This window comes from Syntrophobotulus glycolicus DSM 8271 (assembly GCF_000190635.1).
GTDB classification, from domain to species: domain Bacteria; phylum Bacillota; class Desulfitobacteriia; order Desulfitobacteriales; family Syntrophobotulaceae; genus Syntrophobotulus; species Syntrophobotulus glycolicus.
Window position 1 is genome coordinate 1 of sequence record NC_015172.1, and the last position, 115,343, is coordinate 115,343.

A 115,343-nucleotide genomic window follows, 5' to 3' on the forward strand; every position below is an offset into this window, starting at 1 on the left:
AGATTGTGTATAACTTTTTTCGACTCTACGTTATTTTTATTATTTGGAGGTGCAAATGAGCCCCAATTCCACATATTTAAACGCATTCTGGGAAAATATTTTGGATAAGCTCAGAAATGAACTTTCCAAGGCAAGCTTTGATACATGGCTTTCCTCAACAAAATTAGTCAGCTTTGTCAACAACCGCCTGACCATCAGTGTTTCTAACGAATTCGCCAAAGACTGGTTGGAAAGCAGGTATTCCGCTTTAATTAAATCCACGGTTCAAAATTATCTGAATCGACCAGTTGCTCTAACCTTTGTTGTCGAACAGGAACAAAATTATCAGCCCGAAATCATTGAAAGCAATGACCAGAAATTCGGTATTTTGTCACACCCTCTCAACAGAAAATATACTTTTGATACCTTCGTTATCGGAAACGGAAACCGCTTCGCCCATGCCGCAGCTTTGGCCGTTGCCGAATCCCCGGCTAAATCATATAATCCTTTATTTTTATATGGAGGAAGCGGCTTGGGAAAAACACATCTCATGCATGCCATCGGCCATATCATTAACAGAAATTTTCCGGAAATGAAAATCGTTTATGTTACAGGAGAACAATTTACCAACGAAATGATCGATTCTATTCGTTATGAACGTCAGGTTGAATTCAGAAATACATATCGTAAGGTAGACTTGCTTCTTATTGACGATATTCAGTTTCTAGCAGGTAAAGAAGGTACCCAGGAAGAATTCTTTCATACCTTCAATACTTTATATGAAGCGAATAAACAAATTATTATCTCTTCAGACCGTCCTCCCCGGGAGATCCCTACATTGGAAGAAAGGCTCCGGTCCCGCTTTGAATGGGGATTGACCACAGATATTAATCCGCCGGACTATGAAACAAGAATAGCCATTTTGAGAAAAAAAGCCCAACTGGAAAATTATATTGTTCCTGATGAAATCATCACATTTATCGCATCTTCGATCCAATCCAATATTCGAGAGCTCGAAGGAGCTTTAAGCAAAATCACAGCATTTTGCATGCTGACAAATCAATCTATTACGGTGGAATTGGCCGAAGAAATCCTGAAAGATATGATACCAAACAGAAATCAAAAGATTATCTCTATAGAATTAATTCAAAAAACCGTTGCTGAACATTATAAAATGTCTGTAAATGAATTAAAACAAAAAAAGAGAACCAGAACCATTGCTTTTCCCAGACAAGTAGCCATGTATATTTCCAGACAGCTTACAGATTGTTCACTTCCTCAAATAGGAGAAAAATTTGGCGGCCGTGATCATACGACGGTTATTCACGCCTTTGACAAAATTTCTGAGATGAAAGAACACGATCCATTTGTAGAAAAAAGCATTAATGAAATTATTAATAAGATTAAATCAACCTGATATCCACAAGATTCTCATGCTGTTAATCTACCGCTCAACCCCCCATTATTTAAGGCAAATTGCGGATATCCACAAAAAAACGACTTATACTACTACTACTGCTAATCTATTAATCATATTACTGATGCGAAAAAAATATTCCTGAGGAGTCTTTTTGATGAAAATAAAAGTTACAAAAACTGATCTCTTGACTGGAGTAAATACTGTTCAAAGAGCCGTTTCAGCCAAAAATACACTTCCGATTTTGCAAGGAATCAAACTCCGGGCTGAAAACAATACGCTCTGTTTTGAGGCGACGGATTTAGAATTAGGCATTCGCAGCAGTTTTGATGCAGAAATTATTGAAGAAGGGACAATCGTTTTACCTTCCAGATTGTTTTCTGAAATCGTTCGAAAGTTGCCGGATAGTGATGTGGTTTTAGAATCGACTGATCATATTACAAATATTAATTATTCAGGATCCAGCTTTACCATTAATGGTTATGATCCGGAAGAATTTCCTGAAATAGGCGATGTTCCTGTTGAGGATGAAATAAAGCTGCCTGCCGACCTGTTTAAAAATATGATCAGGCAAACAGTGTTTGCTTGTGCTGCTGAAGAGACAAGGCCTGTTTTTACAGGGCTCCTTCTCCATCTGGAAGAAGATAATCTGGCCTTGGTTGGTACAGATACTCATCGTTTAGCTTATCGTACAGCCAAGATACCCGGCAATAAGCAAAAATTTAAAGGTATAGTTCCGGCGAAATCCATGCAGGAAATCTATAGATTATTACAGGATGATCATGACTTAACGATATATTGTTCCAAGTCGCGAGTATTTTTTAATTTCGGATCAATTCAGCTTCAAGCTCGATTAATTGATGGGCAGTTTCCCAATTATAAACAAGTCATTCCTCAAAAATGCAATACGAAGTTATTGATCAATACCAAGAATTTCACAGACATGGTTGAAAGAGCTTCCCTGTTATCAAAGGATAATTTAATTAAAACAGGTTCAGTAAGGATAAATGTGGAAAACTCTGTCTTGAAAATCAATCAGTTTTCAGAAGCGGGTAAAATCAATGAAGAAATGAAGATCAATCAGGATGGAGAAGATGTTTCGATTTCATTTAATTCAAAATATGTTCTGGATCTTTTAAAAATCATTGATAGCGAAAATATTTTGATGGAAACTTCAGGTGCGGTTAATCCGTGTATTTTTAGACCGGAAAATGATCAGGATTATTTATGCCTGGTTTTACCATTAAGAAATTAGGAATATGCTAATCCATAATCTTTACTTCAAAAATTTCAGAAATTACAGTGAACAGGAAATAACATTTACAAATGGGATTAACATTTTAGTAGGTTCCAATGGACAGGGAAAAACCAATGTCCTTGAAGGAATCTATTATCTTTTAATGGGAAAATCTTACCGGGTAAATCAAGAAAGTGAGCTTATTTATTGGGGACAGAAAAATTTTTACCTGAGAGCGAACTTTGAAGCCTATGAGCGTAAATATTGTTTAGAAAGCTATTACGAAAAAGGAAAAAAGGCCATAAAAATTAATCAGCTGGCTTGTCAAAAATTATCGGAATACGTAGGAATGATCAATGTGGTTTTTTTTACGCCTGATGATTTGAACATCATTAAAAGCGGTCCTTTGGAAAGGCGTAGATTTATTGATCTTCTGCTTATTCAGGTCAAACCGGCACATATTTCATTGTTAAATACCTATATCAGGATTCTTAAACAAAAAAGTATTCTTTTGAAAAGAAGTCTGAATAAAGCTGCGGCGAATGACCAGCTTCTGGTCTGGAATGAACAGCTCTTAGAGACTGGGAGCCGGGTGATCAGAAATAGATATGAAATGACAGAAAAACTTCAGAACCAATGTGGTAAAATGTTCAGTAAGGTCTTCGGCTGCCATGAAAATATGGATTTACAGTATGTTTCTCTTGGTAGAAAGAGCCTTGATGAAGCTTTGGCCTATTTCCCCGAGGCTTTAGAGAAACAAAGGGATGCTGAGATAGAACGGCGGGCAGTGCTTGTTGGACCACACAGAGATGATATAATAGTAAATATAAACGGGCGCTCAGCAAGGTATTATGCATCACAGGGGCAGCAAAGATCACTGGTTCTTTGTTTGAAATTAGCAGAAATGGAAATAATAAATAAAGAGAAAGAAGAATATCCCATTTTGCTGCTGGACGATGTTTTGTCTGAACTGGATGAAGGACGCAGGGAGTATCTGATGGAATACATCAGTAATTCAAATAAACAAACCATGATCACGACAACCGACCTTGGTCAAATTGAAAAACAAAAAGACCCAGCTGTGTACATCGTCAAACAGGGGACAATAAGGAGGGAATCCTGATGTTTATCCATATAGGTGCCAATTATATGGTCAAAAAAGACAAAATTATTGCAATCCTTGATTTGGAAGCCATTTCAAATAGTCAGATTTCTAAACAAATGCTCAAATCCATGCAAAAAAATAACGACATTCATAGGATTTATGAGGGGGGAAAAGAAAAATCTTTAATTATCACAACCTCAGGGAATTACATTTCACCGATTTCGTCATTTACTTTGCTTAAAAGATCATTCAGCAAAATAGGGATCGAATAAAGAAAAGGAAATGCGCCATTTCCAGGAACGACCTCTCTAGGCTTAAGAGAGGCTATTATTGTTTACGGGATGTAAATATTTATAGTATAATAATAAGGTTAAAGGATAATCTTGGGAGGGTATTGATTTTGCTAAATGCATCTGATAAAGAAATTGAAGTAAATTCACCCGCAGCGGATTATAATGCCGGACAAATTGAAGTGCTTGAAGGTTTGGAAGCCGTACGAAAACGTCCTGGCATGTATATTGGTTCAACAACCAGCAGGGGTCTTCATCATTTGGTCTATGAGATTGTTGATAACAGTATCGATGAAGCTATGGCCGGATTTTGCGATAATGTTGAAGTGACCATTCATAATGACAACAGTATAACCGTTAAAGATAATGGCCGTGGAATACCGGTTGACATTCATCCTAAAATGAAGAAACCCGCTGTGGAAGTCGCAATGACTATTCTTCATGCCGGAGGTAAATTTAGCGGGGATGCTTATAAAGTATCCGGCGGTTTGCATGGTGTCGGGATGAGTGTTGTCAATGCTTTGTCGGAGTGGTTGAAGGTAGAGGTTAAAATCAACGGAATTCGGTATCAGCAGGAGTATTCAAGAGGAAAGCCCCTTTATGACCTCAAAGAAGCAGGGACATATAAGGGCAGAACGGGAACGCAAATTTCCTTTAAACCTGATGCGCAAATATTTGAAGATGTCATTTATGATTATGAAGTTTTGGAACAAAGGCTGAAAGAATTATCTTTTTTAAATAAGAATATAGGCATTGCTTTAAAAGACGAACGGACCGGTGCCGGTGAATTGTTTAAACATAGCGGCGGAATTGTTGATTATGTGAAATACCTTAATCGCAACAAAGATGCCATACAACCTAAGCCCATCTATTTTGAAGCGCAAAAAGAGGAAAATATTGTAGAAATCGCTTTTCAATATAATGATGGATATTCGGAAAATATTTATTCTTATGCCAATAACATTAATACAACAGAGGGCGGGACACATGAAGCCGGATTCAAAGCCGCTCTGACCAGAGTAATTAATGATTATGCCCGTAAAAATAATATTTTAAAGGCCAATGAAAACAATCTCAGTGGTGAGGATGTCCGGGAAGGATTAACGGCGATTATCTCCGTTAAGGTCAGAGAACCTCAGTTCGAAGGGCAGACCAAAACAAAGCTCGGCAACAGTGAAATGAGGTCTATCGTTGATTCGATATTGGGTGATGGGCTGTCCACGTTTTGTGAAGAAAACCCTTCAGTCGCTAAAAAAATCGTGGAAAAGGGTTTGCAAGCTACCCGGGCCAGAATGGCTGCCCGCAAAGCGAGAGATTTGACACGGAGAAAGAATGCTCTGGACAGTACCTCCCTCCCCGGAAAGCTGGCGGACTGTGCTTGGAAAGAAGCGCAATTTTGTGAAATTTATCTTGTGGAAGGGGATAGCGCCGGAGGTTCGGCAAAACAGGGCCGCGATCAAAAATTTCAGGCCATTTTGCCTCTTCGGGGAAAAATCCTTAATGTGGAGAAGGCTCGTTTGGATAGAATCTTAGCTAATGAAGAAATCAGGGCTATGATTACGGCTATGGGTACAGGAATTTCTGATGATTTTAATTTGGAAAAAGCCCGCTATAATAAGATCGTTATCATGACAGATGCGGATGTTGACGGTTCCCATATCAGAATACTTCTTCTAACCTTCTTTTATCGCTATATGAAACCATTACTGGAAAATAACTACGTCTATATCGCTCAGCCTCCTTTGTTTCAAATTAAAAAAGGCAAAGAAATCCAATATGCTTACAGTGATGAGGAACTCAATCATATTTTAGAGATGATAGGACGCGAAAGAGTTGAGATTCAGCGTTATAAAGGTCTCGGAGAAATGAATCCGGAACAGCTTTGGGAAACGACAATGAATCCTGAAACCAGAACGATCCTTCAGGTAAAAATGGAAGATGCCCGTAGAGCGGAAGAACTATTTACCATTTTTATGGGAGATAAGGTAGATCCCCGAAAAGAATATATTCAAAAATATGCTAAGGATGTAAAAAACCTGGATATCTAGGAAAAGGAGCGAGTGTCAAAAGCTATGGATATTTTTGAAGGTAAAGTTTTACCGATCGATATTTCCGATGAATTAAAAAAGTCATTCTTGGCTTACTCCATGAGCGTCATAGCCAGTCGAGCCCTGCCTGATGTCAGGGACGGGTTGAAACCGGTTCACCGGAGAATTTTATATACCATGCATGATTTGGGAATGGTCCCCAGTAAGTCATACAGTAAATCAGCCAGGCTGGTCGGGGATTGCATGGGGAAATTCCATCCTCATGGGGATTCCTCCATTTATGATGCGGTAGTGAGAATGGCACAGGAGTTTTCCAGCCGTTATCCTCTAATTGACGGGCATGGGAACTTTGGTTCAGTTGACGGTGACTCAGCCGCGGCCATGCGTTATACGGAAGTGAAGATGGCCAGCTTGGCTACCTATATGCTGGCCGATATCGATAAAGATACGGTGGATTTCGGACCAAACTATGATGAAAAGGAAAAAGAGCCTTCAGTTTTGCCTTCTAAATTCCCCAATCTTCTGGTCAATGGTTCATCAGGCATTGCTGTTGGTATGGCCACGAATATTCCCCCCCATAATTTAGGTGAAGTAATAGACGGAGTAAATTATCTGATTGATCAGCAGGGGGCGGAAGCTCCGGACAGCGATCAGGAAATAACTGAAAAACTTTTAAAATTGATTAAGGGACCCGATTTTCCCACAGCCGGGTTATTAATGGGTACCGAAGGGATTCAAAAGGCTTACACAACAGGGCGGGGATCAGTTAAAATCAGGGCCAAAGCTATTATTGAAAAAATAGAAAAAAACAATAAGATGCAAATCATCGTCACGGAAATTCCTTTCATGGTCAATAAGTCCAGACTGATTGAAAAAATAGCTGAGCTTGTTCAGGAAAAGAAAATTGACGGCATCACTGATTTGCGTGATGAATCGAATCGTAAAGGCATGCGGATAGTTATTGAGCTGCGCAGGGATGTCAATCCCCAGATCATCTTGAATTTGCTTTATAAACATACTCAGATGGAAGAATCCTTTGGGATTAATTTATTGGCTCTGGTTGATGGTACTCCTAAAACATTGACATTAAAAGCTATGCTGGAGTATTTCATTGCTCATCAAAAAGAAGTCATTATCCGAAGAACTCATTTCGAGTTGAAAAAGGCCCAGGATGAAGCCCATATTGTGGAAGGCCTGCGAAAGGCTCTGGATTTTATTGATGAAGTCATTGAGATTATTCGTTCATCCAAAAATGATGAAACAGCCAGAGAAAGATTAATGACCCGGTTTGAATTCAGTGAAAGACAATCCCAAGCTATTTTAGATATGCGCTTACGGAGACTGACAGGTCTGGAACGTGAAAAACTGGATGCTCAATTTCAGAAATTAAGTGATGAGATCGCTTATCATCTGGCCGTTCTGCAATCCGACAAGATGGTCAGGGAGATCATCAAAACAGAATTGGGAGAAATCCGGGTTAAATATGATAATCCGCGCCGGTCAATCATTACTATTGATACCACTAAGATGGATATTGAGGATCTGATTGCCGACGAGGATGTTGTGATCACTGTCACCCATAAAGGATATATCAAAAGACTGCCGTTGACTACCTACCGCAGCCAACGAAGAGGTGGCCGCGGCGTCACCGGAATGTCTACGGGTGAAAGTGATTTTGTCGAAAAATTATTTATTGCTTCAACCCATCATTTCATTTTATTTTTCAGCACAAAAGGCAAGGTCTACAGACTGAGAGCCCACGCAATACCTGATGCCGGCAGGACAGCCAAAGGGACGGCAATGATCAATTTGCTTAACCTTTCTCAGGACGAAAAAATTACGGCGACGATAGCTGTGAAAGATTTTAAGGATGACTCTTATTTGCTTACTGTGACCCGCAAAGGGATTATCAAAAAGACTGCTTTAGAGGAATATCATACTCAGAGAAAAGACGGCTTAATTGCCCTTACTCTGGATGATGATGATGAATTGATCGCAGTGAGACAAACGAAAGGCAAGGATGATATTTTGCTGGCTACTCCTTCCGGAAAGATCATTCGTTTCCCGGAAAATGATGTTCGCCCGATGGGCAGGACGGCCAGAGGAGTACGAGGGATGAAACTGGGCAAGAAAGAATATGTTGTCGGAGTCGATGTTATCGGCGGCTATGATAAAGATATGGAACTTTTGACGATGACCGAGAACGGTTTTGCCAAAAGGACAAGGCTGGATGAATTTAGAATTCAAAATCGCGGCGGGATGGGTGTAATAGGCCATAAGGTAAATAAGAAAACGGGTAAGCTGGCCGGGATCAAAGTTGTTACTTCCGAAGAGGAATTAATGGTCATTACCGATGACGGTATTGTCATCAGACAAGAAGTCAGTGGGATATCGGTTCAGGGAAGATCGGCTCAGGGAGTAACCGCGATGAAAACCGGGGAAGATAATAAAGTCGTTGCACTGGCTAAGTTTGTAAGCAAAGATTAAAGATTGATCCGGGATTAAAGAATTTTATCTATATTTTTAGGAGGATGCATTGATCATGGGAACAGAGACAGGCTCTTGGAAAGTAAAGACCGGCTTGGCAGAAATGCTTAAGGGCGGAGTAATAATGGATGTGACGACACCGGAGCAAGCTAAAATAGCCGAGGAAGCCGGAGCTTGCGCTGTCATGGCACTGGAAAGAGTACCGGCCGATATCCGGGCAGCCGGCGGGGTAGCCAGGATGGCCGATCCAACCATTATCAAAAGGATTATGGAGGTTGTCACCATTCCGGTCATGGCCAAGGCCAGAATCGGGCATTTTGTTGAAGCTCAGGTCTTGGAGGCATTAGGAGCGGACTATATTGACGAAAGCGAAGTGCTGACTCCGGCGGACGACCTCTATCATATTAATAAGCATGATTTTAAAGTTCCTTTTGTTTGTGGTGCCCGCAATCTGGGAGAGGCACTTCGCCGGATCGCCGAAGGTGCGGCAATGATCAGAACGAAAGGCGAACCCGGAACAGGAAATGTCGTTGAAGCAGTCAGACATATGCGGGCAGTAATGGCCGATATTCGTCGATTATCCAATATGCCTCAAGAGGAATTAATGACCGCGGCGAAAGAAATGGGTGCTCCTTATGACCTGGTCTTAGCTGTGGCTGAAAACGGCAAATTGCCTGTCGTCAATTTTGCAGCGGGCGGTATTGCCACCCCGGCTGACGCAGCTTTAATGATGCAATTGGGCTGTGATGGTGTATTTGTCGGTTCCGGTATTTTCAAATCGGCCGATCCCGCCAAAAGGGCCAGGGCAATTGTTTTGGCGACAACTCATTATAAGGATGCGGCGATGCTGGCTGAGCTTTCGGAAGATCTCGGCGAAGCAATGCCCGGCTTAGAAATTTCCACAATTTCGGACTCTGAAAGAATGCAGGAGCGTGGCTGGTAAGATGAAAAGGAAAGTTGGCGTCCTGGCCATCCAGGGCGCTTTTCGTGAACACCGCAAAGTTCTTGAGAAGCTGGGCTGTGAAGTGATTGAGGTTCGGACATCAAGCGATCTCCAGGGAATTGAAGGGCTGATCATACCTGGAGGAGAAAGTACAGCAATTGGTAAACAGCTGGCGCTTGATGGTTTTGGAGAAGATATTATAACAGCCGCAGCTGAAGGAATGCCGGTATTCGGGACCTGTGCGGGCATGATTCTCTTAAGTAAGAAAATTATCGGCAGTGAACAATACCGGCTGGGTCTTCTGGATGCTGTTGTGAAAAGGAACGCTTTTGGGCGGCAAGTGGCCAGTTTTGAGGCTGATCTTCAAATTAAAGGACTGGATGATGACATCCGGGCAGTTTTTATCAGGGCGCCGTATCTTTTAGAGGTGTCACCAGAGGTAGATATACTGGCTGAATACGCTGAAAAAATAGTTTTTGTCCGTCAGGGTCATATTTTAGCCTGTGCTTTTCACCCTGAGCTGACCGAGGATAGCAGAATTCATGAATATTTTTTAAAGATTGTTGCAGAATACCAGGGATAGGGGGGTATCTGATGCTTGATCTGAAATTGGTACGCAGTAACCCGGAAAGGGTTAAAGAAGCTTTAAATCATCGCAATTCGGATATCAATCTTGATGATTTTCTCAAATTGGATGAGGAGAGACGAAAAATTCTCGCTGATGTGGAAAAGATGAAAGCTCGCCGCAATAAAGTATCAGAGGAAGTAGGCAAGCTAAAGAAAGCGGGAGAAAATGCGGATCAGCTTGTTACAGAAATGCGGGAAGAAGGGGAAAGGATCAAAGCCCTGGAAAGCGACCTGAACACGATTGACCGGCAAATGACAGAAATCCTTTATGTTATCCCTAATATTCCTCATTCTACAGTCCCGGTTGGCAAAGATGAACACGATAATATTGAGCTTCGGAAATGGGGAACACCCAAAAAGTTTGAATTTGAACCAAAGGCGCACTTTGAACTGGGAGAAAACCTTGATATTTTGGATTTTGTCCGTGGTGGTAAAGTTACCGGAGCCAGATTTACCTTCTATAAAGGTTTAGGGGCAAAGCTGGAAAGGTCTTTGATCAACTTTATGCTGGACAGGCATACAGCGAAAGGCTATAGTGAGATCTTCCCTCCGTTTATGGTCCACCGCAATTCCATGTTTGGCACAGGACAGCTGCCGAAGTTTGAGCAGGATGCTTTTAAAGTAGAGAATACGGAGTATTTTCTAATTCCGACGGCAGAAGTGCCGGTAACGAATTTATATCGGGATGAAATACTGGAAGCCGAGAAGCTGCCGATCCGCCACTGTGCTTACAGTGCCTGTTTTCGGGCTGAAGCCGGGGCGGCCGGGCGCGATACCCGGGGAATCATACGACAGCACCAATTTAATAAAGTGGAGCTGGTTAAATTTTCGCTGCCCGAGAAATCGTATGAAGAGTTAGAAGAGCTGACCAACAGTGCGGAAACGATTTTGCAGGAGCTGGAGCTTCCGTACAGGGTGGTGGCGCTTTCAACAGGAGATATGGGCTTTAGCTCAGCCAAGACCTATGATATTGAAGTTTGGCTGCCAAGCTTTAATACCTACAGGGAGATATCCTCCTGCAGCAACTTTGAAGACTTTCAGGCCCGCAGGGCAAACATCAGGTTCCGGCGCGGACCGAAGGAAAAGCCGGAGTTTGTGCATACTCTTAATGGCAGCGGGCTGGCAATCGGCCGTACGGTTGCGGCCATTTTGGAAAACTGCCAGGAGGAAGACGGCCGGATCAGAGTCCCAAAAGCATTGTGGTCATATATGGGTGTAGAGTATATTGAATAAAACGTAAAAAAAATTGATCATGAACCGTTATGATTAGTTGTTTTACGTTTTGAAATATGGTATACTTTTTTTCGTCTCGATGGAGGGGTGTCCGAGCGGTTTAAGGAACCGGTCTTGAAAACCGGCGACTCCGAAAGGGGCCGTGGGTTCGAATCCCACCCCCTCCGCCATTTGCTTTAACCAGATCAGCTGGTTTTTTTACTAAGTAATCCTATACTTTTGGGTAGAAGTGTGCTGAAATCATGGCCTCGTAGCTCAGGCGGATAGAGCGGGGGTTTCCTAAACCCTGTCTTGCGGAGGTTCGAGTCCTCCCGAGGTCACCATTGAAATTAGACAGTGAACAGACAAGGCAATCATAAGAAATAAAGAAGGAGCAGACGCAAAAGGATGAAGCATGAAGACTGGATGCGTCTAGCCTTAAAACAAGCAGAGACAGCTTTGGAGAAGGACGAAGTCCCAATCGGAGCTGTAATTGTCAAAAATGGGGAAATATTGGCCTTGGCCCATAATGAAAAGGAAACGAACCAGGATCCAACTGCGCATGCCGAAATGCTGGCAATAAAAAGAGCGGCTCAAAAGCTGGGAGCCTGGCGCCTATCCGGCGCCACTCTGTATGTAACGCTGGAACCCTGCCCGATGTGTGCGGGAGCAATCATTCAGTCCAGAATAGAAACGCTGGTTTATGGAGCGGATGATTCTAAAGGAGGGGCTGTGGGGTCCGTCCTAAATGTTCTCCAGCATCAGCTGTGGAATCATAAAGTGGAAATCATAACGGGTATCCTGGAAGAAGAAAGCGCCCGCCTGTTAAAAGGTTTTTTTCGAAGCAAGAGATAGAGAAGGATAGACGGAACCAGCAAACCTTATAAAACGGGAATTTCTGGGGAACAGGAATAACTGAATACTTGCGAGGAAGATCATTTTTCTTAAAAGCGTTTTTCCGCTTCGGCGGTTAAACTATATACGGAGCGGTATCGAAGTGGTCATAACGAGGTGCACTCGAAATGCATTTGCCGGGTTTACTGGCACGTGGGTTCGAATCCCACTCGCTCCGCCACATGGAAGCCTGCAATCTCAAGGGATTGCAGGCTTTCGCCATTTTTGAACGGTGCTGTTTTTTCGCTTGTTCCGTTCATGGTTCTATCCACTCCTTTCTAAAAACCGCCTATTTACAGGCTTTTTGGGCTATTCGTTTGGACGCACACATAGCCAAGCCATTCCCTACTGTATTCTTTCATCTAGTATAACTCCTTTTCTGTCTGCGGCTCTGCTGCCACCGCTCACCGTTCCAAAGCGCCCGAAAAACCTTGTCGCGCTCCAGCCCGGTATGCAGGAACCGATCCTGCGCGGCACTCGGAACAGGGGCGGCAGTGGGGAGCCGGATAACCCTTTGCGCCGAGTCGGGCAGCAGGAACTTATCGTGGACGGCCTGCAATTCGGCTGTGCGGGTCGCAATGGGCTTGATGCCGCACATCACATTGCCGGTGACGGTGAAATACCGCCCTGTGCTGTAAATCTCCACAAAGGATGCCCCACGCCACCCAATGCGGCTGCCGACGCAACTGCGCTGGTATGTTGTCGTAATAGTGCATTGTATCCTCCTTCAATAGAAAAAGCCGCCCGGTTTTCAAAGCCGGACAGCTAGGTAAGAAGCTGATATTTAGTTTTAGTATTCCTCACTCAACAGGAAATCCGCAATGTGCATGGTTTTAATGCCCTGATAATTTCCACCTGCGAATTCATCTGCAAGGAGTACATATTTGGGGTAATTATCTGCGATACCGAGAAGCCTGCCGTACTCCCGCTGCTGTGTTTCTTCGCGTTCAATCCGCTCGGCAATCTGGATATACAGCTTATTTTCCTGCTTTGTGGCGACAAAATCTATCTCGGCATTGTCGAGCTTGCCGATGGTTACCTCATATCCGCGCCGCAAAAGCTCAAGGTATACGAGGTTCTCCAACATGGCAGCCACGCTGTCCGGCGTGTAGCCGAGAACACTGTAACGGAAAGCAGGGTCAGATAAAAAGAATTTCTCTTGAGTTTTCAGGATTTCCTTGCCCTGAATATCAAAGCGGGAACAGCGGTGCAGGATAAAGGCGCTTTCCAGTTTGCTCAAATAATTGTAGACGGTTTCATTGTCGATGGAACGCTGTTCATTTTTCAGATACTTGGCGATGGATGAGGCTGAAAATGTTCGGCCAACATTATTAAAAGCAAACCTGACAATGCGCTCTAACTGGTCTACCTTGCGTATCTGATTGCGCTTTACAATATCCGTGAATATGGTGGAGTTGTAAATATCCTTCACAATCGTATAGGCTTCGTCCGGCGTATATTCCTGCAAATGGACGGCAGGAAAGCCGCCCAGCCGGAGGTAACGCGCAAGTTCCAGCCGAATGTCGCCTAGGGAAGTATATTCTTTACGGAACGACAAGTATTCCGCAAAGGAAAGCGGGAAAATGCGGAAAGAAATATACCTGCCTGTTAGGTAGGTGGATATTTCAGAGGACATCATGCGGGAGTTGGAGCCTGTCACATAAATGTCCACATCAAAATCTGTCATAAAGGAATTGACGGCCTTCTCCCATGACTTTACTTCCTGGATTTCATCTAAAAACAGATAGGTCTTGCCGTCCTTTGACAGTTGCCCCTTCACAGTATCATACAAGAGCTTTGCAGTTTTTATGTCCTCATGCTGTAAGGAATCGAAGTTATACGCCAGTATTCTTTCGTCCGGGATACCGCGCCCCCGGAGTTCTTCAGCAATCATTTTCACAATTGTAGATTTGCCGCAGCGACGGACACCGGAGAGGACTTTGACAAAGGGCGTATCCACATAGGGCATAATTTTTTCAATATACATGGGTCTTAGAATCAAACTAATCACCTTCCTTTCCAATAGTATACCCTAAGACGCATGTCGAGTAAACAGTTTTACGGTTATAACCATATAAATATTTTATTTTTAGATACTTTTGCGGAAATATAACTGTCCGGCGAAAGTCGAACAGCTATGTAATTACTCTATGAATGCACCGATAATCTCTCTCCCTCAGTCATGTTCAGGACATAAAAAAACCGCCTCGAAGGGTGGCTCAAATCACATAATTATATATATTTTAGTGTAAAAAATCACATTTTTATATGACGCTATCCTTAAACTCCTGATTGTTTTTAACCAGTTCAGCAAAGGTAACAGGTCTGAAATGATTGATATCAACACCCGCATTTAGGGCGTTCGGCATGGTCTTGAGCAGCTGAAAATAGGCGGCGTCAGTATTGTTATGTATGTGGGCGTAAATATGATAACTGCCTTTGGCAATGCCATTCCACGTCATCATCGGGTAATGGCAGAGCGTGATTTTGTGTGAGCCGTCGCTGATTTCAAGCAGACTGGATACACTTATAAAGTGCTTGTCCAAGTCGACTTTCTTCATCCAATCCTTGTCGTGGTTGCCTTTAATCAAATGTTTTTTGCCATGAAGTCCACTCAAATATTCATCCGCCGACACCACATTACGGAAAAACAGGTCACCGAGAATATAAACTGTGTCGCTCGCACCAACGCTGTTATTCCATTGAGCCAATAGGTATTCATTCATTTCTTCGACTGAATCGAATGGCCGAGTACAATGCTTTATAATATTAGCGTGACCAAAATGCTGGTCAGCGGTAAAATAAATCAGCATAAATCACCCCATTCTATCTGATAAATACCGGACAGATCTCGCCATGCCGGATTTTTTAATTTTTCTCTCCTCAAGTAACTCGTTTAATAGCTTGATCGCAAGTTGCTTGGTAATAGATAAATTTGACTCTATATCCTTACGGGACAGGTCTCCCTTATCAGTAATCAGCCTCAATATTTCCTGCTTCTGTTCCTCTTGTGAAAGAACGACCGTTTGAGCTGTGAGGTTCGGAAGCGTAATAACGAAGGAGGCTGGAGCAGGTTGAATTTCGGGTTTTCGCAGAGCTTCTGAATAACTCTCGAAGATTTTTTTAATACCAGTTCCGCAGCTTTCAATCAGCTCCAAGCGGTAAAAAACATCCGCAATAATAGGATTGCGAGGCTGAGACACGCCGTTCATAATGTCAATTACGGTTATCCCTTTAACAAGTCCCCCTATGGACACAAATTCTATGCGATCCTCATATACGTTAATAATGATGCTTCCCGAATAATCATAGTCTCTATGAATGACAACATTAAGCAAAGCCTCGCGAATTGCCTCCGCAGGATAATCCGGATGATCAATCCTCTTAAGGCCGTCAAAAGTGGAGTTTTGATTGTTGCTCAGGTTCACATATTCATAAGCCTCATCCATTTGCTTAAGTATAGAGCCAAAGAATTCCTTACGGGCTTTAAATTTGGTTTTCCCAACCCCATCGTAAACGGCACATTTGATGCTGTGTTCGCATTGGTCGGACAGCAGCAGCGCCGTATTGGTTATAATATCCATCGACGTCTATCAGCTTGAGTGTGCGGCGATTCTCGAGTGTATGACGATTGCAAAATAAATCTCTGATTTATCAAGTGTTACAGGTGATTTTATATCGTCAAAACTCGACCAAAAACAAGCGAAATCGTTTTAATCGTTATGAGAAAACGATATTTATGACGATTCTCTGACATCAAGCCCTACGATGTGATATAATGCCCGCAGAGGTGGTTGACGATGGATAAGGAAAAGCAACTAAAATTGGATAATGAGCTTGATACAGCCATAACGGAAGCTGAGGCTGAGTATTGTTCCGAGGAACAACTTATAGATGCAAGAAAGGCTCTATCGGAATTAAAGAAAAAGCATTTCGGGTAAAATGCTGACACCTTGCTAACAAATATCCGGAAAATATTCTTTTGTTAGCATTTTGAGCAAAGCCTCATACAGCAAGCATCACAGCCCTCAAACCCGTACCGTTACGCCATTTGCCCGCTCCGAGCGACACCCAAAAGCACCGACATGACACTCGTGAAAACTCACAAATACTCACTCGAAAAGGTTTGACGATTTTGCCAAGGGAGTTCTCAAAAACCCTGATATAATGGGACTTTTGCCCTGCTAGGTTCCACTGTCGCTTATCATGTTTGCTCTATATGTTTGCTCAAATTCCGAGCGGCGTATAGTGGAAGATAAAACAACTTAATATACGGAGGAGTACTCAAGTGGTCCAAGAGGCGTGACTCGAAATCCACTCGGTCAGTTGCCTTGATAATGCCGGAAACCCTTGAGTTTCCGTGGGTTTGCGGGATTTTGAAAATTTAGTGTTTTAGCGATTTCTACGGTTTTTCTACACTTTGCCTTGACTTCTACGCGGGGCTTGGTGTATTAAAATAAATATGGAGGCGTATCGAAGTGGTCATAACGAGCCTGACTCGAAATCAGGTTGTCCTCACGGGCACGTGAGTTCGAATCTCACCGCCTCCGCCAGGGGCCTGTTTGCGGTCAATGTCCGCAACAGGCCCTCCATTTTTTTACCTTTTCTACGCTCTCTTTTGAGGGCGTTTTTTTGTTTGTGTAGAAAACGGATATGCCTGAGTCCTCACTCTATAAGGCTTTTCCGTATTCCCATAAAGCAGTCCGTAGAAAATCAGTTGACCGCTGCAAGTCCAGTAGGTTCTGCCACTTAGTTTCTTTCAAACATCCCATCCATAACCAAGCCAGATTCGATCTGTGCGTGGAAGTCCAGATGAGAGTAAATGTCCGCTGTGGTCGAAAATGTGCTGTGCCCCAGCCATATCTGGATTTGCTTCATTGATATCCCATTTGCAAGCAGTAGGCTGGCGCAGGAATGTCTTAAATCGTGAAACCGGATTTTTTTGAGGTCGGCTTTTTCAAGCACCCAGCTAAAGTGATCCGTCACATAATTAGGGCGCATGAGCTTCCCTGTTTGGTCGAGGCAGATGTAGTCGAGGTAATCCCGGCAGTAAGAGCGCTTGAACAGCTTTCGATACATTTCTTGCTTTTCCTTTTCTGCAAGCAGTAGCTTTTCCACCGATGGCAGTAACGGAAGGGTGCGGAAGCTGGACTTGGTTTTCAGTACATCTTCCCCGACCGCTATGGATTTGCCATCTACCGTGTCCTCAATCACCTTGTGCTTGATGGAGATGGTTTTTTGTTCGAGGTTGATCGCATCCCACTTTAATCCCAGGACTTCACTTCGGCGTAAGCCATAGTAAGCTGCCAGCTTCACACAAATCTCCAAGGGATCATCTGATATCGCATCAAACAGCGCCATCATTTCCTCTGCGGAATAAAACTGAGCATGGTATACATTCTTCTTTGGCCTGTCTACCCTGTCAGCGGGGTTACTGCCGATGATCTCCTTTTTCACCGCATTCTGCAATGCTCTGCGGAGGACTGCGTGATAATGGATGACCGTATTCGGTGTGTGACCCTCATCAAAAATTGATTGATGAAAGTCCTGAATATGCTGTGGAGTAACCTCCGCCAAGGTGATGTCCAGTTCAGTAAAGTACCGGCTGATTCGCCCATCCAGCATGGTTTGATAGCCTTTGAATGTTGTTTTGGCTATCGTGGGCTTTGCTTGTATCAGCCATTTTTGAAGGTAGTCGGTAAACAGCACCTCCGCATGGGGATTACGTTTGCCCTCGATCAGCTCTCTGGCCCGTTCCTCGGCCTCCCGACGCTCCTTTTCTTCCTGCTCCTGTTCGTATTCCAACCGAATTTGGTCAAAGGCTTTTTTAGCTTTTCTGTCGCTGGTTCCCGCTACCGGCAGTCCGGTGGGAATCCATTTGGTTTTTCTTTTTCCGTCTACTTTGATATAAAGGACAGCATAAAAAGTATTGTTTTTTTCTTGTAGGCAGCCTGTTATCATGGTTATCCTCCTTTGAAATAACAGCGTATTTGCCTACCATTGACAACATCACAATACCACAGAAGGCATGGGATAGCTACTGTTTTACGCGGAAGCAACCCAACGGATTTTTCTACGGTCTTGGGCCAATAATAAGCAAAAAACCATATCAACCAATCTTGATATGGCACATTTCTTCACTCAGTAAATATTCAATAACGCATGCTTTGGGAATCTTATAGGTCCGTCCAATGCGAACACTATGTATCTCTTTTTCCGAAAGCAATTTATAAGCCAGTTTCCGGCTGATGCCTCCGAGCATTTCTCGTAATTGATTTACCTCGACTACATCGGGGTATTTTTCAAACATGATTGTTTTGTTGCTCATAAAAATTCCCCCCTTCATAAAAAAAGCGCCGGACTAAGTCCGATGCTGATAGAAAGTGCCTGGTTGATTTCTTCCATCTCCTGTTCATCCAGTTTGCCGATCCAGCCCCGAAGTCGAGTCCGGTCAATGGTGCGTATCTGCTCCAGAAGTGCAAAGGACTCTCTGGACAATCTGCCCGCCCCGGCAATAGCCGTATGGGTGGGTAAGGGCTTTTTCGGCTTGCCGGTGATGGCGCAGACGATGGTGGTGGGGCTGTAGTGGTTGCCTATGTCATTTTGCAGGATAAGTACAGGACGGATGCCCCCTTGTTCACAGCCCATAACGGGGTTTAAATCGGCGTAGTAAATATCGCCGCGGCTGATGCCTTGCTTCATCGTGTTCAAACTTTACACCTCCTTGATTCGAGATTCTCTGTTTTTTCTTAATGGCACAAATATAGGGATCGCCCTGCTGTATAAGCAGAGCGATCCCCATCGCTTCTGACATTAAGTCTTTTTTTATAATCAAGGCGCTTAATTCGACACTACTCCCCAAGCGCACTGTGCAAAGCGTATGAGTCTTGCACAACAAAGGCGATGGCCTGAACTGCGGCTGGCTTCGCCGCATCATGGGAATTTCACCCCCGCCAGGATCTCTGCCGGTTGCTCTCATTGCGTGATCCCCCGGTCGCGGGGGGCTATGACGGAGCAAAAGTATCATTATAGGCTGACGGGATCATTGCGAGACAGGCCGCCACAGCCTGTTTTCCGGTCGGATGGGTACCGCTTTGCACCTTATTTGGCCGTCTTTGATAGGAGCAGGAAGAAACGAGCGAACAGAAAAATGAGTGATTTCACTTTTCTTGCTGCCTGCCTACAGGTGGTCTTGGCGCATCCTCCGAGGTCGCTTTACCCTTTCGGGGTCCGTCAGCTAACGTGTTCAGGTCATCGGATATTAAGTTTTCAAGGAACCATGGAGGGAATGAGAAAAACCCCCTCACTACTAATCCGGTTTCGTGAGGGGGTTGGACGGAAAAATTTTTACTTTTCCATAAGTTTTTTTAAAGTACGCAGAATTTTAACCTTTCGGTCGTGGATTGTCATGCGCGGGATACCAGTTTCCGCTGCCAGTTGATGCTCGCTTTTATTCTTAAAAAACAGAGTAAAAATCAGTTCCTGTTCCTCTTTGGCAAGCTGGGAAAGGCACAAGTGGAGTTTTTCGGCTATCAGCTTGTCCGTGACAATATCCTCCACACGGGGAGAAGAGAGATCTGAAATCGCATCCTCACCATTGGTTTCCTCCGTATCCAAGGCACTGTAATAAAACACACCATGTGCTGCGTCCTTTTCCTCCAGATGTAGTTCACGGCGTTTCATGCGGTAATATGTTAAATAGACTTCTTCGGTGACAGGGACGAGCTGCCCCTGAACTTTGATTTGATACTCTTTCTTTTCTGCCATATGGCTTGTCCTCCGTTTTCTGAAATTTTGATGGTGAGTCAAAATGTCAGAAGCGGAGGGGAGCGGCAGCGTGGAAACGACCTGCTTATATTAGAAACATGCCACATTTCCCCTGAATATGGTAAATATGGTCGGAGTATAGATTTTTTTGTCGAAAGAAAAAAGTCAGCACTGCGCCCATGGCGAAATGCTGACTTTTTCAAAATTACAATATGAGATTGTTTGGGTGGTGGGTAATATGTACGAGCTCTGTCTGCTCTATTGCCACCTCTTATAAGTATAAAACCCCATAGGATACCCCTCTCGCCGGAGCATGGCGAAAGCCGGTATCCCGATATCCTGTTTATCCGTCAAAAACCGACAGACAGATATAGAGCCTGCCCTTTGAATGAGGGCAGGCTCCGCATGGTTTTTGGCAGCCAGGCTATCATAGCGCAGTAAAGCACCTTAGACCCTATGGCTTTGCGTCCCCATCTTTTGATGGGTTTGCCCTTGGCTTTATTTTTATTTTTACTGGACTTTCTCTATGCATCGTTAAACTTCATGCATTGAACAGGTATTTTATAACACCTTCACTCTATTTCTTCCTTCTGCTTTTGCCATATACATAGCTTCAGTTCCTTAAAGCAATACTGATAGAACAGCTCTCTGTTCTTTTTTAAGCACTCCAATTCAGTCAAATAACGGTAATTACCTTTTATATCCGTCATTTTCGTGGATAGATACATTCCCTCGATTTCCGGCAAATTGGGATGAACTACGTCTTATAGATCCGTTGAAATTGCCAAGATGATAGGGACAACATGAGTGCTATTCTTTTGACTTCATAACAAATTAATCTCAAAAGAATACAGCAAACAATCTAAGGAACGATTGAACGCATTTTATGTGCCAGGGACGGCGACGCCATTCATCAAGACTTATTTCTTCACAAACATCAAATGTTTGCTGGAGGTCATTTTTTATGTCTTGGAGTACAGGCGATCCGCAAATCCACACACCGTTTTCAAAGTGGAGATAAAAGCTCCGGTAATCCATGTTAATGCTTCCGCAAATGGCATGATCATCATCGCTTATGATAGTCTTTGCATGGATGAACCCCGGGGTATATTCATAGATTCTAACACCCGATTCCAGCAGCTCTCCATAATTCGATTGCGTTACCATATGCACATACCAATGATCCCATATCTTTGGAGTAATAATCCTGACATCTGTACCTCCCTGTGCGGATGTACACAACGCTTCCTTCATGGAGTTGTCAATGACAAGATAGGGGGTAGATATATAAACATATTTCTTTGCATTATATATCATCGTGCGGTACATAACCTCGGCAGGGTTATCGGGATTATTTGAAGGCCCGTCTGAAAATGGTTGATAGAAGCCTTGACCCTCGTAGTTCACTACAGACCGGTAAGCTTCGTAATCTGTAGTTCCTCCACTTTCAGCATCCCACATCTGAAGAAATATTGAGGTCAGACCCCAAACCGCGTCGCCTTCAAGCCGGATTGCCGTGTCTTTCCAATGGCCGTGCTTTGGGTATATGTTGGCATATTCATCAGCAAGATTCGTTCCCCCTGTATACCCAACGCAGCCGTCTATGACCGTAATTTTCTGGTGATTACGGCAATTGAAGCAAAAGGATGAAATATACCGATGAACTGGATTAAAACGCAACACCTGAATATTGTGACTGTTAAGAGCCTTAATCAGATTATCTGGTGCTGTAACAATACTCCCAAAGTCATCGAACATCAGCCGTATTTCCACTCCTTGTTCGGCTTTGCGAATCAATACTTCTGAAATCCTGTCCCAAAGCTCCCCACTATCTAAAATAAAATATTCCAAGAAAACGTATCTTTCAGCGTTTTCAATATCCTTTATCATTGCTTCAAATTGATACTCGCCAAGCGAGAAATACTCACACGTTGTATTTTTATAAAGAGGGAATCCTTTCCTGCCTAAATATCCTGCTATTCTTTTTCTTGACGGATGGATTTGATCGAGTTCGGCGTAAACTTCCGGGTCCTTATATAAATACATGGAACCGTGCTGGATAGCCGCTCTTATTCGATTATTTCTTATACATCGTCCGAACACATCGGAACGACCCCATAAGAGATATAGGAAATAACCGAAAACCGGAAGGATAAATATTATAATAAGCCATACGATTATGTAAGATGTGTTTTTACTTTTGCTCACCATAATAAAGATGTTTATTACCGCTATAATTTGAATGAGTGCATAAAAATATACCGCATAGTTTTTGAGTATATTGATGATAAAATAGATAAATAAAAGTTGTAAAATCACAACAAGGGTGGCCAAACCGATACGAAATATGCCCGTCAAGTTTCTATTTTCTTTTCGCTTCACTGTGACCACCTCTCAATTGTGTTTATATATTTTATATTCTGGTATATTCAGACGTTGTGTTGGGAAGGAGTTTGCATCCGCTCCGAAACCATATAGCAAAAGCTATATCTTCTGTATTGAGATCGTTTGAATAAGACTTTTTTAGCTTTTTTTCATGCCGCCACGTCCAAATTAGAGCCAAAATCCATCCCGTGTTCAGAAATACGTCCTTTGTATCAAAAATAAACCAATTGAATAAACCAATAAAGTCAAGGCTGCCGCCCCAGAACACTACATCAATAAATGAACATAATATGCCAGCAGATGCAAAACAGAATGCTCCACTCAACAAGCGACTCTTTGCACCAACTTTATATGTTTGGAATCGATAGAATAAAAGCAATCCTGCTATAGCCGTTATCTGTAAAAAGATCATTCCGATTACAGGAGTCTTAAAATTAGCCATACTTGCAAACCAATTCAAATTTGTGTTCTGGAAAGGCTCAAAACGCAAAACACTCGGTATCCAGATAATCATCTTATCTATCGCAAAATGAGCTATCAGCAGTTTTATTGTTTGATCAACTGCTGCCAAGATTCCTGTGATAAGCCATTGCTTTTTCATGCCACACACCTTTCCATACAACATATTTTCTGTTTATGCTTTAATTCAATCGCGCTCAATAGCTCAACTGCTTTCACCAATAAACCGAATAAAATAATCTTCATATAATGATTCTCACTTTGCCCCTTATCTCAGTGAATAATGAGGATGCCGCCGGCCACCATCCACACATTTGATACCTCTAAAGTTTCCGGCATAAGCTCAAAGAACACAAGGCTCATCATTACGCCACCAGCGAAAACTAAAAGGCAATTCGCCATATTTTCAGAAAACTTCTTTTGTTATAATAGCAACTGCGCTACCAAAGCAAGTTCACAAAATCCCAACTAACAAGGCAATCAGGACAATTAACATTTTACTTATCGCTTCCGATACAACAGGCTTTTGACCTGATTATAATTTCTTTGTGTTTAAAGCACGGAAAGAGTTCAATACCGCTATAACCGTCACACCAACATCTGCAAACACAGCCTCCCACATGGTAGCAAAACCGAGTGCACTGAGTACAAGCACAATTGCTTTTATCGACAAAGCCAGCCATATATTCTGTTGTGCGATTCTTAGCGTTTTCTGTGAAATTTTCATACCTGTAGCTAGTTTGGACGGCTCATCGGTCATTATTACAACATCGGCGGCTTCTATAGCCGCGTCGGAACCCAAGCCACCCATCGCAATACCAATGTCGGCACGAGCTAAAACTGGTGCGTCATTAATCCCATCGCCTACAAAGGCCAGCTTGCCTTTAGCTGATTTTTGAGCCAGCAGTTCCTCTACTTTATCTACCTTGTCACCGGGAAGAAGCTCTGTGTAAACCTTATCTAACCCCAATTCCTTGGCAACTTTTTCTCCCACACTCTTGGCGTCGCCCGTCAGCATCACCGTTTGACGGATATTTGCCTTTTTTAGCAATCTAATCGCTTCCGCTGCATCTTCCTTAACCTCATCAGCAATTACAATATATCCCGCATATTTGCCATCAACAGCAACGTGTACGGCTGTTCCAATAATTTCGTCTTGAGAAAATTTAACGCCGATTTTTTGCATGAGTTTTGTATTTCCTGCGAAAACTTTACGACTATCAACCGTTGCGCTGACGCCGTGGCCTGCGATTTCCTCAACATCCGTAATCCTTTCGTTGTCAATATCTTTCCCATAAGCAGTTTTCAAAGAGAGTGAAATGGGGTGATTGGAATAACTCTCAACATGTGCGGTAAGTTCCAGCAGTTCTGCTTCGGAAATGCCGATAGCATTTACCTCTTGTACTTTAAATACGCCTTTTGTCAATGTCCCCGTCTTATCAAACACAACGATTTCAGTCTGCGCCAAAGCTTCTAAATAGTTGCTACCCTTAACAAGCACACCACGCCTTGACGCGCCGCCGATACCGCCAAAGAAGGAGAGTGGAATAGAAACAACCAGAGCGCAAGGGCAGGAAACCACTAAGAAAGTTAAAGCCCTGTAAATCCAGTCGCCCCAAGTACCACCAAAGAACAGAGGCGGGATAATTGCAAGCAACAGTGCGGCAGCCATAACAATCGGAGTATAAACTCGTGCAAATTTTGTAATGAAATTCTCGGTGTTCGCCTTTTTACTACTGGCGTTTTCCACGAGATCAAGGATTTTGCTGACCGTCGATTCCCCAAATTCTTTTGTGACCTCAATCGTCAGTACGCCGTTCACATTGATACAGCCGCTCAAAACATCAGAGCCAACACCAGCTTCGCGCGGAACAGATTCGCCGGTCAAAGCGGACGTATCAATCATTGAATTGCCGTCAAGCACCTTGCCGTCAAGCGGGATTTTTTCACCAGCACGGACAACGATGATATCGCCAATCGCAACTTCGTCAGGGTCGACTTTTACCAATTCATCGCCCCTCTTAACATTTGCGTAATCAGGACGTATATCCATTAAGCTTGCAATGGATTTCCGCGACTTCGCAACGGCATAACTTTGAAAATATTCGCCAACCTGATAAAACAGCATAACGGCAATGGCCTCTGGATATTCCCCAATGATAAGTGCGCCACCGGTCGCCACGGTCATTAAAAAGCTTTCCTGAAAAACTTGGCCTTGCATAATATTCTTGATGGCTTTTATTACGACTTCGCTGCCCACTACAATGTAGGCGGCAATGAAGATAGCGGGACTAAGCCAAACAATGTCGGTTTTTACTAGCAGCCCGATTACGAAAATAACCGCTGCTATGATAATTCTTACAAGCTTCTTGTTCATATTGAACTCCTTTCTTATCTTTGCTATAAGAGAATGACGAGTAACATTGAGTGAACGCTCAACTATTGTCGCAAAAAAATTTGAATTTTTTAAATTCCTTCGCTTTTGGCGTATCGCTTTGAAGTGTTACGCCAAAAGCTGGAATTATTGCCGGTAAATGTTTACGCCTTTTTTACGACAACATGAGGTTCATGCTTCTTGACGATTTTTTCAGCGGTCTTAATAATCTCGTCCATTTTGTCGTCGTCTGCCACAAGAACCATCTTAGTCGTCATAGCGTTTACGGTTACTTCGGTTACGCCGTCCAGCGCCTTGATGTCCTTTTCGATTTTCGCCGCACAGTTGGCGCAGTCCAGTCCTTCCAACCTAAATGACTTTTTCATGTTATTTTCCTCCTATAATTAAATTTTATTCAGTTACATGGCTTAAACTTTGTTCCAAAACGATTTTCACATGGTCATCCGCGAGAGAGTAATAAGCAATCTTACCATCTTTCCTAAATTTGACAAGATTTGCCTGTTTCAAAGTGCGTAGCTGGTGTGATATAGCGGATTTTGTCATACCAAGCAAGACTGCCAAATCACAGACACACATTTCACTGACATCCAGAGCCCATAAAATTCTGATCCTTGTACCATCTCCCACAGCTTTCAAAAATTCCGTCAAAATATTAAAAGTATCATCTGAAAGCATTTTTGTTTTTACTGCGGTGACGGTTTCTTCGTGTATAACATCACAATCGCAAACATCGCTTCTGACAGACATAATTAGTCCTCCTTCCGAAATTTTAATTGAGCAAACGCTCAACTGTATATAGTATAGTTGAATATATACTCAATTGTCAAGGGGTTTTTAGAATATTTTTTTAAAATCATCCCAACACGAGATCAGGCTGTGTAGTGGTTCGTAGCAGTTTATCTGCTGCGTGGAACGGAAGTCATGTGGCACGAAGTTTACAATCAATTAAGCAAAAAAAGTGCGGGATACCAATGCAAGTCTTTTCGATTGAGTGAGTGTAAATCTCTTAACTTTATATTCATCCAAAAGGAATTTGAATGGAAATTCTGTTTTGCTCTAAACAAAAAAGCCAATTAAAATCAATGACTTTAATTGGCTTTTTTGAATTTAGCATTTACAGCCAATGATTTTACTACTAAAGAACCCCCACAAAATTTTTTAGCTCAAGCATTTTTTGCTCAATCTGTTTTATAACCTGAATAAATTCCTCGTCGCTTTTGCCCGTTGGATCATCCAGCCTCCAATCTTCGCGGTGTTTACAGGGCAGATACGGACACTCGACATTGCAGCCCATTGTAACGACAATATCAACAGGCGGGATTTCGGACAAGAGTTTGCTGCGCTGTGTCGCTTCCATGTCAATGCCATAAAGTTGTTTCATCAGCCGCACGGCATCCTGATTGATTTGCAGCTTCGTTTCCGTTCCCGCCGAATAGCTTTCAAAAGCGTCGCCGGCAAGATGCCGTCCCAGCGCCTCTGCAATCTGGCTGCGACAAGAATTATGAACACAAATAAATGCAACTTTTATCATTTTTACCTCCTTACAGCGCCAGCAGACTGTCGCCCTTGATTTCCTCTGCGCTCCACGCGATCAGGGCAAATTTGCCACCGGCGTGTTCGTCGATGAGGTTGAGCCATTCCACTTCGCCAGCCGCCTTTGACACCAGCATAGGATTGGTGGTGTTCGTGCCATAAAGGGATTGATTGACCACCCACCATTTGGCGGCGATGCCCGCCCGTTTCAGATCGTCCTCCAAGCGGTGCGCCTCATAAACAGGGGTCGCTTCCGGCAGGGTCACAATCAGTACCTCGGTTTCCTCGGATTTCAGCCTCGGCAACAGCTGCGCCACCGATTCGGGGATTTCGCCCTTGGTACGCTGAATTTCATGGTTATAGCTTTGTGTGGATTCCAACAAAAGCAGGGTATGCCCTGTGGGGGCGGTGTCAATTACCACCACCTGATCGTCAGCTTTTTCGACGATCTCGGCGAAGGCGCGGAATACGGCGATCTCCTGTGTGCAGGGCGAACGTAGATCTTCCTCGACATAAGCAATATCCTCATCGCCCATGCCGGACGCGCGGGCTTTGAAAAGCACCTCGGACTGATACTTTTTCAATTCCTCGGCTTCGTCGATATGGCTCATGGACACGCCGCCAGTTTCATCCAGCACAAACTTCAGGTGCGCGGCGGGATCGGTGGTAGTGAGGTGGACTTTCTTTCCGCGCTTCGCAAGCCCCAGCGCAACGGCGGCGGCGACGGTGGTCTTACCCACACCACCTTTGCCCATCGTGAAAATAACACGTTTGCCCTCCATCGCTAACTCATCTATCACATCGTTCAGCGCAGGAATATGCGTGGCATTTAGCGTTTGCACGGGAGCAGTAAAATAATCGGTGTTCAGCAAGGCGCGGATATTTTCCAGCCCTGTGACATTGTAAGCTCGCAGAGGAACGCTATGGATTGGAAGCGCCCTCAGACTTTCCGGCATCGCGGCAAGTGCAGACTGCTGTTTTTCGTACAGACTGGAAGATAGATCATCGTTATGTTCCATCAATATTCCGTTGACAACCAGCATTTGATTGTCGACGCCCAGCGCGGACAATTCGCCGGAAGCACGTTCCGCTTCCTTGAACGGCGCGGTTTCCGAGCGGGTGACAAGGAGTAGCGTGGTCAGGCTTCCGTCGGCCAGTGTTTCCACGGCTTGCTTGTAAATGGCTTTCTTGCTCTCCAAGCCGGAGAGTTGACCGAGGCAAGATGCACCGTGGGTGCTTTCACTGATGAAATTACTCCAAGCGGACGGAAGCTGAAGCATCCGCAGGGTGTGTCCAGTAGGGGCGGTATCAAAAATAATATGGTCGTATTCCTGCTGAACCTTACCGTCCGTAATGAAATTGGAAAACTCATTGAATGCCGCAATTTCTATGGTGCAGGAGCCAGAAAGCTGCTCCTCCATATTCGTGATGACAGATGCGGGCAGCTTGCCGCGATAAGGCGCGATCACGCTTTCCCGGTACTCAGCCGCCGCTTGTATGGGGTCAAGGTTCGCTACCACTAAATTCGGCACATCGGAGATGGGCACTCCTTTGTTTGTCAGTTCCATCGAAAAGACATCCTGTAAATTGGAAGCAGGGTCGGTGCTGATAAGCAGCACCTTTTTCCCACTGTCCGCAAGGGAGACGGCGGTGGCACAGGCAACGCTGGTTTTACCAACGCCGCCCTTGCCGGTATAAAAAAGATACTTTGTCAGTTTGATACTGCCGGGATCGAATTGATTCATTTAACAGCAACCTCCCTTGCAACAGCCTCCGCCGGACTCGGATTTTTTCTGCTTGCCCAGCACATTTTCAGGAAGGTCGAGCAGCTTTGTGAATTCTTCATTGGTGGGATACCGACCTGTGATGACAATTTTGCCATCGAGCATCACAGCGGGCAGTCCCTCTGTGCCTTTCTCATTAATATAGGCATTGATGGTCTGGTCGGTGATAAACTCTGCCGGTGCGCTGCCCTAGTTAAAACGTTCAACAATAACGCCATGTTTTTTCAGTGTTTCCAGTACCGTGGACATACGCAGCAGTTCAGGGTCAACACCCAAGCCGCAAAGCCCGGTCGGGCAACACATGGCGGGTTCAAAGATTTTCATTTTTTTCATAATAATTTTCTCCCTATATTTATTAAAAGTTTTCACAATATCTGAGTAACAGCAAATTCCCTTCGGATTATTTACAGCGCAATTACTGTTTTGCATGGCTCCGGTAATCTTAATAACATCATCTACATTTTTTGCACCTTTTTCTGTAATTGCTTTCATGATATCTGCTTCTTTGACTTTGTTGCAATAGCATATATACACCATTTAAACCTCCTTTAGAAACCAGTGGTGGGTCTTATTAATAAAGCGTACTAGCAAAAGCATAACGGGGACTTCGGTCAATACGCCCACCGTACAAGCAAGCACAACCGGCGAATTTGGACCGAAAAGGGCAATTGCTACCGCTACAGAAAGTTCGAAGAAGTCCGAGGCTGCAATCAGAGAAGCCGGAGCCGCAATATTGTGTGGTTGCTTTGTCCACTTGCATATCAAGTAGGTAAAGTTGGCGGAGATTACGTTTTGCAGAACCAGCGGTACTGCGATCAGCAAAACGAACAGAGGCTGTTCCAAAATAATGTCACCTTGGAAGGAAAAAATGATAATCAAGGTGAGCAGCAACCCCAAGGTCGTGATGCCGTCAAACTTGGGGAGAAATCTTTCGTTGAAATACTCTATGCCTTTTTTCTGTATCATCAGAAAGCGCGTAAGTGCGCCGCCAGCCAGCGGAACGACAACGAATAATACGATGGAAAAGAAGAGCGTATCCCAAGGAATCGTAACGCCGTTTACTCCCAACAAGATTTGTACCAATGGCACAAACAATACGAGAATCAAGAGGTCATTGACCGAAACCTGTACAAGGGTATGCGCCGGATCGCCTTTGGTCAGATGACTCCATACAAACACCATCGCCGTGCAGGGTGCTACGCCCAGCAATACTGCGCCTGTTACGAAGTCCTGTGCCAAATCCGCTGGGATGAAGGCTTGAAAGATAACTTTGAAAAACAGGGTTGCTAACCCGAACATGAGGAAGGGCTTGATGAGCCAGCTGCTACCGCTGGAAATAAGGATGCCTGAAGGATTTTTCCTCACATTCTTGATAGACTGGAAATCAATCTTCATCATCATGGGGAAAATCATAATCCAAATGAGTACGGCAATCGGGAGGTTCTGCCCGGCGTATTGAAATCCTTCCAAGACATCTGGAATGCCGGGCAGGAATTTTCCGACAAGGATTCCAGCCGCCATGCACAGCAGCACCCACACGGTTAGATATTTTTCAAAAAAGCCAATACCTTTATTTTTTTCTTGGCTCATATCACATCACCGCCCTTTCCCTGACGTTCCGTTTCATCCTTGTGTGTCTTGGCTATAAAGTATGTTTCCAGATTTTCTGGAAGCCAATAGGCTTCACGCTCCGGCTCGCCCTGATTGGGGTTATACACTTCCCGTAGAATGGCATCCACGATCAATTCCTTCGGAGGGGATGTATATTCGACTCCGTTATATACCCATACACGGCAATCTACGGTATCACCGCAATGTTCTCCACAGTCCTCGCAGACTGATTCCCGCGATTCCACGGCAATATCGTTTCCGTTCACACGGATGGTCGGTGAGCTGACCAAATGATACTGTATCGCCAACTCTCTCGTTGTGATGTTCACTTCATTTACCTTGACTTCATATCCTGACGCATTCAGCACCACGGCTACGCCGGAAACTGCGTCGTCCAGAGCTTTTTCCGTATCCTGGCACCTGCCGCAAACGGTCGTGTCCAGATAAAGAAAATCAATGTTTATTGACTTTTTCGGCTCTGGCTGGCAGCAATTTTCAGAAGAACAACAACATTTACTCATTTTCGTTACACCCCTTACAACAATTTGTTTTATCTCTGCAAATACAATTTTCTTTATCGGATGTGATCGCCCAGAAAAACTGCTTTGTTTTGCCGATGGCATCATCATCCAAAGAATAATACGTCCATTTGCCTTCTGCCCGTGCCTTGACAAGTCCGCATTCGCAGAGGAGTTTCATGTGATGGGACAGCGTGGATTGGGACATTTCAAACTTCTCTAAAATCTCGCAGGCACAAAGTTCTCCACAGGAGAGCATATCCACAATCATGGCTCTTTTGGGATCGCCCAATGCTTTGAACACTTTTGTGTTCTCTAAGTAATAGTTCATACCAACACCTCAAATCTAAATACTTTGATATGTTATATTATATGTTTCAAATCGAAATTCGTCAATGTGAAGTCATGATTTTTTATAGAAAGTTTTTTCGCACATCAAGGATAGCTTTCAATCACTTTATCAATAGCAAAAGAGCCTCTGAGAGAGACTCTTATTCGTTTACTGCCATTTTTCTTTTGAGGTGGTGTGCTTTTTGATCATTTACCTCCACCATTTCGCTAATCATTTCAATCTGTTCCGGTATCAAATGTTTAAACTGCTTTCCGAGCTGCTCCACGCTGTCAGGTATCACGGGATGTTCCAGAAGATCTCCAAAATGTTACATAAAAACATAGTAAGATACACCTTGTTCTTTTTCTGTGATAATATCTTCTTAGAGTGAGAGATTCCGGTGGGTTCACCACGAACCGCACCTCGGTCCAGCAAAAAAACGGAGTACCCCCTTGGCGGGAACTCTGTCTTTTCGCTTTGCCGCATCCTGCTATTTTCTTAAAATAAGTCTGTTGCTGGTATTGCTCCCATTCTCCCGGAAGCGAGGCTCCTTTTCAATGAGTCCCGCCCTCACCAGATCATGTAAGGCACGCTTGACGGTGCTGCGGGAAAGCTGCAGATCGGAAGCAATGGTCTTTACCGCAGGCCAGCAGTCCTTTCCTTTTCCTGCCCGGTCACAAATATATATATAAACAGCCCTCGCCCGATGGGGAATCTCATCGGGCGAAGCGGTATAAATGTGGTTGAAGTAGCTCATGGGAACCTCCTTTACGTTTTGAGTACATTACGGCGGCGCATGGTGTTTTCAGATGGTTCTGCTACCGGGGTATGAAGGGTTCCTGTTCTGGACGGCGGCTCCAATATCTCCCCGGTTTCTTCGTCCACCATAAGGCAGGCCGTGTGCTTGCGGACGATATTTTCCTCCAGCATCTGCTTATCGGCATAGACCACTTTTCGATGAGCTTTTTCCTCCATGGTGTAAGCCTCTCCGAAACGGATGCCCCATTCAAGGAACAGCCGCAGCTTTGTCCTCATGGGATGGGTGCCGGTTTTCATCACGACAAAGCTGCCCTTTGGAATGGATTTCAATTCGTCCGGTGTCATGAGAGGGCGCTCCATCATCTGCAAGGATTGGCTGGGGTCATTCTTACCACGACTCACGCTGCCGCTCATGATCGTGCGGCTGCCCAATGCTTTACTCAGCACTTCGGCGGTCTGGCTGTTGGGGGCAAAGCCGCCAAAGATGGTGTCCTGGCAATTGTCCACGATTATTTCTGAACCCTCTTTGCCGTAATTCTTTTCGAGCTGGCCGAAGGACTGTATGATTGGTACCATAGAAAGCCGGCGAGAGCGTGAGGCGCTGAAAATTAATTCGAGCGATTCGATGGCTGGAAGCGTTCCGAGCTCATCGCAGTAAAACATTACTCGGTTTTTCAGCTTGCCTCCGTTTTCATCCGCAACCGCAAGGATTTCCCTGTAGAGCTGTTGGATCATAAGGCTGACCATAAAGTATTTGGTCAAATCTTCTTCTGGTAATACGATGAACAGAGCGGATTTTTCGTTACAGAATTTCTCCGCATCAATGGATGTTTCAAAACACAGAATCTGTTCCATTTCGGAGTCGAGAAAGGCATTCAAACGGGATAGCACAGTGGAAAGTACCGACGCCATAGCCTGCTCCGCGGAATTTAGGGCTGCTCCTGCAAACCAGCGGGCCTTGTGGTCGGATGGCAATTTATCCATTAATAGCTGAAACTGACTTTTCCCCTTTACCTTGCTGGGCACGAGTAAGTCCTGAACCAATTTGAACACGCTGATGATATGGCGGCAGTCCACCTTTTTCCCATCTACCTCAGTGGGGGGCAAATACTCGGCAATCAGCAGAATCACTGAGGACAGGAGTCCTTCTGCGGCATCATAAAAAAACTGATTCTGTCCGTAATTCTCGTTGCTGGCGTTGATGATGGTTTTGGAGATAATCTTGGCGTATTTTTCTGCTTTTGCCTTTGCCACAATGTTGTTTTCATCGGCAAGGTACTGATCCATGTAGGTGTTCACCAGATGGAGCATATTGTTGCCGTCCGAGCGGGTGGGGTTTCTTAGGTCGATGACCGCCACATGGTAGCCGTAGTGGTTGCGGGCGATAGTTCCATAGTTTCTATACAGGTCGCCCTTGGTGTCGGTGGTCAGGAAGCTCATGCCGGAGGCACAGGCATATTCCAGGTTGGGGTATAAAAAGTATGCAGTTTTCCCCACGCCAGAGGCACCGATCATGAGACAGTGGACATCGTCAGTATCCACCATTGCCGTAACTTTATTTTTTGCACCTACGCTTCCGAGAATGATTCCCTGCTCGGCGGCAGTAGGGAGGCATTGTCCTTGCCTCCACAGCTCCGGCTGAAAGGGGATGTGCTTATAGGTATTTTTGATTTCCTGTTTTGATGCGAACCGTGCCGTACCATGCTGGCCATCACCTACCGTGCGGGACTTGATTCCGTTTAGGGTATAATAGTGAGCCAAAAGGGAAAGACCGCCGATGACACAAAACATCACGGCGGCCGCTGCAATTAAAATATAGACCTGAGACGGCATAATAGTATCCTCCTTCTTCTGAATTCATTTAGAATGTCAGAAGCGGGGATGGAGTTATTGCCGGGATTACATAGACAGTTTCATTTCCTGGGTCTGCTCCATCTTTTGCCGGTATTTCTCCAGCAGGATCGCTCCTTTGAGGCCGTGGGAGGCAATGCGTTCATAGCACTCTGCCAGCTTTTCCTTTTCACCGGCGGTCACCACACGCTCAAAGCCCTGCAGAGCCATGATATCGGATTCCAGTAAATCCAGCCGGGTTTTCAGATGTCCGCGGTTTTCATAAGTCCTGAAACCACTATGCAGGCGGCTTTGCACCGTGGAGAGATTCCGGCTGTGATCCATCTGCCGATACTCCCTCGCAGCAGCAGCCATGGAGAGGCGACACATTTCCCTCAGACATTCATCCACCCCTGAAAATTGTCCCCAATGCAGATGGGATCGGGCTTTTACGAGCAGGGCTGACAGGGTGTTGGCGGAACAGTTGGATTTCACAGTCATTGACGTTTCGGTAAGCTCCCGGCATATTTCATCCCGGATTAAATGCTGGGGATGTTCCTCAGCAGGGATTGCCGGTAATCCGTGATTTGCCTTGATATCCTCGTTCCAGTCCTTGTGTATGGACAAATCCCTATCACATGAAACACACTTTTCTATGAGCAGATCGTGATATTTCTCCGAGGCTTCGATCCCCGCCTCGTCATGATCCAGACACAGAACCACATGGTTTAGGTTCGGATGCAGCTCCAGCATCTTCAGCATGGCGTATTCGGAAACACCGCAGAGCGCCACATAGCTGTGGTTCCGCCAGTCGTTGGGATGCAGGGTGATGTAAGACAGCAAGTCGATGGGAGCCTCAAACACATAGAGGTGGTTACTTGTGCCGATGTGGTGGAAGCTGTATGCCGGATCGCAGCTATCCACATTTCCTTTGAAGCCGGTTCCCTCGGTATAGAGCCCTCGTTTATGGGCATGGCGGGGAACTCCGTTTTCATCGTATCCCACAAAGACCGCATTGTGGTATTCCTTCATGCTGTCCTTAGATTTTTCACAGCTCTCATACAGGAGCTTCGCCTTGGCAAAGTAACTGACCACTTCACGGTCGATGAGCCGGGTTTTCACCAAGTACGCATAGACGCGGCGCATATCGCTGTGGGGATTCGGAAGGGCAAAGGGCTGTTTCGCCTCCTGTTTCTTTTGTGAGGCGGGTCGATAGACTTCGCCCTGCTCACCGCCCAGCAGCATGGTTACAGCCTCAGGAAAGGTGAGGCCATAGAACTGTCGCACGAAGTCAATGGCATACCCGCCGCTCTCTGCAGAGTGATCGTACCACTCGTTTCCCCGGACGGTAATGCTGTGGTCGGACGCCAACCGCTTATCCCGGCCGCTGGGGATTAGCTTCTCACCGCGCCGATGGAGAAAATCCACGAGGTCTACATTGTTGGCACGGTATTTCTGGTCATCTGTAAAATGCACATATACACCCATGATCCCCCTCCTATTTATGGCGAGTGCCGATTCTATGAAAAAAAGCCGCCCTTTTTACAGGACGGCAATAGGTCTGGAGCGATTTCTCTTTGATCGGCGGCTGCTCAATTTTCTTTTTCTGTTTCTTCACGGTTATCCTCCAATCGTTATAATGACATGGTCTGTTCGTGGTCATCCCTCGCATGGCCCTGCGCCTGCTTTTTCTCACGGAGCTTGCGGAGGAGCTTACGGTCGGTTCTCTGGCCGGGTGGTTTCAGCGGTGGGGCGTTGTCTGCAAAAACACGGCTCATGTGATGCAGGAGCCGTGTTCCCGCCAGCAGAACGGAGGGGTCTTTGAAATCATCTATATGGGCGAGGAAAAATTGGGCGTAAATGTTGCCCTGTGCTGCCGAGAGGGTAAACCAGCGGACGGCAGTTTCTTTGTCTTTGGGGACATCTTTTCCCATCAGATACAGCTTGCCGAGGGTGTACTGCGCATACTGATTTCCCTGTTCTGCGGCAGCCGTCAGAAATTGCAGGGCAGTCTGAATATCCTTTGGCACATCCTCGCCCATAAGGTAAATCTTGCCCAGCCGGTACTGTGCAAATTGATTGCCCTGACCGGCAGACCGTTTTAGGTATTCCAGAGCTTTGGGAACATCCTTCGGAACATCCTCCCCCTTGAAGTAGAGGACGCCGAGGGCATATTCAGCAAATTGGTTCTTTCTGTCGGCGGCAAAGGTCATCCAGCGAATGGCGGACTCCACATCCTTCAGTACGCCCTCACCGCCGAGGTACAGCTTGCCGAGCCGGTATGCGGCGAAGTCATTATCCTGTCCTGCGGAAAGGGTATAAAGCCGTATTGCCTCTGCGATATTCTGCGGAACGTGCTGTCCCTTTTCATAGAGCTTGCCGAGAAAATATGCGGCATAGGGATTCTCAGCCTCCACCGCTTTTTTGAGGTAGCCGAGGGCTTTCTCCACATCCTGCTGTGGTGCTTTTTCATCGGAGAGGATAAGCTTGGCAAGCTGGTGGTAGGCAAAGGGGTTTCCCACGAATGCCGCTTTTTCAAAGTATTCCTTTGCCCTGGCTTCATCCTTGTCGGTACCCACACCATTCAGAAGCATCCAGCCCAAACGGTACTGGAGCTTATCATCATGGCCCTGTTCCTCCAGGGAAACAAAACCGAGAAAGGCTTCCTTGAAACGACGGTCAGAGTCCTGCTGATTTTTTACACAGCCAATTCCGTCCCTCAGCATTTTACCAAGTTCAAAACTGGCATAGGGGAAGCTCTGGTCTGCCGAGCGGGTGTAGAGGGCAAAGGCAGATTCATGATCCTGATCCACACCTTTGCCATGGTAATACAGGCCGCCAAGAGAATACTGTGCGTACTTGTAATTCTCATCCGCAGACAGGGTGAGCCAATCCGCCGCCTGCAGATAGTCCTGCTCTGTGCCAAGTCCGGCGGCATACATTTTGCCGATACGGTACTCGGTGTACTTCCAAGGTTTTTCTTCCTCGGCAGCATGGAAAACAGCAAGGGCCTTTTCGTACCAGCGGTATGCTTCATCGGCGTCCGCTTCGCAGCCAAGACCATCCGCAGACATTCTGCCCAGGTCACATAAGGCGAGAGGGTTATCTGCCTCCGCTTCCATGAGGAAGAGTTCATGGGCTTTTTCAAAATCCTGCAAAATTCCGGCATCCTCATCGCCATATAAATATTGCTTTGCCTGTTTGTAGCCATCCGTCCACCATGAGTCGGAGGATTCCTTATCGGCAGAGGCTTCATCGCTGGAGGACCGTTCCCCGGAATCATCTGCCGGTTCCTGATCTTCTTCATCCGCCATGTCAGAGGAGGGCATCTCCAGATCATCCTCCGACTCCGGCAGGGCTGTTTCCACAGATGCCGGTTCCTCAAAGGTCATGCTCCCAATCAGCAATGCTTCTTGAATGACCATGTTGCGGATGGGCTTAAAATCATCACAGCGGGAAAGGGGCGGCGGCTCTGACGGTGTTTCGGTGTAGATGGATTCGATCCTGCCCCTGACCTCCCACCACAGGCGATAGGCTTCTGCGATACGGCTGTCCTTGGCAAGCTCATCCACGATTTCATCCACCACATTTTTCAGGTCTGCTTTGAGATAGCCATACTGTTTTTTACCGGAGGTGTTTTGCAGGCGCTCAGCAAGGTGTGTAATGAGCTGCTCCATGCGGCCGCTCTGTAAAACGCCGCCTTTCATCTGACGGATCATCTCCCTCATGGACTCGGCCGCCTGTTCCTTCAGGTCATCCCGCCGCTGCGTCTTTTCTCCGTAGAGCGGAATGAGCTCCTGACGAAAAATCTCATTTGCCAGAGAGGACTTCATTTTTTTGATGCCCTGTTTCGTAAGATAGCCCTCTCTTGGGTCGGTGCTATAGCAGACCATGTGAATATGCGGATGGTGCGATTCATTGTGAAAGGCGGCATACCATTTCAGATGGTCAGGATGGATTTTCATGTTCTCCGCAATTTCCACAGCCTTTTCAGAAAGCAGAGCCTTCCATGCAAGTACATTGTCATATCCCATCTGTGCGGCATCCTCACGCCGGAGAGAAATAATCGGAGTCCACACATTTCCGGTGTGGTTGGCTACTTCATCAGCGACCTGTGATAAAACTAGCGGATCGTCACCGGCTGTGAATAAGCCATGGCTGTCAAACTTTTCGACACGGGGACGGTTTGCGATGTAGTCCAGATATTTTTCCCGGCCGCTGATTTTATCAAGATGCCGTTCCAATGCGATGGTGATGAATTCGGAGGCGTTTCCCCGGTTGGAATTTTCGAGGTAATCCTCATATTCAAACAGTTCCTTGGCATCGGGAAACTCCCGGAGTATCTGTGCAATCAAATCCTTTTGTTTTTTGGTGGAGTGCCAGAGCTTATGACCACTTTCCATTTTTTCTACGCCGTCGCGGGTGGCAATGTATTTGACGAGGTTGCTTAAATGGGCAGCAGTCTTTTCCCCGCCTTTGAGGTAGGGGCACTTGAGAATGATGCGGGCCATTATTCTTCCGTCTCAGGGCTGCTCTGGAAATCCACCGCATCGTCCAGACGGATTTTCCCTCTGGTCCGTTTTACCTCGGCAACGCATCGGCCGCGGAGCCGGTGCAGTTCCTCATCGGTAATCTCCAGCGTAGTTGCCAGCAGATGCATCATCATGCTGATTTCCACAGAAAGCCGAAACAGATTGTTTGCCACCCGGTTTTCGGTCTTTTGCAATGTGCCCTGGATGGATACAAGCAGAGCCTTGGAGAGATAGGAGGAGATGTCCTCCGTCCCAAGGTAGCCCATGTAGAAGCTGAGTGCCTTTTCAATAAACTCGCTGCGGCTCTTGCAGTTATCCTTTGACAGCCAGCCGTCCAGCCGTTCCATTGTTTCGGGGTACAGCCAGACCGCTGTTCGTTCCTTGTTATTTTTCATGTGAAATCCGACCTTTCATGGGTGTCCACCTGTGAGGTGACCGTGTAAATTCCTTTGTTTTCTTGCCTTTTCTAAAATCCCGACCACCCTGACCGTGACAAATCCGGAATCCGACCACCTCATGGGAAAGTGCGAAAAACGCCCAGCACTGCTGGGCGAAATGGTTGGCAGGAGGGCGCTTGCGACCACCCGCCTTTATCCTGCTCTTTTTTCGACCGTAGAGGCCGCATGAGGGTTCTGTATGCTTTGGCTGAGAAGCGGGGTTCTTACAGCTCTGCACAAAGCCCTCAAAATCGGTTGTATTCGGTTTGGCGGGTAAACCTGTCACCCAGCCCCGCAAAAGCCCACACAGGGGCGAACAGGGGGCAACGCTGGGTGACGGGGGCAGTAGGGCGGTACGCTACTTCATCTCCATGCCAGAATAACCTTGGGTAGGCTCAGATTGGCAAAGTTCTGTTTCTCTTAGGCTGAAAGAGGAAAGCGGATAGAACTCCCGGTCAAACTCGCCCAAGCCGTGCTGTTTCAGAAATTCATCATTGCTGGCATTGATGCCGAGATCCTCTTTGCCGTATGAGTCAGTGCAGGCGTATATTTCCTCTATGCTGCCGTCCTCCATTCGGAGAAACATTCCGGCCTTAATCTCATTGCCGTGCTTATCAAAATACTGCATCATTGCTCATCCGCCTGCCTCGGCTCTGCGGTCTGCCTGATTTTTTCTTTCTGTTTTTTAGACAAAGTGCTTGCCGGGGTTTCGATATCGGCACTTTCATCGATGTATTCCCGCACATTGGCAGGGACGAATTTTTCATAAAGGCGCTGGAGCTGGTCGCAAAGCTCCTGCTCCAAGTCCGCATCTTTCTTCTCCATATAGCGTTTGACCGCTCGGAGTTTTTCGGCATCCATTTGTACGGTGATGGCTTCTTTTTTCATATTGAGTGTCCTCCCTTGAATTTTTTATTGGTATCAATGCCGCAAAACAGAAAGAAAAAACCAGCCTGTTTACGGCAAATAGTTTCTCGGATTCTTCTGCGCACCGTTCACTCTCACCTCAAAGTGCAGATGATTTCCGGTGCTTCGCCCTGTGGAACCTACCTTTGCAACGGTTTCTCCGGCCTTTACCGTCTGCCCCTCACGGACGAGGATTTGAGAGCAGTGTCCGTATAAAGTGACCATTCCATTCCCATGGTCAATGGTCAGATAGTAGCCGTAGCCGGTGTTTCCGTAGACCACAGTTTTCACTGTCCCCGCCTTTGCCGAGCGGATGGCAGTTCCTTTGGAGGCGCCAAGGTCAAGGCCGGTATGTCCCGCCCATTCCCCTGTGAGGGGGTCTGTCCTGCCACCAAATTCCGAGGTCACCATGGAACGCCAGCCGCTGCCGAGGGGAGAAATAAAGCCATCGGCAGAAGATTTTTGTGCCTCGGCGTAGGGTCTGCCGTACAGAACCTGATTGCCGGAATCGAATAAGTCCCGGTAGACGACCTGTCCTCTGGAGGAGGAAGCGTCAACCACTTTGCCGTCACCGGCGTAGATTCCCACATGGGTGATGTTCATGAAACGGCCGTTAGGTTTATGGCTCCAGAACACCAAATCACCGGGAGCAAGACTTGATTTTGGAATGGTCAGCCCATTGTCCACGCAGTATTTTCCCTGCGCCGCAGCCGTGCCGGGAAGATTTACCCCCAGCTTTTTGTACACCCACCGCACAAGATAGCTGCAGTCGGTGTAGCTTCCTTGTCCACGCAGCTCTTGGGAGTAGGGATCACCGAGGCGGGAAAGGCCGAGGCGGACAGCTTCAGCTCCCACCTCACCCACAGGCAAGTCAGAAAAGAAACCGTCAAGCTGGTCTGGAGTCCAACCCTCCCACATGGTGAAATCATCATCCTCGGCCGGAGCTCCGATACCGTATAAGGCACGGTAATAGATTTCATTGGCGTTTGCCTGATCCTCATAGGTAATAGCTCTGCCTAACAATGTCCTGATGTTGTTGTAGATGGCAGGCAGAGAGGTAATGGGAACAGCCACGGTATAAGTTTCCTCCGAGGTTGTTCCGTCATCATTTTCCACGGTGCGGGTGCGTTCCTCGTAGGTCACAAAACAGTCCACATATTTCCGGTGTTCCAGCCGGGAGGGGGACTCAGCGCCGAAAAACAGAGAATAAAAAATAGCCTTGACCCGGTAATCGTCAAGGCTGTTGCCGTCCTCCATCTGCGAATTCACTGTGGCGATGGCTCCGTCTATGAGGGTAAAGCTGCGACGCATATCCCCGATGTATTCCCTGTAATCCGCGGGCATACTCCCCGGTATCACACCGCCATGGAAGCACAGCTCCACGGCGGTGTTGTTGTGGTTGGTGGTTCCGGAGAGCAGGGAGCAGACCAGCACGATGATTAAAATAAGCGGCGACAGGATGGCGGCAATGGTCCAGCCGATGGTCTTTCGGGTGCGTTCATCCGAAAGAGCGGCAGCGGCGGCTTTTGCAACAGCCGTAATGGTAGCGGGATCTGCCATGCCATCACCACCATTTCTGGCTGCCAAAACCGAACAGGTTCTGCTGTTCCGGCTCCGGTTCGCTTTCCATGAGCTGCTCGGTATAATCTATCGCCTGCTCCAAAACAGCGGTATCAAAGCCCGCAGTTTTGTAACCGTCATGGATGGTATTGTAATAATAGTCGGAGGGATAGCCCAGGCGATGCCCCGGCGTCATAACGTAGACCATGGCTGAAACAGTCTTGCCGTCCAACGGGAGGTCCATGGTTTCCTTGTCGTAAAATCTGGGAAAGCCTTCATAAATATCGAGGGCAGTCTCATCTTTCGGCGTGATCTTCCACAGCAAAACAGGAACAGAAGAACCCTCGCAAGGCTCAATGGTAGCCACCGCACCGTGCCTGCCGCCCCGAAACACAAGGGCATAATCCTTTATCTCGGAAGCCCCGACCACCTTGGCGGTGGGGCATCTCCCAGCCATCTGCGGCAGATTGAGGTTGCTGCCATAGGCAATATACAGTTTGTTTTTCATACGATCTCCTTTACATTGACATAGTAAAAGCGGAGGACTGTTCATCCTCCGCTTCCAATACAGTTTCCGGCACAGCTTCTTCCGGCGGTGTCTGCTCCTGCGACCGCTCCGCTTCACGCTTTTGCCGCAGCCGTTCTTTTTGCCTTTCTGCCTGTGCCGGGTCTTTCCATGCGATGCAGCCCTCCAAGTGATCCAGCAGATGCTTACGGGCCGTTTTAAATTCATCCCCAATCATACCGAGGCGCAAAAGCCACACCCGAAAGGTATATTTTTCATTGGTGGACTGTGTTTTTGTCGGGCTTGCCGACCGCTGGTTGAGCGCCTGTGCGGTCATGGCGAGGCAGAACTGCACATATGCTTTGACTTTTCCGGCATGGAGGTCCCCATTGAAAGCACGGAATTCCACCGTGCCTTTCTGGAACACGCTGTGCAGATTGAGACAGTGGTAGCGGCTATCGTGATAATGCTCCCGGCTGCCATCGCTGCCGTTGTACCAGATACGCTTCAGTTGGTCGAGGGTAGTGGGTTTCTGCCGGTTGATCCGCTCTAAAAAGGCAGAGTCAATCTTTTGGCAGTAGTTGGTTTCCCTGCCTCTTGAAACCTTTAATGCCTTATAGATCATATCCTCCTTGGCCGCCATGATGTTGACCAAGTTGCGGAGTTTGGGGGCATCAAAGGGGGCGGCATTGATGTGGATATGGATACCGCAGGAGGAATTCACAAATGCCCCGGCTTCCCGGAGCTTGCGCATCAATTCCTGCACAGTTTCGATATCCTGGTACTGGCAGATGGGGCTGACCATCTCTACGCTGTAGCTCCTGTCGGCGCTTACTTTTCTGCGGCCGTCTTTCTTCTGACAGTCAATACTGCCGTCACTCATGACCCTCCATTTTCGCCGCTGGCTGTCACAGGCATAATAGGCATCGTAGAAGCTGCCTTCATATTCCTTTGTCGTGCCGAAATGTTCTGCAATCACCTCGGCGGCACGGCTTCGTGTAATCCCAGTCATTTCAATTTCAATCCCGAAATTCTGACCTTGTATCTCCATTTACCCACCGCCTTTACCACATCCTGTGCTGCAGGGTAAGGTCTTTTTCCTGTGACAGTCCCGCTGTTTCCGCAGCAGAGTTGATGAATCCGCACAGCCGTTCCCTGCGCCAGGTATCAATCAGGTACCGTCCGCATTCCTCATTGAGAGCATTGATTTTCAAGACTGTATCCCGCACACACTCCGAGATAGCGGCAGGATCACCCTCTGCGGATACGAGATCATCGATGTACTCATCCAGAATCTTTCCCATGAGGGACACATCATCCGGCGTATAATGGTAGCCCCCGGCGTAAGGGTTGGGGTATTCCTTTCCGTCCATGCAGCACCGGAGATGCTCCAAAATAGCAGGGCGTTCTTCGTGATCCGCTTTTTGGTACTTCTCCATAAAAGCTAATATATCCGCTTCCCGGTTCGGAGTGTAGCGGATAAAAGACAGCATATCATCGAGGATACCCGCCTTGTTTTCTTTCTGATTTTGAACTCTGTCCATGACTTTTTCTCCCTTCTTCATTATCTGCCACCCGCCTTTCCGAACAGCTTTTCCTTGTAGGCAGGGGCATGGACCGCAAGGTTATACCGCTCTATGCCGCATTTGTAGAGGCACACACCACGCTGGGGGAAGCGGATTAGGTTGTATTCGGATTCCTCTAACTGGAGGCTGTCGATATAAAACTGTTTGTCAATGTTCCCTGCATTAAAGAGGAAAGCGTGAGTAGGAATGGAGAACAGCGGTTTTGTCAGCTCCCTGATGCCCTCTATATTGAAGTCCTCCAAATTCTGAGAAGCCAGAATTATCGCCGACTCCTTTTTTCTGACACGCTTCATGAAATTTCGGATATACTCAATCGCAGTCAGATTGGTCAGGAACAGATACAGCTCATCAATTGATGCGGCGGTATTTCCCCCGGTCAAGAGCTTGTCGCTCATAAAGGAAAGCACATTGAACAGCAGGGCGTTTTTCACATTCCGGCTGGCTTGCAGCAATCCTTTTACTCCGAACACAATAAAGCGGTGGTCGGTCACGTTGGTGTGGCCGTTGAAGAATTTACTTTCGGCTCCCATACACATGGAGTGGAGCCCCAGCAGGATTTCCTGCAGCAATTCCTGCGGGTAGAGCTGATAGTTACTTTTGTCATATCCCCTAAACTCATCGTCAATGAGAGCATAAAGGTCAGATAAGACAGGATAGTCTGTGGTGGCAAGGCTTCTGAAATCAGTGCGGTCGCTGATGCCAAATTTTTCGTACAGCTTGCCCAGCATGATTTCTATGGCGTCGATGTGGCGGTCGGAAAAATCTTTATAACAGCGGAAAAAATCCTTAAGAAAGGAAATGTGTTGACTGAGCTTGGTGGACTGGCGGAATGCCTGGGGTGCGTCGGTGTCCTCCGGGCTGCCTCCTTCATCCCATGTTTTAGGCTCCAGAGGATTGATACGGTATTGCCCGCTCATCAAGTCGATGAAACAGCCGAGGTTCTCTGCGAGGTCAACATATTCATGTTCAGGATCAAGGCACAGGACGGACTTACCCGATTCGAGGATGTTACAGAGGATGAGCTTGAGGAGATAGCTCTTGCCCTGACCGGAGTTACCGAGGATTAAAATGTTCGCATTCGTCTTGTCATCGTCACGCTTATCGAAGTCCACAATGATATTTGAACCAAATTTATCACGGCCAAGATAGAAGCCGTGGGGATCGGTCTTGCCACTGTAATTGAACGGATAGAGGTTTGCCACCGAGCTGGCGGGTAAAACCCGTTCAAATTGGCTGCCGAACACATTCCGTCCCGCAGGGCCGACCGACAGAAAGCCCTCCCGCTGGCGCAGTATCAGCCGGTCTACATTGAGTTTTGAGCGGACCAGCTCAGTCAAGACGTCGGTCTGGAGGAGCTTTAAATCGTCCAAATTGTTCGCTGTCAGCTCAATAAAAACAGCGCAGTGGAGGAGCGGCTCACGGTTTCGGTGCATGGAGGACACCAGTGTGACCACATCCTGCAAATTGCTTTCGGCGGTGACTGTCTGCTGGAGATCGTTGGTGCTGCTCTTATCCATGCGGTTTTTATTGGCTGCGTTATGGATGATTCTCTTTTCCTCTGCCGCCGTTACCTGTCTGGTGTAGATACGCAGGGTCACACCGTCCTTTTCCCCAAGATGACGCAGGATGGCCTGCTCATCGGTTGCGGTAGGGTACTCACGGAGAGCCCAGACACACCGATAGGTGTTGCCGCATATAAAATGGTCCGTATTGAACTTGATGATGCCCGGTGCGATCATGTCAAGAAAATCCTTGATTTTCGACTCTGCCGCCCCAGCATCAGCCTTTGTTTTTTTGATTTTAGGCATGAAAAAATACCTCCTGTCCAGCCGTGGGAGGTTCCATGCCTTTTGGCCGCAAGGTACCTCCCTACGGCCTATTGAATTTTACTTATTCTCCGAGAATCACCCAGCGCTCGCCGTCATAATCCTCATACATCTTAGTAGTGACATTTTGCTCATAGTAGACTCCAAGCAGACGCTTGGTATCGGCTTCACCGGCTCTGCGCGCAGTAAAGCCCTGATCCTTGAGGCTCTTTTCGATACGGGAGAGGTAGGGGCCTACGTCCTTTTCTTTTTCTCCACGCAGGCGGATGATGATTAAAAATTCCCGCGCTGTTGCCATCTGCACTTGCATACGGTCAAGGGCGGTCATGTCCTGTGCCAGCAGCTTTCGGATGACAGGATTCTGCTCGGCATCCATCCTGGCTTTCAGATAGCTCTTGTTGCCCTCAAAGTTTTCACGGCTGTTAAGGCACAGCATTTCAATATCCGAGATGCCTTTCAGCACATTCATAAGAGCATAAATCCTTGCCCCGATGCTGGAATCGGACAGGACGCTGATGTTGGTGGGTTTAACCATAAAAAACACCAGCTCACCATGGGGAGTCACAAGGCTGTGGCCTGTGATGTCCTCGATGCCGATGAGCTGGCGGGTGGAGGCTTTCTCCCTTGCCTCCTGTTTCCTTTTTCTGTTCATATTCATGCCCTCCATTCATAGGATTGTTGCTTGCCGAAGAAGAAAGCGGCGGCATAGCGGATAAAATCGAGGATACTCACGTCCTCAAAACGTATGGATAAAAAGGCATAGAGCGCCGTCAGGACGATGGGCGGCAGCCAGCCGAGCTGGGAAAGGGCAAAGACAGAAATCAGACATCCGACGCCGATGATTCCAATATCCCGTAGCTCCCATAGCCACAGGGTAGCCTTTGACTTTAAGTTGTCGGGGTAGATATACATGGGGGTGATTCCTCCTGTTCCTCATGGATTATTCGCAAAAAATAAGCGATGCCACGGAGGACAAAGTCCACGCACGGTATCGCCACGCTGTTTCCAAGTGCCTTGTATCTGGCACTGTCCGATGCTCCCGGTATCAACGTCCAGCCATCAGGAAAGCCCTGGAGCCGCTCACATTCCAGAGGAGTAAGTCTGCGGATGAGGTTGCGTCCATTCTCTTTTACAAGATTTTCGCTTCCGCCTCCGTTGTCGCCACCCTGGGCACGCAGAGTGGTACAGCCCTCCGCATAGTTGCCATATTGTGATTGGCCGAATACTTCAGGCTGACAAATGAGATCGGTGGCATCCTTATGCTGCCTTGCACTTTGTGTGGCAACCACATCATTTTCGGAAAATTCATCGCTCCGCTGTCGGCTGAATACCGCATGGCGGTCGCTGGTGGTAATGGTATAGCTGATGTCCGGCTGACAGCCCAATCCGTTGCCGCCGTTCTCCGGCTCCCGGTCAATGGTGTTGCCAGCAATGCAGATGGTTTCCTGCAAAATAGCACTTCCCACGAGCGGTACATTATTGCCGCCGGTACCATAGGTCGAGGTGACGGTAGGGGCTACCTCCAACGGTCCGTTATATCTGCAATCCTTGGCATGGTTATCAAACAGCACCGGCTGGTTGTTTCCGCTCATGCCTGCGCTGGCAGTGATGGTTGGGCAGATGCCGACGCCGATTTCTGCGCCTCCCTGCTGGGTCGCCATGACCAGCGGCTGGTGACCATGCTCCTGGGCGCGGAGCGTACCTGTGATGTCCTCCGTGCAGTGCATCTGGCTGCCGCCTTGATCGTTTAAGCAAAGCACGGATGGAGCAGTACCGGTTTTAATAGTGGGCGAACACTCTGACTGATAACCGATTCCTCTGGCCTCTGCGCTGGCATTGCCGCAGAATCCTGCGGTAAGCACACAGGGATAGCCCTGTCCGGCCTGACCGCCGCCGCTGGTGATGGAGGTATGAACCTCCGGCGTGAGAAAACAATCGCCGTCACCTTTGCTGATAACTCCTGCCGCAAATAGAAGTCCTGCCGGGTTTCTTCCGCCGCCCCCGTCCGCTCCGGCAAGAGTGGGCGCCACACCCTCCGGCGTGAACACACGGCTTTGCTGGGTATCCCATCCGTTTAGACAGTTCGGCTGGGATATAAGGGGAGGATGACCTCCCATGTCTGCACGGAGCGTAGGGGTTACTTCCTCGGTGATATCCATTCGTTCTCCGCCATGGTCGTTTAAGCAGACCAATGGCTGCTGGGTGACAAAGGTCTGCATCTGCATATTGCGGGTTGCCAGCAGAGCGCCTGATATGCCGTCAAGATCAATCACCTCGTCCCGTTGGTTGACATGAAAAGCGCTGATTTTTTCAGCATCCGCCACAAAAGTCTGCTGTTTCATGCCGGGGCTGGCACCCAAGGCTCCGGCTACATCCTGGAGGTTCCGCACTTCATCACGCTGGTTGGCGGCAAAGGCTATCGCTGTTTTTTCCTCTGTCTGGATATACCCATGCCCGCCGCCTTCGCCGCCATAAAGAGAGGGCCATGTTCCAGTTTCCTCAAAGATGCGGCGGCTCTGCACATCCCATGGGGTCAGGCAAGCTCCGCCTGTATCGTCAGTGCCTCCTTGAGCTGGGGCGGCAGCTCCTTGCCCCTGGCTTCCGCTCTCCGCAATATCCCCAAACAGGCCGTCTTGCTTAAATAGTATTTCGGGTGCGGTTGTGCCTCCAAAATCTGCGACAAGGAAGATGCGACGGCGACGCTGGGCGACTCCCCAGAATTGAGCGTCCATGACACGCCAAGCCAAGCTGAATTCAGTTCCCAATATGACAGCCCCAGCAGATTCCCAGCGCCCGGACTCAGGTCGAGGCACATCACAGGCACTGTACTTAATGCGGACGATCTCCTCGATGACCGCCCTGAAATCCTCGCCGTCTGCGGAGCTAAAGGCTCCGGGGACATTCTCCCAAACGAGGTATCGAGGTCGAATAAAGTGAGCTGGTACGTTTCGCTGCTCATCGGCTTTTCTCATCTCCTTTGCAATCCGTGTCTGCTCCATAAATAGACCAGAGCGTTCTCCGGCAAGTCCGGCACGCTGCCCAGCCACACTCAGGTCCTGGTTATTCCGAATTCGGGATAACCAGGATTATGCCGAGAAAATAGTTATCCCGAAGTTTAAGCCGTTGCCCTTGTAAATAAAGGGGTTGTGGTCAAAAACTTCGGGATAATAGAATTGTGTTCATCGTTTAATTGCATAATAGAAAAGGCAGGTTTCATCTGACTATCTGAAAATGCGAGGTAAAACAAATGGACACATTTAATTTGAAAGTGGCCGCCGAGCAGTCTCTAAGGCTACTGGAGAGGAGCGGCGCAAGCGCGAAAACAGTTAAAGGGTATCGAGTTACAGGTTTTGGTGCAATTATTCGCCATTTCACCCGACAGGGTGTTATGGATGTGAACGCCGAAATGCTTGACGCTTTTGTGCTGGAACAGCGCGAACATTTTGAACAGGGTGAGTTTTCCGAATGGAAATGGCGGCTGGTCCGGCGTGGGAGTGAATTACTCAAACACTTTGCACAGACCGGTACAGCGGAGTTGACCGGACTCCGCCCTTGGAATCCTATTTTGAGAAAACCGCGCCAAAGTGTTGAACTGGACATGCCAACACCTGAACAACTGACCGACCCCGACGATCTTTTCGCACTGATTTGGCGAGTGAAGCAAGAGCTTCTCAAAGCGGGGCTGACGAAACGGACAGTGCGGCATTATACGGTCGAAGGAATGACAATCATCTTGCGCAGGCATACAGAGCAAGGACTGGCACACTATTCTGAATCACTGTCATCCGACATAGTGGCGGAAATACGAAGCAAATATGAGCAAGGTCTTACCTCACGGGTTTCATACCAGAACCTGCGCAAAGCGAGTTACCTTCTGGCTGAAATGTACCGAACCGGGGGCATTACTTTCTGCAAGATTCCAGATTGGGGGCAGCGCGAACCGGCTCCCGAATTTTCAGCCTTGCTTCTCCATTTCTGTGACAATGCTAACCGTACCGGCATACTTGCGGGCAGCACGGTCAAGACGGCTCGAAGCGCCATACGCACCTTTTTCTTTGAACTGGAAGCGCGTGGCAGGATATCCTTTGACGGCATCACTTTGGCAGAGGTCAGCGACACCATAACCCATATGGCAACCCGATATACCAGCGGTCTGCACTCGGCCATCTTTTCCGTGCGGATATTTCTCCTGCATTTGTATGAAAACAATTTCACACCGGAGAACCTCAGCCTTGCGGTTCCTGAGATGGTCGCACGCAGAACTGTATTCCGAGAGGGTTTTACCGGCGACGAAACAGCGTGCCTGCTGGATGAACCAGATTTAGCAACGGCTGTCGGTAAGCGTGATTACGCCATGATGCTTTTGTCCGCCCAAACCGGCCTGCGCGCCTGTGATGTTGTAAATCTCAAACGGGAGGACATTGACTGGCGGGCCCGGGAGATTCGCATTGTTCAGCAGAAAACGAGAAAGCCGCTGAGTCTTCCTCTTGAACCTGAAAGCGGCAACGCAATTGCAGACTATCTGCTCCATGCCCGCCCAGAAAGTGATTTGCCGTATATTTTCCTGTGTCACACCGGCGCTCTGCGCCCCATTAACAACCGCAGCGCCAGCGCCCTTGTGACAAAGTACCTGCACCGCGCAAAAATTGCTTCAGATATTCCCCACCGGGGGTTCCATAGTTTCCGACGGGCGTTTGGAACCCGGTTGCTGCAAAACGAGATACCGCTTGAATTGCTTCGACAACTTTTGGGGCATTCAAAGATTGATTCGGCGAAACCGTATCTCTCCGTAGATGAGCAAGGCCTGAAAACCTGCGCTCTGGGGCTTGTGCCTTGCGAGAAGGTTGGTGATTTGGCATGACATACACGTTTGAAAGCCTTTTTGACAAGCGTCTGTGCGGGTTTGTACAGCAAAAGAATGCCGTCGGATTTCCGTATAACGAATCGTTACGACTGCTGCGCGATTTCGACCGGTTCTGCCTTGACAGGTTCCCCTCTGAAACCGCTTTGACTAAAGAGATATGCTTGGCTTGGGCTGTCCGAAAGAATACGGAGGGCAACAATACTTTTCGCAATCGCTTAATGCCGGTCAGGGAATTTGCTCGTTACCTAAACCGTTGCGGGGAACCGGCCTTTGTGCTCCATCCCAATTTCGCAAAGAAAGGTCAGCGGCACATCCCACACATTTACAGCGAGGAAGAAATCGCTGAACTATGGGATGTTTTAGACCATCTGCGGCCGCGCAAGGGCTATCCTATCCGCCATTTTGTTCTTCCAACGCTTGTCCGGCTATTGTATTGCTGTGGCCTGCGCCCCTGCGAGGCCCGAAAACTCCGGACTGCCGATGTGGATTTGGAAAAGGGACGCTTGGAGATTATGGAAAGTAAGGGTCACAAAAGCCGCATTGTGATGATAGCGGATGATGTTGTTGAAATGTGCAGGCGATATGATGAAATTGTTTCACGGCTTATGCCGGGACGTGAGCTGTTCTTTCCCAATTCCGATGGAAATCTGTACACCAAAGAGTGGCTGGAAAAGACATTTCGCATTGCTAAAGCCAAAGCAGGAATCGGAGCATCCGGTGAGCATTCCCCCAGACTTTATGACTTCCGGCACACATTCGCGACGCACCGTCTGTACCAGTGGATGCGTGATGGCAAGGACGTAACCGCCATGCTGCCGTATCTAAGCGCGTATATGGGCCACACGCAGTTAAGCGACACATATTACTATATCCACTTGGTTCCGGGCCTGTTTGAAAAAATGGCGGGGTTTGACTATTCAGCGTCAGAACATCTTTTGCCGGAGGTGGAGTGCGATGAATGATTTTTTTAATACCATCAGAAGTTTTCTGTTGGAGTATCTGCCCAACCAAAGATGCTTTAGCGAAAATACGGTTCGATCCTACCGCCAGGCGCTGAATCTATTCATTTTGTATTTGCGGACGGAACAAAGGATGTCCGTTAAGCAAATACGATTTGATGCCATGAACAGAGAAATGATTTTGAATTTTCTTGATTGGCTGGAAAATGACCGGCACTGCGGCGTCAATACCCGAAACCAACGGCTTATGGTATTGCGCTCATTTTTTAATTACGCCGGGGAGCTCGACTGCACGCAGATTGCATTAAGCGTAACCGTCCAGAATATTCCGATTAAAACTCCGCAAAGCAAGGTGGTAGAGTATCTGTCGGAAACAGCGTTGGAGGTTTTACTGAAACAGCCATATCCGACAAAACGAACCGGGTTGCGCAACCTGTTTTTTATGGTGCTGATGTATGATACAGCCGCGCGTTGCGGTGAACTTTTGGACATGAAGGTTCGTGATCTGCGCGTTAAGGTTCAGCATCCCATTGCCTATTTGCACGGCAAAGGAAACAAGACCCGCACGGTACCTTTGCTTACCGGAACAGTTCAGCATTGTGAGCGATATTTGCGTACATTCCATACCAATGAACCGGCGGACAGTGAAAAACCTTTATTCTACACCGTTATTCATGGAATACAGCAGCCTATGTCCGCAGATACGGTGGCGCTGTTTCTGAAAAAATACGGAGATTTGGCTTGCCGTGCCTGCCCGGAGGTCCCGCCACATATCCATGCGCATATGCTCAGGCATACCAGAGCAATGCACCTGTACCACCAAGGAATGCCGATGATGTTGCTTTCTGAATATCTCGGTCATGCCAGTGAAGAAACAACCAAAGTATATGCTTACGCAGATACCGAAATGAAGCGCGCGGCGATTAACAAAGCTGAGATCGTTCGAGGTAACGCTCCGCCACCCGTGCCGGTTTGGGTTGACGATGAGGACATGATTCTCAAATTATCTGGCTTAATCTAATGAAATACCCAATATTGTTATCCCGAAGTTTTTGACCACAACCCCTTTATTTACAAGGCAATGGCTTAAACTTCGGGATAACTATTTTCTCGGCATAATCCTGGCATGGGCTGCCCCCGCAGATCACATCCACAAGAGGCAATGCCGCTCCGTCAAGTTTTGTGATATCTCCGACATGGAGCATTTCAGGAAATCGGATTTTTGTCACTTCAATGGGAAAGGCTTCGATTTCACTTGCCCATAAGGGGGTGATTCCATTGTGGACAGCAACAAGCGGGAAGCCTCCGATCCCATCGAAGAGGCTCCCCATCGTCATCATCAGACCATCCTCATAGCCTGTTCGGGAGCCTCGGCCGGTACATTGTTTTTTACTCTGCCTATGGCAAAGCCGTTTTCCTGTTCCATTACCCGGCGTACCGGGATTCCGAGTCTGCCCGCTTCCTCGATTTCAAGGTGCATTCCGAGTGAGATATGGTCGCCGTAGCACCATAACTCATCACAACGGGACAACATGGCGATTCCCATGTCAAGCCCAAGCTGACGCTGTTCCGGCTGATGTTCGTCCAGAATGGTGGGGTATAGCAAATGGGGCGCAAAAAAAGCGTACCCCTCGTTCATTACATGATGGCACGCTTTCTTGGCAAACTCGGTATTCTTTTCGATGTCCCCGGCGTAGGGGGACGCCATATAAATCAATTTCATGGCCTTTTTCCTTTCTGCGTTATTTCGGTGCAACCGCCTGCACCACAGTTCGGGTGGTGTTCACAGCGGCCTGCGCCGTGTACACGGCACTCATCACATTAGCCTTTGTGCTGGTGTCCAGCCCAAAAGCTCCAGCGATTCTTGGCACTTCCCCTGCGGAAAGCATCAGCCCAAGCCCCAGCAGGGCGTGGGTTCTCAGGACCATAAGCCCTGCGGCAAGGATGGTTGCCTGCAAAAATGTGGTGAGGCACAGACCGATGATCTGCTTGCACCACTGTGTAAATCCGTCAATGTAACCGCGAGGAACGGAAAACATATACAGGCTGCCTACAGCAATCTGGATCAGCAAAATGCCCCCACGTTTTAAATTGGCAAAAAAAACTTTAATGACCGAGTATCCCATCATGATAATCAGGAAAAGCATCATGATGGGGTTTGTGATGCCCGACAGCCCTCCAAAGATACCGGAGCCCATAGCACCGCCCAGGTCTGACGAGCTGCCAAGCTCTGCTATGATGTTCCCCGCAAGGTCACCGAAGCTGCTTCCGTAGCCGGTGATTCCTGCCGTGAGGCTGCTCTGGAGATTGACCGAGAGCTTGAACAGCTCCACCGGTAAGATGGTAAAAAGGGACACCGCCATAAAGCCTTTGATGGCGTTTAAGGCGGCGTCTTTTATGCTGCCCCGGCCGTGCTGGTACTCGATTCCGGTTTCAAACACCGACACCACAAGCCCGGTCCCGTACAGCGCCCAAGCCAGATAAGAGAAAAACAGGACGATGGACTGTACCCATTCCATAGAGAACAGCTCCACGCCCATATTTCCCATTTGTGCAAAAAAGTCAGCAAGAAAGCCAACCACTTGTCCGTAGAGCCATTCGATGATCTGATCCATCACGGTTCCGAGGACAAAATCCCATATAAACATTTGGAAGTTCACCTCCTTCGAGACATAAAAAATCACACCGTAGCAAGGCACACGGTGTGTTCATTCATCTCGGTTAATAAATTTCGAGCAATGATTTTTATTTGAGTAAAGCTCAAAAACAACTTGACAATCAGCTCTTTCAGAGTTTCAATACCACACAACGGTGGCCGCCGAAATAATCTTAGGAGGTCAATTGCATGGCAGATTACAAAAAAATGTACGATTCGCTGTTCAATGATGTGACGGACGCGATATCGTTGCTTCAGCGCGCACAGCAAAAAACGGAGGAGCTTTTTATCTCTGGCGATGATGGCATCGTACTTGAGATTAGAAAAGAATCCGGGCCTGAGGGCGAAAAAGAATAGCGGAATCATTTTGTAAAGTAAGGAGAGTGGCACGAGCTGCTCTCCTTACTTTTCTGATGTAAACACCATCATGCATAATCGGAACACCTTACTACATCCCCAAAATCGTCCAGATGTAAGTCGGAGCCGTAAGGGTGAACACCAAACAGGCGAACAAAATCGCCGGAGCCGCCCACTCAAACTGACCATGCTTTCGATAATCAAAGTACGCCATCCCTAATTTTGCAAAGAAAAACACCGCCAGAATGAGGTCGATTGCGGGAAACACCACCTTGTTGACCACCGTCTTAATCTGCCCGGAGGCGTCATTCCATGTGCCCTCAATAGCTCCCGCAACATCGCCATTTGCCGCAAAAGCGGTTGTGCTGAAGAACATGGTTACCATGAGGACGAGGATAAGCATAAGAGCAATTTTCTTATACCTTTTCATAAAAACCACCTTTCTAAAAGTTAAGAAAAGGCCGCAGAATTGCTCCTGCAGCCTTGTTCTTTTTCTGTATTTATAGTTTCATTGTCATATCCATGCCCTGAGCCTGTTCTTCCAGGAGCGAGGACACTTCAATTACCTGGGGGTTCTGATAAAATTTCAGGTCACCGCGGAAGCCTTTCTTCAACAAGCTGAATTCTTCAGCCTCCGCAAGTATTTCGGGAGGACGCCGGGTGGCATCTCCTGATTCCATCTTACCCATTCCCCATTTTGATGCCGTTGCTCCAGCTTTAGGATGATGTAACCCTCTGGTACAAAAGCGGGGTATCTCTGTAAAAATCCCCGTGTATCAACATAGGGATGTCCTTCCTTCATGACGGTCATTTCCATAAGCTGCAGGGTGTCTGCGAGAGAAGTGCAGAACCAGCACTCACGATCTCCAAATCGCCGGATGCGCCCATCCTGCAATATTGCATCCAGCCGGTCCTTTTGCGTGTAGTGGTACAGGCTGCCTTTTGGCGCCTCAATTCGTTCATATGCCATTGTATCCTCCCTGCTATGGCTTCTTAGGAGCGACGTGCCAGTCCTGCCACAAGTTGCCCCTTATGGTCAGGCTGTCTGTAAGGTTGGCCGACAGCATTCCATCCGGAGTCCACCCATCAATGAGCCATGTGTTAACGGTATATGCTCCGTCCGGCATCCAGATCGGGCTGAAATGGGTGCGGTTTTTGTAGGTGGAGTAAGGGTTTTGCTGAAGCTCAAATCGCCCCGATCCCATGCGCTCCAAGAGCCGCCAATAGGTTTCATAGGCAAATTCGGGAAAATAGCTGACCGCATTCTGCGGCTGGGTAACCGCCGAGCTTTGGTTGGAGCTGATACTTCCGGTGACGGTCTGGTTGATGCCATATCCCGATTTCATCGTTCTTCCGCTGGCAGTCGGATTCATGCTGTCGCATTTGATGCTCATGGCGGCGGTCAGGCTGGCACTGTAACGGTTCAGGTCAAACTCCCACCATCCGTGATCGCACCAATATCCGTTATCGTTTCCTTCATCGTCATAATCACTGTGCCACACCCAATATTCCTGCCACCACGGCCGCCAGACACTCCAGCTTGCCGAGCTTTTTACCGCTCTGCTTGGTATGGCAGAAGCACGGAAGCTATCGTTGCGGTCATCGGCTACGGGATTGGGCGGAGGGTTCTTATCAAGGTCAAGGATTTTGACGTTGAGGGTCATTTTCGCCGTACTGCCGGGACCGGATACCGTCACCTGAATTGTCATGTTCTGCTCAGTATCGGGGGTTTTCCATTTTACCCACGCAAGCTGGCTATCGCCTTCGGGGTAGTAGACATTGCCCACACTGTAGGTTTGCCCACCGATATTAAAGCTGATGCGGGTGGGCCTGTCGGGATCGGACTGACCTCCGCTGATCCTCACCGCCGTGATGACATTGGTGTTTACCCGGTACTCATAATCGTAGGCGTCAATCTGAGGTTCCTCTGGTTTCTCCGTAAAACGGACAATGCCAAGTCCAAGGCTGGACTTGATATCCGCATTGGATGCGGCGCTGCTTTTGCTGCCTCCCCATGCGGGATAGCCGAGGTCGCCTACCTCCAAAAACATGGCGAGGGGCAGATTCTTGTGGGTAAGAGACACCATTCTTCTGCGGAGCAGACCGCTAACCTGTTCATCATACAGGGCGGCTTCGGTAGCGGTGGTGGCAATCATAACTCCCTCAAATTTGTAGTAGGCAATGGGCTCCAAGAGGATTTTATACTCACCGCCGATGAGAACATCGTAATTCATGCCTGTTACATCTGCAATGCGTTTGATGACATATTCCGAGCAGAAATACTTCTTGATGGCGGCAATATTGTTGCTTCCGTTGGTACTGATAATGCGGGGTATGGTTTGAGCTGGATTGATATAATGGTACACACTTGTGGTAGGGCTTAATTGCTGACCGGAGCTATAGGACAGTTTGCTTACCTTTCCAAAATGAACACGAATATTGTCCGGTTTCTTATTTGTAAAATCTACCGGCGTGGTGACCGTTGCGTGATCACTTGCCCGAACCACAGTAATACGCACACCCTCGTTACCGCCGCTCCATGTGTTGGTGCTGGTTCCGCTGCCCATGCCTCCACCGCCGCCATCGATATTTCCGCTGCCGCCGGTATCAGCAAATGCGGTTAGGGGGCAGAATAGGCAAAGCACCAGCATAAGACTGGCTATGCTCTTGAATAATTTCTTCATTGCGGCCTCCTTTTTGCAAAAGTAAAGGCACGGTCTGTTTCAACCGTGCCTTGTGAAAGTATTCTGTTATTCCCCCATATTGCCGACTTGTTTATTGATATCGCCGTCACCGTCTACAGTTGTGCCTTGACCGCCACCGCCGTTATCGTCAATCCACCCGAAACCCGGCACATAAATCTTGCCGTCCTTGGTTTCGCCGCCCTGCGGCTGATTGTCGTTTTTTGGGGTATCCTTGGGCTTTTCCACCTTATCATGGTCGACGGGCTTGGGAGGCTCCGTGACCTTTTCGCCGTCAGGTTTCTGCGTGGGGTCTTTGAGCTGTTCCTCAGTATATTCCGGCTTGGTTGCATCGCTTTGGATGGTCTGTTCCGTGCCGCTGGAAACTGCACCGTTGTCGATGTTTGTCGGTTGGGTGGTATCAGGCGGGGCTACGGTGCTCTCTTTTTCTTTCTCTGTGCTATCCGGCACCCTGGTGTCCACCGTCACATTGCTCACCTCGGAGCTTTGGGGCGAGGGTGGGGTATCCACCGGCTTTGGGGTTATGAATTGCTGTCCGATCAGTACCACAAGCACCGCACAGAGGGCGAGGCATCCGGTTACGGCCAGCCATTTCTTCGTTTTGGCATTCATATTTTTCATAAGAGTGTCCTCCTATTTGTTAAATTTTGATAGGTTCCTGTTAAGTCACACCCTACCACGAACTTTTCAAAAAGTCTATCATTATTCCAAGAAAACTTCTCCGCAGGGTTAAAACCTCGGTGTGTATCCGGCGCTGGTCTTGACTTTGATCGTCATGGGGGGCAGCAGTTTTCCGCCAAAAGACACGGGAACCTCCAGCATGATGGTGCTGTCAGCTTCAAAGCGGGAGGAGGCTTGGTCGCCCGATGCAAAGGGAGCGTTTCGGATATCCACCTCCAGATTCCACACCTTAAATTCCAACTTGCCGTCCGGAGTGCGTTTTTCATGATAGCCGCCGCTGTAGGAAAGACCGAGTACACCATCCAGCCTGTCATAGATATCGCCGTAATCAATGCTTTCCTCAAAATCCTCGGCAATGGGCTGGTAGGCTCCCGAATAACCCTCCCGCACGCCGTGGTACACATCGTCGTAGTTGTCGTTGACGGTGGAGATAACAGCGGTCTGCACCGCATCCCGCACGCCCTGCGCTACGATTACAAGCCGGAAATATTCTGAAATGCCGGTAAAGATAATCACCAGCGACAAGGCGATGGCAATGATGAGCGGGAAGCCTGAGCCGCTTTTCCCTTGTAGGATTTGCTTGATTTTTTCCGTCATTTCCAGTAGACCTCGCTTTTTCCCGCTGCATCTGCTCTCAGCGTAATGGGGAACGAGCCAAACCCGGCAAAAAGCCCGATGTTGGTCTTGTAGGTGACCGTCACCGTGACTTCTTCATTAAGCTGAATCCTGCCGGTCTTGGACCATGTCACGGTGGGGGTCAGTCCGGTCTTTTCCCGCAGGAATTGTTCACGGCGGCCGGTTTCGCTGCCGATCTGACCGGAGATTTCCGCCTCCCGAATGAGTTCCACGGCAAAGGTGTCAATCTGCTGTTTTTGGATATACACCGGGAACACCTTCACCGCAAGGGCGATAACCAGCATGGCACACAGCACCAGCACCGCCACATCAATGTAGCCTTCTCCGGCTTTGCTTTTCAGTATTTTCAGCACATGGTCACCCCCTGTTCAAAGGGGGCCTGCTCCTGTTCCGGCTCCCGGATGTAATCGCTTAATATGCGCCATGTACCCTTGCTGAAACTGGCCCTACGGACTTCTTGATTAAGCAGTTCCTCCGCGGTGATTTCCCTCCCATACTCAGGACTGCCAGGATGCCCCATTATGCTCTGCCCGGACAGCAGAAGCTGTGCTTTTTCCGGAGTCAGATACACACTACCACCGGGAGTCAACATGTCGAGATTGGCACAGGGATGGTGTTCAATGAATTCCCGCACAGTGTTTTTTTTGTCTGTTGCGGGACCCGGCGTATATTCCGGGTCAAGAGCATAATCCTGTTCTGCTGTACCCTTGTCCATCAGACTCCAGAGCGCATGATTGAGTTCTTCACTGAAATCCACCGATTGCTCCGATATCCACTGATCCCTTGCGACCTCCAGCGGGTTTTCAAAACACAGGAGGTATTCCATATAGTCCTCCGGGTACCCACCACCGTACAGCTCGTTATAGACAAAGCGGGCGGCAGTAATCTCATCGCTTTTTCCGATGAGAACACCTTTGGAAAGTCCGTCCAGTTCACGGAGGTAATCGTTCCAGTTGCGGTCGAGTTTTTCCCGAAATGCATCTATCATCTGTTCTCGCTGCATTTGCACACCTCCTTAAAACATCCCGCCGAGGGATGTGATGATTTCATAGACAATAATCGCCATGTAGGTCATGAGAAAGCACATCAGCATGGCAAAGGAAAATACTCGGATTTTGGGCGGAATCTTCATGGCCTGCGCTTTAAGCCGCTGGAGTTCCAGTTGCTTCATGTCGTGTGCCAGCATCTGAAAATACATCCCGCCGTCATCTCCGCGAAGTACGCCAATCAGCCCTCGCGTGATATCCGAGAGCATGGGCGAATTGAACCTTGACTCGAACCTCGTCAGTGCCGCCTCGTAGCTGGAGGAGCGCATATCTGCAGTGAGGATATCAAGCTCTGCGGAAAAATCTTCTCCCGCATTTCTCTTGAAATTCTCCAGCATGGACAGCACATCCCGGCTGGCTTTCAGCTCCTGGGTGATGGTTGCAACGAAGCGGGGCAGTTCCTGTTCGATTTTGCCTCGTTTAGCTGCCAGAGCCTCGTCCGCCTTGCGTATCTCTTTGAAATAGACCAGCACGGCAGCAAACAGTACAATGGGTGTCAGCAGCGGGAGGACGATAAGGCAGGGAATGATGCAAAGCGCAATACTCATTGCCTTGACGATTGCCATTGCCGTGAACAGCTCCGGCGAGTCGGAAAGTCCTGCCGCCGACAGCACATTTTCCATTCTGCTTTTCTTGTACTCATCCATGCGGAGGTAGCGGGAAAGCTGGACGGCGGCGTTTCGCAGCAGTGCATCGGTGGCTTTGGGTTTTGCCTTGGCCTGCTTACCCGCCGACAGCATCGCCTTTTGGGTGGCGAGAGTGGGCAGCCGCAGCAGATCGGCGGTAATGAAAAAGAGCCCTGCCGACAGGAGGACTCCAAATAAAAAGATGTAGATTGTCATGAGCGTCCTCCTATCTTCGATATTCGATGGGCTGCGTGAGCTTGATGACAAACGCCGTAGAAACGAAAATCACGGCGGCGCAAATGGTCAGAATAATCTGCCCCAGCGGTGTGTGCATCAGCGTGTGGTACCAATCCTTGTTCAAAAAATACATGAGCGGGATATTGCCGACGACGAGAACCTGCATGATGATGAATTCCTTTCTCGGCTCAAACACCATGTTTTCCAGCTCACCGTTAACCACCCGCATATCGGACAGCTTGCTGACGATAGGGGTCAAGGTGGTCTTGAGGCTGCGGTCGTGCTGGCAGGCAATGAGGGCATCACACCATTCGACATATACAGCGTTGTCGATGCGGTCTTTCAGGTCATGGAGCGCTGCCGTCACATCGGGGTCAACCAACCTGACACGGGACACAAACCCTTTGAAAACCGATAGCACGGGAGGGTTAAGATACGGCAGATTTTCGTCTACTGCCGTCAGGATGTCCTCGTTTCTGAGGTAGGCTGTGGTGATGATACTGAGCGCTGTTTCCAGCTCCGCCGCAATATCCCGCTTGAAGTGGCTGGCTGTGAGCTTTACCCACCAGAAAGGCAGGAACATACAGCCTACCGCCATCACAGGAACAAGGAAAAAGTTCGAGAGCATGATGGCGATGGATGCGCCCACGGCAAAGCACAGCAGAGACAGGGCACAGAGCATGGGAAAGCGTGCCGTCCTGCCTGTTACCTTGAGAATAGACTGCACCTCGGCAATTTCCCGGCGCAGATAGGACTGCTTTTTCCTGCGGGTGAATTCACCCACTTCGTCGCGGAGAGACTTGGGCCTGTCGGTGAGCTTTCCGAACACTGCCGTGGTGAACTCTATCGGAGTAAGGCCGAGTAAAATAAAAGAGCCTGCTATCATTCCGATGCAGGCGATTAAGAGTACCGTTGTCATGCGCTTTGCGCCTCCTTTCCCCGCAAGCTCTCGATGACCGCCTGGGGCATACCATTTTCCAGCAGCCGCTTGGCAAGGCTCTCCGAGATGGCATTGATCTGTTCGTGGTGTCCCTCGATGATGAATTTGCCGTCCTCCATGCGGTTTTCGGTAATGATATACTGGAACAATGGACGGTAGTTTCTTGTGCCGTCCGGGAGGATCTCGCACTCCTGAATCTCCATCATGCGGCGCTGCTTATTTTCAAGCTGCTTGCAGAACACCACAATGGGGTAGGCTTCGGTGACATAGTCCATAAGGGTCTGGTCGGACATATCCACCGCACGTTTGCACAGGGACACCATGCGGCGATAGGTAGCCTCGCAGGAATTGGAGTGGATGGTGGTCAGCACCGCAACTCCGGTTCGGGCGGCTTCCTGGGCGGCATTGGCCTCGGCGCCTCTCATTTCGCCCACTACGATAATATCCGGATTAAAACGGAGCGCATAGTCCAGGAGGTTGGTTTGATCGATGCGCTGGCGGTCATTGTCGCTGTCGCGGGTCAGGGTATGGATGACCGAATTGATCACCTTACCGTCCTTTTCCCGAACCAATGCCAGCTCACGGGAACCGTTTTCAATGGTATAGATTCTCTTATTGTCGGGGACGGTTGTCAGCACCCAGCCCGCCACGGTGGTTTTGCCGGAGCTGGTGGCGCCCGCCACGCAGACCGATATGCCGTAGCGGATACAGAGGGATAAAAAGTCCAGCATGGGGTCGGTCGCCGTACCGCTTTTGACAAAATCGTCTTTCTTCATGCTCTGCGGGTTGACGATACGGATGGAGGCGGCGACGCCCACATCTTCATCCACGATGGGACTTTTGAGAACGGCAATTCGGATGTTTTTAGAAAGATGCCCCAGCACGATGGGGCTGGCGTTGTCCAAGACCATGCCGCTGATGTGGAGCATCCTGCGGATTACATTGACAGCGTGCTGGGGGCTCTCAAAGCGTTCCTCCAGCTTGACCGTGCGGCCGTCCGAATATTGCACTTCAATGTCCCGCCACGAGTTGATGTCGATTTCCTCGATTCCGGTGCCGAAGATATATTTCGTCAGAAATCCGAACTCCGCCATTTCGGTGTAGAGAGCATCCGCCAGCTTGCCGCCGCTCATGCCGTTTACCGATACGCGACGGTCCTGAACGTACTTTGTGATGTAGCGTTTGAGCTGTGCCTTGGCATCCTCGCCGCCCGCAGTGATGAGGGTGCTGTAATGTTCGGAGATGTACTCCTGCACATCGGCAAGGACTGATGAGAAATCCTTACCCTCTGCTTCAGGTGTGAAGAACAGCGTATGGGTGCGGTTTACCCCTGAAAAATCCACAGTGCGGTTCACCGTAGACTCCTGATCCATGGTGTTGCTCAAAGCGGGAGCCGTCGCCGGGGGTGTGGATGGTTGGTTTTGTGTCTGTTTTTTCTGCTCCTGTTCGGCCTGTGCCTTATTTTTTCCCTTGGCAAATGCCGGGGTATTTCTCTTTTTCCCTAACATCCGAACACCTCCTTTGCAATTTTTTCAATCTCCCTGCGGAACAAGCGGCTGTCTTTTAGGGACAAATCAGCCAGCAGATTTCCTGCAAGGTACTGTTCCTCCAGCTCCTGAGAATGGATGATGGTAAAGGCTACCGAACCCAGCGCCTGACCGATCTGCTCCCTGGCCTGCTGGGGCTTTACGTTGCTGGCAACCTTGTATTGTTTATCAGCATCCCATTTGGAATCCCGAAGCAGAGGGAGCTGGCTGGAGAGATAACTCACAGACTTGAGGTCTGCATTGGCAAGGCGCAGGACGCTGTCTGCCTCCATGAGCGCCACGGCGGAGAGAATGTCGTTGGCGATATAGCTGCCGCAGTCCACCACAACGAATGGGGCGATTTCCCGTAGTCCGTCCATCAGCTCCTGTGCCTGTAGCTGCTCATAGGGCGGATAGGTGTACTCGTTCTCACCCTTTTTCATGCCGAGGATGGTCAGGTGGCTGTTTTTCTTGAGGGTCACCAGATTGTGCTTGATGAGGGCTTCGGTCACATGGGTAGCGGCAAGGATACTGCCCAGCGAATGCTCACTCTCCAGATCGGAGGGAGGGCAGACACAGGGCAGCATGGGTGCGGTCATATCACAGAGCAGAAGTACCACGTTTTTCTTCCGGTCCGCAAGATGCTTTGCAATCTTCACGGCGGTGACCGTCTTTCCGCTGCCGGGAGAGCCCCAAACGGCAAGAATGCCGCTCTGAGGCTCCTGCTCCGGTGGGGCATCTTCCCTGGCGGACTGGCGGGTGAAGATGCTCTTTTTCTTGAAATTCAGCATCACTGCACCTCGCTTTCCGCGGGTGTTTCGGATGCAGTGCTTTCCTCCGATTCCTGAGACTTGGGTTCAGATGAGCTGTCCTGTGGCACCTCCACAGGATACAGAGCGGCAATGACTTTGTCCTGCGCCTCTGTAAACTTTGCGGTGTTGGCAGGCGTGCCACGGTAAACGAGGGCGAGGTGGAGCTTGCCGTCAGCCTCCAGCTCCGCCAACACTTTGCTCTGTTCGGGAGATACCAGCAGGGTTACGGTGGAGGGCAGCTCACGCTCATCCTTCTCGGATTTGGCCTCACCGGTGTTGGCGTCATAGCCGGAGGAGGCAGTCACGCTGATGACCTCCACATATTTCAGCTCGGCGGGGATGACGGTGGAGCCCTGTTTTTTGTGGTCGGCGGCAATGACCGACACTATATCGCCGCTCTGGAGCTTGCCGGACAGACCGTTTGCAAAGCTCTTGATGGTCACCGACATGGCCTGCTTGGTGCCGTCCAAATTGTAAAGATAGGCATTCTCCGCAGCGGGGGTGTCGGACAGCTTGGTGTTCAAGATATAATCACCGATGGAGAGGTCGGATTTGGCATACTTGCCGATGACCATTTCGCTCTGGCGGATGACGTTGTCGGGCAGACCGAAGCCACCTACCTCCACGGTCTGGACCGTATCCTTTGTGATCTCATCGCCTGCTTTGATTTCCTTAACCACGCGGACGATCTCGGTTTTCTGGCTGACGGACTTGTTGAACAGCGGCGTTACGCCGAAGCAGATAAGCAGGGACAAAAGGATGCAGATTACACCGACAACAGTGCGATTCTTAAAAAGACTCATAGGATTTCCTCCTTTATTTCATTGTGATTTAGAAGCTGACGGAGCTGTATTTGCGGTATTTCGCTGCTTTCACAGCCCCCGGAATAAGGGCGGCAGCCAGCGAAACGGCGGCGATACCGGCGATGAGAATGGTCTTTTTTCTGCTGATATGGATTCTTTTCATGAGATAACTCCTCCGATATTTAGAATGGTTATGGCAAGAAAGCCGAGGGACAAAAACGGCGCCATCGGCAGGGATGCCTGCGCCGCTTTCTGAGGCTCCAGTTTGCGGAGCCTTCTGATGGCTTGGGCCCAGAAATAAAAAAAGAGGGATGCCATCAGACCGAGTGTCAACCCGGCCGTGCATCCCCAAAATCCCAAAACAATGCCCGCGGTGGCAGTGAGCTTGATATCCCCGCCGCCAATGCTGTCCGGTTTGTATAGGGCGGCAATGAGTAGCGGCAGCGCCGCAAGCACTCCCAAGAAATTGGCGGGGCTGAAATCAATCAGCCCCGCCAGTGCAATCAGGAGGCAGATGCTGTCCGGGATGATCCGTTTGCGGAGGTCCCACACAGAAGCCGCCAGAAGCAGAGAAGAAAAAAGCGCCGCCTGTGCGATGCCATTAGCCTCCATAGTTGAACATTTCCTTGATTCTCTGTGTCAAGGTCGGCAGTACCGTTTCCCCAAACAGGGCATAAAGCCCTGCCAGAAGCAGAGCGCCGATGACAACCGCCAGCAGGATTTTAATGGCCGTATCAATGTAGCCCTCCCCGCGGTTTCCGGAAAGGGTGTTTCGGGTTCTGACTACGGCTGTGGCAGACTTGTTCTTCAGCTTGCAAATGAGAGATTTCATAGATTTTCCTCCTTACTCGAAATGATAGGTTACGGAATACGTGATGTTGCTCTTGTTGTAGGGTAGGCAGCCAACGCCACGCCATATTTCTATGGCAGGTTTTTGTCTGCCCCCCTCCGAACCGTACGTACACCTTTCAATGTATACGGCTCTCCAATTGTTTCTAAATCATTTTCCGCCATGGATATCCCAGTGACAGTCTTTGCATACGATTAAGGTCTTTCTGTTCATTTTTGACATTATTAAAACCCAATTCGGTATATGCCTGCCACGTTTTTTATACTTGTCTTTGATATCCTTAAGTTTTCTTACATGATGAACTTCAATATTTTCAGTACTTCCACACAATTCACATTTGTTTGCATTTAACCTTGTAATTAGCTGTGAGTTAAAGGAAATATCATATCCAAAGCTGTCATAAACTTTAGCCTCTGGAAAGTCTTTTTTCACAATCCGGTCATTAAAGTACGTCATTGTTTTCTCGCCTTTTTTTGTATGGTATTTTACTCCAACAATCCGGCGTGTTCCTGTGCCATCTTTAACCGGCACATCAATTCCATATTTTTTAATGACCTTTTTTACAGATATATTTTCTTTTCTTGCAATAGTGTGCAACATACTGAAATAGTGATAATACTTAAATTTGTACAGCCTTTGACTTACATTGGTTGCCAGACAATAATAATTGTATAGCCCTCTGATTTCTGCGTTGTACTCGTTAATGATATCAAGTACAGGCAATTTTAGTCTTGGCTTAAAAACACACGATTCGCCATATTGAGTGAATTCTCTGATTTTTTGACTGATTACTTTATGTGGCACTAATAATTGAATCTGACCATTTACAGAACGTTTTCTGTTCCCCTGTTTATCCTTACCCATTTTGGTGTTGCAGTGCGCTTTCGTAAATTCATAGCCTAGAAAGTTTGCTTTTTCATTTCCGAGATTCGTAATTAACGTTTTCTCTTGATTTAATTCAAGATTTAATTTTTCTTTCAGAAACGTAGCTACATCTTCCTTAATAGATTCTGCCATTTCTTTACTTCCAATTACCTCAATTACAAAGTCATCGGCGTAACGCACATACTTTACCCTCGTAAAGTTACTGTCCATGGGGTCTAATGACGGTATGCTCTGTATCTCCTTTGTCAATCTTTTGATTTCTTCAAGATTCCCTTTTTTTATTGCCGTATATCTTTTGCCGCGTAGTCTTTGATATTCAGGATTACTTCTTCTTTTCTTTCCCTTGGTATTTTTATTAATGATTTCGTCCATATATCTATCAAATTCGTTTAGATAGATATTCGATAAAATGGGACTAATAATTCCACCCTGGGGACAGCCTGACAAAGACCTGTGCATTTGCTTAAATTCGAGGTATCCTGCTTTTAAAAACCGTCTGATTAACTCAATAAATCGGCCATCTTCTATCTTCTGAGATAAAATATTTAGTAAGATAGTGTGGTCAATGTTATCAAAGCACCCTGTAATGTCTCCCTCTATGACCCAGTTTGCACCTCTCATTGTGTTTTTTATTTGACACAAGGCGGTATGACAGCTTCTGTCCGGTCTGAACCCGTGTGAATTGTCACTAAAAATCGGTTCATAGATTGATTCCAGGAGTTGCCTAATGACTTCCTGCAACAGTTTGTCCTCAAAGCACGGTATACCAAGCGGCCTTGTCTTACCATTCTTTTTCGGAATATAGGTTCTTCTAACGGGTTTGGGGTAATACTGTTCAGTTTTTAGTTTTTCAATCAGAGTATCAATCATTTCATATTTAAAACCGTCAATGGTCCGGTTATCAACACCCTCTGTCATATTTCCTTCTTTGGATTGGATTCTGGCATAGGCATTGACATAAAATTCCCGGTTGTACAAATTCCTATATATTCTTTGGAATACATAGTGTTCATCATTCTGCGATTTCTGATTTAGCATTGATAAAATCGTGTTAGCGTTCTGCATTTCGCATACCTCCATTCTTTATCAATAAAACAATCTGCTTTCCTTCGCCATGTACAAGGCTTTCCCTTGCTCAGACTACTATGAAAGCTCCGTTGCCATATTAGATATTCAATGTCATCTCTCTTGGTTTTATCCTTGAGATTTATCACCATAAAGGCATTACATATAGCCGTTTTGACGGCATTCTAACTTAGGCAATCTCCGTTTAAACTCCATAATGCTTTTTGGCGCAACTTAGGCTTCCTTTTCGTTTCTTTTGCGTACTTATCGTACACCGAGATAAACCAAAGAGTATGAAGACAATGTACAGATATCTTCATAGATTTATCCTCAAACACATAAGTCAGAGTGTGTTTGCCCAACGTGTTAAAGCGAAGAAACTGGGATTGAAGCAGTATAGCTTTAGCCATATTGCGCTGTGGTCTTGCATATCTTGCTTCTTTCTGACTTCAAAACAAATATGCTTTTCCGACGTGCTTTGTTCCCATTGACCTTTCGGCTACTGGTAAGTCGGCTGACCAATTAGATTTCTCTTTAATCTAATGCTCACACACGAGCGATACTATAGAGTCCTTGCGGACGCACATACATGCAGTCGTGATTGGTGTAATAATAGAATTCCAGCCTTGTGTATACGCCTGCGCCAAGGCTGCGAGTGAAAGTGATGCCGTTGGTGGTGGTACCGTAGTCAAGCTGATCCCACTGGCTGGTCAGCCTGTTGTATCCACGCACTCTGCCGAAGTCCGAGCCGCTGTGACCACTTACAGGAGGCACCGTAAAGGTATATTCTGTGATGGTGGCGCCTTCGAGCCCGTTTTCCATGATAACGGAGTCAGGCCCTGTTAAGACCATCCCACCACCGCCGTTTGAGTCCGCCACAAAGAAAACGATGGCAGCCCAAGGCGATTCAGCGCCTGCGGAGTCCACCGCTTTGACGCGGACCACGTTCTTTCCACGGGGATAGGTCTGTGTTTCAGCATTTCGGCCCTCCCAGACAAGGGTGACAGCATCGCCATCGGGGTCAGAGCTGGTTGCCTTAATGGTGACCGGCGTTCCCGGCGCTACGCTGTTGCCGTTTGGAGTTCGGCTGATGACCGGCGCAGTCGGTGCAGAGTTTACGATGCTGAATGTTTTGGACACCCACTCCGAATACAGCCCGGTAGCATCTTTGGCACGAACACGGATGGTGTGCGTGCCAACGGCATAGTAGTTGTCAGCCGCCTTGTTGTCCCACTCCAGAGTGGTGGCATCGCCGTCCGAGTCAGCGGCTGTTGCGCTGATATTGACAAGGAATTTGCCGTTATTCGCTGTTCGAGTGGGGGTTGCGGTCAGAGTTACAGTCGGTGCGGAGCTGGTGATGGTGAAAGTCTTTGATGCCCAAGGAGAATATGCTCCGGCAATATCTTTGGCACGGACGCGGATGGTGTGCGTGCCTGCGGCATAGTAGTTGTCAGCCGCCTTGTTGTCCCATTCCAGCGTGGTTGCATCGCCGTCCGCATCGGCGGCTGTCGCACTGATATTGACAAGGAACTTGCCGTCCTTGACAATGCGGGTTGGCTCGGCTGTCAGGGTAACAGTGGGGGCGGCATTGGTCACGGTGAAAGTTTTCTCGGTCCAGGTAGAGTAAGCCCCGGCAATATCCTTCGCCCTGACACGGATGGTGTGGGTACCCGGCGCATAGTAGCCGTCAGCCGCAGTGTCCGCATACTCCAAGGTCACCGCATCTCCATCGGGATCTGTGGCATTGGCGGTGATGTTGACGAGAAACTTTCCATCCTTGGCTGTACGGGTTGGAACGGCCTCTACCACAGGAGCATTCGGCGCCGTATTGGTTACCGTAATACTCTCCGCATGTGAGATTACACGTCCTGCGCTGTCGGTGATGGAAGCGGTCAGGGTAAAAGTGCCGATGTCACGGATGGCAATTCTACCGCCGTCATTGCCCAGGGTACCCTGATACTGTGCGGTATTGCCATCCTTTTGCAGTGTCCAGACCACAGCATAGCTGCCGATATGCCGAACATCCCTTGCGGCAACCTCAAACTCCGTACTGTAGTGAACAGTCTGCGGCATGGTGAAAGCATACTGCACCACCGGCAGGATGCGGATGTTTTCGCTGTGGGAATAACTGCGTTTCAGATAGTCGGTCATGGCTGCGGTAAGAACATACTCGCCGCCGCCCTTAAAGGTAATCTTGCCGCCCTGGGGGGTGAGGCTGCCGTCAAACGCCTCGGAGAGCGGAATGCTCTTGCCGTCCTTGCTGACGGACCACTCCACAGGCAGAACATTATTATTGCCATGAGTTCTGAGGTCAATGGCGGTATCAGTGTAGGCAAAGGCAGGAAGTTCAAAGCCGATAGTCAGTACGGGAAGCACCTCGCACCTGTCCTTGCTTTCGTACAGAAAGACACGGCCGGTATCATCGGTGATTCTCGCTACCAGCTCATAGATGCCCGCTCTTTTGAAGCGGATGGTACCTCCGTCATTCGAGAGCTTTCCGTCCACATAAGTCGACCAATCTTGGAAACCGAATGTGTTATCCACCAGCCACTCAACGGCGAGACCGTCCAGATGGTTGGCTTCGGTTTTGACCACGATATCGGTGTCGGTATGGGCGTGTTTTGGCAGGCCGTAGGTAAGGTTGGGCACGGGATAAACCTTGAAGCCCTGCTCATAGCGGTAGCTCCTGCCGCCATCATCGGTGAACTCCGCTTTCAGGATATAGCTGCCTTTGGAGCGGAACTTCAGCTCACCGCCGTTGTTGCCCAGCGTACCCTCCGCCGCATTGGTGAGGGATACCTCCTTGCCGTCATGCAGCAGGGACCATTTGGCGGTATGGCTGCCGATCTCTCCGAACACCGCTTCCACCACAACCGCTTTGTCGGTATGGAAGACTTCGGGCAAGTAGAATCCCGCCGAGCCCACCGGGTAGACCGTGATGCCTGCGCTACCGGCAAACACTCTGCCGGTAGCATCGGTAACGGAAGCGGTCAGCGCATAGACACCTTTTTCCTTGAATCGGATGCTGCCATGGTCGGGATCTCCTTCAATCCATGTGTCGATGTCAGCGGATTCTCCGTTGCGGGTCAGGGTGTAGGTTAGCGTGAGCCCATCCGTTTCTTTTGTTTCTGTTTTTAGCTGGGCGGTTTTATCGGTATGGGTAACTGCCGGCAGGGTGAGATTCACCTCCGCCACAGGGTAGACGGTAATGCTGCTCTGTGCGGTGACAACCTTGCCCAGCTCGTCTGTGATGGAGGCCGTGAGCGTATAGCTGCCCTTATCCTTGAACAGCACCGTGCCGCCAGCAGCGGTCAGCTCTCCGGTGACGGCTTTCTCCATATCGGCGGCGGTTCCATCTTTTTGGAGGGACCACAGCACCGAATTGGAACCGAGATTCTCCGTGGAAAGCTCCACCGGCACGCCGGTATCGGTATGGGCGGTTTCGGGCAGTGTGAATGCCGCTGTCACCACCGGATAGATGCTGACCGTCTGCTCATGGGTCACCGTGGCGCCCCGGCTGTTTTTTGCCGTGGCAATGAGGGTGATGCTACCGGTATGCGTGAATTTCACCTTGCCGCCTGCAGCGGTCAGTTCGCCCTCTGTCAGCCCGGGAAGCTCGGCGGGCAGTCCGTTTTTAAGAATTGTCCATGTCACACCGCTCACATAGCGACTTTCCGGCTTAATCTCAATTTCATCGGCGGTGTAGGCGGTTTTGGGCAATGTGAAGCTGAACTGCGGAGCGGGAACATAAGAGGAACCACCACCGCCAGAACCGCCGCCACCGGAAGGCTTATCCTCCGGCTTGGGTGTTACGGGCGGCTTCGGAGGTTCTTCTTTTTTGATCTGTTCCTTTGCTTTCTCCGTATCCACCAGCATTTCAAAGGCTTCCGCACGGGTGGCTTTGCCTTCCGGCTTTACTGTACCGTCCGGGTAACCAGTCACAATGCCGTACTTTTTGCCTGTACAGATACAGGCTTTATCCCCATCAGCGAGTCCATCGTCATCGGAAAACCCGGTGACACAGGGGCAGGATACATCATGGTCGCCCTTGCCGATAGCCCTCACCAGCATTCGGATCATCTCCATGCGGGTGATTGGATCATTCGGCAGGAACTTCGTCCCGAAATCGTCCTTTTGGATAATTCCTGCAATGATGAGCGACTCTACATACTGCTCCGACCAGTGTCCGGCAATGTCAGTAAAGCGAATGGTGACTTCACTTTCATCCGGTTCCGGCAGTTCCATAGTCCTGGCAATCAGGGCGGCAAACTCGCCTCTTGTAATGATTGCGTCGGGATGTGCGAGACCATCGGGATAGCCGCTGATGACGCCCTTATCCGTGAGGATTTGGATGGCTTCCTCCGCCCAATGGCCTTTGGCATCCTCAAAATATCGGTTTACCGCATAGGCGCTGCCCGCAAGCAGGGCAACAACCATGCAGACCACGAGGAGGATGCTGAGAGGTCTTTTCATTTTCTCCTTCATCGTCTACCTCCTACATCCCACCCATGACAGGCTGGCTTTGCTCCTGCTGGGGTTCGGGAGATTCCTGTTTCTGTACGGCGGTCTGCCCTTGGGTGAGCGCCTGCTGGTAGGCACCGATGACCGCCTTGTCAAATTCTGCTTTGGCTTCTTTGGTGCAAGGGAAGCAGATATCCTTGTACTCACCGTTTCCGGCTTTATAGCTGGGCATGGAGACAAACAGCCCCTTGGAGCCGTCCATGATCTTGATGCCCCGCACGGCAAAATCACTGTAGATGTTAACCGAGGCGGTGGCCTTGCAGCTTCCCTCCGGGCGGATGGAATGGATTTTCACATCGTACTTGGGGACAGCCGGTGTTGTATTCTTAGGCATGGTTTTTCCTCCTTCTTAAAATTGCCGGTACTCTTAACCGGCGTAGTTGAACATCTCCTTGATACGCTGAGTCAGAGTCGGCAGCACGGTTTCGCCAAACAGTGCGTAGAGCCCTGCAAGGAGCAGGGCGCCAATGACAACGGCCAGCAGGATTTTAATGGCCGTGTCGATGTAGCCCTCCCCGGCACTCTCTGAGAGAATGCGCCTGCCGCGGAATGCAAGTCTGGCGGCGGTGTCCTTTGCCGCCGTCAGCTTATGAGAAACCGCAGCCTTTACTTTTTTGATAACATAAATCATATGGTTTTCCTCCGTTCTATTGATGGCGGGCATAAGAAAAGACAGCCCAAGGCTGCCTACATACTCATGTCCATGGTTTGGATGGGTTCGGGTGATTCAAATTCGATCTGCCGGAATACCTTACGGTCCGCATAGTAGAACTCGCTTCCGGCAGCGTTGTATAGCTCAATGATGTCTGACATGGAGAGTGGATTCCCTAAAAAGCCGGGAGGCTGCCGTATGCTGTACCGCTCGTAGATAGTTTCTGGATCATTGGTATCAAGCTGGCCGTCATAGGCGATACGGTAATTTCCGGGAGACGGTTCTCCGAACTTCCGCACCATTTCCTCATAGGAAATAAATTTCATGTGGATATCCACGTCGGGCTTGAGCTGCCAGATGCGAACATTTTTCAGCGGAGCAGCAGTTTCGATACCACCCAGCCGTTCCCCGGCAAGAAGCCGCTCCATCACGCCATCCGTCCACTGCGGTGTTAGGGAACGGCTTTTCAGCCAAGCAGACAGCTCATTGCTCTGAAAGATGTTGTCCACAACTGCATTTTCTTTTTCTGTATAACCGGCCGGGTTTCCGTAATAAGAAATGAGGCCGTTTTTCAGGGAAATCCCCGGCATATTCTCACCTCCCAAGCGGTGTTTTGGAGAGCGAATACGGGTTATTTGCCATAGATGATGCTTTCCTGCATAATCAGTTCATCCAATGCCGCAAGGCAGATGCCGCTCTGCGCCAGCATTGAAAGAATGCAGGGAGGCACATCGTTGATGTCCTGCTGGATGTCCGCCTCCACCACCGTGATTTCACCGCTGTCCCCATCGGTATAGGCTTCCAGCTTGGCACCCTCGGGAATACCCGCTTCCTCCAGCAGATAGTCGGGAATATGGATGCTCTGGCTCTCGTCCAGCAGATCATGGCAGAGGGAGCAGTTAGCCACCCACTCGGCGGGGTTGTTGCCACAGCCGCATTCCGTACCAGCTTCAGGATTTTCATCGCCGCAGTTATTGCAGAGGCCGCAGGCTTTGGCGAGATGGATCGTCATATCGCTTGCCAGTTCACTGAGTGCGGTGATAACACGGATAAGCTCCAGCGCCGTCATCTTACCCTTGTGGATAACGCATACACCATCGGCAGCCATCACTGCAAGGGTTTCGGCATCGGTAAACCCGCACCGCTGCTGAATAACAAGAGGGATTTGCAGGGTCTGCTCGGTTTTCTTCTGATGATTTTTCATGGTCTGTTCCTCCTTAAAATGTTTGCCCCTTGATATGGGGCGAATTTTGTTTTCTGCTTCCGGTCAGAGTTCAATCCCTCCGTCATCAAATAAGTTGAGCTGTGAAGGAGCCTCCCTCGTCCGTTCTCGCATATCGTAGTTGGCAATGAGGATTTCAGGGAACTGCGCCCCATTGTCATACCTTTGCTTGATGTTGTTGATTCGGGTATAGGAGTCGATTTGAATGCCCGGTGTATCATATAGCTCCCGGATAAATTCGCAGTCATTGTAGGACAGCAGGAATTTGCCCTCAATCCGCAGCAGTGCATCCCGCAGGCGGATATGGTCTTTTTCTGTAAAGCCATCCTCGCCTACGTTTTTGTAGTAGTTCTCTGTTTCAAAGTACGGCGGGTCACAGTAGAAGAAACTAACGGGGCGGTCATACTGCCCAATCAGCTTCTCAAAGTCCTTGTTTTCAACGACCACTTTGGCAAGCCGCCTGTGGGCCTGCTCAATCAGCGGAAAATTGGACCGAATATCATGTGGCTGGCTGCCGTAGCTCGTCAGCCCCGATGCGTAGCTGTAGCGGATGAGCTGATAAAACCAAGCGGCTTTCTGCACATCCGAGGCAGGGCTGTCACGGGCAAGGGTATTTTTGACATGGTCAAAATCTGCACGGGCATTGAGAACATAACGCAGTGCGTCCATGAGTTCCTCTGGCTTATCCCGCACACAGCGGTAAAGATTGACCAATAACCCATTAAAATCGTTGTACACCTCAAAGTCATTGCCGGGGAACTTATGAAAAAGAATCCAGCCGCCCCCGCCGAATACCTCGATGTATCTTTCATAGTAGAGGGGAAAAAGGGTGACGATCAGCTCACGCAGGGATTTCTTGCCACCGATCCAAGACATAAAGCTGTTCAGGAGTCATCACCTCCCTCCAGCGGCAGGCGTATCTGCGTATCGTCAAACGCCGTGAGGGAACGCTTGAGTCCGGTGATGGCGGCGCTGATTCCGCTGATACGGCTTTTCATGTGCCGGATGGTCAGGCGCACTTCAGCCTCGGTCTTTGCGTAGAAATAGCCGCTTTGATCACTGGCAATGGGGATACCCTCACGGCGCAGGGCATTGACAAGGTCACGCAGTTCCTTACCTGAAACGTGGAATGCGTATTCCATCATTTTGCTTGTGACGGCATTTTCGGCGCCGTGATGATAACGATGCAGATACTCCGCAAGCTGCTCCTTGAGCATCATTGCCTCCTTTCCGGTTGTTTCCCCGGAAAGGAAGTCAAGGCAAAAAGGGCATAAAAAAACAGGGCCGCCTCCTGTCGGGGAAACGGCCTTGTTTCTATATTGGGGGTCTAAAAAAGCACAGACATCATTGCCTGTGCTACTTGATTACGCCAAGCTCCCTTAAAACTGTCACACAGTCCTTGGCGCCCTGGATGTACATATGCTGACTGTATTCGCCTAATAAAAGCTGCATGGCTTCAAAGTATGAGTCTGCGATCTGTTTCAGCTCATCATCGTATTTGGGATGATCCTTTAACAGTATTGATGCCTCCAGTTGCTGTTTCATAGCATCTCGGACATCGGCGTTGGATTCCGCCAGCTCTGCAAATGCCGCATTGAGCCGATCATCCAGAGCAGTTTGCAGGGAGTCTTTCCATTGCTCCATTCCGCTCACCTCCTTCAAGCACAACACCATGCCACAGATTTATGAAAATAGCTATACCAAATGCAGACAAAGATTCTGCTATTTCATTTCCATGCCGTGGCTCTGGCTTGGACGGTTAAGGCATTGCTCCACCGTCCGACCATTTTGTTGTTCAAGCAGTCCATAAGGGGTTTCGGCAATGCCGTATTTCTCCATGAGATACCGCCCGTATCCTTCCAAGTTGCAGAATTGCTCCAAGCCATCGTCGCTTTCAAATGACATCATCCTCTGAACTTCCTTTTCAGCGTAATCGGCGGGAGAAGCAGTTTCGGACAGAATCTCAAATTCCCCCGTCAGAAAAGCAAGATCAAGCGCATCCTCTAACGAAATATCCGCAGGGGTTGTTTCCAGCATCGCTTTGTAGGTCAGGACACCATTTTCCTCTTTGATGTGGCGGAGCTGCTGTGCCAATTCATTGACCAAGCCGTATCTGTCGCCCTCCGATTCATATAGGGAATCTTCGATTTTTTCAGTAAGGGAGGGTATCATGCAGTCCGCAGCGGAGAATACACATTCCTCCGGTGATGCTGCTTTCACCGCTTCAACGGCTTGAGAGAGCATCTCATCATCCGCGGGGAGCTTCAGGAAAGCAACCAGATTGTTATCATATTGCGGATCGTTAAAATACCCTTTGGTGATACGGAGAAGCACGGTATAATCCGGTTTTTCCAAGGGGACGGCATCACCGCTATGGTAGGTCTGCGAAATCTCGCCATTTTGGACCACATAGCCATGTGGAGTGAATACGCCACCCTCGCCCTCACGCATCTCTTTGCCAATTTTACCGAAGTCCAGGCATTCGTAAATTTCATCCGGCACATTTTCGAGTTCCGGCACAAAGTCGTTATCCGCATAAAATTTACCGAGGGTGCTGTCGTTATGGGCTTCATAGACGACATGGCAGTCCTTCATGCTGTGGGTCATGTTGATGAGGCGGTCTATTGCGATGGGGGAGTATTGGGTCCGGATGGTATCCATCATGACCATCCCCTCGAAGCAGTCCAGCTCCCATTCGTTTAATGAGGACAAACGCTCGGTCAGATGATTCAGCTCATATAGGTTCGCATTCGTGCCGATAAACTGAGGCAGATAGTCCAGCTCGCAGCCTATGATTTTCGTAGAATAGATGACACGTTTATCGGTGATGCGGGCCTTGTCCAGCGCATCCAATATTTGGTATGGTGTAGCAGGGAGCTTGAGAGTGGAGGAAGTCTCCGCACCAAATGAACCGGGGCGGCTAATTTCCACTTCAAAAATACGGCCGCCTTCCATGCCGGAATGCTCTTGTTGGGAAAGCTGGGGAACATTCCAGCCAAACAGCGCCCCTTGATGCATGGTATCGACCTGTTCGGCTGTAATGCCGTGCTTCTCATTGTAGCTGTTGACAATTACCTGGTTTGCCTTTCTATTCTCCGTGTTGAGTTCGGAGCGGCTGAATCCTGGCTTCCCATATTCAATGCGCATAATTTCGCCATTCGCATTCATGAACAGGCACTGTTCGGGAAGCCTATTCCTTGATTGTTTATCCAAGATGCATTCCTCCCATTTGCTGGCTCATAGCCTCTAATTCATCCTTTGTCGTTATGCTCCAGTCCCTTGACGCCGTCCAAAGGCTGACATATAGTTCATCGCTGCCAATCTTAATCGGATGCTGCTCGAAGCCCTCACCGAAACCATCTGATGCCTGACCAGAAGCATAATCTTTGAGCTGCTCCAGCTCCGCATCATTCAAATCCCCTTGTACCCGGCATTCAGCCACACCCATCAGCTTGTTCCCAACTTGCTCCACTGTGAAAAAGAGGGACTTCACTTTCTGACTTACGCTGTCATCCCCGTGATAATATTCCATGAGTCCTCGTTCCGTTTCCTCCGGCATCCGCTCCTTGAGGATGGCGGCAAGGATTCGGTCGTGATAGGAAAGTATCGTTCCCTGGTCGAGTTCCGAGGGGTATTCCTCCAAAGAGCCCCATTCATCGCGTTCATACTGCATCACAGCCAGAGGCATATACAGCTTTAGCGTTTGGAGGGGCTGTGGGATAACCGAAAATTTATCTACGCCTGGGATGAGAGCGAGGGATCGGCCGTTATCCCATTTCATGTGGAACTGGCCTGCATCGTCAATAAAGTTAATTGTTCCCTCCATACCTGACGGCACAGGCGCATAGGGGTCTTGCATTTCTGTTAACCGAATGCGGGTGCCGGGCGGATACTGTTCTTTTATAAATTTCAGAAATTCTTGCTGATGTCTCATGTGAGTTCCTCCTTTTTCTGCTTATTTCTACTGTGAATCCTCTGCATATCTGTTCTTAGGCAGTCACCCTCGGAGCCGTAACAGATAAATCCATGCGAGGGATATGGGCAGTTGCCACAGCTCTTGAACGGGCCGTGGGGCCGCTCGTCAGGCGGTATTCTGCCTGTTGTTATGATGGAATCCGAATCATAACAAGCTGGTTTTTTATTTTTCTTGTAATGCACTAACATGATTTCCTCCCTTCTGAAAAACAAAAAAAGCCGGGGAATTGAAGCGCATTCTGCACTCCGATTCTCCGGCTCTTTAACTGGATAATTGATTATGAGGTTTTTCGACATTCAGTCGGTGTCTGTCCAACTTGGTACTGTTGTATCAAGTCCATATGCTTCTTTGATTTCTGAGTGATGCGGTGAGCTTTGGTTGCCATGTATTCTATCAGGCAGTCCTTTGGTATCAAGTATTTGTTGTAGTACCACACTCCGAATAATTTCTCTTTGGATATCCATTGTGATACTGCGGTTTGGCTGTAGCCCGTCATTTTTATGACATCGCCCACGGTAAGGGCATCCGGAAAGCTGCTCCACTTTTTCTTTAGCATCTCCATGAATTTACCCGCATCTATTTGAACCTCTGCCCGACGCTTGGGTCTATATTTTATTCCGCTTGAAAAAATTCCGGGAGGTGTCAGCAGGGACTCCGGAGAATCTTCTAAGCGGGTAAGGTATTCTACCACATCCGTTATCCGGATTTTGAACCTACGGGTCTTTTTCCCTGTATCCTCGCAGGGGATATACCCGTTCTCTAAAAGCCATGTGGCTTTTCGTTTGCTTATTCTGCAAATTCTGTAAAATTGGTCGTGACATATCTTTTCCGGGTATTCAGCCAGAAGGTGAGAGTAGTCAGTTGCCATGTCCATCCCTCCAATGCATTGATGGTGCAGACAGATATCAGCTCTGTCTGTTTTGCGTTATTCAGTTTTAATCAATGTCAATGGTAGGGTTCGCTGTGGTTTATGTTTTTATAAATGCCAGGAAACTAAAGTATCTTAAGGTTATTTCGCTGGTTGTTTTTCTACGCTTTTTCTACACTTTGATCTGAAAACCGTAAAATTCGGGGGTTGAGCCGAAGCGTGGCAACTTCATGGTTTTCGCCCGAAAAGCCTTGATTCATGCGGGTTTGCTGGATTTCAAGGTGTCTCAAAGTCACCTTGATAATCTCATCGGAACTTGCCCTCAAATAACTCGAAATCTCGTAGGCCGGTAACCCCGGTGCGTGGGTTCGACTCCCACCTCCTCCGCCATGGGGCTGCTAATCTTACCGATTAGCAGCCCCTGCCATTTTTAACGGCAGGGATTCAGCAATGATATTTGCTGTTTCCTTTTTGGACTTATACTCCAGATGCCCATAGATGTTTGCGGTTGTACGGATGTCACTGTGTCCTACCCAATCCCTGATACGTTCTAATGGCACTTCGTTTGCCATCATCAGTCCGACACAGGAATGCCGTAAATCGTGAAAACGGACATGGGGCAGCCCGGCCTTCTCCAGCATCCTTTTATGCCGAGTGGTAATATAGTCCGGGTCGAGGATTTTACCAAGCTGATTTACACATAAATACCCGAGCCAGTCATTACAATAGGAGTTCCCGCAAAGTTTCCGCATTTCCCTGTTCTCTTCGATTTTTGCTTTTATACGCTGTTCCACATAATCAATCAGCGGATAGGTACGATTGCTTGTGTCCGTTTTCAGCTTATCGGATGGTACATATATCTCCACTCCGTCTATCTTGACCTTTACGACGGTGTGGTTTGCCCGGAAAAATCCATGCCGAAAGTCAAACTGCGACTCCCGAAGTCCGACACACTCGCTGCGTCGCATCCCATAAAAACCGCCAAACAGAACCGGGATTTCAATAATGTCACTCTGGATAAATTCAAGGTACTGCTGCATCTGATCGGCGTTCAGTGTTGCGGCGTTGTATTTTTCGAGCTTTCCGAGCGTGATGGCGGTATTGGGGTTAACTGTTATCAATTTTTTGCCGATAGCGTAGTTCAATGCCTGGTTGATAACCGTATAGTCTTTCGTCACACTTGACTTTTTGAGCCCTTTGCTCAACTTCATGCCGTAGTATTCCGAAAGATTTTCAGGTGTAATATCCTGAACCGTATACTCATATTCCCGGAATACAGCAGAAAGCAGTTCAACCTTTTCCAGATATCCCGCCCATGTTTTGAGAGTAATTTTCTTGCCAAAGTTAAAATCCTTGTCCACAATCACTTTACACGGATCGCGGGATTGAACCCATTCCTCAAGCACATCAGCAAAAAGAGGTTTTTCGTTAGGGGGAGTAGGAATGCTTGGGTTATGTATCCCCGGGAGCATTTCATTAAGCTTGTTTTCATATTCTTCAATCGTGTCGTCCAACATGCTTTCTGCTCTTTTCTTATTACCCTTGACCGGCAAGCCCGTAGTCAGACTTTTACGATCCCGCTTTTTCTGTCCGGGCATTTGCCAACTTAACTTCATATGCCAGTAGCCGCGTACTGCTTCAATATGACCGGCAACGTCCACTTTGCTTTGTAGATGATCTGTATTCAAGCTCATTTCCTCCATTCATACAGATAGACTTCACCCACCATTGACAGTACCAGTGTAGCAATCGTGGGTGAATGATTCTATAAGTGTTGCACTATTTTTTGCTACCCTGGTCAACTTCAAGAAATTCAAGAATGAAAGGTTTTGGGAAACGGTATTCCCTCCCCACCTTCAAGCATTGAATTTTACCGCTTTTAACTATTCCATATGTAGTCTTGGCACTGATTTGAAGCAATTCAGTAAGCTGCTTCACATTTAAGACATCGGGATAGCTTTCCAAAAACCTTGCTCGATACTCCTGTTTTTCCATAAAAACACCCTCTTTCTGGCATATTAGCACTAGCTGTGCAGTACTGATTTTAACCAGAAGAGAGGGTGTTTGTGAAATTTTAGGTTGTAAGCTTTCTATCGTTGTTTTGTTTTGCGACTTAATGATTATTTCATTATTAAAAATGCAATAATTGAAAAGGAACAGTTAGACCCAATTTTATTATAAAATTAGCTTGTATATTATTCCGATATAATGCTATAATTAATTTTATGGAAAACTCTGTCATCTTGATATGAGGTGTATCGATATGGAATATATGAAAGTCAAAGAAGCCGCTGAAAAATGGGGGCTTACCGATCGGCGCGTGCGTATCTTGTGCGAACAGGAACGAATTAACGGAGTTATAAAAAAAGGCCGTTCTTATTTGATCCCTGCAGATACTGAAAAACCCATAGACGGCAGAAAACTGCGGGGTAAAGCAGTGCCGGCACAGTACCGTTCACTGTTTACTCGAATTGATTTAAAAAAAGAGAAGCTTGATGCCTGTAGGCCTCTGACGCCGGGCGAAACGGCCCGTTTACGTGATGAATTTATGGTTGAGTTCACTTATAACTCGAATGCGATTGAAGGTAATACCCTTACGCTCCAGGAGACAGCTTTGGTTTTAGAGGGCATTACCATTGACCAGAAACCGTTGAAAGACCATTTAGAGGCTGTGGGGCATCGAGATGCTTTTGTATATGTACGACAGCTTGTAAGTAATAAAGTTCCTTTAGAAGAAAGGATTATAAAAGAAATACACTCCCTTGTACTGATGGATCGGCCTGAAGATAAGGGAATATATCGCCGCATTCCGGTTCGCATCATGGGTGCCACCCATGAGCCGCCGCAGCCTTATATTATTCCGAAGAAGATGGAGCGATTAATTGAGGATTGTAACAAAAAAAGAGGAGCAATGCATCCTCTTGAGAGAATCGCATGGTTCCATCTCATTTTTGAAGGCATCCATCCTTTTATTGATGGCAATGGACGAACAGGTAGGCTAATTATGAATTTTGACTTGATGCAAAATGGCTATCCACCGGTTAATATTAAATTTATAGACCGAAAGCGGTATTACGATGCGTTCGATTTCTACTATCGAGATGGAAGCGCAGATTCAATGGTGATGATGATCGGCCAATATGTGGAGGAACGACTGGATCGCTACCTGGAAGTATTATCTAAATAGTGGGAACTACAGAAACCTATTGGAGAGAGTTAGGATAGGTACTGATAACGTCTTTCTAAAAAAGCATTTTAAGTTACTTGAGTTGTATAATTTGTTTATAATGCGAAGCTCAATCGGATTCATAAGAATATTTTTGTATAACATTTGGGGGATTAGAAATGTATTTGAGTGGTTTGCAGTTAATAAATTTTCGCAATTTCGAATCAGCTTGTTTCATATTTAACGAAGGCCCAAACACAATTATTGGCGAAAACGATTCTGGAAAATCAAATGCTATAACTGGCTTAAGATTTTTATTAGATGATTCCTTTCTTTACAATACTAAGCGCTTGAAAGAAAGTGATTTTTCATATGCCCTTAATAATTGGAAAGGTCATTGGATAATAATTTCTGCTACTTTTAGCAATATAACAAGTACCGAAAAAGAAAGTGACATATGCGCTAGTCTAATAGTAGATGATGAAGAAAATATCGCTTCTATGAGTTCTCTGATTAGCACCGACAATAGAGATCATGGCGTTGTCACGTTGTTTATAAGGCCACAAAGAGGTATTAGAAAAAAACTCTTTGATGCTTCTGGAGACGAGGAGATCTTTAATGAGATACGCAATTCAATAAGATTAGTTGACTATGAATTCTGTTTTACATCGAAATCAAAAGCGGACTTTTGTAATGATAACATGTATAAAAGTATCGTAGGAGATATTGATTCATTTGAAGCCACTAATCCTGAAGATGATGATACAAGTATCCTTGGTCATCGCATAACTGTAGCTGATGTACAAAATCATATATCATTGGTTTATATTGACGCTCTTAGAGATGTTCTTAGAGAGATGCATATACCAAGAAACCCAATCAGAAGAATAATTGAAACGATTGAAGCCGGCATTGATCCCGCTCATATCACAACGGTAAAAGATAAAATCAAAGACCTTAATGATGCAATAACGAATATAGGTGAAATCGGCGTAATAGGTCAGGGGCTAAATAAAAAGCTTTTGGATATTTTAGGTGTGGTATACTCTCCAGAAATCAGCTTATCATCTGAATTATCTGATGAAATAAATTCACTATCAAAATTTATTGCCATGAAACCAAAGAACGAAGATGATCTTGATTTATTGGGTCTAGGGCATCTTAACATGATTTACCTTGCACTTAAAATTGTTGAATTTGAAACATGCCGTTCCAGAGAGTTACTAAATATTATGGTTATAGAGGAGCCAGAAGCGCATATTCATGCACATATCCAAAAAACGCTATTTAACAATTTGAGTGTAACAAATAATTATACTCAAGTATTGATGACAACACATTCCGTACATTTAGCTGAGGCATCTGAAATATCCAGGATGAACATATTGAAAACTCTCAATCAGACATCAATTGCAATGCAACCCATCCGTCAACTTGACCAATACGGAAAAGATAATCTGAATAAGAAAAGCCTATCTCTGACCAACTGTATTGAACGGTATTTGGATGCAAAAAGAAATGTTTTGCTATTTTCCAAAGGTGTTTTATTAGTTGAAGGCGATGCGGAGGAGATATTGATACCCAACATGGCTAAAGCCGCCTATGGAATAAGTCTTGATGAAATCGGGGTAGGATTAGTTAATGTTGGGAGCACTGCCTTTGAATATGTTGCAAGTTTATTTGACCAATTAAGAATACAGCGATATTGCGCTATTCTATCTGATTTGGACAAGCAAGCAGTTGACCCATCAAGCACATACTATAAGTCAAATGCCGAGAAAAAGGGGCAGGAACGTAAAGAAAAACTTAATCGATTATATTCAAGTAACTTATGGGTTGATATGTTTTATGCTGACCATACATTCGAAATAGAATTCGTTAATTGCGGTGACAATTTTAAGTATGTATCTGCTGCAATAAAAAAAATATATACGCAAAAAGCTGTTATTACAAGCCACCAGGAAGAAATCAACAATGAAAATAGCCGGAACGAAGAAATGCTTATGCTTTCGGAAAAAGAAGGCAAGGGATGGTTGGCTACAATAGTATCTGGTGAATTGAATTATAATATTAGAATTCCTGAGTATATTGTATATGCTCTAGCATTTGCTTCCCAAGAAACAATGTCGTTGCAGATCTATGCTAAAATGCTCAATTATACTCTTGCTTTATATGATGATGAAAAAGCTAAGCATTATTTGGATTTATTACGTAATTCCAGAGATAATGTATCTCTCTCGGAAGCTATTAACGAAATACTTGAAGATACCTATCTTGAAGAAGATGTCGTTTTCGAGTTTATTAAGTTTTGTGAACAATTTCAGCAGCGAATAGGTCTTGGTGATGACGATGAATGAAGACCTTGAATTGTTATTAGATAAATTAAACGAACAACAAAAAACTATTGTTATGTCAAACGATAATATACTTGTCACTGCCTGCCCCGGCAGCGGGAAAACAAGGGTTTTGACATATAAACTTGCTTATACAGCTCTGTCGAATCCGCATTCCAATAGAAAAATAATCGCAATAACATACACAAATAGAGCCGCAGATGAGATAAAGGATCGATTAGAATTATTGGATATTGACCAGTCAGCTATCTGGGCTGGGACAATTCATCAGTTTTGCTTAGAATACATTATTTATCCATACGCCATGTCATTACCTAGGCTATGTAAAGGTTTTACAATCATAGATGAATATGTGCATGATCAATATATCCAGCAAATTTTAGACAAGTTCAGCATTAATATTCCTTCATATCAGAAAAGTAAGATTATAACAATGTTAAACAATGATATGGAAATTATTGAAACCCAATTTCCACAGGTAGTTAAAGGCTATCATGATCTATTAATACAAAATAAAGAGATTGATTTTGACCTAATATTAAGCCTTTCCTATCAGATTCTCAGAAACCACCCGATCGCATCAGTAAATATCGCTGGCATAATAAGAAGTGTTTGTGTTGACGAATATCAGGATACAAACGAACTACAATATCAAATTATCGGGATTCTGACAAAAACTAATAATAGGATTAAGGTAATGTTTGTCGGAGATACAGATCAAGCAATTTACACGAGCCTAGGGGGTATTGCTAAAAGCATCAAAGAAATCGAAGAAATAACAGCCTTGAGGTTTACAAGAGAAACCTTAAACGGATGTTATCGTTCTACGCAAAGAGTCATTGATTATTATTCTTATTTTCAAAAGGAATCTTATAAAATTATTAGTCTTGCTACTCACGCAGAATTGAAAGGGATTATTTATTTAAACACATCTATTCATAAAGACGATATCTATGATTGTATTGCAGAACTCATCCGACATAAAATCGATCAAAACGTTCTTCCAGAAGAGATATGCGTAATTGCTCCGCAATGGTTTTTACTCTATCCCTTAAGCAGAAAATTACGAGAGCTCTTACCAGATATATCATTTGATGCTCCAGATATATCTCCCATCAAAGCAGACGATATGAATGTCTTTTATAAACTGGCACGACTAATATTCACAGAGCCAGGAAAAAAGGTCCCTCGCCGAAAGAGAATAGCTACTGAGATAATTAAAGTTTTATCAGAAGAATATAATATTTTGCTTAATGAGCATATTGACTGTTTTTGGATATTGCAAAAAATCAATAGTATACATCCAAATGCAGGTAATGGCGTTGACTACTACAAACATGTTATAGAAGAACTTTTTTCTTCCTGTGGCATCAATAGAGAGGATAACTCATCACTGTATTCTCTATATGATAACTTTATTGGCAAAACAGAAGAAAGGATAAAAAGACATTCCCTTTCAGATGATCTATCTGCTTTTTATAAGATGTTCAGAGAAAAAACCGGCGTGGTAATTACTACTTGCCATAAAATCAAAGGTGAAGAATACAATACGGTAATTGCTTTTGGAATTTTTTACGGAATGATCCCCCATTGGGATTCGATTTTCAGCCCGGTAATTTCAGAAGTTAACGAAGCGAAAAAAATGTTATATGTTATAGCATCCAGAGCGAAAGAATCATTGTATTTATTTGCTGAGCAGGGGCGAACAACAAGTAATGGGGCGGTGTATGCATTAACGGATATTTTGAAAACATACTCATATGATTACGATACTTAAAAATCTCACCTATTCATATATACAAAATGTGGATGTTACAATAAATATTAATAGGAGAGAACCGATGAATAAACACATACTGACCATATCAAATAATATTAAAGAAGATGATTGCCTATTCAGATATATTTCTTTGGCACAATTTATTTCCATGATAGAGAATAGAAAATTGTTTCTTAGAAAAGTTAAATTGTGGGACGATCCATGGGAAGCACCAGATGATCAGCTTCCTTTAATAAGTGATGACGGTACGGAAATTTATTCAGAATCCTTGTTAGCTGCATCTACAGTTGGTCAATGCTGGACATATGAGAAAGATTCTGATGCAATGTGGAGGATATATTCCGGAGATAGACAAGGGATAATGATAGAAACAATTGCCAAAAATTTTGCTTCCATCGATAATCTGAGAAAAGCAGTACTATCAAAAGTTATCTATTATAATACCGGCAATTATATTGATTGTAGAAGAGAAGTTGAAAATAATCCAAGCTATTCTTTTGCTGGTGACATGGTATTAAAAAGAGAAACATTTAAACACGAAAATGAAGTTCGGTTACTCGTATGCTTACAAGCATACCCAAAAGAAATAGATCATATATGGGATATACCTATTGTTGGGTTTGGAATTGAACCAGAAATTTTTATTAAAAGTATTACCTTTGATCCGCGTGCTGATGATTGGTATGTAGAGACGATGAAAAAATATTGCTTTTCTAAAAACTTAAATTGTCCTATTGAAAAATCCACATTATATAAAAAGGATTTTTTTGCATCTGCAAATATTGTAAGGAAATATGAATTAGTCAAATAAAGAGGAGTATTTTTATAAACATTCCTTTATGAGAATAACATATGTGCTAATTTCCCATTATCCATTATATATATTTGAGAAGGAATAATACTATGTATAATTATGAATTAACAAAAATACAATCTGAAGTTGTTTCTAAGACAATGCAAGCACTGCATATGGCTGAGCTTGAAAATCATAAAAAAATCGGTATTATTTCAATGGTGACAGGTAGCGGAAAAACGGTATGTATACTTCAAATCGCAGCTGAAATGATACATGAGGGAAAAACTGTTTTATTACTATCTGATAGAGCAGTTCTATTAGATCAGTATTATGAAACCAGCAAGAACCTTAATTTGGGGATACAGCAACTCTATTTGCCAAAGACAGGATTTGAATTGCATTCTTTACTCGATGAAAAAAACATTATAATATTATCAACGCTACAAAAATTATCTTTATGCCAAAGCAAACGATATTATGATCAACCTATAAATCCAGTTTACCGAGACGATATTATAATTATTATAGACGAAGCCCAACAGAGTATGTTTGGGCGTATGATGAATGAGTTGTTAGCTCTATTGCCAAACGCTTATTATTTAGCTTTTACATCGTTTGAGATAGGCTATGAAACGAAACCGATAAAGGAAGTGTTCGGCGATGTCATATATCAGTATAGTTATTCAGAAGCTGTAGGAAATGGACAATTATTACCAATAAGGTATACAAGCGTTAGTTTTAACTTTCATGGCGCTTATGATGCTTTTGACGTTTATAGTAAAAGAAGGTTAGTATACGAAAAACCCTCCGGGTTTGTAGAAAAAATCGCGGATCAAATTTTAGAATATTGCCATGAACAACCAGGAAATAGAAAGGCCATTGTTGTCAATCAAAGTATCACCGAAGCAGAGCTATTATGTGAAGCACTACAGAGACGCTTACCCCCTTCAGCAGTGGGGGTATTGACGTCTCGCATGTTTCCCCGTCATCGCGAGGAGGTGAGCGAAGAGTTTACTGACACTGATAGCAAGCTTCGTATTCTCTTGGTTGTATCTGCTCTTATAATGCCCATATTCCCGCCTAATTTGGATACAATTTTTCTGCTTAAAAAAATAAGTCGAATTGAAATTCAGAGTTTAGCTGGGAAGGCTGCACGGCTATATCCGGGCAAAACATGTGTGGATTTATATGATTTTGTGAACAATCGCATTAGTGATGAGCTAGAGATAGCCTCAACTGTTGAGGAAGATGTGCCTTTGGAAAATAATAAAAGTCTCCTTCATGCTCTAAGCACCTGTTTGGCTAAAGAGGATTTTACTTATGCGCAGTCCACTTTCACAGAAATAAATGAGCCATTATATCAAAAACTAAAAAAGGAACTTCCATTTTTAGAAGAATCTACAGATACGTTTTGGCCGACAAATATGGATGCAACTAAAATATTCAGCCACTTGTGGAATTATTTTTCGATTAACTCAGTTTTTGAACCTGATATAGAAATGATTGGACAGGTATCCAAAGAACAGCTTCAGCCGAAATTGCGTCAAGGGATGAATGAAGTAAAAACGCAGATTTTAAAGCCATATGAAAAAGGGAAATTGCTCGAAACAGACATATTAAAACTGCTTAAAGCCTTCTTTCTGATAGACGATGATACCGGCGATTATATCCTGAAAACTCTAAGAAAACAGCAGGGCGGTATGCAGAATGGATTTGATATTGATTTTACTTATCGCAATCATGCTGGCGAGTCAGTCCGCTGCGTTATGGAATGTAAAAATAAAAAAACGCCAATCACTACGGAGGATATCCTCGATAAACTTGAAGATTGCAGACAACGGGCATACCAGGTTGAACATTGGATTCTGATCAGTCCATGTGCAAATGTTGAGAATAAACTCAATGAATACATAAAAATATGGGAATATGAGGATCGTTGGGAACCCATTAAAAAAGTACAATTCTGGACTCCGGATGAAGCCGTAGAAGAATTTCTTGGAATCGAATCAAAAATCTATGATCACTATTACCCATCAAAATATGATTCGGAAGACCATCCAAGACATTGGAGTGAGGAACACAGGAATGCTATTATTGCAAAATGGAAAGAGAAATTGAAAACGGTTCCTTCACTTCCGAAATCATGGAGAGAGTATATACGCAATCCGCACTATATTCTATTGAGTAATGAAACTGATAGTCTAACCCGTGAAAAATACGAATCGCTTTATGGTAAACATATTGAAATAAAAGCCTTGGATGAAGCGGGCATGCTTAAACACCAGTCAATGCGGCAATATCTCAATGAGTGGCTGAAAAGTGATTGCAGATGTATGCTGCTCCTTGGTGATTTTGGCGACGGTAAAACTTATTTCACTTATGCCTATACCCGCCGACTAAGTGAGGAATATGTGCAATTTCCGGAAACAGGATGGCTTTCGATACGGTTCTGTCTGCGTGACTACAAACCAGGGGATACTCCTCAGGAATTTGTCGAGCGCCGTTTAAAAGCATTTAATTCTAACTTAAGAGATTGGAATGATATCAGAAACAAAAGAGTTCTTGTTATTTTAGATGGGTTTGACGAAATGTCTACTTGTATCGGCGATAAAAATATTAATAACAATTTGAAAGAACTCGTAGCCCTTTATCATTTTTTTGCCGGTATGAAAGTCTTGATTACATCACGCAAACATTTTCTGTACCATGCACTCAATAAAGAGTATTTACTCGAACGGTTAGACTCCCCTGAAATTGTTCAATTAGCGTCTTTTTCCCGAAAAGAAGCAACGGACTATCTTGAGGCAGTCGCGGAGAAAGCCGGGGTAAAAAGGCAGATGAACCAAATAAAACGCACTAAGGATGTGGTAGGTCTCGCCGCCAAACCTTTATTTTTACAAATGGTCCGAGATACCATGCTCAGCGGGAGGAAAATAAGCGAGTGGAATACGATTACGCTTTATGAAAGTTATATCAGCAATTGTATCGACCGTAAATTCGAATACCAGCTCGAATCTCCGGAATTGCACCTGCGTGTAAGAACGAAGCAGAATCTGTTGCGCATTTTGGAGGATCTGGCCTGGGTAATACAAGAAAGTAACGGTGAATCCATCAGTATAGAGCAATTCAGACAATATACTAGCGAAGAGCAAATTGACAAGCTATTATGGAATCTGTCAAATTCGGATGAAGACACTCTTAGCGATGCCAAAAACCGCATTTCTATTCGTTCTTTATTAAAATTGAATTCCGAACAATTGGAGTTTTGCCATCGGTCCATGAGAGAGTATTTTGTAGCACGGGGACTTGCCAGAAATCTGTGCAGTGATGGCTATGAAAAAGCAAAAGAATTTCTTGCTAATCATTCTTTATCAACAGAAATCATCTACTTTTCGGCAGAATATATCAAGGAAACTCTTTCTGAAAAAGAGAAAGTCTTTATTGCGGACCGGTTAATATATGCGGTTCGCCACTTATTAAGCGGACAAAAATGCAACAGTTTAGATTTGCTTTATCAGTTGTTAGGAGAGTTACCAGGTGATTCCTGGAATGGTTTGCATCTTGACTATGCCCATTTGCCCCACGCGGATTTATCCGGTAAAAATTTCTCCTACACCTCGCTTCGCTTTGCAGTGATGGATAATGTAAACTTTAGAAATGCCGATTTTTCATATGCGGATTTGACAGGTGTAAGATTAGAAGAGACTTCTCCGGTAACTGCCATATATACTAACCCCCATGACGAATATTTTTATGCTGAATATGAAGATAAATGCATACGAAGGTGGAATGAAATTAATGCAAGCGATATGCAGTCATACAAACTAAAGGCAAATGCCCAGCCGGCAACATTTATAATTCCATTTAGCAATGGTGTGATAAGAATAAATAATCGAATTTGCTGCATGATGGAAAAAGGGGATGATGGTTTACAACCAAAAGCTCAGTTTCGGGTGCGAGCAGGAATGATACCCCTGGAATTACGTGACAACATGTTACTATATAAAGAAAATGGGGATGATGAGAGCGAATTATTGTATCTAGCGGATTTGAAAACATCAAAAATACTTAATTATTCTCAAGTGCCTGTGAAATCGACTTGTTCGTTTTTAGATTCCGGGACCTTTATAGTTTACACAGAAGACATTGGAGCCACATTGGTTTGCAGGGACAGAGATCCGCTAGTCATCCTAGATGAAAAGGGTATAACCTGCCTGTGTGTAACATCAAACACAGAGCGGCATTTACGGCTTGCGTTTGGATTTCGTCACGGCAAAATTATGCTGTTTGATTTGTTTTTAGAAGAGGAATGGCGTGTCAAACACTATATCGCAATTGAAGGCTGCCACTTCTACATTAAGTCGGTCGATATGTTGAACCATGATGAAATTCTGGTTTCAGACTTAATTGGCAATATTTTTGTTCTGCCTGTAAAATCGCGCTTTGAAAATGACGAAGTCCGTAAATACAGCTTGCAACTTATATGTTCTGGTATGAAAATTGACCATTTGAAGTCTGATAAAGAATACAGTGTATTAAAAGGACTAATAGAGCCCTCCGAAAGTGAACTACTAAGACAGTACAAATTAAGAGAAGCCAATGCGCTTGGGGTAAGGCCTCAAAACTTAAGCTGATATAGAGAATTAAGTAGATCACCATAGGCTGGGGAGACAGCATTTTGACATTAGCATTACACACGTATATTTTTTCTTGATGATTATACTGGTTCTCTATTGATAGCTCACCAATTTACCTTATAGAAGTGTATTTTTTTAACAAAAAGAGCTTATGTTAAGGGAAAAAATAATTATATTAAATTATGTGTGAAGGGTGTAAGCAGTCAAGCAAAATACAGAGTTTTTCGCCACAAAGTGCAGAGTTTTTCAGGTAATGCTTTTGCGGTGCTCTAAGCGGTAACTGTTGCCCGTCATGTTGAGGATCTCGCAGCGGTGAATCAGACGGTCTAGGATAGCGGTTGTAATGGTCGCATCGCCAAGGAACTCGGCCCACTCGTCAAACCCTTTGTTGGATGTAATAATCAGCGAAGTGCGCTCGGCCATGGAAGATACAAAGCTAAAGAACAGATTGGCCTCTGCTGGCGAGAGCGGCATAAAACCCACTTCATCAACAATTACCAGCGCAGCCTTGCTTAGATATTTGAGCCGCCGTTTGCTGGCCCCGGAGATTTCGGCCGTCTTGAGAATCTTCATCAGGTTGTCTAAGGTTTCAAAGGCCACCGCATAGCCCAAGTCCAGCCCCTTCACAGCCAGGGACAGAGCAAGATGTGTTTTTCCAACGCCGGGAGGCCCCAGAAAACAAACGTTGTACGCTTGCTCAACCCAAGTCATATCGCTCAGTCGCAGCATCTGCTCCTTGGAAACACTGCGCTGGAATCCAAAGTCAAACGAATCCATGGTTTTCTCAGCCGGTAAGTTGGCTCTGCGGCAGCGCAACAGATTTTGCTTTTGTATCCGAAGCCGTTGCTGTTCCTGCAAAAACAGCTCTACGCTTTCCACGGGGGTCAAGGTGTTCTTCCCAGCAAAAAGTGCTTCAAAATCTATGGGGTTCATGCGCAAGTCGGAAAGCAGTCCACTTACCCGGTCAATGGGGCGCATTATTTAGCACCTCCCGCCTTGGCATAGACGCTAAGGGAGCGCTTTTGCGTTGTCACATGGTATTTTGCACTGCTCACCGGAAGGAGCAGCGCTGGCGGTTCGGGCTGTTTAGGGACCCTGTGCTCCAGATAGCCTTTTATGTAGTTGGCACTGTAGAGTTTGCTGTCATGACAAAAATCAGCCGCTTCCAGGACAGCCTCAATACCATACTGGTCGCAGAGTGTGTGGATCAGTTTAAACTGGTCTCTGGCATACCGGGATTTCTCGGTACGGATCTCCTGGAGGAAATCATCCGCCTTGCCAAGCAGAAGCACGCCTAGTGCAGCTTGCATCTGATCCAGGGAACTGGTCCTATCGCGTTGGTGGCTTGTACTTTGGATAAGCAGACCTCTCCCGCTGGAAAGGCGGTGCTCGCAGATTGGCTCTCCAAAAACCGTCTGGATGAATAACATGCCGTCCTTAGGCACAATGCAAACCTCTTTCTGCCTGTTGTAAGTGCCAAGCGGAACGGAATATCGGTTGCTGTCATAAAGAATGGTATTGTCCTTGCGGACCGTTCTGCAAAGGGTGGCGCCATGAGTTTCTGCGCACTCGACCAGTGGACGCAGGTGTTCCCGTTCTTCGGCAAAGACTTCCGCAGGAACGCGCTTGGTTGTTCCGTGGATTTTGGCATTGGCGGTACGTTCCAGCCAATCCAGGCAGCTGCTGTTTAGGATATCATCATCCACGTAGAGTCGGTTTTCCAGGAAATTGCCCTTCACATATTTTACGGTGCTTTCTATCTTGCCTTTGCTTTCCGGGTCGGCGCCACGGCACATATAAATGCTCAGTTTGCATTCCTGCCGGAGTTTTTCAAACTCATAGGTATGGATGATATCGCCAGCATTTTCTGCCACACAAACGATACTGTCCTGGTCTAAGACCAGTTCTTGCGGGATTCCCCCCATATACCGAAAGCAGTGGTGGCAGGCTCGCACTAAATCGGTAGCGGCGTAGGGGCGACTCTGCAGCTCGGCATATTTAAAACGGGAGTGGGCCAGAACAAAGGCGGCTGTATAGACCTTGGTGCGGCCACTGCCTACGTTTTTCAACCACTTCTCGCCAAAATCCACTTGCAGCTGCTGCCCCATGGGCAATTCCGGAACGGCTGCATAGTCTCGTGGATTGGGGGCTTTGCGGAGATCATACGTGTTGCGCAGGTCTTTCACATATCGGGAGACCGTGCGTTCGCTAAAGGTCGCTTTGTAGTGTTCTTTTAACCAATCACAAACCTGAGCCGCACTCAGTGTGGGATAATCCCGCAGCCAGCAGACGATGGTGTCCTGGTAATCGTCCAGCAGTCTGACCTTGCACACGCTGGCTGTGTTGGTTTCATACTCATCTACGGTCATCTTCCAATAGCGGTCCACCGTTCTCCAGTTAAGGCCAAGGCTTTTTGCCACGGCATCTTTTCGGAATCCTTGTTCTTTGAGTTGCTGTATTTTACTATACACAGAATATCCCTTCATTTCTCACAGCCTCCATCCTCAGCCTGTTTCCATTGTATCAGCTGGCTGAAAACTGTGTAGTTGTTGGCGAAAAACTGTGTACTTTGTGGCGAGAAAGTCTGTAGTTCTATTGGCTTAAAACTCTGTACTTTAGTTTACCATTTACAAAGGGAAATTCTCAAATATTTTATTACATTTATCTTTGGAATTCTATATGCCCGCCCTACTTTAATACAAAGGATTTTCCCATCATTTATAATTTTATAACCCGTTTTAGTGCTGACGCCAAGCATTGCACTCATTTGATCTACGTCCAAAATGTCGGGGTAATCCTTAAACATTTGATCATATGCATTATTTATAGTTGATTTTTTCATGTTTAACAGCTCCTTTCATGGATTTCATTTTCTGATATGTTCCAATAGCTTCCGTCAACTTCTAAAAGTTTTTACTTTTAAATTATAATAAATTCCACTAACCTCTCCTAACTTCCGACTAAGGCTCACCACTCGAAATGCATTTGCCGGGTTCACTGGCACGTGGGTTCGAATCCCACTCGCTCCGCCAGACATTTCACAGCGACATGGAACCAAACTCCATGTCGTTGTTTTGTTCTCTGTCCATAAAAGCATCAGTCATATTCTTATGTTTCAGTGATGGCCGAGTGATGCATTGACCTTTGATGTAGTTAGGGTGAAACAGCTTGCCCATCTCATCCACACAAACATAGTCGGCGTAGGTATTATCGTAGTTTTTCTTAAACAGTTCTGGACTTTGTTTTCAACTTGCCCTCTGCGTAAATCACCTTTTGTCCCTCGGCTTTGCCTTCCGTAACTTTGTGGTTTATGGAGATGTAAGAATAGATGTCGCTTTTCTGAGTCAACAGCGGCATCAGATATATTTCTTTATAAATGTTTGATTTTCCCAGCTTATCGGCTATAATAATATTATATATTAAATCAGCCAGAGGGGTGAGCGTATGTATATCAAACGGCACATGGAAGATACCGTGAAAAAAATCGAGAAGATGTTTGGTGCTGTCATTGTGACCGGTCCCAGGCAGGTAGGCAAAACCACCTTGCTGAAAGAGATCAAACCGGATATCCCATACCTGACGCTGGATGACCCGATTATGCTTCGGACTGCGGTAGAGGAATCCGGCACCTTTTTCAAGGCGTCGCCGCCACCGGTTTTCGTTGACGAAATTCAATATGCGCCCAACCTTTTTCCATATATTAAAATGGCTCTGGATCAAAGCCATAAGAAAGGTCAGTTTTATCTGTCGGGATCACAGCAATTCAAGCTGATGAAAAATGTCAGTGAATCACTGGCGGGCCGCATCGGGATCATGAATCTGCTTGGGCTTTCCCTGCGTGAAATTAGCGGGATTTCGTTTAGCAATCCTTTCATCCCAACGCCGGAATACTTCGCCGAACGCAAACAGGAATTGGTCGACACCGACTATCAAAACATCTGGAAAACCATTCATCGCGGAAGTATGCCGGAAATGTACGCGGGCGGCGAGGCTATGGACTGGCAGCTGTTCTATGGCGCTTATACCAAGGCCTATATAGAACGGGATGTCCGAGAGCTTACGCAGGTCGGTGACGAGGTCAAGTTCATTAATTTCATGACTTCAATAGCAAGCTGCACAGGACAGCTCTTGAACCTGGCTTCAGTTGCCCGAGATGTAGGCATCAGTCAGCCCACAGCCGACCGTTGGCTGTCGGTTCTGCGCGCCTCTAATATCGTTTGTCTGCTCCAGCCTTACTTCAACAATGTCGCAAAACGGGCTATAAAAACACCTAAGCTTTATTTCCTGGATACCGGCCTTGCTGCCTATCTGACCCGTTGGAACACGCCAGAGGTCCTGCAAAACGGAGCTATGGCCGGGGCTTTTTTTGAAACCTTCGTTATCTCCGAAATAATCAAAAGCTACTATAACGCGGGCATGCTTGAGCCGCCGCTCTATTACTACAGGGATAAGGAACAGAATGAGATTGACCTGATGATTTATCAGGATATGACCTTATACCCGATCGAGATTAAAAAGCATGCTGACCCAAAGCGGGATGACATTGCGGCGTTCAATATGCTGGATAAGCTGGGCAACGTGAAACGCGGCCCCGGAGGTGTGGTGTGCATGTATGACAAGCTCCTGCCATTTGGCGGGGACGATATGGTTATCCCGCTGAAGTATTTATAAAGCATCAACTTTTGATGACCGGTCTATAGATACAAAAGAAGCACTGTTGAGTTTAAAGAGGAAACACCTTGGGAAATAAGTATTCAGTAAAATTACTGCCTCGTGCATACCGCAATACGATACGGTATTCGAGAAACCAGCTTTAAGAGTTCGATGCTCACATCCTGCTCACGAATATCCGAAAAACGTGCTTGGGTGAGCATTTTCTCCAAAGCCTCTCGCCGCAAGCATAACAGCCCTCAAACCAGCATAAATACGCCATTTTTCCCGCTCGGAGCAACACCAAAAAGCACCACGAAACCCCTCGCGAACCCTCATTACCAACGACTCGAAATCGTTCGGTCGGCTTTTAAACCGGCCCGTGGGTTCGAATCCCACCGCTTCTGCCAAGTAAACAGACCTGTTTTACAGAATACCGGAGAAATCCGGGCTTCGGTCAGAGAGATAGTGTGGAACACGAAGGGTATGATAAAGCGTTGAGCACAGACGGACGGGAAAACTCGCACGGGCAGGATATTACGATTTTCCTGCGCGATACGAGTCTCTGCGGAAATTGCACTTATGCGATTAAACCGCCGTATACCGAACGGTACGTACGGTTGTGGTGTGCTGCGAAAGCTGGATCGGAGATGGAGGAAGGCCCTCCGGCAGGGACTGGTCAGGCGGACCTGCCAAACAACCTTCTGCTGCTGTAGCCAAAAGCTATGGTAGCGAGCGACGAAGGAAAAGTCCATAAAAAAAATGGGCATGTAAGTTCTATTGATGTCCCGATTGCAGGATGATTCAATCGCGCGGCTGGCTAAGTTGCTCTCCATACTGGCATACACCAGTATCTTCATCATTGTGACGGGATTTGTTGCCGGGGGGCGGCCTGTGCGCTTGTATGCTCTAAAAAGCTCCGTGTAATCCATCTCCTCCATGATTTCATCTAAGAGCCGCACACTGTCGTCTTCCGGAATTACTTTCCCGGCATAAAACTCGTCGATTTTTAGTTGCATATTCCGTTTTCCTGTGCCATAATTTTGTTGGTGTATTATGTTTTTCATCAATTCAAGTATACCAAAAACAGAGCCCTTGTGCCTGCTTTCGCAGTCACTTTGGCTCTGTTTTTTAGGCTGTTTTGCTATAGCCCCTTATTTTATTTCACTTAGCACTGGTGGCAATCGTAATTGTGGAGCTGTTGGTTCAAACGTTAACAGAGAGAAGCCTTGTCAATCCATGTCATGGCGTTAGCTGGTGCCAATGGTTCACTTTTCACCAGGCGTACTGATATCTTGTATCCTAAAGTGGAATAAAAAGAAAAGAACATTTATTCGCTCTGAGATTGGTATGCAAGATTTTAACATGCTAAATTAAAAGGAATAATTGAGTCCAGTTTATTGTGAAAATGGCTTGTATATTATTCCGATAATATGCTACCATATAAATGTCTGGAAAAACATGTCATCTTAATATGAGGTGTATCGGTATGGAATACATGAAAGTCAAAGAAGCCGCTGCAAAATATAATGCTCCCCATTGTCAAGACACGGAACTGAAAAATTTAAGTTAGTTCTCCTCTCCGTGTTGATTTTATTAAGCAGCCACAATGCGCTTACTTTTTGAGTAGACATCTAAGGGACAGACCCCAGCTAATGAAGAATGGGGACGATAGGTATTGTAGGTTTTCATGTATTCGTTGAGCATCTGTCTGAGTTCCCGCGGCGTCGCGTATTCATTGACGTATATTCTGTCATATTTCAACGTTCTGAAGAATCTCTCGGTTCGGGCATTATCAAGGCATTGCCCTCGGCCATCCATGGAAATTTTCACGCCGGCGCTTTCGAGCAGCAAAATATAATCTGGATTCGTGAAATGGCCCCCCTGGTCACTGTTGATAATTTCGGGCTTTCTATGACTCATGGCACGTTTTAAGCAACTCAGGACAAAAGATTTATCAAGCGTACTGGACAGTTCGTAGTCAACAATATAGCGGCTGTACCAATCGATAATGACGAATAGGTACATGAATCCTTTTTTCATTCGAATATATGTAATGTCTATCCCCCACACCTGATCCGGCCGGTTGATTTCCAGCTTGCGCAACAAGTACGGCCGGATGTATTGGGAATGGTACCGTTTGCTTAGATTGGGTTTCGGATAAATTGTGTAAATCCCCATATCCCGCAGGATGCGGCGAACTCGTTTTCTGTTGATAAGCAAGCCATAGTCTCTTCTCAGGATTGTTGTAATGGTTCGGTAGCCCCAGGTTGGCTCACCCGTGTGGATCTCATCGATCCGGCGCATCACAAATAATTCCGCATCGGAAAGGGTCTTCTGCTCAGAAATACGGCGGTAAACACTGCTGCGGTTAATGCTCAGCAATTGCGCCTGGCGCTTAACGCTAATTCGGGGATTGTCCCGGTCAACGAAACTTTTTCTGCCAGTCGGCTCCGACAATTTGCTCAGATTTTTTTTTGAGCCAGTCCACCTCGTAGGTGAGCTGACCAACCTTGCGTTCAAGTTCTGCTACGTGACGCTGCTGTTTATCAAGTTCTTTCTCGGCATCCGAAGGCCCTTTCTTAAATACCTCCGCGGCTCGTTCCAGAAACTCTTGCTTCCAGCGGCTGATAACAACAGGACTGATACCGTACTTTGCGGCAATTTCATTGACGGTGGAGGCTTCCTGTATTACCTCCAGGACTACCTTGGTTTTAAACTCGGCTGGATAATGGTTTCGCTTATTCATGTTTTCAGTATAACTTATTTTTCCCTGCTTTGTGTCTCATCCTATGGGAGCATTATAAAATGGGGGCTTACTGATCGGCGCGTGCGTATCTTGTGCGAACAGGAACGAATTAACGGCGTGATAAAAAAAGGCCGTTCCTATTTGATCCCTGCAGATGCTGAAAAGCCCATAGACGGGAGAAAACTGCGAGGTAAAGCGGTGCCTGTACTGTACCGTTCACTGTTTACGAGAATTGACTTAAAAAAAGAGAAGCTTGATGCCTGTAGGCCACTGACGCCGGGTGAAACAGCCCGTTTACGCGATGAATTTATGATTGAGTTTACTTATAACTCGAATGCGATTGAGGGTAATACCCTGACGCTTCAGGAGACAGCTTTGGTTTTAGAGGGCATTACCATTGACCAGAAACCGCTGAAAGACCATTTGGAGGTTGTGGGGCATCGGGATGCTTTTGTCTATGTGCAACAGCTTGTAGGCAATAAAGTTCCTTTAGAAGAAAGGATTATAAAAGAAATCCATTCCCTTGTACTGATGGATCGGCCTGAAGATAAGGGTGTGTATCGTCGTATTCCGGTTCGCATCATGGGGGCAGCCCATGAGCCGTCGCAGCCTTATATGATTCCAAAGAAGATGGAACAGTTGATTGAGGATTGTAACAAAAAAAGAGGAACAATGCATCCCCTTGAGAGAATCGCATGGTTCCATCTCATTTTTGAAGGCATCCATCCTTTTATTGATGGCAATGGACGAACAGGCAGGCTGATTATGAATTTTGACATGATGCAAAACGGCTACCCACCGGTTAATATTAAATTTACAGACCGAAAACGGTATTATGATGCCTTCGATGATTACTACCAGGATGGAAATGCAGACTCAATGGTGTTGATGATCGGCCAATATGTGGAGGAGCGACTGGATCGCTATCTGGAAATATTATCTAAATAGTAGGAGTTACAGTAATTTATTGGAGAGTATAAAAAGGGCTTGAACCTCAGTGGCTCAAGTCCTTTTTACAATGGATGACGGGACGATTGCTCTACCGTCAACTTTGCTTTTGTTCCGGATTACGGTTATTTCGCCTTCTTTACTGCTCTGCCTGTGACGACGCCGTTTTCATCTTTGGAAAACTGAATGGCGGTTTCTTCTTTTCCATCCCCGATTACGCTGACTGTTTTCCATACGCCTGTTTCCCCATCTTTAAACAGGCCATCCAGAGAAGTTTTCAAATCACCGCTATCATGCTGATAGCAGGCCAATCCGCTCTCGTCATAAGTAACTTTCTTTATGGACTCGGGCAGGACAATACCGTCGGCAAATTCTTTGTCCCAGTCGATGGCCGGTTCCGTACTTGTTGGCGGTTCAGGCACAGGATTTAATAATTCCTTAAGATACTTTTCAGCTTTTTCATGGTCGGATTTTTTCACGTCAAGCGGCAAATCAAAAAGGGCATTGGCTTCTTTATTATTTGCATTCGTTGTGATTTCACCGGTTTTTTCATTGTAGCTTACCGTTCGATTATTGATGAAGCTTCCGGTACCGGCATAAAGATACACCCCTCTGTCGGCAAACATTTCAATGCTGTCACATTCAATCATTCTGTATATGATCCCGTCGACGACGCATTCGCTGTATCCGCCATTCATAGTGAATATATTTACCTGCCAGGGTTTTTGTCCCTTTATCAGGGGAGAGATGATAAATGTAGTCTGACCGTAACGTTCATCACTGGGTCCGGGCATCGGGCTCCCATCTTCCTTTGCAATTGAGACGACGGCATAGGTCCTGTCAGGGTGGATATCCTCTACGGAACTTTTCATATCGCTTAAGTTCTTGCCTGAGGTGATTCCAAGCAATGTAAAGGTATAATCACCCGAAGTTATGGATTTATTAATTAGAATTGCATTTTCACGATCAAAAGCCTTCGCAAGAGTTTTATCTCCCAGGTTTTCAGCAACCTGTTTTGGGCTGAGAAACTGCCAGGCTGCAAGTGCCGAGGTCGACATCAGCAGAACGATAGCAGTAATCAGGGCAACTGCCATTCTTTTTCGGGCTGGTTTCATAGTTTTATTCTCCTTTAGTTTGGATTTGATTTTTTGGTTTAGAGCTTCACCGGGTTCAGCTGTCGAGGAAAGAGCCTGCTTTAGCAATTGCTCCAGTTGTTCGTATTTTTCCATACTTAACCAACCTCCAAAGCATTTTTTAGAGTCTTACGAGCCTTGTAAAGCCTGCTTTTTACGGTACCCTGCGGAATCCTAAGTGCTGATGCGATATCTTCAACGGACATTTCCGCAGTGTAATACATGTACAGGGGTATTTTAAGCTTGTCATTCAGCTTATCCGCTGCAGTCCGCACTACTGCGCAGCGTTCTTTCAATAGGAGGATCTCTTCGGGCGTTGATGGATTGACGAACATGAAGCTGCTGACGCTCTCTTCGTTCAGTTCTTCCTCGGGTGCTATTCTTTGCCGTCTAAGATATTTGCGGCGATTGTTCTTCCATAGCCCAACTGCAAGGGAAATGAGAAATCCTTTCGGATTATTGCCTTTATCAATTTTGGTGCACAGTTCCATCGCTTTTAGGAAGGTCTCCTGATACAGGTCATCTGCATCGTTTTTGTTTTTCGCAAGCCTTAGGCAGAATCCGTAAACGGCTTTACCATACAGCATCACAAGATTATCAATATCCATATTGTCCAAAACTCTTCTCCTTTTCGCAGGGTACGACCTCTTCGCTGATTTTTCCCGCTACGGCTTTCTGTAATGGGATATTGTAATAGGTGATTTTAAAGGAAACATGGTAGGATCGATCACATTCACCTGAAATAGCTATTCAATTATATATCGTCATTAACTTGTCAATCGGTTCATTCTTGGATGGAGAAAGAGACGTTACTCCTTTCGGGGTAATGACCAGGTTCGTATTCTTCAAAATCGGGAGGATATTGTTTTTTCAGGATACTGGACCTATTTGATTGGAATGTCAAAAACCCAAATTGTTCTTGACATGGGGTACACAATAAAATCCAACGCTATTGTAGTGACATGGCGAGTGAGATGTTTTAAAGCTTTATGCATAAATTTTGGCCGAATGATTGAAAATTAGGTTTGAGTAAATTTCTTGGCAAGACTTAATACGAGGGGGGTAGGTTATGTTAGAAATATATTATCCAAATAATTCTGAGGATATTAGAAATGTAAGATTTCTTTTTGAAGACTATGCAAATTCAATGGGTTTTGATTTAGATTATCAGAATTTCAACGAAGAACTTGAGGAATTACCCGGGAAGTACTCGCTACCACACGGTTTTCTTTTACTTGCAAAATTCAACAATAACGCAGTAGGATGCGTAGCTATTAAGAAAATAGGCAAAAAAACTTGTGAAATGAAAAGGCTATATGTAATACCTTCTTATAGAAGATAGAAGATAGGAAAACTGCTTGCAAAATCGATAATGGAGAAGGCAACAGAACTAAACTATAATATTATGAAATTAGATACATTGAAAACTATGACTGAAGCCGTTTGTCTTTATAAGTCGCTTGGCTTTAGGGAAACTAACGCATATACATATAATCCATCAAAAGATGTAGTATACATGGAGTTAATACTTAATAACTTAATTTCCTAAGATTTAAAAGGCTGACTGAACTTTGCCTTCCTTGGTATTATTCAATGAAGACAATGAAAAATTGTATAATATTATTCAATTACCAAGCAACAAAGAAATAATAGCCCTCAATTACTTGATGGAGGCTTATTAATATTGACGCGGAGGCTATCCTTCACGTCTTTTATGTAAAATATTAATGTGCTTGCTGCGAATCAAGACACCCCTATATAAGGCTTATCGTTTTCGTGAACCATGAGGAGAAATCGAATGAAAAAAGTCATATCAAAAAGAAAGAAAATATTAAGATATGTGGTCATCTCCGTTTTGGCAGTGGTGCTTGCTTTTGGTATTTTTACGGCGATTGCGGCATATCGGATGAGCCTGATACCGTCAATGACCTTTCAGAAGATGTTAAACTATACGACAAAGGATAATAAAGATGCCGTAATCACTGTTGGCATTATTAAAGGAGCGTCAATGTCTTATACTGTTTACGGCAAAAGCGGAACCATTTTGCCCAGCAAAGAGTATACGTATGAAATCGGCTCAGCTACAAAAACATTCACTTGCTCATTATTGTGTAAGGCCATTTCAGAGGGAAGAGTTAAACTGACTGATTCGATTGATAGATATATATCGTTACCGGAAAGCAATTATTATCCGACCTTCGGAAAACTTGTGACACATACATCCGGATATAAAGGCTATTATTTTAATTGGCAAATGGTAAATAATTTTTTCCACAGACAAAAAAACGATTTTTACGGCATCAGTGAAGAAACACTCGCCAAACAAATATCGATGCATATTGTTCGGGATAAGGAATACCCTTTTTATTACTCGAATTTTGGAATTTCCGTTGTTGGAATTGCCTTATCCCATATATACGGTAAAGACTATACTTCAGCGATGAATGATTTTATTGTTTCCGACTTAAGCCTTGAGCACACAAAAATAGCTGACGGCTCAGGAGACCTGAAGGGATATTGGAATTGGAAATCCGATGACGGATATATTCCGGCAGGAGCAATAACATCTACAATTGGAGATATGTTAGAATATGTGGATTTGCACATGACGGAGAGCATACCATATTTGGCTTTGGGTCACCAGGAGGTGGCCAAAATTAACGCGACCCAAAAGCAGTATGAAAAAATGAACATCAGAACGGATGCTGCCGGCATCGGTTGGATGATCGATAAACAGAACAACATAATCTGGCATAACGGCGGGACAAGCAACTTTAACAGTTACATCGCGTTTGATCCCAAGGACCAGGTTGGTGTTGTTATTCTTTCAAACCTTTCTCCTAATTACAGAATTCCTGCAACCGTCATGGGTGCAAGACTTATGCTTGACCTGCAAAGTAAACCATGAAAAATTGCATCAAGGCCCGATTATGTTCATGCGCATCTTTTTTGTACACCCAACGCATGTGGAAACAGTAATTCTGATGACGTATAGTGGCCCAAAGGGCAAATAAGATGGTTTGAACCCATATATAGCGTTTGGAAGCAAAAATAAAGTAAGAATAGAGTAAAAAACGGTCAAAAAAGAGCATTTTTTGACCCGTTTTTGAATAAGCTGGACAGCGAACTGCCCATACCCCAGGGGATAAGCTTCAGTTCGGGAAGTGAGCAGGAAAGTGCAGGTAGCCTGATACAAGCGGTGCTGCTGGGGATTCTCTTCATCTTCTTAATTCTGGCTGCACAGTTTGAAAGCTTTATGGATCCATTGGCAATTATGTTTTCGCTGCCTTTGGCCATAATTGGAGCCTTAATAGCCTTATTTGTGACCGGCAGCGGATTCAGTATGGTTGGAGGAATCGGGATGATCTTTCTTTTATCTCTGGTTACTAAAAATGGAATCTTACTGGTTGATTTTATTAAACAGAGACGCCGGGAAGGAACCGAGCGTAAGGAAGCCATTCTGCAAGCGGCATCAATTCGGTTAAGGCCGATCCTGATGACTTCTTTAGCCATGATTTTTGGCATGATTCCTTCAGCAGTGGCTTCTGGAACAGGAGCCGAGTTAAGGCAACCTATGGCTGTTGCTATCATTGGAGGCCTGATTTCCTCAACCTTGCTCACTTTGCTGGTTGTGCCAGTTATTTATACACTATTGGATGACATTAAAGGCTTATTTAAAAGATTATCAAAGAGGCATTTGAATATCCGGTCAAAAGAAGGTAAATTTTTTTAACATTTAAACAAGAAGTGCATAGACAAAACAAACTCCGGTATCAATGTATACAAATTTTGCCGGGGTTTCGTCATTGTATTCAATGTTTCGTGTTTCGGCATAATGAACATAAAGCAGAATAGGAAGAAAAGAGCATCTCTTCGCTCTGAGATTGGTATGCAAGATTTTAACATGCTAAATTAAAAAGAATAATTGAGCCCAGCTTATTGGGAAAATAGCTTGTATATTATTCCCATAATATGCTACCATATAAATATCTGGAAAAACATGTTATCTTAATATGAGGTGTATCAGTATGGAATACATAAAGGTCAAAGAAGCCGCTGAAAAATGGGGCTTACTGATCGGTGCGTGCGTATCCCTGCAGAGAGGTCTTTAACACCGGGCGAAACGGCCCGTTTACGCGCAATAAGGTTCCTTTAGAACAAAGGATTATAAAAGAAATACATTCCCTGATGGATCGGCATGAAGATAAGGGAGTGTAATCCGGAGTACTTTGGGCCACTGTTTCAGTGAGGAATATGAAGGTTTTCCGCTTAATAGACGTTGAGGGGGTCACAGAGCAGGAACGGGTGTGCCCCTAAAACGGCTATTTTGATTTTGGGCGCTCCACCTGTATTGTACAAGTTCTTCCCACTCAGACTTTCTGGATAAATTTGGGTGGAATTGCTTTCTGGACTTCCAATATAATACTGAGCGAAAAATAGGCTATAATTTGTTACAGTTTGTTAAAAAAATTCTAAAAAAAATGTAATTTTACCAGTTTAATGTAATGTAAAGATATGAAGGGGGAAATCAAAATATAATCTAGAACTAAAATGTACGCCAATCACGTAAAAAATAAACAGCACTGGCTAGCCGATGAAAAAATTAATACGGTTAGCTACATAGAGAAATAAAACAGAAGGGAAGAGGAATAGTAAAATGTATCTTTTAATTATTTTAGCTATTGAAAATGATGAAGATAGATATTTCATAGCACAGTTGTATAAGCAGTATTATCCTCTTATGAAGAAAAAAGCTTATGAAATTTTACATGATTACAGTGTTATTGATGACCTCATTAATGATGCCTTTATAAAATTAATCGGAAAAATTTCAATTTTAAGGTCCTTAGAGTGTTACAAAAGAACTTCTTACATTGTCAATACAATTAGAAATATTTCCATTAACTATAATAAGCAATATGCTGCAAAATCCGAAAAAATGTTTTTGGGCATGTCCGATGATTTGATGGAGTCTATTCCTGATATGAAATTTGCAATGCAAGAAATTTGTTCAACAAAAGATGATTATATAGAATTAGGAGAAGCAATGGAACAATTGTCGAAAAGAGATAGGGATTTACTATACAATAAATATAATCTTGAGTTAAGCGATAAAGAAATAGCAGATATTATGGGCATTTCGTTAAACAACATTCGGGAATACTTAACGCGTGCCCGGCGAAGAGCTTTCAAAATTTTGACAAGGAGGGAAGACGAAAATGAAAAATGATAATGAACCACTTAACAGGGATAAATTAACAGATGAATATGAAGAAGCGTTAATAAAGCTTGCCATGGCAAGTTATGCAGAGCATGAGGGAAAAATTCTTATGCAACAAAATGAAGAACTGAAAAATGATCCGGTTTATCAGCCAACTACTGAAGCAAAACGCAAGTTCAAGAAAATCCTAAACCGCCAATACTATAAGCAAAAAACTAAGAATTGTTTCCAAGCATCATATCGATATTTGAATAAGGCTGCTATCATTTTTCTTTTTATCATTATTTTGCTTTCAATTTCAGTAGTAACGATTGAGGCTGTTCGGATAAAAGTATTAAACTTATTCATTAATATGCAGGAGAAGTACACGGAAATACGCCTTGAAGACAGGGGCGGGGAAAATATTGCAGGCAACAATATCTATATCAATTGGGATAATGCTTATGCTCCAACAGATATTCCATTGGGCTATTCTATCAGTAACTTACTAAATAACAAAAGCTTTAAAACCATCGAATATACAAATGATAACAATGGAATTATTATCTTTCAACAATTTGATGACGATGTTATATCAAATGTAGATACAGAAAATGCAGATAGTATTGAAAAAATTAAGATTCAAGGTCACGAAGGGCTGTTTGTCAATAAAGATGGCAAACAGACAATTACATGGGGTAATGATACGTATATATTTTCAATCACAACAAATCTACAAAAAGAAGACATTATAAAAATAGCTGAAAGTGTGAATTTGATAAAATAATTTAACAGGGTGTTGCAAAAGGTGACTTTAGATTGTCTTTGTATATAAGAATACTATAGGGAGGTTTTCAGATGAAAAAAAGAATCGTTACTATGGTACTTGCCCTATTATTAGCATTGGCTGCATGTGTTCCTGCTTTTGCGAATAGTCAGATTCCGGTTAATGACGTTAATGTCAATGGGCAGCAGCAGATTAACTATGTATACCTTTCTTCCATTGGGTCGGGTCTTTCTATAAAAAATGGATATGCAACTTGTTCAGGTTACTTGAATTTATTGGAAAATTATAATTCTTCCATAACCATTAGACTCCAGCGCTCGACAATTAGCAGTGGTTGGGCTGACGTAAAGTCATGGTCGAGCTCTTTTTCGGGCGTTGGTTCACATAGCCTTGAAAAGGGTTATTATGTAAGCTCCGGTTATACTTATCGCGTAATGACTATAGCACAAGTTAAAAGCGGTTCTACAGTTTTAGAAACTGCTACATGCTATTCGCCGAAAAAAGAGTATTAGAATCTAGGTGTTGCAAATTTTAGTTAAAAATTGTCTTTATATATGGGTGGATATGCCAGATATTTGTAAGGAGGTTTTTAAATATGTTGAAAAAAGTGTCTTCTAAGTTTTTGTTGGTTGGGACCTTAGGTCTTACCATGATAGCACCAACGGTAGCATTTGCAGATTATCAAGGGTACCAGGCATATGCTTTATACAGTTTTCAGCGTGACAATTATACAAACACACATGATAAGGAAACTAATGAGGATTATATTAAAAACCATGTGATAACTTTAACTGACACCGACAAGGCGATTTTTTGGGCAGCTAAGCCTGATAACACAAAAATTTCAAATAACTATACTCAAAATCAAGGAAATACAACTAACATTAATTTCAAAAGCGGTTTTAATCTTAGCCAAAACGATCAAGTGAAAATGGGCCTAAAGAATGCCCATTTAAAAACATCTAACGCCTTTGTCACTGGAGAAGTTGATTTCAAGTAAGCTGTTCTAAAAGACTGTGACGGAGCATATCCACCCTTTTTTATATTAGCTGAAAGGGAGAGCGTGATAGAAGAATTAATTACTCAGATAGAATTATGAGGTAAGAGATGAAAAATATATTGCGATTGGAATTTAAAAATTGTATGCACCGCAAAGAATCTAAAATTATCTTTATGGTCTTGCTTTTTTTATCCATAGGAAGCTATGGCATTGATTGTTATAAATTCTTCGGACAAGAGTTAAGTTTCATTAGGTCTTCTTATGAGGTCAGTATCATACAAAGTGTACAATCCTATTTTTTATTAACAACCGAGATACTTTTACTGCCTTTGATGGCCATGATGATTTATTCTGATTCTTATTATACAGAATGCAAAATGGGAGTTTACAAAAGCATCGTAACAAGGGTAGACAAGAAGAAATACATCATTGCGAAGGGTGTTGCTATTTTTACAGCAACCTTTGTCGTGTTCTTTATCCCTTTAATTGTTAATCAATTGTTATGTTTTATAGCTTTTCCTATTGAGGGGTTCGATAACAATCAATCCCTTCCCCCCTACGACATAGGATTTCAAAATTTCCATATGGAAAACCGTTTTGATTTTCTTAGAGTACAAGCTCCTCTCCTCTATAATTTGCTGCATATGGTGATTATCAGTTTATTTGCTTCCTTATTTGCCTTACTGGGATATGCCTTATATTTTATTTATAAAAAAGGCAGGTTGTCGGTGATGGCCGGAATATTTATTGTCTACCTTGTATTGGAAGTTGCCTTAAGCTTTACCGGGGGTGGAAAGAATAGTATCATCAGACTGTTAATTGCCGGAGGGACAGGCTCCGTTGCCATGTTGATCTTATGGATTGTTTCCTTATTGATTTTGAGCATAGCTGTCATTATACATAAATCGTTTGCGGACGAGCCTGAAATACAGTCCTGACATTATTGTGCTATAAGCTTGGAGAAAGGGGCTATATCAAAATCATATGAAATCAATCCACAAGATACTGTGTAAAAGTCTCTTTTCTTCACGTAGGCTTTACCTGCTCCTGCTTCCTCTTGTGGGAATAGGTGCATGGTATTCTTATGAATACAGCAAGGTAGCTAATCAAGCCCAAGACGGAGGTCAGCTTTCTTTTGCAATCTATCATAGCATTTTTCAAAGCATCATCGTATTGTGTATAATCATACCATCCTTTTTGGTCATAATAGAGTTCATTAATGTGAATTTGGATAAATGTGAAGTGCTATTAAAGTATAAAAATATAAGGAAATGGTGGGCGGACAAAAATTGGGGAATATGTCTTTTCTCCCTGATCTACATTGTTATAATCAATGCCATTGTTATCGCAGTGATTATATTTAGCGGTCATGGCTCCCAATTGAATGTAAACTTTTTGAGATATATGTTTTTAGGCGGCTTGTTTCAGTTCTTGGGATTTTTGATCTTGGGGAATATCTACAGCATCGCTTTACTGCAAATCCAGCACCCGTCTGCCGGTTTTTTTATCGCTTATGCAGTGATCGTTCTGCTGGACATTATCAGGGACGTTTCAGAATCTTTGCTGACATTTGATTTTGTCACTTTGGAAGAGTATATGTTTCTTATGTCAAATAAGGTGAATCTCTGGCATGGACTGTGGCTTCTGCTCATTTTTATGCTGCTGTATCAATTAGGATTATCCATCAGTCGGGGTAAAGACATTTATTGGGGGGAGCGATAATGCCGTTAAACATATGGTCTTTTATAAGAAAAGCTCTGCTGGGGGTGCCTTTGGCAGTTTTTTTTGGTATATATTATACAAATCTGATGGAAGTCTATGGGAATAAAACATTGGAGGAACTATTACTATTATCTTATGCTTCTTTGGAACTGGAGAGTATGATATACATAGTTCCGGTCATCTTTTGGATTTTACCTCAGCTTCATTTGACCTATCTTTTAAAAGATTATATTCCCGATAACCTTGAGAACAGCGCGGTGTATGTGTTTACAAGAACAAAAAAGAAAGGGAGATGGCTGTTGACAAAAATATGGCATCTGTTTTTCTATGTCGTAATCTATTATTTTATACAGTTTATCTCTGTTGCCGTCATAGGAATGCTTGAAGGACTTTCCTTCAGTCACGGCCATATCGGGCTGTTCCTTGTTTTGACTGAATTTGCCCTGGTGTGCTTATTAAACTTCTTCTATGTCATTTTCATTAATATTGGAGCTTTGAAAATAAAAGTAATCCATAGTTATTTTTTCACGGTCTTTATTAACATAATTTTGGTCCTGTTTGCTGGATTCTTGTATGAGTTTGAAATACAAAAAATATTTTTATTAAAATATCTGCCGCCAAGCCAGAGTATTCTTGCCTGGCATTCCCTTGAAGGAATAGCAGGCAATTATCCGGATGTATTTCGGTTTACTATCCAGAACTTTTCCATAGGTTTTTCAATGCTCTATCTCATTGGCTTCTCAATAATTATAATCTTATACGGCAATTATAGACTGAAGAATATGGATATATTTTAGAAAAGTAAAAAAGGAGGGCCATTCTCCATGAAGTTTATTGAAATAATTGATTTAAACAAAATCGTTAAAGGGAATGAAATATTAAAAAATATCAATCTTTCCTTGGAGAAAGGAAAAATATATGGTTTTTGCGGAAGAAACGGCTCCGGAAAAACCATGCTTTTCAGAGCTATCTGTGGCTTAATTAAGCCAACATCCGGTGAGGTCAGGATGAATAACAAAGTCTTACACAAAGACATATCATTTCCTGAAAGTGTGGGAGCCATCATTGAATCCCCCGGCTTTTGGAACGATTATACCGGCTATACTAATTTAAAAACACTGGCGGCAATCAAGAACATTATCTCAGATACGGATATCAAGAATTCACTGAAAAAGGTAGGATTGAATCCAGAAGATAGGCGGACATATAAAAAATATTCTTTAGGAATGAAACAGAGATTAGGCATCGCTCAGGCCATTATGGAAAAACCGGATTTGATCATTTTAGATGAGCCTACAAATGCCCTGGACAAAGAAGGTGTTTTGATGGTCAGAAACCTTTTGCTGGAGGAAAAGGCCCGGGGAGCAACGATCCTAATAGCAAGCCACAATCCGCAGGATATAGAAATTTTAGCTGATCACATTTATGAAATGCGTGATGGAGAATTGTTCTCTGATCATATTTAGGATAGAAAGCAGGGGTTTTATGAAACACAAAAATAGGATTTTGATGCTGACCATAATTGTCACTCTGCTTGTCTGTGCGGCAGGAGGGATATTGACGAGGAGCTCCTATGTGAATAATGTCGATGTACAAGGGATTCCTGATAAAGTAAGCGGGTATGAGATTGCGTTGGAAGAAGAGAGCTGGCTGTCCAAAATATATTTTGATCATCACATCCAAAGCTTTTCCGAATTGAAAGATAAATCGGACATTATTGTCAAAGTGAAACCCACGGAAGAGAGAAAAGTACTCAATCAGTCGCTTTTTTCCCAAGTGCAAATTTTAGAGATATATAAAGGCAGCGATCTGAAAACAGATGAAAATATCTATATTTATGAGCCAGCCTCTTTAGGAAATGATCAAATTTATATGCCGGATGGATATATTATGCAGCTTGATGATCAGGAGTATATTTTCTTTTTAAAAAGACTTAAGGCTCCTGAGGGGTATCAATACAAAGGCAAGGAAAAAATCAGCTATATGCCTGTTTCAACTACCTTTGGAAAGTATTCGGTGAAAGAAACAAATACATCGGTAATACCTAGCGAGGAAATAAAGAAAGGCCTTCATTTTAGTGAAATAAAGCATATGGATATCATTACGACAAATGCCCAGACCCTGGAAAGGTATCTTAAAATTAAAAGTAATGTGGGAAAAATGGTTCAGGAGTGACAACGGGAGGATTCTTCAATGAAGGTCATTGCAAAATAATTTACAACGAATTAGGGATTGCTTATCCTTTATTTTTTGTGTTATGGTGGGGATAAGAGAAGAATAGCAATATTTACCTGCGGCCAGGATCAACGAATCGTTCATACGATGGCTGTCTTTAAAAGGTTTTCACCTATAGCAATTATTCTACTACAGAAGATTACGGTTTATTGTTAACAAGTAAATGCGAAGGAGAGGAAATAAAACCTATGGATCATTATATACTAAGCTGCTGTTCCACCGCTGATTTAACGGAAGAGCATTTTAGGCAAAGAGATATTCACTATGTTTGTTTCCACTTTTCGCTGAATGATAAGCAATATGATGATGATCTCGGCAAGTCGATACCTTATGACATATTTTATAAGGCAATGGCTAACGGTGCGGAAACCAAAACATCTCAGGTCAATGTTGATGAATTTATGGACTATTTTACGCCTTTTCTGGAAAAGGGGATGGACATCCTTCATATATGCCTTTCTTCCGGCCTTTCCGGTGTCTATAACTCCGCGAATATCGCTAAAAATGATCTGCTGAAAAAATATCCGGACAGAAAGATTTACATCGTTGATTCCCTGGGGGCATCTTCCGGCTATGGACTGTTTATGGATGAACTGGCCGATCTACGGGATGACAACATGGAGATCAGGCAATTGTACGATTGGGCAAATGAGCACAGGTTGGAATTGCATCACTGGTTCTTTTCCACCGACTTGTCTTTTTATGTAAAAGGCGGACGTATTTCCAAAGCTGCCGGGTGGTTTGGAACCGTTCTGAATCTTTGTCCGCTTTTGAACATGGATCATAGGGGGCGGCTTATTCCGCGTTTCAAGATAAGAGGGAAGAAAAGAGTGATTGCAGAAATCGTCAATCAAATGGAGCAACATGTGCGGCTTGGTCTTGATTATGATGGGAAATGCTATATTTCCAATGCCGGCTGTCATGATGATGCAAAGGCTGTCGCAAAGCTGGTGGAAAGCCGCTTTGCCAAATTAAATGGGCGGGTGGAAATTAATAGCGTGGGTACCACAATCGGCAGTCATACCGGGCCGGGTACTATCGCATTGTTTTTCTGGGGTGATCAAAGAAATGACTAAAATAAAAATCATACCGGCAGCTCAGAACAAAGCTTTCCTAGATTAAAATAATTACAAAAACGCGGGCATGGAGATGATAATGAAAATCGCTGAAGACAAAGTATAGATTTTTCGAGTGTGAGGAGAAAAATGATGATCAGGGAAATGATACCGGATGACATAATTGGTCTTGCACAACTATATAAACAATTTTGGGGCGAAGACTCTTGCATTGAAACAATGGATAAGCAATTCCGCAAACTTCAAAAAACGAATTCACATATATTATTAAGCGCTATTGAAAATAACACGTTAATTGGTTCTGCTATGGGAGTAATTTGTGAGGAACTCTATGGTGATTGCAGGCCTTTTTTAGTCCTTGAAAACATGATTGTGGATAGAAACTGCAGGAACAAAGGTGTGGGGAAAGCATTGATCTCTAAACTTGAAGAAATTGCTGCCAATAAGAATTGTACGCAAATAATACTCGTGACGGAAAGCAATAGGGCTGATGCGTGCAAATTTTATGAATCGGCAGGATATAGCCCTTATGCGCACAAGGGGTTCAAAAAGAAGCTTTAAATAATTATTTGATGTCATACAATATTTCTGTGCCATTAATGTAGCGGGCTATGGGCGTTCAGTTCAAAGCTCGCGTGTTTTTTATTTAATGCATAATTTTATTATATTTTTTTATTTTTTCCGGAATTCTCCTATAAGGGATTGACGGAACATAAAACTAAATGTACCATTTTTTTTAGAGCATCACAATAACTATGGATTTAGTATACTTTGATTCAGGGAGTCATATTAAGAGAAGAGAAAATATCAACGAATTGAGGAGATGATATATTTTGGATAGGAACCGTAAGCTATGGCTGAAATATGCGGGTTATCTTGCAATAATAATTTTATTTGTTTTTATACACATTGATATTGTAAGTAGAATATCAGATCCTTCCAAAGAATATGATACTGCCAACATGAATTTTCGAATTATGGTGATTATTTTCTTAAATGTCCTATTTGGCGCTATTATCGGTTTGGAAACTTTTATCAGTGAATTAAATAAACGGGGGGCTTGGAAATGCAATATTCCTAAACTCGTTCTTCTGGGAGCTCCACTTTTATATGTTTGTATAGGGTATGCTTTATTCTACACGTTTAATCATTCCGCAGTGTTTTTTACAGGCCCTCTTAGTCTGTTATCACTTACAGTGCCGAATTATAATTTTTCTTCAATGTTGCAATTCCTTCAAATATTTCTCGGTTACACCATAATAACAAGCTTTCATAAAGCGGATAAAGAGGCAACAGAAGAATAAGATTAAGATGAAATTGGCATGTCTTGGGAATCATAATCAGTTCAGTCCGCATAACCGGCCGACCTGAAAAATCATCAAGGCAATGATCCAGGCAGCTGTTGTTTGATAGGCGACCGCGAACAGCGTCCATTTCCAGGAATTCATTTCCCTTTTGATTGTTGCAAAAGCGGCCATGCAAGGAAGGTAGAGAACAGTAAAGGCCATAAAAGCATAAGCTTTCAGCGGGGTGAAAGTCGTTTGCAGCGAGACGATCAAGGCTGCGGAATCTTCTCCGACCTCTCCTAAGCCATGCAGGATACCTAATGTTGCCACAACTGCTTCCTTGGCGATAAAACCGGTAAGCAAAGCCACCGAGGATTGCCAGTCGTCGAAACCTAACGGCGCAAAAACAGGGGCAATAAGCCCGCCGATCAAGCCCAGCATACTTTGTGCCGGGTCCTCTACCATTTGCAGGTCAAAGCTGAAAGTTTGGGTCAGCCAAATTAAGACGGTTGCGATAAAGATAATGGTTCCCGCTTTGATCATGAAACGTTTTCCTCTGTCCCACATGTGAATCAGTATTCCTTTGGGCGTCGGGAAGCGGTAAGGCGGTAATTCCATGACAAAAGGCGCCGGTTCTCCTTTAAAGATTGTCTGCTTAAAAAGAATTCCGGATAGAATGGCCACCGCAATCCCCAAGAGGTAGATCGAGAAGATCACCAGACCTTGATTTTGGCTGAAAAACGCTGCCGTAAACAAGGCGTACACCGGCAGTCTCGCTCCGCAAGACATAAAAGGTGTCAAAATAATCGTTAACCTCCGGTCCTTTTCATTTTCCAGGGTTCTGGCGGCCATCACCGCCGGTACGCTGCAGCCGAATCCGATGATCATTGGAATAAAGGATTTGCCGCTTAACCCTAACTTGCGCAAAAGACGGTCCATGACAAAGGCCACTCTGGCCATATAGCCGGAATCCTCCAACAGGGAAATAAAGAAAAATAAGATCATAATCTGCGGGACAAAGACCATAAAGCTTCCCAGACCGGCGATAATTCCGTCCACGACCAGGGATTGCAGCCATGCGGCCACATGAGCTGACTGTAATAAGCCAGAAATAAAGCCGCCAATCGTTTCATTGATTAAGACATCTATCAGATCAATGGTAGAAGAACCGACCACGCCAAACGTGATTGCAAAGACGATATACATGACCAATAAAAATAAAGGGATCGCCACGATCCTGTTAGTGACGACCATATCGATTTTATCGGAGGTTGTCAGCCTGCCTTCGGCGGCCTTAGATACTGCTTTAGCCGTAGTCCTGCCGATATAGCGGTACCTGTTGTCGGCAATGACCGTCTCGATGTCGTTATCATATTCTTTCTCAATTTTTTGCTGCCAGGTCAAAGTTTCCGCTTGCAGCTCAGTAGGAATTTGGAGATCCGCCGCAACTTTTTCATCTCCCTCCAGCAGCCTTAAGGCAGTCCACCTGAGGTTCAGCGGTTTATTTTCCCGGATCCGGCCAAGATGTTCGACGATACTCGCTATGGCATTTTCTATGGATTCGTCATAAATTTTCAGCCGGGGTGCGGCCTGCCCCACTGCTGCCGTTTCGGCCAGGGCCACCGCCTGCTGCATCAGTTCGTCAATCCCGCGGTTTTTAGTAGCGGAAATGCCGATAAACGGTACTCCGTATTGTTTGCTCAACAAATTCAGATTAAATTTGTCTCCTCTGGCTTCAGCCTCGTCCATCATGTTGAGGGCAACCAGCAGCGGTGTTCCCAGTTCAATGAGCTGAAGGGTGAGATATAGATTTCGTTCAAGATTTGTTCCGTCCACGATATTGATAACCAGATCCGGTTTCTCGTTCAGGATATATTCTCTGGAAATGACTTCCTCCAGGGAGTAAGGGGACAAAGAATAGATTCCCGGCAAATCGATAATCCGGATATTCGCATGCTTTCTGACCTTGCCTTCTTT

The 115,343-nt window shown here is 45.6% G+C and carries 108 protein-coding genes, 5 tRNA genes, 5 pseudogenes and 1 riboswitch (1 of these 119 running past the window's edge); of the genes and pseudogenes, 43 read left to right on the forward strand and 75 right to left on the reverse strand.

The genetic code is table 11. The annotated features are described in order from the left end of the window. Positions 1 to 55 precede the first annotated feature (55 nt). From dnaA to SGLY_RS00065, 13 genes are all read left to right on the forward strand, one after another. Positions 56 to 1,396, forward strand: coding sequence for a chromosomal replication initiator protein DnaA (gene dnaA / locus SGLY_RS00005; RefSeq protein ID WP_013623253.1), 1,341 nt, complete (start codon positions 56 to 58; stop codon positions 1,394 to 1,396). A 157-nt stretch (positions 1,397 to 1,553) separates the two neighbouring features. After that, entirely contained in the window at positions 1,554 to 2,651 is a 1,098-nt protein-coding gene (gene dnaN / locus SGLY_RS00010; RefSeq protein ID WP_013623254.1) for a DNA polymerase III subunit beta, read from the forward strand. A gap of 4 nt (positions 2,652 to 2,655) precedes the next feature. Then, a complete protein-coding gene (recF, locus tag SGLY_RS00015) occupies positions 2,656 to 3,756 on the forward strand; it encodes a DNA replication/repair protein RecF (RefSeq protein WP_013623255.1) in 1,101 nt (366 codons plus the stop codon). Continuing rightward, positions 3,756 to 4,010 carry an extracellular matrix regulator RemB gene (gene remB, locus SGLY_RS00020; protein WP_013623256.1) on the forward strand — a complete coding sequence of 85 codons (255 nt, stop codon included), beginning with the start codon at positions 3,756 to 3,758 and terminating at the stop codon, positions 4,008 to 4,010. Before recF ends, remB begins: the two co-directional genes overlap by 1 nt. A 128-nt stretch (positions 4,011 to 4,138) precedes the next feature. Continuing rightward, positions 4,139 to 6,076 carry a DNA topoisomerase (ATP-hydrolyzing) subunit B gene (gyrB, locus tag SGLY_RS00025; protein WP_013623257.1) on the forward strand — a complete coding sequence of 646 codons (1,938 nt, stop codon included), beginning with the start codon at positions 4,139 to 4,141 and terminating at the stop codon, positions 6,074 to 6,076. Positions 6,077 to 6,100: 24 nt separating this feature from the next. Continuing rightward, the gene (gene gyrA / locus SGLY_RS00030) at positions 6,101 to 8,563 is read left to right on the forward strand and encodes a DNA gyrase subunit A (protein WP_013623258.1); all 2,463 of its coding nucleotides are present in this window, start codon (positions 6,101 to 6,103) and stop codon (positions 8,561 to 8,563) included. Between the two features lie 55 nt (positions 8,564 to 8,618). After that, positions 8,619 to 9,506, forward strand: a complete 888-nt coding sequence (gene pdxS, locus SGLY_RS00035; protein WP_013623259.1) for a pyridoxal 5'-phosphate synthase lyase subunit PdxS — start codon at positions 8,619 to 8,621, stop codon at positions 9,504 to 9,506. A 1-nt stretch (position 9,507) separates the two neighbouring features. Further along, positions 9,508 to 10,089: a pyridoxal 5'-phosphate synthase glutaminase subunit PdxT gene (gene pdxT / locus SGLY_RS00040; RefSeq protein ID WP_013623260.1), complete on the forward strand. Its 582-nt coding sequence runs from the start codon at positions 9,508 to 9,510 to the stop codon at positions 10,087 to 10,089. An 11-nt stretch (positions 10,090 to 10,100) separates the two neighbouring features. Beyond that, positions 10,101 to 11,366, forward strand: coding sequence for a serine--tRNA ligase (gene serS, locus SGLY_RS00045; RefSeq protein ID WP_013623261.1), 1,266 nt, complete (start codon positions 10,101 to 10,103; stop codon positions 11,364 to 11,366). A gap of 81 nt (positions 11,367 to 11,447) precedes the next feature. Then, positions 11,448 to 11,536, forward strand: a tRNA-Ser gene (locus SGLY_RS00050). Between the two features lie 74 nt (positions 11,537 to 11,610). Continuing rightward, positions 11,611 to 11,689, forward strand: a tRNA-Arg gene (locus SGLY_RS00055). 64 nt (positions 11,690 to 11,753) lie between these two features. Beyond that, the gene (gene tadA / locus SGLY_RS00060; protein ID WP_013623262.1) at positions 11,754 to 12,200 is read left to right on the forward strand and encodes a tRNA adenosine(34) deaminase TadA; all 447 of its coding nucleotides are present in this window, start codon (positions 11,754 to 11,756) and stop codon (positions 12,198 to 12,200) included. Between the two features lie 128 nt (positions 12,201 to 12,328). Further along, positions 12,329 to 12,420 (forward strand) — tRNA-Ser (locus SGLY_RS00065). 177 nt (positions 12,421 to 12,597) lie between these two features. Here the strand turns inward: SGLY_RS00065 and SGLY_RS00070 are convergent. The 4 genes from SGLY_RS00070 to SGLY_RS00085 all read right to left on the reverse strand — a co-directional run bounded on the left by SGLY_RS00070 (position 12,598) and on the right by SGLY_RS00085 (position 15,823). Then, positions 12,598 to 12,885, reverse strand: coding sequence for a hypothetical protein (locus SGLY_RS00070; protein WP_041444520.1), 288 nt, complete (start codon positions 12,883 to 12,885; stop codon positions 12,598 to 12,600). Between the two features lie 144 nt (positions 12,886 to 13,029). Then, a complete protein-coding gene (locus SGLY_RS00075; RefSeq protein WP_041444521.1) occupies positions 13,030 to 14,241 on the reverse strand; it encodes an ATP-binding protein in 1,212 nt (403 codons plus the stop codon). A 262-nt stretch (positions 14,242 to 14,503) separates the two neighbouring features. Next, positions 14,504 to 15,052, reverse strand: a complete 549-nt coding sequence (locus SGLY_RS00080) for a metallophosphoesterase (protein WP_013623264.1) — start codon at positions 15,050 to 15,052, stop codon at positions 14,504 to 14,506. Positions 15,053 to 15,055: 3 nt separating this feature from the next. Continuing rightward, a complete protein-coding gene (locus SGLY_RS00085; RefSeq protein WP_052298583.1) occupies positions 15,056 to 15,823 on the reverse strand; it encodes an ATP-binding protein in 768 nt (255 codons plus the stop codon). A gap of 216 nt (positions 15,824 to 16,039) precedes the next feature. Here SGLY_RS00085 and SGLY_RS17710 point away from each other — a divergent pair, with 216 nt between their 5' ends. Together SGLY_RS17710 and SGLY_RS00095 are read left to right on the forward strand one after the other, a co-directional pair. Further along, positions 16,040 to 16,180: a hypothetical protein gene (locus SGLY_RS17710; RefSeq protein ID WP_242822962.1), complete on the forward strand. Its 141-nt coding sequence runs from the start codon at positions 16,040 to 16,042 to the stop codon at positions 16,178 to 16,180. A 523-nt stretch (positions 16,181 to 16,703) separates the two neighbouring features. Next, positions 16,704 to 16,792 (forward strand) — tRNA-Ser (locus SGLY_RS00095). Between the two features lie 196 nt (positions 16,793 to 16,988). Here SGLY_RS00095 and SGLY_RS00100 read toward each other — a convergent pair. From SGLY_RS00100 to SGLY_RS17725, 31 genes and pseudogenes are all read right to left on the reverse strand, one after another. Beyond that, entirely contained in the window at positions 16,989 to 18,200 is a 1,212-nt protein-coding gene (locus SGLY_RS00100) for a tyrosine-type recombinase/integrase (protein ID WP_013623265.1), read from the reverse strand. Between the two features lie 148 nt (positions 18,201 to 18,348). After that, positions 18,349 to 18,567 carry a helix-turn-helix domain-containing protein gene (locus tag SGLY_RS00105; RefSeq protein ID WP_013623266.1) on the reverse strand — a complete coding sequence of 73 codons (219 nt, stop codon included), beginning with the start codon at positions 18,565 to 18,567 and terminating at the stop codon, positions 18,349 to 18,351. 14 nt (positions 18,568 to 18,581) lie between these two features. Continuing rightward, on the reverse strand, positions 18,582 to 18,950 hold the full coding sequence (locus SGLY_RS00110; protein WP_013623267.1) for a type II toxin-antitoxin system PemK/MazF family toxin: 369 nt from the start codon (positions 18,948 to 18,950) through the stop codon (positions 18,582 to 18,584). A gap of 636 nt (positions 18,951 to 19,586) precedes the next feature. Further along, the gene (locus SGLY_RS00115) at positions 19,587 to 20,006 is read right to left on the reverse strand and encodes a sigma-70 RNA polymerase sigma factor region 4 domain-containing protein (RefSeq protein ID WP_013623268.1); all 420 of its coding nucleotides are present in this window, start codon (positions 20,004 to 20,006) and stop codon (positions 19,587 to 19,589) included. 411 nt (positions 20,007 to 20,417) lie between these two features. Beyond that, positions 20,418 to 20,507: riboswitch (cyclic di-GMP riboswitch) on the reverse strand. A gap of 339 nt (positions 20,508 to 20,846) precedes the next feature. Continuing rightward, entirely contained in the window at positions 20,847 to 22,388 is a 1,542-nt protein-coding gene (gene cls / locus SGLY_RS00120) for a cardiolipin synthase (RefSeq protein WP_013623269.1), read from the reverse strand. A 31-nt stretch (positions 22,389 to 22,419) separates the two neighbouring features. Next, entirely contained in the window at positions 22,420 to 22,992 is a 573-nt protein-coding gene (locus SGLY_RS00125; protein ID WP_013623270.1) for a signal peptidase II, read from the reverse strand. Positions 22,993 to 23,385: 393 nt separating this feature from the next. Further along, the gene (locus SGLY_RS00130) at positions 23,386 to 25,227 is read right to left on the reverse strand and encodes a heavy metal translocating P-type ATPase (RefSeq protein ID WP_013623271.1); all 1,842 of its coding nucleotides are present in this window, start codon (positions 25,225 to 25,227) and stop codon (positions 23,386 to 23,388) included. A 161-nt stretch (positions 25,228 to 25,388) separates the two neighbouring features. Then, positions 25,389 to 25,610: a cation transporter gene (locus SGLY_RS00135; protein WP_013623272.1), complete on the reverse strand. Its 222-nt coding sequence runs from the start codon at positions 25,608 to 25,610 to the stop codon at positions 25,389 to 25,391. 25 nt (positions 25,611 to 25,635) lie between these two features. After that, entirely contained in the window at positions 25,636 to 25,992 is a 357-nt protein-coding gene (locus tag SGLY_RS00140; protein ID WP_013623273.1) for an ArsR/SmtB family transcription factor, read from the reverse strand. 388 nt (positions 25,993 to 26,380) lie between these two features. Further along, entirely contained in the window at positions 26,381 to 26,776 is a 396-nt protein-coding gene (locus tag SGLY_RS00145; RefSeq protein ID WP_013623274.1) for an arsenate reductase ArsC, read from the reverse strand. Positions 26,777 to 26,786: 10 nt separating this feature from the next. Next, entirely contained in the window at positions 26,787 to 28,523 is a 1,737-nt protein-coding gene (gene arsA / locus SGLY_RS00150; RefSeq protein WP_013623275.1) for an arsenical pump-driving ATPase, read from the reverse strand. Beyond that, positions 28,524 to 28,895 (reverse strand): annotated as a pseudogene (gene arsD / locus SGLY_RS17715) (arsenite efflux transporter metallochaperone ArsD). Between the two features lie 99 nt (positions 28,896 to 28,994). Continuing rightward, positions 28,995 to 29,099: pseudogene (locus SGLY_RS18475) on the reverse strand ((2Fe-2S)-binding protein); the annotation flags it as partial. After that, complete coding sequence (gene arsB, locus SGLY_RS00160; protein ID WP_013623276.1) at positions 29,100 to 30,152, reverse strand: ACR3 family arsenite efflux transporter; 1,053 nt, start codon at positions 30,150 to 30,152, stop codon at positions 29,100 to 29,102. Then, positions 30,149 to 30,694: a DUF2703 domain-containing protein gene (locus tag SGLY_RS00165; RefSeq protein WP_013623277.1), complete on the reverse strand. Its 546-nt coding sequence runs from the start codon at positions 30,692 to 30,694 to the stop codon at positions 30,149 to 30,151. The genes arsB and SGLY_RS00165 overlap by 4 nt, the downstream gene beginning before the upstream one ends. Then, positions 30,687 to 31,022 (reverse strand): ArsR/SmtB family transcription factor, encoded by a 336-nt coding sequence (locus SGLY_RS00170; protein WP_013623278.1) that lies wholly within the window; start codon positions 31,020 to 31,022, stop codon positions 30,687 to 30,689. The genes SGLY_RS00165 and SGLY_RS00170 overlap by 8 nt, the downstream gene beginning before the upstream one ends. Before the next feature lie 490 nt (positions 31,023 to 31,512). Further along, complete coding sequence (locus SGLY_RS00180) at positions 31,513 to 31,779, reverse strand: helix-turn-helix domain-containing protein (RefSeq protein ID WP_013623279.1); 267 nt, start codon at positions 31,777 to 31,779, stop codon at positions 31,513 to 31,515. A gap of 11 nt (positions 31,780 to 31,790) precedes the next feature. Then, on the reverse strand, positions 31,791 to 33,614 hold the full coding sequence (locus SGLY_RS00185) for a VirD4-like conjugal transfer protein, CD1115 family (protein ID WP_013623280.1): 1,824 nt from the start codon (positions 33,612 to 33,614) through the stop codon (positions 31,791 to 31,793). A 66-nt stretch (positions 33,615 to 33,680) separates the two neighbouring features. Then, positions 33,681 to 34,982, reverse strand: coding sequence for a DUF3991 and toprim domain-containing protein (locus SGLY_RS00190; RefSeq protein ID WP_242822963.1), 1,302 nt, complete (start codon positions 34,980 to 34,982; stop codon positions 33,681 to 33,683). 263 nt (positions 34,983 to 35,245) lie between these two features. Then, on the reverse strand, positions 35,246 to 38,122 hold the full coding sequence (gene mobP3, locus SGLY_RS00195; protein WP_013623282.1) for a MobP3 family relaxase: 2,877 nt from the start codon (positions 38,120 to 38,122) through the stop codon (positions 35,246 to 35,248). Beyond that, positions 38,122 to 38,538, reverse strand: a complete 417-nt coding sequence (locus tag SGLY_RS00200; protein ID WP_013623283.1) for a hypothetical protein — start codon at positions 38,536 to 38,538, stop codon at positions 38,122 to 38,124. The genes mobP3 and SGLY_RS00200 overlap by 1 nt, the downstream gene beginning before the upstream one ends. Before the next feature lie 400 nt (positions 38,539 to 38,938). Continuing rightward, positions 38,939 to 39,211 carry a hypothetical protein gene (locus SGLY_RS00205; protein WP_013623284.1) on the reverse strand — a complete coding sequence of 91 codons (273 nt, stop codon included), beginning with the start codon at positions 39,209 to 39,211 and terminating at the stop codon, positions 38,939 to 38,941. Continuing rightward, the gene (locus SGLY_RS00210; protein WP_013623285.1) at positions 39,208 to 39,468 is read right to left on the reverse strand and encodes a DUF6103 family protein; all 261 of its coding nucleotides are present in this window, start codon (positions 39,466 to 39,468) and stop codon (positions 39,208 to 39,210) included. Before SGLY_RS00210 ends, SGLY_RS00205 begins: the two co-directional genes overlap by 4 nt. Before the next feature lie 69 nt (positions 39,469 to 39,537). Next, positions 39,538 to 41,028 carry a peptidoglycan DD-metalloendopeptidase family protein gene (locus tag SGLY_RS00215; protein WP_333782980.1) on the reverse strand — a complete coding sequence of 497 codons (1,491 nt, stop codon included), beginning with the start codon at positions 41,026 to 41,028 and terminating at the stop codon, positions 39,538 to 39,540. Positions 41,029 to 41,050: 22 nt separating this feature from the next. Further along, on the reverse strand, positions 41,051 to 41,554 hold the full coding sequence (locus SGLY_RS00220; RefSeq protein WP_013623287.1) for a gamma-glutamylcyclotransferase family protein: 504 nt from the start codon (positions 41,552 to 41,554) through the stop codon (positions 41,051 to 41,053). Positions 41,555 to 41,564: 10 nt separating this feature from the next. Beyond that, positions 41,565 to 42,602 carry an amidoligase family protein gene (locus tag SGLY_RS00225; protein ID WP_013623288.1) on the reverse strand — a complete coding sequence of 346 codons (1,038 nt, stop codon included), beginning with the start codon at positions 42,600 to 42,602 and terminating at the stop codon, positions 41,565 to 41,567. Between the two features lie 13 nt (positions 42,603 to 42,615). Then, positions 42,616 to 43,095, reverse strand: a complete 480-nt coding sequence (locus SGLY_RS00230; protein ID WP_135659050.1) for a hypothetical protein — start codon at positions 43,093 to 43,095, stop codon at positions 42,616 to 42,618. A 20-nt stretch (positions 43,096 to 43,115) separates the two neighbouring features. Further along, positions 43,116 to 44,945 (reverse strand): VirB4 family type IV secretion system protein, encoded by a 1,830-nt coding sequence (locus tag SGLY_RS00235; RefSeq protein ID WP_013623290.1) that lies wholly within the window; start codon positions 44,943 to 44,945, stop codon positions 43,116 to 43,118. An 82-nt stretch (positions 44,946 to 45,027) separates the two neighbouring features. Beyond that, positions 45,028 to 45,615, reverse strand: coding sequence for a hypothetical protein (locus SGLY_RS00240; RefSeq protein WP_013623291.1), 588 nt, complete (start codon positions 45,613 to 45,615; stop codon positions 45,028 to 45,030). Positions 45,616 to 45,617: 2 nt separating this feature from the next. Then, the gene (locus SGLY_RS00245) at positions 45,618 to 45,875 is read right to left on the reverse strand and encodes a hypothetical protein (RefSeq protein ID WP_013623292.1); all 258 of its coding nucleotides are present in this window, start codon (positions 45,873 to 45,875) and stop codon (positions 45,618 to 45,620) included. Beyond that, the gene (locus SGLY_RS17725; RefSeq protein WP_264373166.1) at positions 45,851 to 47,962 is read right to left on the reverse strand and encodes a DNA cytosine methyltransferase; all 2,112 of its coding nucleotides are present in this window, start codon (positions 47,960 to 47,962) and stop codon (positions 45,851 to 45,853) included. The genes SGLY_RS00245 and SGLY_RS17725 overlap by 25 nt, the downstream gene beginning before the upstream one ends. A gap of 248 nt (positions 47,963 to 48,210) precedes the next feature. Here SGLY_RS17725 and SGLY_RS16885 point away from each other — a divergent pair, with 248 nt between their 5' ends. The 3 genes from SGLY_RS16885 to SGLY_RS00265 are packed head-to-tail and all read left to right on the forward strand — an operon-like array spanning position 48,211 to position 51,807. Further along, on the forward strand, positions 48,211 to 49,824 hold the full coding sequence (locus SGLY_RS16885; RefSeq protein ID WP_013623294.1) for a tyrosine-type recombinase/integrase: 1,614 nt from the start codon (positions 48,211 to 48,213) through the stop codon (positions 49,822 to 49,824). Beyond that, positions 49,821 to 50,789 carry a tyrosine-type recombinase/integrase gene (locus tag SGLY_RS00260; protein ID WP_013623295.1) on the forward strand — a complete coding sequence of 323 codons (969 nt, stop codon included), beginning with the start codon at positions 49,821 to 49,823 and terminating at the stop codon, positions 50,787 to 50,789. The genes SGLY_RS16885 and SGLY_RS00260 overlap by 4 nt, the downstream gene beginning before the upstream one ends. Beyond that, the gene (locus SGLY_RS00265; RefSeq protein ID WP_013623296.1) at positions 50,782 to 51,807 is read left to right on the forward strand and encodes a site-specific integrase; all 1,026 of its coding nucleotides are present in this window, start codon (positions 50,782 to 50,784) and stop codon (positions 51,805 to 51,807) included. Before SGLY_RS00260 ends, SGLY_RS00265 begins: the two co-directional genes overlap by 8 nt. A 97-nt stretch (positions 51,808 to 51,904) precedes the next feature. Here the strand turns inward: SGLY_RS00265 and SGLY_RS00270 are convergent. The 3 genes and pseudogenes from SGLY_RS00270 to SGLY_RS00280 form a co-directional block, all read right to left on the reverse strand. Beyond that, positions 51,905 to 52,126: pseudogene (locus SGLY_RS00270) on the reverse strand (DNA cytosine methyltransferase); the annotation flags it as partial. Further along, complete coding sequence (locus tag SGLY_RS00275) at positions 52,126 to 52,509, reverse strand: DUF7768 domain-containing protein (protein ID WP_013623298.1); 384 nt, start codon at positions 52,507 to 52,509, stop codon at positions 52,126 to 52,128. The gene SGLY_RS00275 and the pseudogene SGLY_RS00270, both read right to left, overlap by 1 nt. Before the next feature lie 19 nt (positions 52,510 to 52,528). After that, complete coding sequence (locus SGLY_RS00280) at positions 52,529 to 53,434, reverse strand: conjugal transfer protein TrbL family protein (protein WP_013623299.1); 906 nt, start codon at positions 53,432 to 53,434, stop codon at positions 52,529 to 52,531. Positions 53,435 to 53,631: 197 nt separating this feature from the next. On the opposite strand from SGLY_RS00280, the gene SGLY_RS17990 reads away from it, so the two are divergent. Next, positions 53,632 to 53,799, forward strand: coding sequence for a hypothetical protein (locus SGLY_RS17990; RefSeq protein ID WP_167875176.1), 168 nt, complete (start codon positions 53,632 to 53,634; stop codon positions 53,797 to 53,799). 91 nt (positions 53,800 to 53,890) lie between these two features. Here the strand turns inward: SGLY_RS17990 and SGLY_RS00285 are convergent, their stop codons facing one another. From SGLY_RS00285 to SGLY_RS00425, 29 genes are all read right to left on the reverse strand, one after another. Beyond that, positions 53,891 to 54,229: a DUF3852 domain-containing protein gene (locus tag SGLY_RS00285; protein WP_013623301.1), complete on the reverse strand. Its 339-nt coding sequence runs from the start codon at positions 54,227 to 54,229 to the stop codon at positions 53,891 to 53,893. Positions 54,230 to 54,409: 180 nt separating this feature from the next. Beyond that, a complete protein-coding gene (locus SGLY_RS00290; protein WP_330615988.1) occupies positions 54,410 to 54,769 on the reverse strand; it encodes a hypothetical protein in 360 nt (119 codons plus the stop codon). Positions 54,770 to 54,782: 13 nt separating this feature from the next. After that, on the reverse strand, positions 54,783 to 56,483 hold the full coding sequence (locus SGLY_RS00295) for a DUF8193 domain-containing protein (protein ID WP_013623302.1): 1,701 nt from the start codon (positions 56,481 to 56,483) through the stop codon (positions 54,783 to 54,785). Between the two features lie 66 nt (positions 56,484 to 56,549). Beyond that, positions 56,550 to 57,122 carry a DUF6550 family protein gene (locus tag SGLY_RS00300; RefSeq protein ID WP_013623303.1) on the reverse strand — a complete coding sequence of 191 codons (573 nt, stop codon included), beginning with the start codon at positions 57,120 to 57,122 and terminating at the stop codon, positions 56,550 to 56,552. A 108-nt stretch (positions 57,123 to 57,230) separates the two neighbouring features. After that, a complete protein-coding gene (locus tag SGLY_RS00305) occupies positions 57,231 to 57,779 on the reverse strand; it encodes a hypothetical protein (RefSeq protein ID WP_013623304.1) in 549 nt (182 codons plus the stop codon). Further along, positions 57,776 to 58,171 (reverse strand): DUF4320 family protein, encoded by a 396-nt coding sequence (locus tag SGLY_RS00310; RefSeq protein WP_013623305.1) that lies wholly within the window; start codon positions 58,169 to 58,171, stop codon positions 57,776 to 57,778. The genes SGLY_RS00305 and SGLY_RS00310 overlap by 4 nt, the downstream gene beginning before the upstream one ends. After that, positions 58,165 to 58,821, reverse strand: coding sequence for a hypothetical protein (locus tag SGLY_RS18210; protein WP_013623306.1), 657 nt, complete (start codon positions 58,819 to 58,821; stop codon positions 58,165 to 58,167). Before SGLY_RS18210 ends, SGLY_RS00310 begins: the two co-directional genes overlap by 7 nt. Positions 58,822 to 58,833: 12 nt before the next feature. Continuing rightward, the gene (locus tag SGLY_RS00320; RefSeq protein WP_013623307.1) at positions 58,834 to 59,706 is read right to left on the reverse strand and encodes a hypothetical protein; all 873 of its coding nucleotides are present in this window, start codon (positions 59,704 to 59,706) and stop codon (positions 58,834 to 58,836) included. 10 nt (positions 59,707 to 59,716) lie between these two features. Then, the gene (locus tag SGLY_RS00325; protein ID WP_013623308.1) at positions 59,717 to 60,646 is read right to left on the reverse strand and encodes a type II secretion system F family protein; all 930 of its coding nucleotides are present in this window, start codon (positions 60,644 to 60,646) and stop codon (positions 59,717 to 59,719) included. Further along, the gene (locus SGLY_RS00330; protein ID WP_013623309.1) at positions 60,643 to 62,175 is read right to left on the reverse strand and encodes a type II/IV secretion system ATPase subunit; all 1,533 of its coding nucleotides are present in this window, start codon (positions 62,173 to 62,175) and stop codon (positions 60,643 to 60,645) included. The genes SGLY_RS00325 and SGLY_RS00330 overlap by 4 nt, the downstream gene beginning before the upstream one ends. Continuing rightward, positions 62,169 to 62,984, reverse strand: a complete 816-nt coding sequence (locus SGLY_RS00335; protein WP_013623310.1) for a CpaE/TadZ family protein — start codon at positions 62,982 to 62,984, stop codon at positions 62,169 to 62,171. The genes SGLY_RS00330 and SGLY_RS00335 overlap by 7 nt, the downstream gene beginning before the upstream one ends. Beyond that, positions 62,984 to 63,808: a Flp pilus assembly protein CpaB gene (gene cpaB / locus SGLY_RS00340; RefSeq protein WP_013623311.1), complete on the reverse strand. Its 825-nt coding sequence runs from the start codon at positions 63,806 to 63,808 to the stop codon at positions 62,984 to 62,986. Before cpaB ends, SGLY_RS00335 begins: the two co-directional genes overlap by 1 nt. 28 nt (positions 63,809 to 63,836) lie before the next feature. After that, a complete protein-coding gene (locus SGLY_RS18480; RefSeq protein ID WP_013623312.1) occupies positions 63,837 to 63,971 on the reverse strand; it encodes a hypothetical protein in 135 nt (44 codons plus the stop codon). Next, positions 63,968 to 64,420: a prepilin peptidase gene (locus SGLY_RS00345; protein ID WP_013623313.1), complete on the reverse strand. Its 453-nt coding sequence runs from the start codon at positions 64,418 to 64,420 to the stop codon at positions 63,968 to 63,970. The genes SGLY_RS18480 and SGLY_RS00345 overlap by 4 nt, the downstream gene beginning before the upstream one ends. Further along, positions 64,410 to 64,640 (reverse strand): DUF6133 family protein, encoded by a 231-nt coding sequence (locus SGLY_RS00350; RefSeq protein WP_013623314.1) that lies wholly within the window; start codon positions 64,638 to 64,640, stop codon positions 64,410 to 64,412. The genes SGLY_RS00345 and SGLY_RS00350 overlap by 11 nt, the downstream gene beginning before the upstream one ends. Positions 64,641 to 64,808: 168 nt before the next feature. After that, positions 64,809 to 66,608, reverse strand: a complete 1,800-nt coding sequence (gene ltrA / locus SGLY_RS00355; RefSeq protein WP_013623315.1) for a group II intron reverse transcriptase/maturase — start codon at positions 66,606 to 66,608, stop codon at positions 64,809 to 64,811. Positions 66,609 to 67,154: 546 nt separating this feature from the next. Beyond that, positions 67,155 to 71,093 carry an S-layer homology domain-containing protein gene (locus SGLY_RS00360; RefSeq protein ID WP_013623316.1) on the reverse strand — a complete coding sequence of 1,313 codons (3,939 nt, stop codon included), beginning with the start codon at positions 71,091 to 71,093 and terminating at the stop codon, positions 67,155 to 67,157. Between the two features lie 10 nt (positions 71,094 to 71,103). Beyond that, positions 71,104 to 71,463, reverse strand: a complete 360-nt coding sequence (locus SGLY_RS00365; RefSeq protein ID WP_013623317.1) for a SpoVG family protein — start codon at positions 71,461 to 71,463, stop codon at positions 71,104 to 71,106. Positions 71,464 to 71,496: 33 nt separating this feature from the next. Next, positions 71,497 to 71,793 carry a DUF6133 family protein gene (locus SGLY_RS00370; RefSeq protein ID WP_227020152.1) on the reverse strand — a complete coding sequence of 99 codons (297 nt, stop codon included), beginning with the start codon at positions 71,791 to 71,793 and terminating at the stop codon, positions 71,497 to 71,499. A gap of 23 nt (positions 71,794 to 71,816) precedes the next feature. Beyond that, the gene (locus SGLY_RS00375; protein WP_013623319.1) at positions 71,817 to 72,371 is read right to left on the reverse strand and encodes a YodL domain-containing protein; all 555 of its coding nucleotides are present in this window, start codon (positions 72,369 to 72,371) and stop codon (positions 71,817 to 71,819) included. Positions 72,372 to 72,412: 41 nt separating this feature from the next. Further along, positions 72,413 to 72,985, reverse strand: a complete 573-nt coding sequence (locus tag SGLY_RS00380) for a hypothetical protein (RefSeq protein ID WP_013623320.1) — start codon at positions 72,983 to 72,985, stop codon at positions 72,413 to 72,415. 63 nt (positions 72,986 to 73,048) lie between these two features. Further along, entirely contained in the window at positions 73,049 to 73,879 is an 831-nt protein-coding gene (locus SGLY_RS00385; protein ID WP_013623321.1) for a DNA adenine methylase, read from the reverse strand. A gap of 8 nt (positions 73,880 to 73,887) precedes the next feature. Then, entirely contained in the window at positions 73,888 to 74,220 is a 333-nt protein-coding gene (locus SGLY_RS00390) for a hypothetical protein (protein WP_013623322.1), read from the reverse strand. A gap of 139 nt (positions 74,221 to 74,359) precedes the next feature. Next, the gene (locus tag SGLY_RS00395; protein WP_013623323.1) at positions 74,360 to 74,647 is read right to left on the reverse strand and encodes a hypothetical protein; all 288 of its coding nucleotides are present in this window, start codon (positions 74,645 to 74,647) and stop codon (positions 74,360 to 74,362) included. 78 nt (positions 74,648 to 74,725) lie between these two features. After that, a complete protein-coding gene (locus tag SGLY_RS00400) occupies positions 74,726 to 76,216 on the reverse strand; it encodes an antirestriction protein ArdA (RefSeq protein ID WP_013623324.1) in 1,491 nt (496 codons plus the stop codon). After that, positions 76,209 to 76,937: a DUF4314 domain-containing protein gene (locus SGLY_RS00405; protein WP_013623325.1), complete on the reverse strand. Its 729-nt coding sequence runs from the start codon at positions 76,935 to 76,937 to the stop codon at positions 76,209 to 76,211. The genes SGLY_RS00400 and SGLY_RS00405 overlap by 8 nt, the downstream gene beginning before the upstream one ends. A 319-nt stretch (positions 76,938 to 77,256) precedes the next feature. Then, complete coding sequence (locus SGLY_RS00415) at positions 77,257 to 77,847, reverse strand: helix-turn-helix domain-containing protein (protein ID WP_013623327.1); 591 nt, start codon at positions 77,845 to 77,847, stop codon at positions 77,257 to 77,259. A 404-nt stretch (positions 77,848 to 78,251) separates the two neighbouring features. Further along, complete coding sequence (locus tag SGLY_RS00420; RefSeq protein WP_013623328.1) at positions 78,252 to 79,535, reverse strand: tyrosine-type recombinase/integrase; 1,284 nt, start codon at positions 79,533 to 79,535, stop codon at positions 78,252 to 78,254. Between the two features lie 91 nt (positions 79,536 to 79,626). Continuing rightward, a complete protein-coding gene (locus SGLY_RS00425; protein WP_013623329.1) occupies positions 79,627 to 79,842 on the reverse strand; it encodes a helix-turn-helix domain-containing protein in 216 nt (71 codons plus the stop codon). Positions 79,843 to 80,110: 268 nt separating this feature from the next. Here SGLY_RS00425 and SGLY_RS00430 point away from each other — a divergent pair, with 268 nt between their 5' ends. The 5 genes from SGLY_RS00430 to SGLY_RS00450 all read left to right on the forward strand — a co-directional run bounded on the left by SGLY_RS00430 (position 80,111) and on the right by SGLY_RS00450 (position 90,577). Next, complete coding sequence (locus SGLY_RS00430; protein WP_013623330.1) at positions 80,111 to 81,034, forward strand: Fic family protein; 924 nt, start codon at positions 80,111 to 80,113, stop codon at positions 81,032 to 81,034. A 158-nt stretch (positions 81,035 to 81,192) separates the two neighbouring features. After that, the gene (locus SGLY_RS00435) at positions 81,193 to 83,370 is read left to right on the forward strand and encodes an ATP-dependent nuclease (RefSeq protein ID WP_013623331.1); all 2,178 of its coding nucleotides are present in this window, start codon (positions 81,193 to 81,195) and stop codon (positions 83,368 to 83,370) included. Beyond that, positions 83,363 to 85,144: a UvrD-helicase domain-containing protein gene (locus SGLY_RS00440; protein ID WP_041444523.1), complete on the forward strand. Its 1,782-nt coding sequence runs from the start codon at positions 83,363 to 83,365 to the stop codon at positions 85,142 to 85,144. The genes SGLY_RS00435 and SGLY_RS00440 overlap by 8 nt, the downstream gene beginning before the upstream one ends. Before the next feature lie 64 nt (positions 85,145 to 85,208). Continuing rightward, a complete protein-coding gene (locus SGLY_RS00445; RefSeq protein ID WP_013623333.1) occupies positions 85,209 to 85,958 on the forward strand; it encodes a DUF2971 domain-containing protein in 750 nt (249 codons plus the stop codon). 92 nt (positions 85,959 to 86,050) lie between these two features. Then, complete coding sequence (locus tag SGLY_RS00450; protein ID WP_013623334.1) at positions 86,051 to 90,577, forward strand: DEAD/DEAH box helicase family protein; 4,527 nt, start codon at positions 86,051 to 86,053, stop codon at positions 90,575 to 90,577. A gap of 249 nt (positions 90,578 to 90,826) precedes the next feature. Here SGLY_RS00450 and istB read toward each other — a convergent pair whose 3' ends face one another. From istB to SGLY_RS00465, 3 genes are all read right to left on the reverse strand, one after another. Beyond that, a complete protein-coding gene (istB, locus tag SGLY_RS00455; RefSeq protein WP_013623335.1) occupies positions 90,827 to 91,558 on the reverse strand; it encodes an IS21-like element helper ATPase IstB in 732 nt (243 codons plus the stop codon). Next, positions 91,558 to 93,066, reverse strand: a complete 1,509-nt coding sequence (gene istA / locus SGLY_RS00460) for an IS21 family transposase (protein ID WP_013623336.1) — start codon at positions 93,064 to 93,066, stop codon at positions 91,558 to 91,560. The genes istB and istA overlap by 1 nt, the downstream gene beginning before the upstream one ends. Positions 93,067 to 93,200: 134 nt before the next feature. Further along, the gene (locus SGLY_RS00465) at positions 93,201 to 93,422 is read right to left on the reverse strand and encodes a helix-turn-helix domain-containing protein (protein ID WP_013623337.1); all 222 of its coding nucleotides are present in this window, start codon (positions 93,420 to 93,422) and stop codon (positions 93,201 to 93,203) included. A gap of 602 nt (positions 93,423 to 94,024) precedes the next feature. On the opposite strand from SGLY_RS00465, the gene SGLY_RS00470 reads away from it, so the two are divergent. The 3 genes from SGLY_RS00470 to SGLY_RS17740 all read left to right on the forward strand — a co-directional run bounded on the left by SGLY_RS00470 (position 94,025) and on the right by SGLY_RS17740 (position 95,946). Then, entirely contained in the window at positions 94,025 to 95,251 is a 1,227-nt protein-coding gene (locus SGLY_RS00470) for an ATP-binding protein (RefSeq protein ID WP_013623338.1), read from the forward strand. Between the two features lie 273 nt (positions 95,252 to 95,524). Further along, positions 95,525 to 95,636: transfer RNA gene (locus tag SGLY_RS17735), tRNA-OTHER, on the forward strand. Between the two features lie 91 nt (positions 95,637 to 95,727). Continuing rightward, on the forward strand, positions 95,728 to 95,946 hold the full coding sequence (locus SGLY_RS17740; RefSeq protein WP_148228041.1) for a hypothetical protein: 219 nt from the start codon (positions 95,728 to 95,730) through the stop codon (positions 95,944 to 95,946). Between the two features lie 75 nt (positions 95,947 to 96,021). Here SGLY_RS17740 and SGLY_RS18695 read toward each other — a convergent pair. Both SGLY_RS18695 and SGLY_RS00480 read right to left on the reverse strand, forming a co-directional pair. Next, positions 96,022 to 96,297 (reverse strand): annotated as a pseudogene (locus SGLY_RS18695) (transposase); the annotation flags it as partial. A 529-nt stretch (positions 96,298 to 96,826) separates the two neighbouring features. Further along, a protein-coding gene (locus SGLY_RS00480) for an IS3 family transposase (protein WP_013623340.1) occupies positions 96,827 to 97,979 on the reverse strand; the annotation gives its coding sequence in 2 pieces (ribosomal slippage) (positions 96,827 to 97,709 and positions 97,708 to 97,979; 1,155 coding nt in all). Positions 97,980 to 98,096: 117 nt separating this feature from the next. Here SGLY_RS00480 and SGLY_RS00490 point away from each other — a divergent pair. Beyond that, positions 98,097 to 98,927: a Fic family protein gene (locus SGLY_RS00490; protein WP_427916600.1), complete on the forward strand. Its 831-nt coding sequence runs from the start codon at positions 98,097 to 98,099 to the stop codon at positions 98,925 to 98,927. Positions 98,928 to 99,052: 125 nt separating this feature from the next. Here the strand turns inward: SGLY_RS00490 and SGLY_RS00495 are convergent, their stop codons facing one another. Both SGLY_RS00495 and SGLY_RS00500 read right to left on the reverse strand, forming a co-directional pair. Beyond that, positions 99,053 to 100,156, reverse strand: coding sequence for a hypothetical protein (locus SGLY_RS00495; RefSeq protein WP_013623342.1), 1,104 nt, complete (start codon positions 100,154 to 100,156; stop codon positions 99,053 to 99,055). Between the two features lie 2 nt (positions 100,157 to 100,158). Beyond that, a complete protein-coding gene (locus tag SGLY_RS00500) occupies positions 100,159 to 100,668 on the reverse strand; it encodes an RNA polymerase sigma factor (RefSeq protein WP_242822964.1) in 510 nt (169 codons plus the stop codon). 461 nt (positions 100,669 to 101,129) lie between these two features. Here SGLY_RS00500 and SGLY_RS16900 point away from each other — a divergent pair, with 461 nt between their 5' ends. The 15 genes and pseudogenes from SGLY_RS16900 to SGLY_RS00575 all read left to right on the forward strand — a co-directional run bounded on the left by SGLY_RS16900 (position 101,130) and on the right by SGLY_RS00575 (position 113,384). Next, positions 101,130 to 101,402 carry a GNAT family N-acetyltransferase gene (locus SGLY_RS16900; protein ID WP_052298586.1) on the forward strand — a complete coding sequence of 91 codons (273 nt, stop codon included), beginning with the start codon at positions 101,130 to 101,132 and terminating at the stop codon, positions 101,400 to 101,402. A 456-nt stretch (positions 101,403 to 101,858) separates the two neighbouring features. Beyond that, a complete protein-coding gene (locus SGLY_RS00510) occupies positions 101,859 to 102,968 on the forward strand; it encodes a serine hydrolase domain-containing protein (protein ID WP_013623344.1) in 1,110 nt (369 codons plus the stop codon). Between the two features lie 177 nt (positions 102,969 to 103,145). Further along, positions 103,146 to 103,793 (forward strand): annotated as a pseudogene (locus SGLY_RS00515) (efflux RND transporter permease subunit); the annotation flags it as partial. 924 nt (positions 103,794 to 104,717) lie between these two features. Beyond that, entirely contained in the window at positions 104,718 to 105,290 is a 573-nt protein-coding gene (locus tag SGLY_RS00520; protein ID WP_013623345.1) for an RNA polymerase sigma factor, read from the forward strand. Beyond that, positions 105,280 to 106,047, forward strand: coding sequence for a DUF4367 domain-containing protein (locus tag SGLY_RS00525; RefSeq protein WP_013623346.1), 768 nt, complete (start codon positions 105,280 to 105,282; stop codon positions 106,045 to 106,047). Before SGLY_RS00520 ends, SGLY_RS00525 begins: the two co-directional genes overlap by 11 nt. Before the next feature lie 71 nt (positions 106,048 to 106,118). Beyond that, positions 106,119 to 106,559, forward strand: coding sequence for a hypothetical protein (locus SGLY_RS00530; protein WP_013623347.1), 441 nt, complete (start codon positions 106,119 to 106,121; stop codon positions 106,557 to 106,559). An 83-nt stretch (positions 106,560 to 106,642) separates the two neighbouring features. Continuing rightward, a complete protein-coding gene (locus SGLY_RS00535; protein WP_013623348.1) occupies positions 106,643 to 107,047 on the forward strand; it encodes a hypothetical protein in 405 nt (134 codons plus the stop codon). Between the two features lie 107 nt (positions 107,048 to 107,154). Beyond that, on the forward strand, positions 107,155 to 107,985 hold the full coding sequence (locus tag SGLY_RS00540; RefSeq protein ID WP_013623349.1) for a hypothetical protein: 831 nt from the start codon (positions 107,155 to 107,157) through the stop codon (positions 107,983 to 107,985). Between the two features lie 508 nt (positions 107,986 to 108,493). After that, positions 108,494 to 108,769: a hypothetical protein gene (locus SGLY_RS17745; protein WP_148228042.1), complete on the forward strand. Its 276-nt coding sequence runs from the start codon at positions 108,494 to 108,496 to the stop codon at positions 108,767 to 108,769. Further along, positions 108,769 to 109,566 (forward strand): hypothetical protein, encoded by a 798-nt coding sequence (locus tag SGLY_RS00550; RefSeq protein ID WP_013623351.1) that lies wholly within the window; start codon positions 108,769 to 108,771, stop codon positions 109,564 to 109,566. Before SGLY_RS17745 ends, SGLY_RS00550 begins: the two co-directional genes overlap by 1 nt. 27 nt (positions 109,567 to 109,593) lie before the next feature. Continuing rightward, on the forward strand, positions 109,594 to 110,235 hold the full coding sequence (locus SGLY_RS00555; RefSeq protein WP_013623352.1) for an ATP-binding cassette domain-containing protein: 642 nt from the start codon (positions 109,594 to 109,596) through the stop codon (positions 110,233 to 110,235). Between the two features lie 19 nt (positions 110,236 to 110,254). Next, positions 110,255 to 110,944: a hypothetical protein gene (locus tag SGLY_RS00560; RefSeq protein ID WP_013623353.1), complete on the forward strand. Its 690-nt coding sequence runs from the start codon at positions 110,255 to 110,257 to the stop codon at positions 110,942 to 110,944. Between the two features lie 248 nt (positions 110,945 to 111,192). Next, positions 111,193 to 112,080: a DegV family protein gene (locus tag SGLY_RS00565; protein ID WP_013623354.1), complete on the forward strand. Its 888-nt coding sequence runs from the start codon at positions 111,193 to 111,195 to the stop codon at positions 112,078 to 112,080. A 129-nt stretch (positions 112,081 to 112,209) separates the two neighbouring features. Further along, positions 112,210 to 112,641: a GNAT family N-acetyltransferase gene (locus tag SGLY_RS00570; protein WP_041444528.1), complete on the forward strand. Its 432-nt coding sequence runs from the start codon at positions 112,210 to 112,212 to the stop codon at positions 112,639 to 112,641. 272 nt (positions 112,642 to 112,913) lie between these two features. Next, positions 112,914 to 113,384 (forward strand): hypothetical protein, encoded by a 471-nt coding sequence (locus SGLY_RS00575; protein ID WP_013623356.1) that lies wholly within the window; start codon positions 112,914 to 112,916, stop codon positions 113,382 to 113,384. A 36-nt stretch (positions 113,385 to 113,420) separates the two neighbouring features. Here SGLY_RS00575 and feoB read toward each other — a convergent pair whose 3' ends face one another. Further along, a protein-coding gene (gene feoB, locus SGLY_RS00580) for a ferrous iron transport protein B (protein WP_013623357.1) crosses the window boundary here: on the reverse strand, positions 113,421 to 115,343 show its 3' portion. The gene runs 117 nt beyond the window's last position; the window shows 1,923 of its 2,040 coding nt (coding positions 118-2,040); its start codon lies off the right edge, out of view — the gene reads right to left on this strand; the stop codon is at positions 113,421 to 113,423.

Coding starts and splice junctions, on each gene's coding strand:
- SGLY_RS00495 (WP_013623342.1), bottom strand. CDS start 100,156: ATGGAAAAATACGAACAACTGGAGCAATTGCTAAAGCAGGCTCTTTCC.
- SGLY_RS00500 (WP_242822964.1), bottom strand. CDS start 100,668: ATGGATATTGATAATCTTGTGATGCTGTATGGTAAAGCCGTTTACGGA.
- SGLY_RS00375 (WP_013623319.1), bottom strand. CDS start 72,371: ATGCCGGGGATTTCCCTGAAAAACGGCCTCATTTCTTATTACGGAAAC.
- SGLY_RS00170 (WP_013623278.1), bottom strand. CDS start 31,022: ATGAACTATTACTTAGAGAACACAAAAGTGTTCAAAGCATTGGGCGAT.
- SGLY_RS00325 (WP_013623308.1), bottom strand. CDS start 60,646: ATGACAACGGTACTCTTAATCGCCTGCATCGGAATGATAGCAGGCTCT.
- SGLY_RS00405 (WP_013623325.1), bottom strand. CDS start 76,937: ATGAGACATCAGCAAGAATTTCTGAAATTTATAAAAGAACAGTATCCG.
- arsB (WP_013623276.1), bottom strand. CDS start 30,152: ATGAGCCAAGAAAAAAATAAAGGTATTGGCTTTTTTGAAAAATATCTA.
- SGLY_RS00510 (WP_013623344.1), top strand. CDS start 101,859: ATGAAAAAAGTCATATCAAAAAGAAAGAAAATATTAAGATATGTGGTC.
- SGLY_RS00240 (WP_013623291.1), bottom strand. CDS start 45,615: ATGAACAGAAAAAGGAAACAGGAGGCAAGGGAGAAAGCCTCCACCCGC.
- SGLY_RS00565 (WP_013623354.1), top strand. CDS start 111,193: ATGGATCATTATATACTAAGCTGCTGTTCCACCGCTGATTTAACGGAA.
- SGLY_RS00440 (WP_041444523.1), top strand. CDS start 83,363: ATGAATGAAGACCTTGAATTGTTATTAGATAAATTAAACGAACAACAA.
- SGLY_RS00425 (WP_013623329.1), bottom strand. CDS start 79,842: ATGGAAAAACAGGAGTATCGAGCAAGGTTTTTGGAAAGCTATCCCGAT.
- dnaN (WP_013623254.1), top strand. CDS start 1,554: ATGAAAATAAAAGTTACAAAAACTGATCTCTTGACTGGAGTAAATACT.
- SGLY_RS00560 (WP_013623353.1), top strand. CDS start 110,255: ATGAAACACAAAAATAGGATTTTGATGCTGACCATAATTGTCACTCTG.
- SGLY_RS00380 (WP_013623320.1), bottom strand. CDS start 72,985: ATGAAAAATCATCAGAAGAAAACCGAGCAGACCCTGCAAATCCCTCTT.
- SGLY_RS00530 (WP_013623347.1), top strand. CDS start 106,119: ATGAAAAAAAGAATCGTTACTATGGTACTTGCCCTATTATTAGCATTG.
- SGLY_RS00295 (WP_013623302.1), bottom strand. CDS start 56,483: ATGAAGAAATTATTCAAGAGCATAGCCAGTCTTATGCTGGTGCTTTGC.
- SGLY_RS00470 (WP_013623338.1), top strand. CDS start 94,025: ATGTATATCAAACGGCACATGGAAGATACCGTGAAAAAAATCGAGAAG.
- SGLY_RS00135 (WP_013623272.1), bottom strand. CDS start 25,610: ATGAAAAAGTCATTTAGGTTGGAAGGACTGGACTGCGCCAACTGTGCG.
- SGLY_RS00465 (WP_013623337.1), bottom strand. CDS start 93,422: ATGAAAAAATCAACTATAAATAATGCATATGATCAAATGTTTAAGGAT.
- ltrA (WP_013623315.1), bottom strand. CDS start 66,608: ATGCAGAACGCTAACACGATTTTATCAATGCTAAATCAGAAATCGCAG.
- SGLY_RS00290 (WP_330615988.1), bottom strand. CDS start 54,769: ATGGCATATGAACGAATTGAGGCGCCAAAAGGCAGCCTGTACCACTAC.
- SGLY_RS00305 (WP_013623304.1), bottom strand. CDS start 57,779: ATGACGGAAAAAATCAAGCAAATCCTACAAGGGAAAAGCGGCTCAGGC.
- SGLY_RS00210 (WP_013623285.1), bottom strand. CDS start 39,468: ATGAAAAAAGAAGCCATCACCGTACAAATGGATGCCGAAAAACTCCGA.
- SGLY_RS00450 (WP_013623334.1), top strand. CDS start 86,051: ATGTATAATTATGAATTAACAAAAATACAATCTGAAGTTGTTTCTAAG.
- pdxT (WP_013623260.1), top strand. CDS start 9,508: ATGAAAAGGAAAGTTGGCGTCCTGGCCATCCAGGGCGCTTTTCGTGAA.
- mobP3 (WP_013623282.1), bottom strand. CDS start 38,122: ATGGCCCGCATCATTCTCAAGTGCCCCTACCTCAAAGGCGGGGAAAAG.
- SGLY_RS00520 (WP_013623345.1), top strand. CDS start 104,718: ATGTATCTTTTAATTATTTTAGCTATTGAAAATGATGAAGATAGATAT.
- SGLY_RS00430 (WP_013623330.1), top strand. CDS start 80,111: ATGGAATATATGAAAGTCAAAGAAGCCGCTGAAAAATGGGGGCTTACC.
- pdxS (WP_013623259.1), top strand. CDS start 8,619: ATGGGAACAGAGACAGGCTCTTGGAAAGTAAAGACCGGCTTGGCAGAA.
- SGLY_RS00385 (WP_013623321.1), bottom strand. CDS start 73,879: ATGTCTTGGATCGGTGGCAAGAAATCCCTGCGTGAGCTGATCGTCACC.
- istA (WP_013623336.1), bottom strand. CDS start 93,066: ATGAAGGGATATTCTGTGTATAGTAAAATACAGCAACTCAAAGAACAA.
- SGLY_RS00085 (WP_052298583.1), bottom strand. CDS start 15,823: ATGGATATTATAACCAATACGGCGCTGCTGCTGTCCGACCAATGCGAA.
- SGLY_RS00360 (WP_013623316.1), bottom strand. CDS start 71,093: ATGAAGGAGAAAATGAAAAGACCTCTCAGCATCCTCCTCGTGGTCTGC.
- SGLY_RS00540 (WP_013623349.1), top strand. CDS start 107,155: ATGAAAAATATATTGCGATTGGAATTTAAAAATTGTATGCACCGCAAA.
- recF (WP_013623255.1), top strand. CDS start 2,656: ATGCTAATCCATAATCTTTACTTCAAAAATTTCAGAAATTACAGTGAA.
- SGLY_RS00395 (WP_013623323.1), bottom strand. CDS start 74,647: ATGGAGCAATGGAAAGACTCCCTGCAAACTGCTCTGGATGATCGGCTC.
- SGLY_RS00285 (WP_013623301.1), bottom strand. CDS start 54,229: ATGAAAAGGTATAAGAAAATTGCTCTTATGCTTATCCTCGTCCTCATG.
- SGLY_RS00300 (WP_013623303.1), bottom strand. CDS start 57,122: ATGAAAAATATGAATGCCAAAACGAAGAAATGGCTGGCCGTAACCGGA.
- SGLY_RS00225 (WP_013623288.1), bottom strand. CDS start 42,602: ATGGAGATACAAGGTCAGAATTTCGGGATTGAAATTGAAATGACTGGG.
- gyrA (WP_013623258.1), top strand. CDS start 6,101: ATGGATATTTTTGAAGGTAAAGTTTTACCGATCGATATTTCCGATGAA.
- SGLY_RS00145 (WP_013623274.1), bottom strand. CDS start 26,776: ATGATAAAAGTTGCATTTATTTGTGTTCATAATTCTTGTCGCAGCCAG.
- SGLY_RS00230 (WP_135659050.1), bottom strand. CDS start 43,095: ATGGACAGAGTTCAAAATCAGAAAGAAAACAAGGCGGGTATCCTCGAT.
- SGLY_RS00320 (WP_013623307.1), bottom strand. CDS start 59,706: ATGACAATCTACATCTTTTTATTTGGAGTCCTCCTGTCGGCAGGGCTC.
- SGLY_RS16900 (WP_052298586.1), top strand. CDS start 101,130: ATGTTAGAAATATATTATCCAAATAATTCTGAGGATATTAGAAATGTA.
- SGLY_RS00330 (WP_013623309.1), bottom strand. CDS start 62,175: ATGTTAGGGAAAAAGAGAAATACCCCGGCATTTGCCAAGGGAAAAAAT.
- serS (WP_013623261.1), top strand. CDS start 10,101: ATGCTTGATCTGAAATTGGTACGCAGTAACCCGGAAAGGGTTAAAGAA.
- SGLY_RS00100 (WP_013623265.1), bottom strand. CDS start 18,200: ATGATAACAGGCTGCCTACAAGAAAAAAACAATACTTTTTATGCTGTC.
- SGLY_RS00185 (WP_013623280.1), bottom strand. CDS start 33,614: ATGCCGTCTCAGGTCTATATTTTAATTGCAGCGGCCGCCGTGATGTTT.
- dnaA (WP_013623253.1), top strand. CDS start 56: ATGAGCCCCAATTCCACATATTTAAACGCATTCTGGGAAAATATTTTG.
- istB (WP_013623335.1), bottom strand. CDS start 91,558: ATGCGCCCCATTGACCGGGTAAGTGGACTGCTTTCCGACTTGCGCATG.
- SGLY_RS00275 (WP_013623298.1), bottom strand. CDS start 52,509: ATGAAATTGATTTATATGGCGTCCCCCTACGCCGGGGACATCGAAAAG.
- SGLY_RS00205 (WP_013623284.1), bottom strand. CDS start 39,211: ATGATGCAGTATTTTGATAAGCACGGCAATGAGATTAAGGCCGGAATG.
- SGLY_RS00130 (WP_013623271.1), bottom strand. CDS start 25,227: ATGAACAAGAAGCTTGTAAGAATTATCATAGCAGCGGTTATTTTCGTA.
- SGLY_RS00200 (WP_013623283.1), bottom strand. CDS start 38,538: ATGAAAAATAACAAGGAACGAACAGCGGTCTGGCTGTACCCCGAAACA.
- SGLY_RS00105 (WP_013623266.1), bottom strand. CDS start 18,567: ATGAGCAACAAAACAATCATGTTTGAAAAATACCCCGATGTAGTCGAG.
- SGLY_RS00435 (WP_013623331.1), top strand. CDS start 81,193: ATGTATTTGAGTGGTTTGCAGTTAATAAATTTTCGCAATTTCGAATCA.
- remB (WP_013623256.1), top strand. CDS start 3,756: ATGTTTATCCATATAGGTGCCAATTATATGGTCAAAAAAGACAAAATT.
- SGLY_RS17725 (WP_264373166.1), bottom strand. CDS start 47,962: ATGGAGCAGACACGGATTGCAAAGGAGATGAGAAAAGCCGATGAGCAG.
- SGLY_RS00345 (WP_013623313.1), bottom strand. CDS start 64,420: ATGGAGGCTAATGGCATCGCACAGGCGGCGCTTTTTTCTTCTCTGCTT.
- SGLY_RS00370 (WP_227020152.1), bottom strand. CDS start 71,793: ATGCCCGCCATCAATAGAACGGAGGAAAACCATATGATTTATGTTATC.
- SGLY_RS17990 (WP_167875176.1), top strand. CDS start 53,632: ATGGCAGATTACAAAAAAATGTACGATTCGCTGTTCAATGATGTGACG.
- SGLY_RS00570 (WP_041444528.1), top strand. CDS start 112,210: ATGATGATCAGGGAAATGATACCGGATGACATAATTGGTCTTGCACAA.
- SGLY_RS00445 (WP_013623333.1), top strand. CDS start 85,209: ATGAATAAACACATACTGACCATATCAAATAATATTAAAGAAGATGAT.
- SGLY_RS00535 (WP_013623348.1), top strand. CDS start 106,643: ATGTTGAAAAAAGTGTCTTCTAAGTTTTTGTTGGTTGGGACCTTAGGT.
- SGLY_RS00080 (WP_013623264.1), bottom strand. CDS start 15,052: ATGCTGATTTATTTTACCGCTGACCAGCATTTTGGTCACGCTAATATT.
- SGLY_RS00260 (WP_013623295.1), top strand. CDS start 49,821: ATGACATACACGTTTGAAAGCCTTTTTGACAAGCGTCTGTGCGGGTTT.
- SGLY_RS17710 (WP_242822962.1), top strand. CDS start 16,040: ATGGATAAGGAAAAGCAACTAAAATTGGATAATGAGCTTGATACAGCC.
- cpaB (WP_013623311.1), bottom strand. CDS start 63,808: ATGAGTCTTTTTAAGAATCGCACTGTTGTCGGTGTAATCTGCATCCTT.
- SGLY_RS00280 (WP_013623299.1), bottom strand. CDS start 53,434: ATGTTTATATGGGATTTTGTCCTCGGAACCGTGATGGATCAGATCATC.
- SGLY_RS00245 (WP_013623292.1), bottom strand. CDS start 45,875: ATGTATATCTACCCCGACAACTTAAAGTCAAAGGCTACCCTGTGGCTA.
- SGLY_RS00235 (WP_013623290.1), bottom strand. CDS start 44,945: ATGCCTAAAATCAAAAAAACAAAGGCTGATGCTGGGGCGGCAGAGTCG.
- SGLY_RS18480 (WP_013623312.1), bottom strand. CDS start 63,971: ATGAAAAGAATCCATATCAGCAGAAAAAAGACCATTCTCATCGCCGGT.
- SGLY_RS00165 (WP_013623277.1), bottom strand. CDS start 30,694: ATGAGTAAATGTTGTTGTTCTTCTGAAAATTGCTGCCAGCCAGAGCCG.
- SGLY_RS00390 (WP_013623322.1), bottom strand. CDS start 74,220: ATGCTCAAGGAGCAGCTTGCGGAGTATCTGCATCGTTATCATCACGGC.
- SGLY_RS00415 (WP_013623327.1), bottom strand. CDS start 77,847: ATGGCAACTGACTACTCTCACCTTCTGGCTGAATACCCGGAAAAGATA.
- SGLY_RS16885 (WP_013623294.1), top strand. CDS start 48,211: ATGGACACATTTAATTTGAAAGTGGCCGCCGAGCAGTCTCTAAGGCTA.
- SGLY_RS00365 (WP_013623317.1), bottom strand. CDS start 71,463: ATGCCTAAGAATACAACACCGGCTGTCCCCAAGTACGATGTGAAAATC.
- arsA (WP_013623275.1), bottom strand. CDS start 28,523: ATGAATCAATTCGATCCCGGCAGTATCAAACTGACAAAGTATCTTTTT.
- SGLY_RS00265 (WP_013623296.1), top strand. CDS start 50,782: ATGAATGATTTTTTTAATACCATCAGAAGTTTTCTGTTGGAGTATCTG.
- SGLY_RS00555 (WP_013623352.1), top strand. CDS start 109,594: ATGAAGTTTATTGAAATAATTGATTTAAACAAAATCGTTAAAGGGAAT.
- SGLY_RS00550 (WP_013623351.1), top strand. CDS start 108,769: ATGCCGTTAAACATATGGTCTTTTATAAGAAAAGCTCTGCTGGGGGTG.
- tadA (WP_013623262.1), top strand. CDS start 11,754: ATGAAGCATGAAGACTGGATGCGTCTAGCCTTAAAACAAGCAGAGACA.
- SGLY_RS00180 (WP_013623279.1), bottom strand. CDS start 31,779: ATGAGCTACTTCAACCACATTTATACCGCTTCGCCCGATGAGATTCCC.
- SGLY_RS00140 (WP_013623273.1), bottom strand. CDS start 25,992: ATGTCTGTCAGAAGCGATGTTTGCGATTGTGATGTTATACACGAAGAA.
- SGLY_RS18210 (WP_013623306.1), bottom strand. CDS start 58,821: ATGCAGCGAGAACAGATGATAGATGCATTTCGGGAAAAACTCGACCGC.
- SGLY_RS00335 (WP_013623310.1), bottom strand. CDS start 62,984: ATGCTGAATTTCAAGAAAAAGAGCATCTTCACCCGCCAGTCCGCCAGG.
- SGLY_RS00115 (WP_013623268.1), bottom strand. CDS start 20,006: ATGGCAGAAAAGAAAGAGTATCAAATCAAAGTTCAGGGGCAGCTCGTC.
- SGLY_RS00525 (WP_013623346.1), top strand. CDS start 105,280: ATGAAAAATGATAATGAACCACTTAACAGGGATAAATTAACAGATGAA.
- SGLY_RS00125 (WP_013623270.1), bottom strand. CDS start 22,992: ATGAAAAAGCAATGGCTTATCACAGGAATCTTGGCAGCAGTTGATCAA.
- SGLY_RS00350 (WP_013623314.1), bottom strand. CDS start 64,640: ATGAAATCTCTCATTTGCAAGCTGAAGAACAAGTCTGCCACAGCCGTA.
- SGLY_RS00220 (WP_013623287.1), bottom strand. CDS start 41,554: ATGAAAAACAAACTGTATATTGCCTATGGCAGCAACCTCAATCTGCCG.